At 63.4% G+C, this 111,851-nt stretch carries 100 protein-coding genes, 1 tRNA gene, 1 other RNA gene and 6 pseudogenes (2 of these 108 running past the window's edge); 50 read left to right on the top strand and 58 right to left on the bottom strand.

The genetic code is table 11. From position 1 onward, the window contains the following. The 12 genes and pseudogenes from ACFOJ9_RS37760 to rimP form a co-directional block, all read right to left on the bottom strand. On the bottom strand, nucleotides 1–974 hold the 5' portion of the coding sequence (locus tag ACFOJ9_RS37760) for a class I SAM-dependent methyltransferase (RefSeq protein ID WP_378987142.1). 46 nt of this gene lie to the left of the window's left edge; 974 of the gene's 1,020 nt are visible here — the first part of the coding sequence; it begins with the start codon at nucleotides 972–974; the stop codon falls past the left edge of the window. 132 nt (nucleotides 975–1,106) lie between these two features. Beyond that, the gene (gene pnp, locus ACFOJ9_RS37755; RefSeq protein WP_378987139.1) at nucleotides 1,107–3,254 is read right to left on the bottom strand and encodes a polyribonucleotide nucleotidyltransferase; all 2,148 of its coding nucleotides are present in this window, start codon (nucleotides 3,252–3,254) and stop codon (nucleotides 1,107–1,109) included. Between the two features lie 278 nt (nucleotides 3,255–3,532). Further along, a complete protein-coding gene (rpsO, locus tag ACFOJ9_RS37750) occupies nucleotides 3,533–3,907 on the bottom strand; it encodes a 30S ribosomal protein S15 (protein ID WP_378987136.1) in 375 nt (124 codons plus the stop codon). 77 nt (nucleotides 3,908–3,984) lie between these two features. After that, nucleotides 3,985–5,079 carry a magnesium/cobalt transporter CorA gene (gene corA, locus ACFOJ9_RS37745; protein ID WP_378987133.1) on the bottom strand — a complete coding sequence of 365 codons (1,095 nt, stop codon included), beginning with the start codon at nucleotides 5,077–5,079 and terminating at the stop codon, nucleotides 3,985–3,987. Nucleotides 5,080–5,223: 144 nt separating this feature from the next. Next, nucleotides 5,224–5,463, bottom strand: a pseudogene (gene truB, locus ACFOJ9_RS37740) (tRNA pseudouridine(55) synthase TruB); the annotation flags it as partial. A 123-nt stretch (nucleotides 5,464–5,586) separates the two neighbouring features. Then, nucleotides 5,587–6,255: pseudogene (gene truB, locus ACFOJ9_RS37735) on the bottom strand (tRNA pseudouridine(55) synthase TruB); the annotation flags it as partial. Next, the gene (rbfA, locus tag ACFOJ9_RS37730) at nucleotides 6,255–6,680 is read right to left on the bottom strand and encodes a 30S ribosome-binding factor RbfA (RefSeq protein WP_378987130.1); all 426 of its coding nucleotides are present in this window, start codon (nucleotides 6,678–6,680) and stop codon (nucleotides 6,255–6,257) included. The gene rbfA and the pseudogene truB (ACFOJ9_RS37735), both read right to left, overlap by 1 nt. A gap of 104 nt (nucleotides 6,681–6,784) precedes the next feature. Then, entirely contained in the window at nucleotides 6,785–7,198 is a 414-nt protein-coding gene (locus ACFOJ9_RS37725) for a hypothetical protein (protein WP_378987127.1), read from the bottom strand. A gap of 151 nt (nucleotides 7,199–7,349) precedes the next feature. Next, complete coding sequence (infB, locus tag ACFOJ9_RS37720; RefSeq protein ID WP_378987124.1) at nucleotides 7,350–9,920, bottom strand: translation initiation factor IF-2; 2,571 nt, start codon at nucleotides 9,918–9,920, stop codon at nucleotides 7,350–7,352. Next, nucleotides 9,917–10,567: an RNA-binding protein gene (locus ACFOJ9_RS37715; protein ID WP_136619586.1), complete on the bottom strand. Its 651-nt coding sequence runs from the start codon at nucleotides 10,565–10,567 to the stop codon at nucleotides 9,917–9,919. The genes infB and ACFOJ9_RS37715 overlap by 4 nt, the downstream gene beginning before the upstream one ends. A 38-nt stretch (nucleotides 10,568–10,605) precedes the next feature. Beyond that, nucleotides 10,606–12,201 (bottom strand): transcription termination factor NusA, encoded by a 1,596-nt coding sequence (nusA, locus tag ACFOJ9_RS37710; protein WP_109666377.1) that lies wholly within the window; start codon nucleotides 12,199–12,201, stop codon nucleotides 10,606–10,608. 49 nt (nucleotides 12,202–12,250) lie between these two features. Next, the gene (gene rimP / locus ACFOJ9_RS37705; RefSeq protein ID WP_378987119.1) at nucleotides 12,251–12,898 is read right to left on the bottom strand and encodes a ribosome maturation factor RimP; all 648 of its coding nucleotides are present in this window, start codon (nucleotides 12,896–12,898) and stop codon (nucleotides 12,251–12,253) included. A gap of 288 nt (nucleotides 12,899–13,186) precedes the next feature. Here rimP and ACFOJ9_RS37700 point away from each other — a divergent pair, with 288 nt between their 5' ends. Continuing rightward, entirely contained in the window at nucleotides 13,187–13,354 is a 168-nt protein-coding gene (locus tag ACFOJ9_RS37700; RefSeq protein WP_378987117.1) for a hypothetical protein, read from the top strand. 63 nt (nucleotides 13,355–13,417) lie between these two features. On the opposite strand, the gene trmB is transcribed toward ACFOJ9_RS37700, so the two are convergent. From trmB to ACFOJ9_RS37610, 18 genes are all read right to left on the bottom strand, one after another. Beyond that, the gene (gene trmB / locus ACFOJ9_RS37695; protein ID WP_378987114.1) at nucleotides 13,418–14,119 is read right to left on the bottom strand and encodes a tRNA (guanine(46)-N(7))-methyltransferase TrmB; all 702 of its coding nucleotides are present in this window, start codon (nucleotides 14,117–14,119) and stop codon (nucleotides 13,418–13,420) included. A gap of 23 nt (nucleotides 14,120–14,142) precedes the next feature. After that, complete coding sequence (gene metK, locus ACFOJ9_RS37690) at nucleotides 14,143–15,408, bottom strand: methionine adenosyltransferase (protein WP_378987111.1); 1,266 nt, start codon at nucleotides 15,406–15,408, stop codon at nucleotides 14,143–14,145. 169 nt (nucleotides 15,409–15,577) lie between these two features. Then, nucleotides 15,578–15,997 carry a helix-turn-helix domain-containing protein gene (locus ACFOJ9_RS37685; RefSeq protein ID WP_023811410.1) on the bottom strand — a complete coding sequence of 140 codons (420 nt, stop codon included), beginning with the start codon at nucleotides 15,995–15,997 and terminating at the stop codon, nucleotides 15,578–15,580. 140 nt (nucleotides 15,998–16,137) lie between these two features. After that, on the bottom strand, nucleotides 16,138–17,730 hold the full coding sequence (lnt, locus tag ACFOJ9_RS37680; protein ID WP_378987107.1) for an apolipoprotein N-acyltransferase: 1,593 nt from the start codon (nucleotides 17,728–17,730) through the stop codon (nucleotides 16,138–16,140). A gap of 103 nt (nucleotides 17,731–17,833) precedes the next feature. Further along, nucleotides 17,834–18,304 carry a VOC family protein gene (locus ACFOJ9_RS37675; RefSeq protein ID WP_378987105.1) on the bottom strand — a complete coding sequence of 157 codons (471 nt, stop codon included), beginning with the start codon at nucleotides 18,302–18,304 and terminating at the stop codon, nucleotides 17,834–17,836. Nucleotides 18,305–18,320: 16 nt separating this feature from the next. Beyond that, the gene (locus ACFOJ9_RS37670) at nucleotides 18,321–19,433 is read right to left on the bottom strand and encodes a hemolysin family protein (RefSeq protein ID WP_378987102.1); all 1,113 of its coding nucleotides are present in this window, start codon (nucleotides 19,431–19,433) and stop codon (nucleotides 18,321–18,323) included. A 27-nt stretch (nucleotides 19,434–19,460) separates the two neighbouring features. Beyond that, nucleotides 19,461–19,961, bottom strand: coding sequence for an rRNA maturation RNase YbeY (gene ybeY / locus ACFOJ9_RS37665; protein WP_378987099.1), 501 nt, complete (start codon nucleotides 19,959–19,961; stop codon nucleotides 19,461–19,463). An 18-nt stretch (nucleotides 19,962–19,979) separates the two neighbouring features. After that, entirely contained in the window at nucleotides 19,980–20,972 is a 993-nt protein-coding gene (locus ACFOJ9_RS37660; protein ID WP_224699087.1) for a PhoH family protein, read from the bottom strand. 84 nt (nucleotides 20,973–21,056) lie between these two features. Further along, on the bottom strand, nucleotides 21,057–22,466 hold the full coding sequence (miaB, locus tag ACFOJ9_RS37655) for a tRNA (N6-isopentenyl adenosine(37)-C2)-methylthiotransferase MiaB (protein ID WP_378987095.1): 1,410 nt from the start codon (nucleotides 22,464–22,466) through the stop codon (nucleotides 21,057–21,059). A gap of 75 nt (nucleotides 22,467–22,541) precedes the next feature. Continuing rightward, nucleotides 22,542–23,342 (bottom strand): lysophospholipid acyltransferase family protein, encoded by an 801-nt coding sequence (locus tag ACFOJ9_RS37650; protein ID WP_378987092.1) that lies wholly within the window; start codon nucleotides 23,340–23,342, stop codon nucleotides 22,542–22,544. A 21-nt stretch (nucleotides 23,343–23,363) separates the two neighbouring features. After that, nucleotides 23,364–23,858 carry a ribosomal protein S18-alanine N-acetyltransferase gene (gene rimI / locus ACFOJ9_RS37645; RefSeq protein ID WP_136619810.1) on the bottom strand — a complete coding sequence of 165 codons (495 nt, stop codon included), beginning with the start codon at nucleotides 23,856–23,858 and terminating at the stop codon, nucleotides 23,364–23,366. Continuing rightward, complete coding sequence (gene tsaB / locus ACFOJ9_RS37640) at nucleotides 23,859–24,536, bottom strand: tRNA (adenosine(37)-N6)-threonylcarbamoyltransferase complex dimerization subunit type 1 TsaB (protein WP_378987088.1); 678 nt, start codon at nucleotides 24,534–24,536, stop codon at nucleotides 23,859–23,861. 110 nt (nucleotides 24,537–24,646) lie between these two features. Then, entirely contained in the window at nucleotides 24,647–25,753 is a 1,107-nt protein-coding gene (locus ACFOJ9_RS37635; protein ID WP_378987085.1) for a DUF1513 domain-containing protein, read from the bottom strand. Between the two features lie 370 nt (nucleotides 25,754–26,123). Continuing rightward, complete coding sequence (locus ACFOJ9_RS37630; RefSeq protein WP_378987082.1) at nucleotides 26,124–27,203, bottom strand: imelysin family protein; 1,080 nt, start codon at nucleotides 27,201–27,203, stop codon at nucleotides 26,124–26,126. Next, the gene (locus ACFOJ9_RS37625; RefSeq protein ID WP_378987079.1) at nucleotides 27,203–28,804 is read right to left on the bottom strand and encodes a di-heme oxidoreductase family protein; all 1,602 of its coding nucleotides are present in this window, start codon (nucleotides 28,802–28,804) and stop codon (nucleotides 27,203–27,205) included. Before ACFOJ9_RS37625 ends, ACFOJ9_RS37630 begins: the two co-directional genes overlap by 1 nt. A 12-nt stretch (nucleotides 28,805–28,816) precedes the next feature. Next, complete coding sequence (gene bfr / locus ACFOJ9_RS37620) at nucleotides 28,817–29,302, bottom strand: bacterioferritin (protein ID WP_013527914.1); 486 nt, start codon at nucleotides 29,300–29,302, stop codon at nucleotides 28,817–28,819. Then, entirely contained in the window at nucleotides 29,268–29,579 is a 312-nt protein-coding gene (locus ACFOJ9_RS37615; protein ID WP_378987076.1) for a (2Fe-2S)-binding protein, read from the bottom strand. The genes bfr and ACFOJ9_RS37615 overlap by 35 nt, the downstream gene beginning before the upstream one ends. Before the next feature lie 112 nt (nucleotides 29,580–29,691). Beyond that, a complete protein-coding gene (locus ACFOJ9_RS37610) occupies nucleotides 29,692–30,981 on the bottom strand; it encodes an imelysin family protein (protein ID WP_378987073.1) in 1,290 nt (429 codons plus the stop codon). Between the two features lie 434 nt (nucleotides 30,982–31,415). Between ACFOJ9_RS37610 and ACFOJ9_RS37605 the strand changes: the two genes are divergently transcribed. After that, nucleotides 31,416–32,669, top strand: coding sequence for an NAD(P)/FAD-dependent oxidoreductase (locus ACFOJ9_RS37605; protein WP_378987070.1), 1,254 nt, complete (start codon nucleotides 31,416–31,418; stop codon nucleotides 32,667–32,669). A gap of 37 nt (nucleotides 32,670–32,706) precedes the next feature. Continuing rightward, nucleotides 32,707–32,937 (top strand): ribbon-helix-helix domain-containing protein, encoded by a 231-nt coding sequence (locus tag ACFOJ9_RS37600; protein ID WP_378987068.1) that lies wholly within the window; start codon nucleotides 32,707–32,709, stop codon nucleotides 32,935–32,937. A 134-nt stretch (nucleotides 32,938–33,071) separates the two neighbouring features. Here the strand turns inward: ACFOJ9_RS37600 and ACFOJ9_RS37595 are convergent, their stop codons facing one another. After that, complete coding sequence (locus ACFOJ9_RS37595; protein ID WP_378987065.1) at nucleotides 33,072–34,349, bottom strand: 4-aminobutyrate--2-oxoglutarate transaminase; 1,278 nt, start codon at nucleotides 34,347–34,349, stop codon at nucleotides 33,072–33,074. Between the two features lie 244 nt (nucleotides 34,350–34,593). Here ACFOJ9_RS37595 and ACFOJ9_RS37590 point away from each other — a divergent pair, with 244 nt between their 5' ends. Genes ACFOJ9_RS37590 through ACFOJ9_RS37580 form a run of 3 tightly spaced genes read left to right on the top strand, consistent with a single transcriptional unit; the run spans nucleotide 34,594 to nucleotide 39,904 of the window. Next, nucleotides 34,594–35,733: an efflux RND transporter periplasmic adaptor subunit gene (locus tag ACFOJ9_RS37590; RefSeq protein ID WP_378987062.1), complete on the top strand. Its 1,140-nt coding sequence runs from the start codon at nucleotides 34,594–34,596 to the stop codon at nucleotides 35,731–35,733. After that, nucleotides 35,730–36,806 carry an efflux RND transporter periplasmic adaptor subunit gene (locus ACFOJ9_RS37585; RefSeq protein WP_378987059.1) on the top strand — a complete coding sequence of 359 codons (1,077 nt, stop codon included), beginning with the start codon at nucleotides 35,730–35,732 and terminating at the stop codon, nucleotides 36,804–36,806. Before ACFOJ9_RS37590 ends, ACFOJ9_RS37585 begins: the two co-directional genes overlap by 4 nt. Next, nucleotides 36,806–39,904: an efflux RND transporter permease subunit gene (locus ACFOJ9_RS37580; protein ID WP_378987056.1), complete on the top strand. Its 3,099-nt coding sequence runs from the start codon at nucleotides 36,806–36,808 to the stop codon at nucleotides 39,902–39,904. Before ACFOJ9_RS37585 ends, ACFOJ9_RS37580 begins: the two co-directional genes overlap by 1 nt. Before the next feature lie 85 nt (nucleotides 39,905–39,989). On the opposite strand, the gene ACFOJ9_RS37575 is transcribed toward ACFOJ9_RS37580, so the two are convergent. The 12 genes from ACFOJ9_RS37575 to ffs all read right to left on the bottom strand — a co-directional run bounded on the left by ACFOJ9_RS37575 (nucleotide 39,990) and on the right by ffs (nucleotide 51,815). After that, entirely contained in the window at nucleotides 39,990–40,736 is a 747-nt protein-coding gene (locus ACFOJ9_RS37575) for an ABC transporter ATP-binding protein (protein WP_378987053.1), read from the bottom strand. Continuing rightward, the gene (locus ACFOJ9_RS37570) at nucleotides 40,733–41,566 is read right to left on the bottom strand and encodes an ABC transporter ATP-binding protein (protein ID WP_378987050.1); all 834 of its coding nucleotides are present in this window, start codon (nucleotides 41,564–41,566) and stop codon (nucleotides 40,733–40,735) included. The genes ACFOJ9_RS37575 and ACFOJ9_RS37570 overlap by 4 nt, the downstream gene beginning before the upstream one ends. Before the next feature lie 10 nt (nucleotides 41,567–41,576). Further along, nucleotides 41,577–42,503 (bottom strand): nickel transporter permease, encoded by a 927-nt coding sequence (nikC, locus tag ACFOJ9_RS37565; RefSeq protein ID WP_378987047.1) that lies wholly within the window; start codon nucleotides 42,501–42,503, stop codon nucleotides 41,577–41,579. A 193-nt stretch (nucleotides 42,504–42,696) separates the two neighbouring features. Continuing rightward, the gene (locus tag ACFOJ9_RS37560) at nucleotides 42,697–43,764 is read right to left on the bottom strand and encodes an ABC transporter permease (RefSeq protein ID WP_378987044.1); all 1,068 of its coding nucleotides are present in this window, start codon (nucleotides 43,762–43,764) and stop codon (nucleotides 42,697–42,699) included. Between the two features lie 18 nt (nucleotides 43,765–43,782). After that, nucleotides 43,783–45,426 carry an ABC transporter substrate-binding protein gene (locus ACFOJ9_RS37555; protein WP_378987041.1) on the bottom strand — a complete coding sequence of 548 codons (1,644 nt, stop codon included), beginning with the start codon at nucleotides 45,424–45,426 and terminating at the stop codon, nucleotides 43,783–43,785. Nucleotides 45,427–45,681: 255 nt separating this feature from the next. After that, entirely contained in the window at nucleotides 45,682–46,959 is a 1,278-nt protein-coding gene (locus tag ACFOJ9_RS37550; protein WP_378987038.1) for a lytic murein transglycosylase, read from the bottom strand. Nucleotides 46,960–47,135: 176 nt separating this feature from the next. After that, nucleotides 47,136–47,741 (bottom strand): recombination mediator RecR, encoded by a 606-nt coding sequence (gene recR / locus ACFOJ9_RS37545; protein ID WP_378987035.1) that lies wholly within the window; start codon nucleotides 47,739–47,741, stop codon nucleotides 47,136–47,138. 203 nt (nucleotides 47,742–47,944) lie between these two features. Beyond that, nucleotides 47,945–48,877: a cell wall hydrolase gene (locus tag ACFOJ9_RS37540; protein WP_378987032.1), complete on the bottom strand. Its 933-nt coding sequence runs from the start codon at nucleotides 48,875–48,877 to the stop codon at nucleotides 47,945–47,947. Nucleotides 48,878–49,009: 132 nt separating this feature from the next. Beyond that, nucleotides 49,010–49,417, bottom strand: coding sequence for a hypothetical protein (locus ACFOJ9_RS37535; RefSeq protein ID WP_378988311.1), 408 nt, complete (start codon nucleotides 49,415–49,417; stop codon nucleotides 49,010–49,012). A gap of 26 nt (nucleotides 49,418–49,443) precedes the next feature. After that, on the bottom strand, nucleotides 49,444–49,767 hold the full coding sequence (locus ACFOJ9_RS37530; RefSeq protein WP_013527931.1) for a YbaB/EbfC family nucleoid-associated protein: 324 nt from the start codon (nucleotides 49,765–49,767) through the stop codon (nucleotides 49,444–49,446). A 29-nt stretch (nucleotides 49,768–49,796) separates the two neighbouring features. Next, complete coding sequence (locus tag ACFOJ9_RS37525) at nucleotides 49,797–51,614, bottom strand: DNA polymerase III subunit gamma/tau (RefSeq protein WP_378987028.1); 1,818 nt, start codon at nucleotides 51,612–51,614, stop codon at nucleotides 49,797–49,799. Nucleotides 51,615–51,718: 104 nt separating this feature from the next. Continuing rightward, nucleotides 51,719–51,815: signal recognition particle sRNA small type (ffs, locus tag ACFOJ9_RS37520), an RNA gene on the bottom strand. A gap of 172 nt (nucleotides 51,816–51,987) precedes the next feature. Between ffs and ACFOJ9_RS37515 the strand changes: the two genes are divergently transcribed. From ACFOJ9_RS37515 to ACFOJ9_RS37505, 3 genes are read left to right on the top strand one after another with little or no spacing between them, the layout of a single operon-like run. Continuing rightward, nucleotides 51,988–52,407, top strand: a complete 420-nt coding sequence (locus ACFOJ9_RS37515; protein WP_378987025.1) for an HIT domain-containing protein — start codon at nucleotides 51,988–51,990, stop codon at nucleotides 52,405–52,407. Between the two features lie 41 nt (nucleotides 52,408–52,448). Next, entirely contained in the window at nucleotides 52,449–53,393 is a 945-nt protein-coding gene (gene nudC, locus ACFOJ9_RS37510) for an NAD(+) diphosphatase (RefSeq protein ID WP_378987022.1), read from the top strand. A 37-nt stretch (nucleotides 53,394–53,430) separates the two neighbouring features. Further along, complete coding sequence (locus ACFOJ9_RS37505) at nucleotides 53,431–53,736, top strand: Dabb family protein (RefSeq protein ID WP_378987019.1); 306 nt, start codon at nucleotides 53,431–53,433, stop codon at nucleotides 53,734–53,736. Here the strand turns inward: ACFOJ9_RS37505 and ACFOJ9_RS37500 are convergent. Both ACFOJ9_RS37500 and ACFOJ9_RS37495 read right to left on the bottom strand, forming a co-directional pair. Further along, entirely contained in the window at nucleotides 53,733–54,596 is an 864-nt protein-coding gene (locus ACFOJ9_RS37500; RefSeq protein ID WP_378987015.1) for a prephenate dehydratase, read from the bottom strand. The two genes, ACFOJ9_RS37505 and ACFOJ9_RS37500, sit on opposite strands and share 4 nt — an antisense overlap. A 41-nt stretch (nucleotides 54,597–54,637) precedes the next feature. Next, nucleotides 54,638–55,366 (bottom strand): 3-deoxy-manno-octulosonate cytidylyltransferase, encoded by a 729-nt coding sequence (locus ACFOJ9_RS37495; RefSeq protein WP_378987012.1) that lies wholly within the window; start codon nucleotides 55,364–55,366, stop codon nucleotides 54,638–54,640. A 191-nt stretch (nucleotides 55,367–55,557) separates the two neighbouring features. Between ACFOJ9_RS37495 and ACFOJ9_RS37490 the strand changes: the two genes are divergently transcribed. The 9 genes from ACFOJ9_RS37490 to ACFOJ9_RS37450 all read left to right on the top strand — a co-directional run bounded on the left by ACFOJ9_RS37490 (nucleotide 55,558) and on the right by ACFOJ9_RS37450 (nucleotide 65,838). Then, entirely contained in the window at nucleotides 55,558–56,259 is a 702-nt protein-coding gene (locus ACFOJ9_RS37490; RefSeq protein WP_378987009.1) for a c-type cytochrome, read from the top strand. Nucleotides 56,260–56,416: 157 nt separating this feature from the next. Then, nucleotides 56,417–58,297, top strand: coding sequence for an extracellular solute-binding protein (locus tag ACFOJ9_RS37485; protein ID WP_378987006.1), 1,881 nt, complete (start codon nucleotides 56,417–56,419; stop codon nucleotides 58,295–58,297). After that, on the top strand, nucleotides 58,297–60,165 hold the full coding sequence (locus tag ACFOJ9_RS37480; protein ID WP_378987003.1) for an extracellular solute-binding protein: 1,869 nt from the start codon (nucleotides 58,297–58,299) through the stop codon (nucleotides 60,163–60,165). Before ACFOJ9_RS37485 ends, ACFOJ9_RS37480 begins: the two co-directional genes overlap by 1 nt. A 30-nt stretch (nucleotides 60,166–60,195) precedes the next feature. Next, nucleotides 60,196–61,293, top strand: a complete 1,098-nt coding sequence (locus ACFOJ9_RS37475; RefSeq protein ID WP_127321004.1) for a microcin C ABC transporter permease YejB — start codon at nucleotides 60,196–60,198, stop codon at nucleotides 61,291–61,293. Continuing rightward, nucleotides 61,293–62,438: an ABC transporter permease gene (locus ACFOJ9_RS37470; RefSeq protein ID WP_378986999.1), complete on the top strand. Its 1,146-nt coding sequence runs from the start codon at nucleotides 61,293–61,295 to the stop codon at nucleotides 62,436–62,438. The genes ACFOJ9_RS37475 and ACFOJ9_RS37470 overlap by 1 nt, the downstream gene beginning before the upstream one ends. Before the next feature lie 70 nt (nucleotides 62,439–62,508). Continuing rightward, the gene (locus tag ACFOJ9_RS37465) at nucleotides 62,509–62,742 is read left to right on the top strand and encodes a hypothetical protein (protein ID WP_224698954.1); all 234 of its coding nucleotides are present in this window, start codon (nucleotides 62,509–62,511) and stop codon (nucleotides 62,740–62,742) included. Continuing rightward, a complete protein-coding gene (locus tag ACFOJ9_RS37460) occupies nucleotides 62,742–63,242 on the top strand; it encodes a type II toxin-antitoxin system VapC family toxin (RefSeq protein WP_378986995.1) in 501 nt (166 codons plus the stop codon). The genes ACFOJ9_RS37465 and ACFOJ9_RS37460 overlap by 1 nt, the downstream gene beginning before the upstream one ends. Beyond that, nucleotides 63,239–64,867, top strand: coding sequence for an ABC transporter ATP-binding protein (locus ACFOJ9_RS37455; protein WP_378986992.1), 1,629 nt, complete (start codon nucleotides 63,239–63,241; stop codon nucleotides 64,865–64,867). The genes ACFOJ9_RS37460 and ACFOJ9_RS37455 overlap by 4 nt, the downstream gene beginning before the upstream one ends. A gap of 29 nt (nucleotides 64,868–64,896) precedes the next feature. Further along, nucleotides 64,897–65,838 carry a 2-hydroxyacid dehydrogenase gene (locus tag ACFOJ9_RS37450; protein ID WP_378986989.1) on the top strand — a complete coding sequence of 314 codons (942 nt, stop codon included), beginning with the start codon at nucleotides 64,897–64,899 and terminating at the stop codon, nucleotides 65,836–65,838. A gap of 123 nt (nucleotides 65,839–65,961) precedes the next feature. Here the strand turns inward: ACFOJ9_RS37450 and ACFOJ9_RS37445 are convergent, their stop codons facing one another. Then, nucleotides 65,962–66,324, bottom strand: a complete 363-nt coding sequence (locus tag ACFOJ9_RS37445) for a hypothetical protein (RefSeq protein ID WP_378986986.1) — start codon at nucleotides 66,322–66,324, stop codon at nucleotides 65,962–65,964. 113 nt (nucleotides 66,325–66,437) lie between these two features. After that, the gene (locus ACFOJ9_RS37440; RefSeq protein WP_378986983.1) at nucleotides 66,438–67,355 is read right to left on the bottom strand and encodes a class I SAM-dependent DNA methyltransferase; all 918 of its coding nucleotides are present in this window, start codon (nucleotides 67,353–67,355) and stop codon (nucleotides 66,438–66,440) included. Nucleotides 67,356–67,461: 106 nt separating this feature from the next. Here ACFOJ9_RS37440 and ACFOJ9_RS37435 point away from each other — a divergent pair, with 106 nt between their 5' ends. Together ACFOJ9_RS37435 and ACFOJ9_RS37430 are read left to right on the top strand one after the other, a co-directional pair. Continuing rightward, on the top strand, nucleotides 67,462–68,469 hold the full coding sequence (locus ACFOJ9_RS37435) for a ligase-associated DNA damage response exonuclease (RefSeq protein WP_378986981.1): 1,008 nt from the start codon (nucleotides 67,462–67,464) through the stop codon (nucleotides 68,467–68,469). 238 nt (nucleotides 68,470–68,707) lie between these two features. Further along, complete coding sequence (locus ACFOJ9_RS37430) at nucleotides 68,708–70,309, top strand: cisplatin damage response ATP-dependent DNA ligase (RefSeq protein ID WP_378986979.1); 1,602 nt, start codon at nucleotides 68,708–68,710, stop codon at nucleotides 70,307–70,309. Between the two features lie 115 nt (nucleotides 70,310–70,424). Here ACFOJ9_RS37430 and ACFOJ9_RS37425 read toward each other — a convergent pair. Together ACFOJ9_RS37425 and ACFOJ9_RS37420 are read right to left on the bottom strand one after the other, a co-directional pair. Beyond that, nucleotides 70,425–71,176, bottom strand: a protein-coding gene (locus tag ACFOJ9_RS37425) for an IS5 family transposase (RefSeq protein ID WP_378986977.1) whose coding sequence is annotated in 2 segments (ribosomal slippage) — nucleotides 70,425–70,846 and nucleotides 70,846–71,176 — 753 coding nt in all. Because the reading frame shifts where the segments join, the coding sequence is not laid out codon by codon here. Nucleotides 71,177–71,248: 72 nt separating this feature from the next. Beyond that, on the bottom strand, nucleotides 71,249–72,409 hold the full coding sequence (locus tag ACFOJ9_RS37420; protein ID WP_378986975.1) for a hypothetical protein: 1,161 nt from the start codon (nucleotides 72,407–72,409) through the stop codon (nucleotides 71,249–71,251). Nucleotides 72,410–72,740: 331 nt separating this feature from the next. Between ACFOJ9_RS37420 and ACFOJ9_RS37415 the strand changes: the two genes are divergently transcribed. From ACFOJ9_RS37415 to ACFOJ9_RS37385, 7 genes are all read left to right on the top strand, one after another. After that, nucleotides 72,741–72,816, top strand: a tRNA-Thr gene (locus ACFOJ9_RS37415). Nucleotides 72,817–72,951: 135 nt separating this feature from the next. Continuing rightward, complete coding sequence (locus tag ACFOJ9_RS37410) at nucleotides 72,952–73,140, top strand: YodC family protein (RefSeq protein ID WP_378986973.1); 189 nt, start codon at nucleotides 72,952–72,954, stop codon at nucleotides 73,138–73,140. A gap of 145 nt (nucleotides 73,141–73,285) precedes the next feature. Beyond that, nucleotides 73,286–73,708 carry an EF-hand domain-containing protein gene (locus tag ACFOJ9_RS37405; protein ID WP_378986971.1) on the top strand — a complete coding sequence of 141 codons (423 nt, stop codon included), beginning with the start codon at nucleotides 73,286–73,288 and terminating at the stop codon, nucleotides 73,706–73,708. Nucleotides 73,709–73,753: 45 nt separating this feature from the next. Continuing rightward, the gene (locus tag ACFOJ9_RS37400) at nucleotides 73,754–74,296 is read left to right on the top strand and encodes an RNA polymerase sigma factor (protein ID WP_378986970.1); all 543 of its coding nucleotides are present in this window, start codon (nucleotides 73,754–73,756) and stop codon (nucleotides 74,294–74,296) included. Nucleotides 74,297–74,415: 119 nt separating this feature from the next. After that, entirely contained in the window at nucleotides 74,416–74,868 is a 453-nt protein-coding gene (locus ACFOJ9_RS37395; RefSeq protein WP_378986968.1) for a hypothetical protein, read from the top strand. Continuing rightward, entirely contained in the window at nucleotides 74,865–75,320 is a 456-nt protein-coding gene (locus ACFOJ9_RS37390) for a periplasmic heavy metal sensor (RefSeq protein ID WP_378986966.1), read from the top strand. The genes ACFOJ9_RS37395 and ACFOJ9_RS37390 overlap by 4 nt, the downstream gene beginning before the upstream one ends. Before the next feature lie 111 nt (nucleotides 75,321–75,431). Continuing rightward, nucleotides 75,432–75,707 carry a GCG_CRPN prefix-to-repeats domain-containing protein gene (locus tag ACFOJ9_RS37385; RefSeq protein WP_378986964.1) on the top strand — a complete coding sequence of 92 codons (276 nt, stop codon included), beginning with the start codon at nucleotides 75,432–75,434 and terminating at the stop codon, nucleotides 75,705–75,707. A 126-nt stretch (nucleotides 75,708–75,833) separates the two neighbouring features. Here the strand turns inward: ACFOJ9_RS37385 and ACFOJ9_RS37380 are convergent, their stop codons facing one another. From ACFOJ9_RS37380 to ACFOJ9_RS37360, 5 genes are all read right to left on the bottom strand, one after another. Beyond that, nucleotides 75,834–77,423, bottom strand: a complete 1,590-nt coding sequence (locus ACFOJ9_RS37380; protein WP_378986962.1) for an indolepyruvate oxidoreductase subunit beta family protein — start codon at nucleotides 77,421–77,423, stop codon at nucleotides 75,834–75,836. Continuing rightward, nucleotides 77,416–79,569 carry a thiamine pyrophosphate-dependent enzyme gene (locus ACFOJ9_RS37375; RefSeq protein ID WP_378986960.1) on the bottom strand — a complete coding sequence of 718 codons (2,154 nt, stop codon included), beginning with the start codon at nucleotides 79,567–79,569 and terminating at the stop codon, nucleotides 77,416–77,418. The genes ACFOJ9_RS37380 and ACFOJ9_RS37375 overlap by 8 nt, the downstream gene beginning before the upstream one ends. Before the next feature lie 59 nt (nucleotides 79,570–79,628). Further along, the gene (locus ACFOJ9_RS37370) at nucleotides 79,629–80,111 is read right to left on the bottom strand and encodes a MarR family winged helix-turn-helix transcriptional regulator (RefSeq protein ID WP_378986958.1); all 483 of its coding nucleotides are present in this window, start codon (nucleotides 80,109–80,111) and stop codon (nucleotides 79,629–79,631) included. Further along, nucleotides 80,111–81,682, bottom strand: coding sequence for a phytoene desaturase family protein (locus tag ACFOJ9_RS37365; protein ID WP_378986956.1), 1,572 nt, complete (start codon nucleotides 81,680–81,682; stop codon nucleotides 80,111–80,113). Before ACFOJ9_RS37365 ends, ACFOJ9_RS37370 begins: the two co-directional genes overlap by 1 nt. A 306-nt stretch (nucleotides 81,683–81,988) precedes the next feature. Then, nucleotides 81,989–82,780: a cyclase family protein gene (locus tag ACFOJ9_RS37360; RefSeq protein WP_378986954.1), complete on the bottom strand. Its 792-nt coding sequence runs from the start codon at nucleotides 82,778–82,780 to the stop codon at nucleotides 81,989–81,991. 119 nt (nucleotides 82,781–82,899) lie between these two features. On the opposite strand from ACFOJ9_RS37360, the gene ACFOJ9_RS37355 reads away from it, so the two are divergent. The 14 genes and pseudogenes from ACFOJ9_RS37355 (at nucleotide 82,900) to ACFOJ9_RS37295 (ending at nucleotide 96,900) form a co-directional block, all read left to right on the top strand. After that, on the top strand, nucleotides 82,900–84,474 hold the full coding sequence (locus tag ACFOJ9_RS37355) for a phytoene desaturase family protein (protein ID WP_378986952.1): 1,575 nt from the start codon (nucleotides 82,900–82,902) through the stop codon (nucleotides 84,472–84,474). Between the two features lie 131 nt (nucleotides 84,475–84,605). Beyond that, on the top strand, nucleotides 84,606–86,132 hold the full coding sequence (locus ACFOJ9_RS37350; RefSeq protein ID WP_378986950.1) for an ABC transporter substrate-binding protein: 1,527 nt from the start codon (nucleotides 84,606–84,608) through the stop codon (nucleotides 86,130–86,132). A 58-nt stretch (nucleotides 86,133–86,190) separates the two neighbouring features. Continuing rightward, nucleotides 86,191–86,297: pseudogene (locus tag ACFOJ9_RS38875) on the top strand (endonuclease domain-containing protein); the annotation flags it as partial. A gap of 58 nt (nucleotides 86,298–86,355) precedes the next feature. Then, on the top strand, nucleotides 86,356–87,363 hold the full coding sequence (locus tag ACFOJ9_RS37345) for an ABC transporter permease (RefSeq protein WP_378986948.1): 1,008 nt from the start codon (nucleotides 86,356–86,358) through the stop codon (nucleotides 87,361–87,363). Beyond that, nucleotides 87,356–88,201 carry an ABC transporter permease gene (locus ACFOJ9_RS37340; protein ID WP_378986946.1) on the top strand — a complete coding sequence of 282 codons (846 nt, stop codon included), beginning with the start codon at nucleotides 87,356–87,358 and terminating at the stop codon, nucleotides 88,199–88,201. The genes ACFOJ9_RS37345 and ACFOJ9_RS37340 overlap by 8 nt, the downstream gene beginning before the upstream one ends. Beyond that, entirely contained in the window at nucleotides 88,198–89,079 is an 882-nt protein-coding gene (locus ACFOJ9_RS37335) for an ABC transporter ATP-binding protein (protein ID WP_378986944.1), read from the top strand. The genes ACFOJ9_RS37340 and ACFOJ9_RS37335 overlap by 4 nt, the downstream gene beginning before the upstream one ends. After that, nucleotides 89,072–89,908 (top strand): ATP-binding cassette domain-containing protein, encoded by an 837-nt coding sequence (locus tag ACFOJ9_RS37330; RefSeq protein WP_378986942.1) that lies wholly within the window; start codon nucleotides 89,072–89,074, stop codon nucleotides 89,906–89,908. Before ACFOJ9_RS37335 ends, ACFOJ9_RS37330 begins: the two co-directional genes overlap by 8 nt. A gap of 79 nt (nucleotides 89,909–89,987) precedes the next feature. Continuing rightward, nucleotides 89,988–90,587 (top strand): VOC family protein, encoded by a 600-nt coding sequence (locus ACFOJ9_RS37325; protein ID WP_378986940.1) that lies wholly within the window; start codon nucleotides 89,988–89,990, stop codon nucleotides 90,585–90,587. 140 nt (nucleotides 90,588–90,727) lie between these two features. Beyond that, nucleotides 90,728–93,022: a bifunctional salicylyl-CoA 5-hydroxylase/oxidoreductase gene (locus ACFOJ9_RS37320; protein WP_378986938.1), complete on the top strand. Its 2,295-nt coding sequence runs from the start codon at nucleotides 90,728–90,730 to the stop codon at nucleotides 93,020–93,022. Beyond that, complete coding sequence (locus tag ACFOJ9_RS37315; RefSeq protein WP_378986936.1) at nucleotides 93,019–93,792, top strand: SDR family NAD(P)-dependent oxidoreductase; 774 nt, start codon at nucleotides 93,019–93,021, stop codon at nucleotides 93,790–93,792. Before ACFOJ9_RS37320 ends, ACFOJ9_RS37315 begins: the two co-directional genes overlap by 4 nt. Further along, nucleotides 93,786–94,256 carry a MarR family winged helix-turn-helix transcriptional regulator gene (locus ACFOJ9_RS37310; protein ID WP_023811475.1) on the top strand — a complete coding sequence of 157 codons (471 nt, stop codon included), beginning with the start codon at nucleotides 93,786–93,788 and terminating at the stop codon, nucleotides 94,254–94,256. Before ACFOJ9_RS37315 ends, ACFOJ9_RS37310 begins: the two co-directional genes overlap by 7 nt. Then, on the top strand, nucleotides 94,253–95,065 hold the full coding sequence (locus ACFOJ9_RS37305) for an enoyl-CoA hydratase family protein (RefSeq protein ID WP_378986934.1): 813 nt from the start codon (nucleotides 94,253–94,255) through the stop codon (nucleotides 95,063–95,065). The genes ACFOJ9_RS37310 and ACFOJ9_RS37305 overlap by 4 nt, the downstream gene beginning before the upstream one ends. Nucleotides 95,066–95,296: 231 nt before the next feature. After that, nucleotides 95,297–96,445, top strand: a complete 1,149-nt coding sequence (locus tag ACFOJ9_RS37300; RefSeq protein ID WP_378986932.1) for an acyl-CoA dehydrogenase family protein — start codon at nucleotides 95,297–95,299, stop codon at nucleotides 96,443–96,445. Nucleotides 96,446–96,504: 59 nt separating this feature from the next. Continuing rightward, on the top strand, nucleotides 96,505–96,900 hold the full coding sequence (locus tag ACFOJ9_RS37295) for a RidA family protein (RefSeq protein WP_378986930.1): 396 nt from the start codon (nucleotides 96,505–96,507) through the stop codon (nucleotides 96,898–96,900). Between the two features lie 317 nt (nucleotides 96,901–97,217). On the opposite strand, the gene ACFOJ9_RS37290 is transcribed toward ACFOJ9_RS37295, so the two are convergent. After that, nucleotides 97,218–98,309 (bottom strand): LLM class flavin-dependent oxidoreductase, encoded by a 1,092-nt coding sequence (locus ACFOJ9_RS37290; protein ID WP_378986928.1) that lies wholly within the window; start codon nucleotides 98,307–98,309, stop codon nucleotides 97,218–97,220. Nucleotides 98,310–98,431: 122 nt separating this feature from the next. Between ACFOJ9_RS37290 and ACFOJ9_RS37285 the strand changes: the two are divergent. From ACFOJ9_RS37285 to ACFOJ9_RS37265, 5 genes and pseudogenes are all read left to right on the top strand, one after another. Then, nucleotides 98,432–99,189 (top strand): annotated as a pseudogene (locus ACFOJ9_RS37285) (HpcH/HpaI aldolase family protein). Between the two features lie 191 nt (nucleotides 99,190–99,380). Then, complete coding sequence (locus ACFOJ9_RS37280) at nucleotides 99,381–100,580, top strand: pyridoxal phosphate-dependent aminotransferase (protein WP_378986926.1); 1,200 nt, start codon at nucleotides 99,381–99,383, stop codon at nucleotides 100,578–100,580. 73 nt (nucleotides 100,581–100,653) lie between these two features. Further along, entirely contained in the window at nucleotides 100,654–101,451 is a 798-nt protein-coding gene (locus ACFOJ9_RS37275) for an ABC transporter substrate-binding protein (protein ID WP_378986924.1), read from the top strand. Nucleotides 101,452–101,603: 152 nt separating this feature from the next. Further along, a complete protein-coding gene (locus ACFOJ9_RS37270) occupies nucleotides 101,604–102,278 on the top strand; it encodes an amino acid ABC transporter permease (protein ID WP_378986922.1) in 675 nt (224 codons plus the stop codon). 48 nt (nucleotides 102,279–102,326) lie between these two features. Beyond that, complete coding sequence (locus tag ACFOJ9_RS37265; protein ID WP_378986920.1) at nucleotides 102,327–103,601, top strand: cysteine desulfurase-like protein; 1,275 nt, start codon at nucleotides 102,327–102,329, stop codon at nucleotides 103,599–103,601. A 158-nt stretch (nucleotides 103,602–103,759) separates the two neighbouring features. Here ACFOJ9_RS37265 and ltrA read toward each other — a convergent pair whose 3' ends face one another. Then, nucleotides 103,760–104,998: a group II intron reverse transcriptase/maturase gene (ltrA, locus tag ACFOJ9_RS37260; RefSeq protein ID WP_378987596.1), complete on the bottom strand. Its 1,239-nt coding sequence runs from the start codon at nucleotides 104,996–104,998 to the stop codon at nucleotides 103,760–103,762. A gap of 746 nt (nucleotides 104,999–105,744) precedes the next feature. On the opposite strand from ltrA, the gene ACFOJ9_RS37255 reads away from it, so the two are divergent. The 4 genes and pseudogenes from ACFOJ9_RS37255 to ACFOJ9_RS37240 all read left to right on the top strand — a co-directional run. Continuing rightward, the gene (locus tag ACFOJ9_RS37255; RefSeq protein WP_378982693.1) at nucleotides 105,745–106,653 is read left to right on the top strand and encodes a tyrosine-type recombinase/integrase; all 909 of its coding nucleotides are present in this window, start codon (nucleotides 105,745–105,747) and stop codon (nucleotides 106,651–106,653) included. 3 nt (nucleotides 106,654–106,656) lie between these two features. Next, nucleotides 106,657–107,508: pseudogene (locus tag ACFOJ9_RS37250) on the top strand (IS91 family transposase); the annotation flags it as partial. A 72-nt stretch (nucleotides 107,509–107,580) separates the two neighbouring features. After that, complete coding sequence (locus tag ACFOJ9_RS37245; RefSeq protein WP_378977626.1) at nucleotides 107,581–108,750, top strand: IS110 family transposase; 1,170 nt, start codon at nucleotides 107,581–107,583, stop codon at nucleotides 108,748–108,750. A gap of 308 nt (nucleotides 108,751–109,058) precedes the next feature. Continuing rightward, a pseudogene (locus tag ACFOJ9_RS37240) lies at nucleotides 109,059–109,394 on the top strand (transposase); the annotation flags it as partial. Between the two features lie 476 nt (nucleotides 109,395–109,870). On the opposite strand, the gene ACFOJ9_RS37235 reads toward ACFOJ9_RS37240, so the two are convergent. After that, complete coding sequence (locus ACFOJ9_RS37235) at nucleotides 109,871–110,653, bottom strand: ATP-binding cassette domain-containing protein (protein WP_378918046.1); 783 nt, start codon at nucleotides 110,651–110,653, stop codon at nucleotides 109,871–109,873. Continuing rightward, nucleotides 110,646–111,851, bottom strand: partial view of an ABC transporter permease gene (locus tag ACFOJ9_RS37230; protein ID WP_378986918.1) — the 3' portion only. 1,050 nt of this gene lie beyond the right edge of the window; only the last 1,206 of its 2,256 coding nucleotides appear in the window; its start codon lies off the right edge, out of view — the gene reads right to left on this strand; it ends in the stop codon at nucleotides 110,646–110,648. The genes ACFOJ9_RS37235 and ACFOJ9_RS37230 overlap by 8 nt, the downstream gene beginning before the upstream one ends.

Here is a 111,851-nt window from a genome sequence, read left to right as displayed (position 1 = left end):
TCTGCATGGCTCGAAAAGGCAGCCGACAGGATCGGCTCATAGGGAAGCTGACGGTTGGCGACCATGAACAGCCGCCCTCCAGGCTTCAAGGCCTTGGCCGCCGCGCGGATCATGCCGGCGCCGATCTCCGGCTCGGCCGCCCGGCTGCGATGAAAGGGCGGATTCATGACGATCGCGTCGTAGCGCTTCTCGACCGGTTCCTTCAACAGATCGACCCAGAAGAAATTCTGGGCGATCGACTGGCCAACCCCTGCCAGATTGAGCTTTGCGGCTTCGAGCGAGGCGAAATCGGCCTCATAGAGGTCGAGCGCTGAAATGCCCGGTGAGCGGGCGGCGATCTCGGCAGCCAGATAACCCCAGCCGGCGCAGAAGTCGGCAACGCTGCCCCGCAGATCATTGGGCAGGTTCTCGACAAGCAATTTCGAGCCGGTATCAAGCCGGTCGAAGGAAAACATGCCGGGCGCGGTGCGGAACCGGCCTTCAACCAGCAGGCCGGGATTGGCGGTGCGCAGTTCTTCCGCGGCGGCCAGGTCGGCGGGACGGCGTAACCAGAAGGCGATGCCGTGATATTTCGGCAGATGGCCCTCAAGCGGCACAAGCTCGTCAACGCGCTTGCGCAGGCTGGCAATGCCATTGTCCTTGCCGCCGGCAATGACGACCAGGCCGCCCGGCGCCACGCGCTCAAGCGCTTCGGCGAGGCGCACTTCGTTCAGACCCCGATGCCGGCCGGCAAGCACAAGTGCCATATCGAAGCTGTCGCCTTCCGCTTGCGCGGTGACGACAAAGCCGGACGCCTGCAGCGCTTGAAAATGCGGCCGGAAGCCTTGCACGAGGTGAAGCGCGGCCTCGAAGCCTTCTGGCAGGCGAAAACCCGGCTCGGCGCCGAGAAACAGCGCGCGCTCACCCTTTCCCGGCAAAGCAACGGCCTCGGCCTCAAAGGGATGAAAAAGCGTCTTCAACGGCTCGGCGGACATTGTTCGATCTCGAAACGAGGCCTGTCTTGACAATCTGGAAATGAAAAGACGGGCTGAAAATGAAAAGCTGCCTGAAAATGAAAACGGGCGCGACATAAGCCGCGCCCGCTTCGATTCATGAACCGAGACCGATCAGGCGGCGTTTTCTTCGCCTTCGGTCTTCTTGTCGCGGGCGAGTTCCTTGCCGGTTGCCTGGTCGACGACCTTCATCGACAGGCGGACCTTGCCGCGCTCGTCGAAGCCCATCAGCTTGACCCAGACCTTGTCGCCTTCCTTGACCACGTCCGAGGTCTTGGCGACCCGGTCGTTGGCAAGCTGCGAGATGTGGACGAGGCCGTCACGCGGGCCGAAGAAGTTGACGAAAGCGCCGAAGTCGGCGGTCTTGACGACCGTGCCTTCGTAGATTTCGCCGACTTCCGGCTCGGCGACGATGGTGTGGATCCACTTCTTGGCCGCCTCGATCTCCTTGGCGTTCGACGAAGCGATCTTGACCGTGCCGTCGTCCTCGATGTTGATCTTGGCGCCGGTCTTTTCGACGATCTCGCGGATGACCTTGCCGCCCGAGCCGATCACGTCACGGATCTTGTCGGTCGGGATGTGCATCACTTCGATGCGCGGTGCGAACTCACCGAGTTCCGAACGCGCGCCGGTCAGAGCATGCGCCATCTCGCCGAGGATATGCTGGCGGCCATCCTTGGCCTGGTCCAGCGCGATCTTCATGATCTCCTCGGTGATGCCCTCGATCTTGATGTCCATCTGCAGCGAGGTGATGCCGTTGGCGGTGCCGGCGACCTTGAAGTCCATATCGCCGAGGTGATCCTCGTCACCCAGGATGTCGGACAGAACCGCGAAGCGCTCGCCTTCCTTGATCAGGCCCATGGCAATGCCGGCGACGGGCTTGGCCAGCGGCACGCCGGCATCCATCAGCGCCAGCGAGGTGCCGCAGACGGTCGCCATCGACGACGAGCCGTTGGACTCGGTGATCTCCGAGACCACGCGCAGCGTGTAGGGGAACTGGTCAGCGCTCGGCAGCATCGGGCGGATAGCGCGCCAGGCGAGCTTGCCATGGCCGATTTCGCGGCGACCCGGCGAACCCATGCGGCCGGTCTCGCCGACGGAGTAGGGAGGGAAGTTATAATGAAGGAGGAACTTCTCCTTGTACATGCCGGTCAGCGAATCGACATACTGCTCGTCCTCGCCGGTGCCGAGCGTGGCAACGACCAGCGCCTGGGTCTCGCCGCGGGTGAACAGCGCCGAACCATGGGTGCGCGGCAGGACGCCGACTTCGGAGACGATCTTGCGGACCGTCTTGAGGTCACGGCCATCGATGCGCGAACCGGTGTCGAGGATGTTCCAGCGCACGACCTTGGCCTGGAGTTCCTTGAACACGCTGCCGATCTGCTCGGAAGTGTACTTGGCGTCTTCGCCTTCAGCCGGGGCGAACGCAGCCTTGACCTTCGCCTTGACGGCGTCGACGGCGGCGTAGCGCTTCTGCTTGTCGACGTTCTTGTAGGCATTGCTGAGTTCGTCGCCGACGATCTTCAGCATCTCGGCTTCAAGCGCGGAATAGTCCGGCGCGGTGAAGTCGCGCGGCTCCTTGGCGGCAACTTCGGCCAGCTTGATGATGGCGTCGATGACCGGCTGGAAGCCCTTGTGGCCGAACATGACGGCGCCGAGCATCAGCTCTTCGCCCAATTCCTTGGCCTCGGACTCAACCATCAGCACGGCGTCGGTGGTGCCGGCGACGATCAGGTCGAGCTTCGATTCCTGCATCTCGTCGACATGCGGGTTGAGCACGTATTCGCCGTTGATGTAGCCGACGCGCGCGCCGCCGATCGGGCCCATGAAGGGCACGCCCGAGAGCGTCAGGGCAGCCGAGGTGGCGACGATCGACAGGATGTCGGGATCGTTCTCGAGGTCATGCTGGACGACAGTGACGACGATCTGCGTGTCGTTCTTGTAGCCCGCGGCGAAGAGCGGGCGGATCGGGCGGTCGATGAGGCGGGAAACCAGCGTTTCCTTCTCGCTCGGACGGCCTTCACGCTTGAAATAGCCACCTGGGATCTTGCCCGCGGCGTAGGTCTTTTCCTGGTAGTTGACGGTCAGCGGGAAGAAATCGAGGCCGGGCTTCGGCTCTTTCATCGAAACGACGGTGGCGAGGACCTTGGTCTCGCCGTAGGTGGCGAGCACCGCGCCATCAGCCTGGCGGGCGATCTTGCCGGTTTCGAGGATGAGCGGACGGCCGCCCCATTCGATTTCCACTTTGTGGTGATTGAACATATCTTGTCCTTAATATGAGGAAAGGGCCGCGCCGTTTCACGGTGCGCGGATGCCCTTTCCCTGGCTTCCTTTCTCGGGCAGCCACGGGCAAGACAACGGGAAGCTCGGGTAATTTCGGCGCGGCGAGCGCGCGCGAGCGTCCTGCAATCCTGCCCCATGACCGTCCATGGGCGGTTTCGAGTGCCCTCTGCACGATCGAAACCGGGTCTGGCCAGTCGATGCGACTGGCAGAATGCGCGACCGGCGGGCTCTCCGAAGAAAGCCCGCCGGTCAATTCGTCAACGGCGCAGACCGAGCTTCTCGATCAACGTCTGATAGCGCGCGTCATCCTTGCGCTTGAGATAATCAAGCAGGCTGCGGCGCTGGGAGACGAGAGCAAGCAGACCACGGCGGGAATGGTTATCCTTCTTGTGGTCCTTGAAGTGGTCGGTCAGGTTCTTGATGCGCTCGGAAAGGATGGCCACCTGGACTTCCGGAGACCCGGTATCGCCCTTGGCGGTTGCGAATTCACCCATCAATTCCTGTTTGCGCTCGGCAGTAATCGACATCGTGTTTTTCCTTATCTGTTTGAGGAAACGGGTCGCCCTCAGCCGGGATGTCGTCCAGCAGGGGCCGGTGTAGGCAAAGCGTCTTAGCGCTATGCTGCGGCGCATATAGTGCAATTCCCCGGAAAACACCAGCCCAATTCACAAGCCGGCTTTTCAGGCCAAAATGGCAGGTTTTATCCTTGTCAAAGCCATTTCTTCCATTTGAAGAAGGCGATCAGCCCGAACGCGACAAGCGCCATGAACAGCAGCGATAGGGGATAGCCGTAGTAGGCCTTCAGTTCCGGCATGTTCCAGGGCGACGACTCCGGATCGAAATTCATGCCCCAGATACCGACCAGGAAGGTCAGTGGCATGAAGATGACCGAGACGATGGTGAGATAGCTGATGACGTCGTTGGTGCGCGCCTGGCTCAGCGACAGATGCATCTCGATCAGGCCGGTCAGCATCTCGCGCTGGGTTTCGACCAGTTCGATCAGCCTGAGCGAATGGTCGAGCGTGTCGTTGAGGAAGATCTTGGTTTCGGCCTTCACATAGGGCACGTCGTTGCGGATCAGCGTCGCCAGCGCATCGCGCATCGGCCACAGCACGCCTTTCAGCACATTGGCATCGCGCCGCAATTCATGCAGCTGCCGCATCTGATGCTTGTGCGGCGAATGCAGCATCTCGTCCTCGATGCTGTCGACCATGTCGCCGGCGGCCTCGATCGGCGGGAAATAACTGTCGACGATGGCGTCGATCAGCGCATAGGCGAGGTAATCGGCACCGCGGGCGCGCAACCGGTTGGGCGCCGAGCTTTCGATGCGCTTGCGCACGGGATCGAACGGGTCGCCTTCGCGTTCCTGGAAGGTGACGACGAAATTGTTGCCGAAGAAGACGGCGATCTGCTCATAGCGGTGCGACGTGACATCGTCGATCATCCTGACGACGACGAAGGCATGGTCCTCGAAGAAGTCGACCTTCGGCCGCTGGCCGGTGTTGACGACGTCCTCCAGCGCCAGCGGATGCAGGCTGAAAATGCGGCCGATCTCCTCGATCAGCGGGATGTTGGCGAGGCCGGTGCAATCGAGCCAGATGACCGGCCATTTGTCGCAATGGGTGTTGAGGTCGTCGATGCTGGCATTTTCGATAGTCTTGAATTTTTCGGGCGAGATCAGCGTCAGCCTGAGTTCGCTGCGCCGCGCCGACGGGTCGGCGATCAGCGTGCCCGGCGACGCACCGACCGGCGGCCGCCGCGTCTTCACCGGCGCCCGCTTCTTGATCGCCCCAGCCTGTGCCATATGCCCCTCGCGCGAGTCCTGGCTCGACATTAGAGCAGTTCACCGTTTCACGGAAACGGCGAACCGCTCTAACTCTTTGTTTTGACGCAATTCCGAACGGAAAACCGTTCACACTTTTCCTGGAATTGCTCTAGACGACAGGAGTCACCCGGCAAAGACCCGCTTGGGCTTGAACATGCCTTGCTCGATGGCACCGATGGCGACCAGCTTGCCGCGCGCCGTGGCGCAGGCTTCCTCGGCTTCCACCGGTGCATCACGGCCGCGGATGATGACTGGATTGCCGAGGCGGATCTTGGTCGCCGCATCGTCGCTGATGGCGATCTGCGGCAGGCAGTCGAGAGCCGCCGATGTATCGACCAGAAGCGCATCGATGGCGTCGAAGTCGATTGGTACTTCCACCGCGTCTGCGACTTCTGTCGTATCAGCGGCTTCTGTCGTATCAGCGGCTTCTGTCGTGTCGGCGACGTCGGTCGCATCCGAGCTGTCTTCATCCTGCACGCCGAAACGGGCGGCTTCCAGTTCGGCGATGGTGACGAAATCCTCCGGGGTGAACGGCTCGACCTCGACCCGGCGCAATTCGGAAATGTGGCCGAAGCAGCTGAGGTCGCGGCCCATGTCGCGGGCCAGCGAGCGCACGTAAGTGCCCTTGCCGCATTCGACCTCGAGAACGGTATGGTCGGCGTTGTGCTCGACAATATCGAGCCGGCCGATCTCGACCTCGCGCGGCGGGATGTCAACTGTCGCGCCGTCACGTGCCAGATCATAGGCGCGCTCGCCTGCGATCTTGATGGCCGAGAATTGCGGCGGCGTCTGCATGATGACACCAGTGTATTTCGGCAGCAGTGCGAGCACTTCGGCTTCCGACGGACGCCGATCCGAGTCCTTCGTCACCGGACCTTCGAGGTCATCGGTCGAACGCTCCTGCCCCCAGGCAACGGTGAAGCGATAGATCTTGGCGCCGTCCTGCACATAAGGCACCGTCTTGGTGGCCTCGCCAAGCGCGATCGGCAGCATGCCGGAGGCGAGTGGGTCGAGCGTGCCGGCATGGCCGGCCTTTTCCGCCTGGAACAGCCATTTGATCTTGGAGACGGCTTCGGTCGAGCCCATGCCGACCGGCTTGTCCAGGATCAGCCAGCCCGAGATCGGCCGGCCCTTCTTCTTGCCGCGGCGCGCCACTATTCGGTATCCTTGTTATCGTCTTTGTCCAGGTCCTCAGGACCCAGATCGCGCGCCACTTCGGGCGACTTCAACAGGTCGTTGATCCTGGCAAAATTGTCGAAAGAGGTGTCGAGCTTGAAGCGGAACTCCGGCATGAACTTCATCTGCCGCAGCGCGCCGGAGACGCGGCCACGGACGAATTTCGCATGCTTGTTCAACGCCTCGACCACCGCATCGGCATCCTTGGCGCCGAGTGGCGAAACGAAAACGGTGGCGACCCTTAGGTCGGTAGACATGCGCACTTCCGAGACCGAAACCACGGTGCTCTCGATCAGTGGATCGATGATCTCGCCGCGCTGCAAAGTTTCGGACAAGGCATGGCGCACCTGCTCGCCGACGCGCAGCATGCGCTGGGTTGGGCCAGCGTTTGTCGATCTTGGCATGAAAACTCTTCCTTCGCGCGGGTTCGAACCGCCATAAATCGTCCACTTAATGCTGTTGACCTCGCTTGGCTACCCCACCGGGAGCCAGGATCGCGGCTTTGCCACTAATGCAACGTACGTGGCTCGGAATGCTCTGTCTCTTGGCCAACCTGTCTAGAAGCCATGACTGATACGATCTCGTCGTACCCAGCCTTCATACTGGACTCGGACTCAAACGCACTCATCGGAATGAACCAACCGCCTTCTTGCATCACGAAGCCGATGCCGAAATCGGTCAGGGTAATTTTGTCTACGGACCTCCACCCAATATGGGTTTCTGAATCGGTGACAAGCTTTGAGATGCCAGTGCCGTCCACTCGGATCAAGGTCGGCTCAGGCTCGAAATGAGCAACCTCGCCTCGTCTCGCCAGAATGGGCCCGAGATTGATCATGACGCCTGTGACAATAGTCATCATGCCCACAACTCCCATAACTCCGACCAAAGCGCCGGAACTGTCGAGGTAGTTTGTGGCAAGCATCAGCGGAATGCCAACGAGAAGGCAGTAACTCAACCTTCTCAGGCCGCGGAGACGATCTTCGTTCCGCGCCCTTGAGTAGACCCCTGAAAAATCGGCAGGAGTTAGAACAAAGCGGTACTCAAGGCTCCGTTCTTGCTCCATGTGCCAACGCTTACAGTGTCCGGGTCACCATCTCGACGCGGAAGCACTCGATGACGTCGCCGACGCGCATGTCCTCGTAGTTCTGGAAGGCCATGCCGCACTCCTGGCCGCCGGGGACTTCCGAAACTTCGTCCTTGAAGCGCTTCAGCGTCTTCAGCGTACCTTCGTGGATGACGACGTTGTCGCGGATCAGGCGCACGCCCGCACCACGCTCGACCTTGCCTTCGGTGACACGGCAGCCGGCGATCTTGCCGACCTTGGTGATGTCGAAGATCTCGAGGATCTGCGCGTTGCCGATGAAGGTCTCGCGGCGCTCCGGCGACAGCAGGCCCGACAGAGCCGCCTTCACGTCATCCACAAGGTTGTAGATGATCGAGTAATAGCGGATCTCGATGCCAGCTGCCGCTGCGGCGGCACGCGCCTGGACGTTGGCACGGACGTTGAAGCCGATGATCGCGGCACCCGAAGTCTCCGCCAGCGAGACGTCGCTTTCGGTGATGGCGCCGGCGCCGGCATGGACGATGCGCGCACGCACTTCGTCGGTGCCGAGCTTGTCCAGCGCCGCGTTGATCGCCTCGATCGAGCCTTGCACGTCGCCCTTGATGACCAGCGGGAATTCCTTCAGCCCGCTCGTCTGCAATTGCGACATCATCTGCTCGAGCGACCCACGCTGGCCGGCATGCTTGGCAACCGCCTTCTCGCGGGCCAGACGCTGGCGATATTCGGTGATCTCGCGGGCACGAGCCTCGTTGTTGACCACGGCGAAGCGATCGCCGGCCTGCGGCGTGCCCTGCAAGCCAAGCACTTCGACCGGCATCGCCGGCGGCGCTTCCTTGATCTGCGTGCCACGATCGTTGACCAGCGCGCGCACCCGGCCCCATTCGTTGCCGGCAACAAGGATATCGCCCGGCATCAGCGTGCCGGTCTGCACCAGCACGGTGGCAACGGGACCACGTCCCTTGTCGAGCTGGGCTTCGATGACGACGCCCTCGGCGGTACGATCCGGATTGGCCTTCAGGTCGAGGATTTCAGCCTGCAGCAGGATCGCCTCGAGCAGCTTGTCGAGATTGGTGCCCTTGGTCGCCGACACTTCGACATCCAGAACTTCACCGCCCATGGATTCGACGAAGACCTCGTGGCGCAGCAGTTCCGAGCGCACCTTCTGCGGATCGGCATCATGCTTGTCGATCTTGTTGATCGCCACGATGATCGGAACGCCGGCCGCCTTGGCATGGCTGATCGATTCGATCGTCTGCGGCATGACGCTATCGTCGGCCGCAACCACCAGGATGGCGATGTCGGTCGCCTGGGCGCCACGAGCACGCATCGCCGTGAAGGCGGCGTGGCCGGGCGTGTCGATGAAGGTGATCTTGTGACCGTTCTTCTCGACCTGGTAGGCGCCGATATGCTGGGTGATGCCACCGGCTTCGCCGGACACGACATTGGCGTTGCGGATGGCGTCGAGCAGCGAGGTCTTGCCGTGATCGACGTGGCCCATGATCGTCACGACAGGCGGACGCGACACCAGGTCCTCGGCATTGTCGGCGATGTTGAACAGGCCTTCCTCGATGTCGGACTCGGCGACGCGGCGAACCGTATGGCCGAATTCGGTGGCAACCAGTTCGGCCGTGTCGGCGTCGATGACGTCGCCCGGCTTCAGGATCTGGCCCTGCTTCATGAAGAACTTGACCAGGTCGACCGCACGCTCGGACATGCGTTGCGCCAGTTCCTGGATGGTAATGGTCTCTGGCAGGATCACTTCGCGCATGACTTTCTCGCGCGGCTCATTATGCATCGCGCGCTTGAATTTTTCCTGGCGACGACGCATCGACGACAGCGAACGGGCTCGCGCATCTTCGTCGGACAATGCCGAATTCAGCGTCAGCTTGCCACGGCGGCGGTCTTCCTCGCTCTTGGTCGGCTTGGCCGGACGCGCCACTTCGGGCGTGACCGGACGGCGCACCGGCACACCGGCACCAGCCCGCTTTGGCTTGGCCACTTCCTCGTCATCGACTGTTGCCAGTTCGGCAGCCAATGGCGCGCGGCGACGGGCCTCTTCCTCGGCGCGACGGCGGGACTCAGCCTCGGTCTGCAACCGCGCCTCTTCCTCGGCCTGGCGGCGTGCGGATTCATCGCGTTCGCGCTTGCGGCGCTCTTCGTCCTCGGCACGGCGCTTGGCGTCCTCGGCAGCGCGCTGGCGGTCCTCGACCTCGCGCACCTTGGAGCCTTCAAGCGCCCTGCGGCGCGCTTCCATTTCACTGCGCGACAGTTCGTTCAGCACCATGCCGCTGCGTTCGACCGGGGCCGGTGGGGGCGGCGGCGGCGGCGCCTTTGCTTCCTGCACGACGGGCGCGGCCACAACCGGCGGCTTCGGTGTGAAGACGGGGGCGGCAACCGGCTCCGGCTTGTCGCCGGGCATCGAGAACTTGCGCTTCTTGGTTTCGACGACGACCTGCTTGGTGCGGCCGTGCGAGAAGTTCTGGCGCACAGTGCCCTGTTCCATACCGGGGCGCTTCAGCGTCAAGGTCTTCTTCGGCGTCACACTCAGCGTATTGTCGTCACCCGATTTCGTATCGCTCATTCCATATCCTCTGCGGCATCATCTTCGTCAGCAACAGCCGCAAGCATTGCCAGATCGTCCGGGGAACCGCCCCGATACCGGTCGAGCGCAACCATGCGCTTCTGGACCGCCCTGCCCGCGTCTCCCGCGAGAACGGCAGCATGTATCACATTTGTACCCCCCAATGCCAAGCTCAACTCGGCCTCGGAGAAAAGTTTGTAGGCAAGGATAGCGGGCCCGCCAAGATGGACTGTCGCCCGTCGCGCCTGGCTGATCTTGCGCACGCCGTCGTCGGACGCCTCGGTCGCGTGAAGCACGAAAAGCGCCAATCCGCCGCGCACAGCGCTCTCGACCTTGGTGGCGCCCAGCGAAATTGCGCCTGCCTTGCGGGCAAGACCGAGCATGCCCAGAGCGTATCTGGAGAGCAGCCCGTCGACCATGCCGCCAAGATCGGGCGGCACGACCACTTGTGCCTTGAAGGCGCGGGCAAAGAGGTTCTTCGCCGCAGCCTTGTCGATATGTAGGCGGTCAGCGCTCACCCAGCAACCGCGGCCGGGCAAATTTCTCTTGATGTCGGGAACGACGGCCGAATCCGGGCCGACGACGAAACGGATCAGTTCATCCGGTTCGGCTTGTTTGCGCGTAACGATGCAGGTGCGATCGTTCATCTCGTCCAAGGGCGGGTTCGGTGCGATGCGGTTTCACCTCACGCACCAACGGCTTCGTCAGCCGAGACTTCTTCGGCCGCAAGCTCGTCTTCGGTGATCCAGCCGGCCTTGAGGCGGGCAGCCAGAACCATCTGCTCGGCATCGGCACGCGCGACGCCGTGATTGGCAAGCACGCCGGGGAATACCTTGGTTTCGCCGTCCTTGCGTTCCTTCCAGCCGGTTAGGTCGTCGGCGGCATAGCCGGCAAAGTCCTCGATCGTCTTCACGCCGTCTTCGCCGAGCGTCACCATCATGGCGGTGGTGACGCCGGGGATTTCGCGCAATTCGTCGGAGACGCCGAGCGCCTTGCGCTTGTCGTCGTGCTCGGCCTCGATCTTCTCCAGATATTCGCGGGCGCGGGTCTGGATTTCCGAAGCGGTGTCTTCGTCGAAACCGTCGATCGAGGCGATCTCGCCGGAATCGACATAAGCGACTTCCTCGACGCTGGTGAAGCCTTCGGAGGCGAGCACCTGGCCGACCATCTCGTCGACGTCGAGGGCTTCCATGAACAGCGACGAACGCTCGACGAACTCCTTCTGGCGACGCTCGGATTCTTCGGCCTCGGTCAGGATGTCGATATCCCAGCCGGTCAGCTGCGAAGCGAGCCGCACGTTCTGGCCGCGGCGGCCGATGGCCAGCGACAGCTGGTCGTCGGGAACCACGACCTCGATGCGTTCGGCATCCTCGTCGAGCACGACCTTGGCGACTTCCGCCGGCTGCAGCGCGTTGACGATGAAGGACGCGGCCGAAGGCGACCACGGAATGATGTCGATCTTCTCGCCCTGCAATTCGCCGACGACGGCCTGGACGCGGCTGCCGCGCATACCAACGCAGGCGCCGACAGGATCGATCGAGCTATCGCGCGAGATGACGGCGATCTTGGCGCGCGAACCCGGGTCGCGGGCGACCGCCTTGATCTCGATGATGCCATCATAGATTTCCGGCACTTCCATGGTGAACAGCTTGGCCATGAACTGCGGATGGGTTCGCGACAGGAATATCTGCGGGCCGCGCTGCTCGCGGCGCACGTCGTAAACGTAGGCGCGGACGCGGTCGCCATATTTGTAGTTTTCGCGCGGGATCAGTTCGTCGCGACGGATGATCGCTTCGCCGCGGCCGAGATCGACGATGACGTTGCCGTATTCGACGCGCTTGACTGTGCCGTTGACGATTTCGCCGATGCGGTCCTTGTATTCGTCATACTGGCGGTCGCGTTCGGCCTCGCGCACCTTCTGCACGATGACCTGCTTGGCCGACTGGGCGGCGATGCGGCCGAAATCCATCGGCGGCAGCTGTTCGGCGATGAAATCACCGAGCTGGGCGTCGGGATTGCGCTCGCGGGCCGAGGAAATGGCGATCTGCGTGGCGTAGTCATCGACCTTCTCGACCACTTCCATCAGCCGCTGCAGCTTCATCTCGCCGGTGTTCGGGTTGATGTCGGCGCGGATGTTGGTCTCCTGGCCGTAGCGCGAACGCGCCGCCTTCTGGATCGCATCGGCCATGGCGGCGATGACGATCGACTTGTCGATCGACTTTTCACGCGCGACCGCGTCGGCGATCTGCAGCAGTTCAAGTCTGTTGGCGCTTACAACCATCGTTTTTCTCCCGAGCCTGTTTGCCGGACCTTTGCGCCCGGCAGCTCAATCATAGTTCCTGTTCGTGTTCTTCCGTGGCGTCCGCTTCCGCACCCTCGGGCACATCGTCGTCCGGTTCGCCGCGGCGTCTTTTGGCTTCCTTGCGCGCCCTGTTGTCCTTCGACAGGGCGTCGCGGATGAGGTCGTCGGTCAGGATCAGGCGCGTTTCGGAAATCGCGTCATAGGGGACACGCACCGTCGGCTCCTCGCCATAGGCGGCCTTTTCGCGCTCGATCAGCACATCGTCTTCGCCGGCCTCGACGATCTTGCCCTTGAACCGCTTGCGGTCGGCAACGACGATGGATGTTTCCATCTTCACCAGATGACCCGCCCAGGTCGCGAAATCCGATTTGCGGACCAGCGGCCGGTCGATGCCGGGCGACGAGACTTCAAGATGATAGGCCTTTTCGATCGGATCATCGACGTCGAGCGCCGGCGACACCGCGCGGCTGACCTCTTCGCAATCCTCGACGGTCATCGTGCCGTCCTCGCGCTCGGCCATGATCTGCAGCGTCAGCCCGTTCTGGCCCGACAGATGCACCCGCACGAGGCGGAAGCCAATGCCACGCAGAACCGGCTGGATGATCAGCGCGATGCGCGCATCGATGCCGCTTTCGCGGATGATGCGATCGTCGCCCTCGCTTGCCGTTGCAGTCATTGAAGTCCTGTCGTTCTACCCGAAGTTATCGGCAGGTAATAAAAAAGAGCGGGACCGGGTGGACCCACTCTTCGTCATACCGACCAAGAATTTGAGGTTGGTATAAACGATCATGGCCGGTGTTTCAAGCCCGGCGTGCTGGTCCGTCGAAGGCAGCGGGCGGCAGCGTTGCATGGCGCGCATGGCGCCTATGCGGCAACACCCATGTGATTGGCGCTGAAACGCACCTATTTATGTTGCACTGCACAAACGTGGCTGTACGCCACACGTGCACGAAAGGACACGATCATGAGCAACCGCAAGATTTTTTCGGCAATCGGCGATTTCTTCACCGTATTCGGCAGCGCTGTCGCCGCCTCGCGGGCCGTGGAAGCCGGTCGCAAGCCGCGCGCCAACGACCTGCGCAACCTCGGCGTCGAACCTGCCGCCATCGATCGCATCGGCCGCCGCTTCTAAGACCGGCGAGCCTGACACGGAACCTGTGATTCCCGCCGAGGCAAGGCACGCCCTCTCACGAGCCTATTTCCGGACGAAGGTAAGATAGGCCGGCCGCCGGCCCTCGCGAATGGCCTTCGCCTCGTAACGCGTGCCCGGCCAGCCATCATAAGGCCGGTGCCAGTCCGCCGCCTCCGAAGCCTGCCACGCGAATGCGCCATGCGCACGGCAATGCAGCAAGGTCCAGTTGACATAAGTATCGATATCGGACGCGAAGCGGAATTTTGAACCCGGCTTCAGCACGCGCGCGAACCGCTCGAGATTGACCGGGCTGACGAAGCGCCGCTTCCAGTGCTTCTTCTTCGGCCAAGGATCGGGATAGAGCAGATCGATGCCGTCGAGCGAGGCTGGCGGCAGCCAGTCGAGCAGCCTTGTGGCGTCGTCGTCGTAAACCCGCAGATTGGCGAGCGGCTTCTCCCGCACCGCCATCATCATCTTGGCCATGCCGTTGACGAAGGGCTCGACGCCGATAAAGCCGACCGCGGGCGCCTCGGTCGCGCGATGCAGCAGATGCTCGCCGCCGCCGAAGCCGATCTCGAGGCGAATCGCCGAAATATCCGCTTCAAACAGAGTGCTGAGATCGGCCGGCGGTTCAGCCGTCAGATCGAGACGGTATGTGCCGAAGCCGCTTTCCAGCGCGGCCGCCTGCTGCGGACGCATGGTCTTGCCACGCCGGCGACCGAAGAAGGCTTCGGTCGCGCGGCTTGGTCTGTCCTTCGGGTCCATGGCGGGACTTTGCGGCGCCGCTGTCAGGCGCCGACCGCGTCCTTGAGCGCCTTGGCGAGATCGGTCTTTTCCCAGGAGAAAGACCCGTCGCGGCCGGCCTTGCGGCCGAAATGGCCGTAGGACGACGTCTTGGCGTAGATCGGCTTGTTGAGATCGAGATGACGGCGGATGCCGGACGGCGACAGATCCATCACACTGCGCAGCGCCTCCTCGAGCTTTGCCTCGTCGACCTTGCCGGTGCCGTGCAGGTCGACATAGACCGACAGCGGCTGGGCAACGCCGATGGCGTAGGAAAGCTGGATGGTGCAGCGGTCGGCGAGTTTCGCCGCCACGACGTTCTTGGCCAGATAGCGCGCCGCATAGGCCGCCGACCGATCGACCTTGGTGGTGTCCTTGCCGGAGAACGCGCCGCCGCCATGGGGTGCGGCACCGCCATAGGTGTCGACGATGATCTTGCGGCCGGTCAGCCCGGCATCTCCATCCGGCCCGCCAATCACGAACTTGCCGGTCGGATTGATGTACCACATGCAGTTGTCGGCGATCTTCAGCTCGCCCAGCGCCTCACGGATATAGGGTTCGACGACCTTGCGGACCTTCTTCGAATCCCAGCTCGCATCGAGATGCTGCGTGGACAGCACGATCTGCGTCGCCTCGGCGGCCTTGCCGTCGACATAGCGAACGGTGACCTGGCTCTTGGCATCCGGTCCGAGCCTGCCGGCTTCACCGCTGCCCTCGTGACGGGCCGCTGCCAGCAGTTCGAGGATCTTGTGGCTGTAGTAGATCGGCGCCGGCATCAGATCCGGCGTCTCGCGGCAGGCATAGCCGAACATGATGCCCTGATCGCCGGCACCCTCTTCGCCCTGACGGTCGGAGGCATTGTCGACGCCCTGGCCGATGTCAGGCGACTGGCCGTGCAGCAGGACCTCGATCTTCGCCGTTTTCCAGTGGAAGCCGGCCTGCTCATAGCCGATTTCACGGATCGCCTTGCGAGCGACCGACTTGAACTTGGCCGGATTGACGACCGGATGGCCGGCGGCATCCTTGAGGATATTGCCTGCCTTGTCCTTCTTCAGCAGCGTCTCGGGGACGCGAACCTCGCCGGCGATGACGACGCGGTTGGTGGTCGCAAGCGTCTCGCAGGCGACACGGACCTTCCACGGGTCCATCCCGGTCTTCTTGGCTTCGCGATAGACCAGATCGACGATCTCGTCGGAAATCCGGTCACAGACTTTGTCGGGATGGCCCTCGGCAACGGATTCCGAGGTAAAGAAGTAGTTCTGCCGCGTCACGGGTGTCCCCTCTTGAAAAACGATCGGCAGGCTGCCGATTTTGGCGCGCCACGTGTTAGCGGGGCGAAGCGTCGCTCGTCAAGCGGTGCTTCGGTTCTGGCATGAATGTCGATGCAATTATCTTGTGCCACCGGCGGCAAGACGCCGCCGGTCCTGGCGTGATTGCGGATCAGTCAGGATCGTCGGTGGAGAGGGACTTGACCAGGTCTATGATCCTGCGGCGCACCTTGGCATCGGCGATCTTGACGAAGGCCCGGTTGAGCTGAAGGCCTTCGGGGCTGCCGCAGAATTCGACGGCGAAAGCCATCGACGCGTCTTCGGCAAATCCACGGCCCGCCACGGGCTCCTGGCCGGGCGCATCCTCGAAAAAGAAGGCGACAGGCACGCCGAGTATGGACGCGATCGCCTGCAGACGGCTGGCGCCGACGCGGTTGGTGCCCTTTTCATATTTCTGAATCTGTTGAAACGTGATGCCGAGATTTTCTCCCAGCTTTTCCTGGCTCATTCCCAGCATATTGCGGCGAAGCCGGATGCGACTGCCAACATGGATATCGATCGGATTCGGTTTCTTCTTGTTGTCTTCTGTCATTTTTTCCTCGCCGAATTTTTTCGGCTTTCTCTATTTTTTTCCTGCCCAAACAAAGCCGGAGGCAACTGCCCCAACAGAACGATCCACCGACTTCGAGAAATTTCAGGCGCTTACAGTATGAGTTTCTAATGTGTTGGCTGTCAATTCACCCGTAGCCTTTGCCTTACGTTCAACAGGACTGCCCCAACGGCAAACAGCAACATGATCAGCATTCCGTTAATGCGCCGTTGGCCGGGAGATATGACCGCCTGTTCGGAAATCGGTACACGGGCATCGATGGCGCCGCGGGCGTCGATCGCCAGCGCATCAGCGATACGCCCGCGCGGGTCAACGACGGCCGAAATGCCGTTGTTGGCAGCACGCACCAATGGCAATCCATTTTCCACCGCACGGATCTGGGCCTGCCTGAAATGCTGATACGGACCCGGCGTGTCGCCGAACCACGCATCATTGGTAACGTTCACAATAAGCTGTGCTGACGTTGCGTCAACTGCCACAAGATCGGGAAAGATCACCTCATAGCAGATAAATGGCAGCGCACGGATACCGTCAGGCAGCGTGATGGCGTGCCGCTCATTGCCGGCCGCAAATGTCATCGGCCCGGCAACCAGTTGCTCAATGCCGAAACGCTCGAGCAGATCGGAGAAAGGCAGATATTCGCCGAACGGCACCAGGTGGACCTTGTCGACAGCATCAGCGATTTCGCCCTTGTCGTCGATCGCGACCACGGAGTTGTAGTAGCGGCTGTCGGCATTTGCGGCCGAGCCACCTTCCTCGCGGACGACGCCGGCGATCAGCATCTGGCCGGGTGCGAGCATGTCGCCCAGCGCCGTCAATGCGTCCGGACGCTCCGTGAAAAGGAACGGCACCGAGGTTTCGGGCCATAGGATCAGTTGCGGCTTTTCATGGCCGGGCTCCGGCGCCTTGGCCGACAACCCCATCAAGGTGGCGAAGATGCGGTCGCGCACCGAGGCGTCCCATTTTTCCGACAGGTCCACGGCCGGCTGGACGATGCGGACATCCAGGTTGTGCGTGGCCGGCGGTTCGGGAGCGGCAAGCCTGACATAGCCAAAGCCTATATGGGCGGCGGCAAGCACCACAAACAGCGCCGCGCCGAGGCGCAGATGCCGGCGTGCCGCCAGCAGCGCCGGCAGGGCGAAGACGAACACCGCGAGCGCGTTCATGCCGATCATGCCGGTGACCGAGACGCTCTGCATCAGCAAAGGCACGGGCATGGCCGCGTAGCCGATGGCATTCCAGGGAAACCCGGTGAACAGGAAGTCGCGCAACCACTCCGCCAGCCCGAAACCGAAGGCAAGGGCGGCGATGCGGCCGATATCGTTGCTCCACAGCAGGCGGGCAACCATGGCCGCAAAGCCGTAGAAAAAGGCGAGCATGAAAGGAATGCCGACCACAGCGAAGGGAAGCGCCCAGGCAAAGCTGTCGGCCTCGACCAGTAGCGCCGAGCCGATCCACCACAGGCCGGCAAGGAAATAGCCGAAGCCGAACCACCAGCCGACGGCGAAGGCCGGCCGCAAGCGCCGGAACAGGCTGCCGGAGGCTTCGCTGGTGGCGCCGTCGAGCAGCCAGACCAGCAGCGGAAACGAGATGAAACAGGCGGCGAAGAAATCGTAAGGCGCCTGACCAAGCACCGCCAGGGCGCCTGCGAGAAACGCCACGAGCGCGCGGCGCCAACCCCAAAGCAGAATTATCCGGCCGGCAAGGCGCACCATGCATACTTCCGAGTCGCGCGAATCAGGACGCAAGATTTAACAGGCCACGGTCCGCGCTCCAAACGCCGGATGGCTGACTGTGATGCACAGCTCCGGCCCAGCTCTACCGGTGCCAACCGTCGATTTGAACGCCGCCCAGCCGTTCGGCCTCCTCGCGCGGAACCGAGCGAATGGTCTGCGTGAAAGTCCAGACATGGCCCTCGATATCGCGCGCCCGATACTGGCGCTCGCCGTAGAACTGATCCGCCGGCTCCTGGATTATATCAGCACCGGCTGCCCGAGCCTGCTCGCAATGGGCGTCGATGCCGTCCTTCAGCCTGATATAGACCGACTGCGTGTTCTTGCCCGAGACGGAAGCCGGGCTGGCAACATGATCGGCCCATTCGGAATCGACGATGATATAGCCGTCGCTGAACCGCATCTCGGCGTGGACGAGCGTTCCCTCGGCATCGCTGACCACCATGCTGCGCGCGAAGCCGAAGGCTGCTTCCAGCCAGTCCAGCGCGGCACGAGGGTCCTTATAGAAAACACCGGAACCCAGACTTGGATGCTTGAACGGGTCGTCGACAGTCATCGGGCGAGCGTAACGCTCACGCCTGTTCGGTGCGCGCCGTGGCACGCCGGCGGCGTTCGCCCTTCTGGCTCTGCACGATGCGCACGCGCTTGACGCGGCGCGGATCGGCGTCGAGCACGTGGAACTCGAAGCCGGGTATCGCCTGCACCACCTCGCCGCGGGCCGGAACGCGGCCAAGCGTGTTGAAGATCATGCCGCCGATGGTGTCGACATATTCGCCATGTTCGCCGGCGGCGAAATCGCCGCCGATCATCTTGGCGACATCGTCGATCTCGGCCTTGCCGTCGACGATGAACACGCCGTCACCGCTCTGGGTGATCATCGGCTCGTCGTCGTCATGCTCGTCCTCGATGTCGCCGACGACCATCTCGACGATGTCTTCCAGCGAGGCAAGGCCGTCGGTGCCGCCATATTCATCGATGACCAGCGCCATCTGCGTGCGCGTCGTCTGCATGCGGCCCATCAGGTCGGAGGCAAGCATTGACGGCGGCACGAACAGCACCGGGCGGATCAGATTGAGGTCGCCAATGGTGCGTGCGAGGTCGACCTGGGCCAGATCGAGAACCGTGGCGGCGGGGGTTTTCCTGGTCGTGCGGCCCTTCTTGACGCGCGCGATCTTGGTGATGTGGGCCAGCACGTCACGGATATGGACCATGCCGCGCGGATCATCGAGCGTCTCCGAATAGACCGGCATTCGCGAATGGCCGGATTGCTCGAAAGTGCCGAGGAGATCGCCGAGCGTCGTCGTGATCTCGACCCCCTGGATGTCGGCGCGCGGCACCATGACGTCCTCGACGCGCACCTCGCGCAGCCGCAGGATGTTGTTGAGCATGGCGCGTTCGCCGGGCGAGAAGGCGCCGGCATCGCTCGTCGTCTCGGCAAGCGCGCCGGCAATTTCCTCACGCAGGCTGGTTCCGTTGCGTTGCCGAAACAGGCCCAGAACGCGGTCGAACAGGGAGGGACCGGCAGGCGATGATTCGCTGGCAACGCTGCCGGCGCTGGCAGCACCAGAGGTACTGTTAGCACCAGAGGTAACGGTACTCGGACTTGATCCCTCTTCCGACGTATCGGAAGCCTTGGTCGCACTGCCGGCGTCGGGGCGGGCGGCAGTCTCTGGTTTGTCGTTCATCGTCGTCCGGTCAATTGGTCTTTTGTGTTACGCGTAGGGATCGGGAATGGCAAGCCTTGCGAGCGCTGCGCGTTCGATGGCTTCCATCGCCTCGGCCTCGGCCTCGGTCTCGTGATCGTAGCCCAGCAAGTGCAGCAGGCCGTGGATGACGAGATGGGTGATATGGTTCTCGACAGGCTTGTCTTCCAGTGCCGCTTCGCGCGCGACCGTCTCGGCGGCGAGCACGATGTCGCCCAGCATCGGCGGCAACGGACCGCCTTGCGCAAACGGAAAAGCCGGGAAAGACAAGACGTTGGTCGGTTTGTCCTTGCCGCGCCAGCCGGCGTTGAGGGTCCGGATATGGGCGTCGTCGGAAAAAACAAGGCTAAGCTCGGAATGGCCCGCTACGCCGGTCTCGGCAAAAGCAGCCACGACAGCGCGATCGACCAGCCGCGTCAGGCTTGCCTCATCGGGCCAATCGCCCGCTTCGACAGATATATCGATGTCGACGGGAACATCCCCGTCGCCGGATATTATGTCCTCAGGCATGAAGCCGCATCGTCGAAATCAATTCTCGGCGCCGAGGCCGCGCGCCAGTTTGGCGTCCCGGTCGTACGCCCTGACGATTTCCGCCACCAGCGGATGGCGGACCACGTCGCCATCGTTGAAGCGCACGGTTACCGCGCCTGCCACGCCGTCCAGCACGCGCAAGGCTTCGACCAGGCCCGATTTGGTGTTCGAAGGAAGATCGATCTGGGTCGGATCGCCGGTGACGATCATGCGCGAGTTCTCGCCGAGACGGGTCAGGAACATCTTCATCTGCATCGGCGTGGTGTTCTGCGCCTCGTCGAGGATGACGGCGGCATGCGCCAGCGTGCGGCCGCGCATGAAGGCGAGCGGCGCGATCTCGATCACTTCGGCGGCAATCGCGCGCTCGACCTTGTCGGCCGGCATCATGTCGTAAAGCGCGTCATAGAGCGGCCGCAGATAGGGATCGACCTTCTCCTTCATGTCGCCCGGCAGGAAGCCCAGCCGTTCGCCGGCCTCAACCGCCGGCCGCGAGAGAATGATGCGTTCGACCATGCCGCGCTCGAGCAGCATCGCCGCATGCGCCACCGCCAGATAGGTCTTGCCGGTGCCGGCGGGGCCGATGCCGAACACCAGTTCCGACCTCTCCAGCGCCCGCATATAGGCGTCCTGGTTGAGCGAGCGGGCATAGATCGTCTTCTTGCGGGTGGTGATCTGGGCAGCGGAGACCTTGCCCTTGCGTTCCAGCGTCGGCAGCGTCAGCTGGTCGTCGGCGGCAATCGCCATGCGCACGGCGCCGTCGACGTCGGACTGGCCGATATCGACGCCCTTCTGGAGAATGCCGTAGAGATTGTCCAGGGCGCGGCGCGCCTGCTCGGCGGCCGACGCCGACCCCTTGATGGTCAGCTGGTTGCCGCGCGAGCGGATGTCGACACCGAGCTTTTGCTCCAGCCTGGCGAGGTTTTCGTCAAACTGACCGTAAAGGGCGCTGGCAAGCTTGTTGTTGTCGAAAGTCAGAACGATGTGCGCCATGTCAGAAGCCCCAGATGCCGGTACCGGGGGCAGGTTCTTCAGCTCTGCTGCGCTCAACCGTCTCTCCTCATCTGCCGAGACCCCTCAGGCCAATTCGGCGAACAGGCTATTGTAGCCCGTCTTCGTGATTCGCACCTGGATAATGTCACCGATTTCGCCGGCCTTTTCATCAACAATAACCGGCTGCAGCCAAGGAGACCGGCCAACCTTCTGGCCGGCCTGGCGACCGGGCTTCTCGATCAGCGTGTCGATGGTGCTTCCGACGAGGCTCAAGCCGAAATCCTGCTGCTGCTTCAGAAGCAGCGCCTGCAGCCGCTGCAGGCGCTCGTCCTTGACCGTTTCCGGCACATGATCGGGCATTTCAGCGCCCGGCGTACCGGGACGCGGCGAATATTTGAACGAGAAGGCAGAGGCGTAATTCACCTGGCGCACCAGTTCCATTGTCGCCTCGAAATCCGCCTCGGTCTCGCCAGGGAAGCCGACGATGAAATCGCCGGAAAGCGCGATGTCAGGCCGGGCAGTGCGGATGCGGTCGAGCAGCGCCAGATAATCCTTCGCCGTGTGCCGGCGGTTCATCGCCTTGAGGATGCGGTCGGAGCCTGATTGCACCGGCAGATGCAGATAAGGCATCAACGCCGGCAGATCGCGATGGGCGGCGATGAGCTCGTCGTCCATGTCGCGCGGATGGCTGGTAGTGTAGCGCAACCGCGCCAGGCCGGGAATTTCGGTGAGCCTGAACAGCAGGCGGCCAAGGCCCCATTCCTCGCCGTTCTCGCCCCGGCCATGCCAGGCATTGACGTTCTGGCCAAGCAGCGTCACTTCGCGCACGCCGGCTTCCGCCAGGCGTTCAGCCTCCGCGACAATCTGCGCCACCGGCCGCGAGACTTCGGAGCCTCTGGTGTAAGGCACGACGCAGAAGGTGCAGAATTTGTCGCAACCTTCCTGCACGGTGAGGAAGGCGGTGACGCCGCGCTTGACGACCTCGGCGCGCTTCGGCTGCGGCAGATGCTCGAACTTGTCCTCGATGGCGTAGTCGGTCTCGACGATCTTTTCGCCGCCGCGCACCCGCGCCAGCACATCGGGCAGCCGGTGATAGGTCTGCGGCCCGATGACCAGATCGACGGCCGGCGAACGGCGGATGATCTCGGCGCCTTCGGCCTGCGCCACGCAGCCGGCGACGCCGACCAGCATCTCGCGGCCGGCCAAGGCGCGTTCGACTTTCATGTCGCGGATACGGCCGAGCTCGGAATAGACCTTTTCGGCCGCCTTCTCCCTGATGTGGCAGGTATTGAGCAGCACCAGGTCGGCCTCGCCAATGGCATCGGTCGCGGAATAGCCGTCGGCGGCCAGCGCATCGGCCATGCGCTGTGAATCATAGACGTTCATCTGGCAGCCATAGGTCTTGATGAAGACCTTCCTGGTCGCTGCCGCCGGCGCGGCCATCCCTTCGGCCGCGGCGTCGATGTCGTCGCGCTCTATCGTGTTCAAGTCCATCCGGCGGCTTCTAACGCCTTTCCGTGACAAAAAACAGACGATTCTCGCCATGCGCCTGCAGGTGCATGCCGGGGGCTAGCGGCTCGGGCGCGGCTCGGCAAGCGCTGCCTGCATCATCGCGCGCACCTGGCTTTCCATCAGTTTCGACGTTTCCTTGCGGTTCGAGCCCTTGGAAAAGGCGATCGGTTCGCCGAAATGCACCTCGACATCGAGGGCGCCCTCCGCCAGCAGTACCCTAAGATGCGGCATCAAATCCTCATCGCCGATCCAGGCGGCAAGCGGGCGGTGCCGGCGGCCGAGCGGCACGCCGTGCAGGCGGGTATAGGCGATCGCCACCGGCTGGATGAAGACCTGCTCGGCCGCGCCTTCCGAAATCGCCATCGAGGCGGCGCCAAACAGCGTGCTCTTGAACGGCAGGATCATGTTGCCGTCGCCGGTCGAGCCCTCGGCAAACAGCACCATGGCATCGCCCTTGGCCATGCGGCTGGCGATCTCGCTTGCCTGGTCGCCCGAGGAACGCTTGCGTTCGCGCTCGATGAACACGGTGCGCTGCAGCTTCGACAGCATGCCGATCAGCGGCCAGCCTTCCATATCGGCTCTTGCGATGAATTTCACATCGACCATGGAGCCGAGCACCATGATGTCGGTCCAGGAGATGTGGTTGGAGGCAACCAGCAGCGGGCGCTTGTCGGACAGCGTGCCCTTGACATGGATGCGCATGCCAAGCGCCCTGATGATGAGCCTGTGCCAGATCTTGAGGATGAATGTTTCCGGCCACCAGCCGGTCTTCATCGACAGGATCTGCAACGGCACGAGAACCAGCGAGCCGGCGACGACGAGGCCCAGCGCCAGGAAAATCCTGATTTTCTTGATCATCGCCCTACCCCGGCCGTCTCGCTAGCGAAGATCACGGCGCATGACAAGCGCGCCGGTCGGTCCGTGTTCCGGCGACCTGTAGTAATTCGGCCGCTTGCCGACCTCGCGGAAGCCCAACCGTCGATAGAGCGCGATCGCGGCGACGTTGGTCTCGTCGACCTCGAGAAACAGCGCTTCGGCGCGCTGCGCGTGCAGTTCGCGCAACACCGCATCCATCAATTGCCAGCCCAATCCCTGGCGGCGGTGCGATCGCGCCACCGCGACGGTCAGGATCTCGCCTTCGCCAGCCGCGAGCCTCGCCAGCACGAAGCCGACGGGTGGCTTGGCGCCCTGTCCGGTTTCACGCGCCGCATAGCCGAACACGGTGTCCTGTTCGAGCAAGGCGGCGAATTCGCCATCGGTCCAGGGGCGGACAAAGTCCTCGCGATGCAGCAGCGAGACCGCGCGGCTGTCGGCGATCCTCAGCGGCTCGAGCGCATAGTCCCGGCGGCGTGGTTGGAGAAAAGGTATGCGCATTTATCTTTCTTGCCTTGATAGAATGAACCCTGCCTGCGGCTTGGCGTCGGCGCCGCGCAGATAAAGGGGTTTCGGCCTTTCGCTCTCGCCCTTGGCGGCCGCCAGACGGGCGTAGGTGACAATGTCGGCAGTTGCCGTCTGAGGCCCGATATCGAAACCGCGCCCCGCCGCTGCGGCAATCTGCGCGGCAGCGGTGCCGGCGAGCACCGAAGAGCTTTCCGTCGCCATGGTCACGGCTTCCGCCAGTGCGGCCACAGCCGGACCGTAAGTCAAAACCGACATTTCATCGTAAAAAGCCGCATGGATTTCCTCCCGTCCGGCATCGAGCGCCGCCAGCACGGCGCGACCGGGAAACGCCGCTGCTGCATCAGCGGCCAGCGCCTCGAGCGTCGTCACCCCAATCGCCGGAACCTTCAGCGCCAGCGCCAGGCCGCGCGCGGTCGAGACACCAACGCGCAGACCGGTGAAGGAGCCGGGGCCGACGGAGACGGCGATGGCGCCAAGACCGGCGTAGTCGGTTGCGGCCGTCTTGAGCGCTTCGGCGATGACCGCCATCAAGTGCTCGGCATGGCCCTTGCCGAGATCGAGCACCGAACGGCCAAGCTCCCGCTTCGCCACCACGTCATAGACGCAAGCGGCGCAGAGGTTGGCGGCACAGTCGATGGCAAGCAGTTTCATGGAGCGACCGGTTCGAAAAACAATTCCCTGTGCCCGCCACGGCCCGCCACCGCAAGGGGATAGTGCATAATTCGTTAAGCGGCTTCGCTTCGGCTCGACAGGAAAAGCACCTATGCGGCCGGATCGATGCGCAGCATGTGGTTGTCCCAGACATAGTCCGGTTCGGAGCGTGTCGCGCCGCTGCCCTCGATGATCTCGCCAGCGCCAGTCGTCGCCATGAAGCCGGCTCCGTCTGGCGCCACGCCGCAAACCTCGACCAGCGCGCTGTTCGAAACGATGCGGCCGCTGGCCGTATCGATCACGACAAGCGAATTGCCTTCCGGCGAGGAGACGGCGACGGTGCCGGCAGCCGGATTGGCGGCAACCGAGCCGATATAATTGCGGAAGCCGGACAAAACGTCCTGCGGCATGTCAAGCAACTGCAACGCCTTGCCGCGCGCGGCGCGGCCGACCAGCAGCGGAAGATCGGTGCCCGCCCCCCTGTACTGGCAGCCGAACCAGACGGTGCCGGACGGGTCGGTGTCCATATGACGGATCGACAGCTGGTGCAGTGCGGCCGGCAATTGGTGTTTTTCGATGAGGTCGCCGGTGACGCGGTCTATGAGCGCATAGGATGGCTTCATGGTGGCGATGTTGAGCTCGGCGCGGCCATAGTCCGGGTGGGTCTCGATGCCACCATTGGCAACAGCGATCGTCCTGCCGTCGCTCAGCAACAGAAGCTCGTGCGGACCCATGCCGTAGGTCGGGAATTCACCGATGCGGTTGAACTTCGCCCGCGCATCGTAGACGCCGACAACGCCGGCAGCGTTATCGAAGTCGTTCTCGGTGGCATAGAGCAGCGCCCCATCGGCGGAGAACACGCCATGGCCGAAGAAATGCCGACCCGTGACGCTGGCGATGGTCAGTGGTTCCTCGCGGCCCGAATGATCGAAAACCACCGCGAAAGTGCCGGGCTGGCGAGCAAACACCACCGAACGCTTCGACACCGGATCGAAGGTGACATCATGGCCGCGATCGGGCAGGTCGATCGCATGCAGGAGCTTGCCGGCCTCGGACAGGACGGCGGCGCCATAGCTGCCGTCGCGCTTGACGAAGGCGGTGGCGAAGACGGCGTCGGCCGCAAGTGTCTTTGCCCAGGCCGAAGGGGCAATCGCCGCCATGAAGCCTATCCCGGCAGCTTTCAGGAAATCGCGGCGATCAATGAGGGAGGTTTTCAAGAGACGATCCTCCCCTGCACTGATTCGCTCCAAGACACGGTGATTTTTACGGATCGGAGCTGACGCTTGGCACCTACCGATTCTTGGGCACCTACCGATTCTTGGAATGATCCATCGCAGACGTTAGAAGTTGGCCGAAGCCTCCGGAACTTCGTCATCCACGGGCGGAGCAGGAGCGAAGCTCCGTCGCGGAGACCCGAGTATCCATGCCGTGACCTTGACCGTCGGGTGCAACGGAGCAAAATTCTGGACTGCGGCAGCGCTTTGAAATCGCGGCATGGATCCCGGGGTCTGCGCTGCGTCGCTTCGCTCCTTGCTTCGCCCCAGGATGACGAAGCTATGGGCGTTTCGGCCAATCTCAAGGTCATGCTCAGTCCCCATCCAGCGACGAGAAGCCGGCGGTCAGGCCGAATTCAGCCGTCAGCCTGGTGCCGATCAAGGTCGACAGGCTGGAGGTGATCAGCGCGAAATGGTCGAGTTTGTCACGCAGTGTCGGATCGGCGAGCGCCTTGTCGATCGGGCCCTGAATGGACTTTGCGGTGGCGACACCGTTGACCAGTTGGATATGGATCGATTGGGCCATCCAGCGCGCATCGGGCGGCAGGGCGTCGCCAAGCTTCGAGGCCTGGAACAGCGTGTCTATCCCGGACAAATTGCCGGCCAGCGAATTGGTGGTGTTCTGCGAGCGCCAGTAGATCGCCTGTTTTGGCTTGTCCGCATCCGGCTTGCCGCCGAAAAACCCTTTCAGGCGCACGTCGCGGACCATTTCCAGTTCATTGATGAAGACACCAACCAGTTCGGTCACCGCTTCGTTGCCGTCGCGATAGAGCGCGTTCTGCGGCCCCGGAGTGGCCCAAAGCGCTGCAAAGCCGTCCGGCTTGTTCCAGGCGGCGCTGACCTCACCGGCCATGGTTTCGATGTTGCCGGCTATTGCCGCGCCATAGGAGCAGCGATAGGGATCATCCTTGCCCGCCAGCGCATCGGCGCCGTCACCGAAAAGCACGAATTCCAGTGCGCCCAGCCCCTGCATGGCAACGCTCTTGCCGGCCAACTGTGCCGGATCGGTGGCAGTCGGGTCCTTGGCCGACAACGCTGCCTGCACCTGCTTCAGGCCGATGCTCTTGCGATCCGGCCAGAACAACATGCGCTCCAGCCGGTTGTTCTCCTTGATCGGTCCGAAGCCGATGATTTCGGCCGACGACCAGGCATAGACTGTGGCGGAAAATTCAGAGCGCGCGGCATCGAGCTCCTTTTGCGAAGGCGCTTCGCAGAGGTTGTGCATTGCTTTCGTCAAGGTTTCGGCGTGCTGATGCAGGCCCTCATAGGCCGGGCGGACAAAACCGTCGATCGCCCTTTGGATGACATCCGAGGCTTTCACAGCCGCCGACGCCGGGACGACGCCTGGCAGAGCCAGCGAAAGAACGAGAACCAGCGCGGAACGCTTCAGCATCACAGTGACCCCAGGAATTTGAGCAGTGCTTCGCGGTCGGCCGCGTTGGCGGCGGCAAAGCGGACGCGCGCCTTCCGCGCTTCGCCGCCATGCCACAGGATCGCCTCGGTCAGGCTGCGCGCGCGCCCGTCATGCAGGAAGAAGGAATTGCCGTTGACCGTCTCGGTCAGGCCGATGCCCCACAGCGGCGGCGTGCGCCATTCATTGCCCGTCGCATCTCCCACGGCCTGGCCGTCGGCCAGATCAGGCCCCATGTCGTGCAGCAGGAAGTCGGAATAGGGCCAGATCAACTGGAAGGCCTGCGCCTTGTTGGGCGTGCCGCGACGGGTGACGAATTTCGGCGTGTGGCAGGCAATGCAGCCCATCTCATAGAAGATCTTCTTGCCGGTGAGCACGTCTGGCAGGTCGAGGTCACGGCGCGCCGGCACGGCCAGGTTCTGCGAATAGAAGGTGACGAGGTCCATCACCGGCGGCGGCGCCTCGACCGGGCCGAGACGCAGCTGCACGCCATTCGGCATGGCGAGGCATTTTTCCTGTGCCGCGGTGCAATCGCCCCAGTGTTTCGGCTCTTCCGGCGTCGAGATGCCGATGTCGCCGGCAAAGGCGTCGGCTGTCTGCTGACGGATCGACGCGGTCTGCGCCTTCCAGCCGAAACGGCCAATCGTCAGTTCGTTGCTCTGGCCATCGCGCACGATGTTCGGTCTGCCGGAAATACCATCGCCGTCCCGGTCGTCCGGGTCGGCACGAGCAAGAATATCCGCCGGTGCGATCTGTTCGATCAGGCCCAGGCCGATCATCGGCGGCGTCAGTCGCGGCGACAGCGTGGTGCGCGGATCGAGTGGTCCATAGGCAGGATCGACGACCGAATAGCTTGGTTTGCGCAAGGAAATCACGGTGCCGTCCGTCAGCTCCACCTTACGTTCCTGGTAGTCGACATGCATCCCACCTTCGCCGCGCAGGCCGGGTACGGCGAGCTCCTGCAATTGCGTGCCGTAGACCGGGTCGGGGAAGTTGAGCACCTTGTGTTCGGCAAGCTCGGCTTTCTCCTTCGCGCTGCTCGCGTCGCGGGCCAGCCGCAGGAACATCGAGGTCGTGCCGGCATCGCCTTGCGGCGGGCGGCCGCGGCCATCCTTCAGATGGCAGTTCTGGCAGGCGCGTTCGCTGAACAGCGGACCAAGCCCGTCCGACGCCTGCGTCGAGGATGGCGACGACACCCAGTTCTTGCGGAAAAGGGCATTGCCGAGCTTGAAGTCACCCTCTTCCTCAAAGGTGATGTTGGCCGAGGATTGCGAGAAGGAATCGCGGCTGACGTCCTTTCTGGACGTGCCCGCGCCCCCTTGCATCAGTTCGAACTGCTCCGGCTTGGAAAAATCCGACGTCGGCCTGGTGACGGCGGTGACGCGCGCCTGATCCTTCGCATTGAGGTCGGTGCGCGTGGTGGCGAGGCCGGCAGGTTGAAGATCGCCGGCAATCGCGGAAGAGGTAAGCGCCAACACGAGAACGACGCAGCGCCGACGCGCCAATCCGGCCGGCGTCTTCTCAGGGAGCGGCGAGCCATCGGCCCGCTGCGGGCGGCGCACGAATTCTAGCAGGCGCCGCATTCCCGCATGCCCTTACTCCGCCTCGTCCGCCGATGCGGCGTTGAGCTGGCCGTATTTTTCCTCGCCGATCGAGGCAAGCAGGTCGAGCTGCGTCTCGAGAAAGTCGATGTGACCCTCCTCGTCGGCCAGCAATTCCTCGAACAGCTTCATCGTCACATAGTCGCCGGCGTCGTTGCAGATCTCGCGTGAACGCTTGTAGGCGGTACGCGCGTCATATTCGCCGGCAAGGTCGGATTCGAGCACTTCCTTGACGTTCTGGCCGATGCGCAGCGGCGCCACGGACTGCAGGTTCGGATGGCCTTCAAGGAAGATGATGCGGGCCACGAGCTTGTCGGCATGGTGCATCTCCTCGATCGATTCCGCCCGCTCCTTCTTGGCCAGCTTGGCATATCCCCAGTCCTCCAGCAGACGGAAATGCACCCAGTACTGATTGACAGCCCCTAGCTCGAGAAAAAGGGCCTCGTTAAGCCGCTCGATGATCTGCGGATCGCCTTTCATGATTTCTGCTCCCGTATTGGACGCGCAGGCCTCTGACGCGATCCAGGTGTGAAACGACATCCACGCCGCTCGCCTCCGAGCGGGCGTGGTAATTTTCGGTGACCCGAATGATCGTTTCCACCACATTTGGGAAGCAGCCGCAACAGCGACCACGTTTTTGCATGGCATGATAGATCTTCGCCGGCACGATCAGCTGCCAGGGATCCTGGTCCAGCAGCCCCACTATCGTCTGCTCGATCTCCTTCTCGGTGATGATATTGCAATGGCAGATCAGCATCAATTTGCTCGGATGGCTGACGGCGGCTCCCGCACCGTGTGGCTTGATTTCTTAACCGGAGCCCATCCCGAAGCCGAGATTGGCTCCGGATCGGGCTCCAGTCTTTCGATCGTTACTTGAACACCTTGTCCGGTGCGTCGAGACTGTCGGACCCTTCGAAAGCGATGGTGCTGAGCTTCAGCGAGCCGACAGCCCGTTCGATCGACTTGGTCTGGTCGATCAGCGCGTCGATCGCCGCCTGCACGGTGGCATTGCCTTGCGTGTTGCCCTCGGCGATCTGCTGGTCATACGCCTCGCCGGCCAATGCCCGTGCCTTGATCGCTTCCATCTTGGCGACGGTGACATCGAGCTTGTCCGACAGTTCCTTGTCGATCGCCGGGTCGGCCGCCTTCACCATATCGGCCACCGACGGACCCGAAACGACGGTGCCGTCGGAGCGGGTGTAGCTGGCGTGATAGGCGGCGCGAATGCCGATGGCGTCATAGAGATGCGAGTTGTAGGTATTGTCGGAGAAGCAGTCATGCTCCTCTTCCGGATCATGCAGCAGCAGGCCGAGCTTCATGCGCTCGCCGGCCAGTTCGCCGTAGGACAGCGAGCCCATGCCGGTGAAGATCGTCGAGATGGCCGTGTTCGGCTCGCCGTCGACGAGGGTCTTGCGGGCGGCGCCGTCTTCCTTCCAGCTGCCGACCATCTCCTGCAGATCGGAAACCAGAAGGTCGCTTGCCGATTTCAGATACTGGGCGCGGCGGTCACAATTGCCGCCGGTGCAATTCTTGAGGTCGTAGTCGGTATAGGGGCGCTCCCCGGCACCCGGGCCGGTGCCATGCAGGTCCTGGCCCCAGAGCAGGAATTCGATGGCGTGATAGCCGGTAGCGACATTGGCCTCGATGCCGCCGGCTCCCTGCAGCGTACCGGAGAGGAACTCCGGCGTCAGGCTCGAAGCATCGACCTTCTTGCCGTTGATCTCGATCTCCTTGTTGGCGATCACATTGGCCGTATAGAGCGCGTTCGCGTCCGATTCGGTGCCGTAGCTCTTGGCGACATAGTCGATCAGGCCTTCGTCCAGCGGCCAGGAATTCACCTTGCCTTCCCAGTCGTCGACGATCTTGTTGCCGAAACGGTAGACCTCGGTCTGCTGGTAGGGCACACGCGATGCCTTCCATGCGTCGCGGGCAGCGTTGAGGGTTTCCACCGATGGCTTGGCGAGCAGCGCGTCGACTGCCTTGTCGAGCGTCTGCGCGGTTGTCAGCGAATCCTCATATTTGGCCAGCGCGATGTCGGAATAGGTCTTGATGACCGCCTTCGCATCGGTTTCGGCCTTGGCCGGCAACACGAACACCGCCGCCGTCAGCAGGGCCGTGACGCCGATCGCGGCAAGCCTGCCGCCATATCGTGCTGTCATCATAGCTCTCCAGTTTCTCGGAAATTTTGTAAAAGGCGCGCGCAGCAACGGGCGCCAGGCCATAGGCATGCCATTGAGCGCAAAAGATGCCGCGCCATCGCGCGGTTCGCGGAAGAAAGACACCAAAATGCCTCCAATCGAAAGGGTTCAAGGCCCAGACATTAAAGGGATGCGCTGACGCGCGAGCTTCCATAAAGCTGCGACATCGTCGGATGTCAATGACTATCCGTAGGAAAAGTCAATTGAAACAACAGTTTAGAATTATTCTAAACTACGACTGTCAACTTTATGCATCTTTCTGCACCGGTCTTGCAACTGAACTGTACGATTGACAGCCGCCATTCCGGGTGCGACCCGCAAAAGCTCTCTTGCGGCGGCGCCAGACAATTGCCACTTGGCGAGACGTCCTAGGATAGAAGCGGGATTGGAATGCGATGAAGAACGGTGTGGTCATTGTCGGCGCGGGTCATGCGGGCGTGCAAGCAGCCGCCAGTCTGCGCGAGGACGGCTATGACGGCCCGGTGATCCTCGTCGGTGACGAGAACGAGTTGCCCTACCACAAGCCACCGCTGTCGAAGACCTTCATCAAGGATGCCGAGGCCAAGCCGCAACCCTTGCGCGGCGAGGCCTTCTACACCGGCAGCGTCATCGACTACCGGCCGGGCGTCAGGATCGATCGCATCGATGCCGAGCGCCGCAGCCTGGAGATATCAGGCGGTGGCGCGCTCGCCTTCGACCACCTGATCCTGGCGACCGGCTCGCGCCCGCGCACCCTGCCGCTGCCCGGCTCGGACCTGTCCGGCGTGCTGTCGCTGCGCTCGCTGGCCGATGCGCGGCTGATCCGCGAGCTCAGCGCGCAGAGCGACGAGGTCGTCATCCTCGGCGGCGGCTTCATCGGGCTGGAGATCGCCGCGACGCTGCGGGCCGCCGGCCGCACGGTGACAGTTGTGGAAGCAGTCGACCGGCTGCTCGGCCGCGCCGTGGCACCGGTCGTGGCGAGCCATGTCCGGCAACGGCTGGAAGCGACAGGCGTGCGCATCCTCACCGGCACCTCGATTGCCAGGCTGGAGGGCGAAGGCGGCAATGTAGTGGCCGCGATCACCTCGTCAGGCGAAAGGCTGCCGGCACGCATGGTCGTCGTCGGCATCGGCGCCGTGCCGAATGTCGAACTGGCGCAGTCCGCAGGGCTCAGCATCGCCAACGGCATCCGTGTCGATCACCAGATGCGCACGTCGGTGCCGGAGATTCTCGCCATTGGCGATGCCGCCTCTTACCGACACTGGTTCACCGGCGGCGACGTGCGGCTGGAATCGGTGCAGAACGCCACCGACCAGGCGCGGCTTGCCGCGCGCACAATCACCGGCCATGCCGACGCCTATTCGGCGGTGCCATGGTTCTGGTCCGACATCGGCGACATGAAATTGCAAATGGTCGGCCTGACCGCCGGCGGCGACAGCCATGTCGTGCTGGGCGATCTGCCCGACAACAAATTCTCGATCTACCACTATGCCGGCGACCGGCTGCTCGGTATCGAATCGGTCAACCGTCCCGGCGACCACATGCTTGGCCGCAAGATGCTCGGCGCCGGCTTCTCGCCGACGCCGCAGACGATCGCGGCTGGCCCCGAGGGGCTGAAAGCGGCACTGGCTGCGTTTCAGAACATGGAGCCTGCCAAGGCCAGTGCGTAGGATTGCCAATTTTTGCCATACGCAACAAAATGCCTGAATGAGCGTCATCAAGATCTCACTTCCCGACAGTTTAAAGCATTTTGTCGATCAGCAAGTGACGGATCGCGGCTATGGCACGAGCAGCGAGTATGTACGTGAATTGATCCGCCACGATCGGGATCGTCAACTTCTGCGCGGTTTGCTCCTCGAAGGTGCATCATCCGCGCCGGGAGTTCCCGTTGATGATGACTATTTTGCCGCGCTGCGAAAACGAGCGCAGGGCCAATAATCAAGCGCTATCCATATCTGATCTTCGGATTCTGGACGCCAAGATGGACATTCCAGCCTGGTTACAGAATCCAAGCTCCTGACGGCACGTTCACCCGCTCGCGCAGGCCGTCAGGAGAAATGGGCGCTGCCCTTTCAGGCGGCGCAGACTTCGCGGATCGAGCTTTCCAGAATGTCGAGCGCCTCGTTCATGACGCTGTCCTGGATGGTGATCGGCGCCAGGAAGCGGATGACGTTGCCGTAAACACCGCAGGTCAGCAGGATCAGGCCCTTGTCGAGTGCCTTCAGGCGGATCGCGTTGGCGATCTCGGCCGACGGCAGGCCCTTCTTGACGTCGTTGAACTCGACCGCGTTCATGAAGCCGAGGCCTCTGATGTCGACGATCTCCGGCACGTCGTCGCGGATCGATTGCAGCCGCTGCTTCAGCCTTGCACCCAGCGTGTTGGCGCGGTCGCACAGCTTTTCGTCCTCGATCACGTCGAGCACGGCGTGCGCCGCGGCGACGCCGATCGGGCTGCCGCCATAGGTGCCGCCGAGCCCGCCGGGGCCGGGCGCATCCATGATTTCGGCGCGGCCGGTGACCGCGGCCAGCGGGAAACCGCCGGCCAGGCTCTTGGCCATGGTGGTGATGTCGGCCGCCACCTCATGGTGATCCATCGCAAACATCTTGCCGGTGCGAGCAAAGCCGGTCTGCACTTCGTCGGCGATCAGAAGCATGCCGTGCTGGTCGCAGAGCTTGCGCAGCGCAACCAGGAACTCGCGCGGCGCGTCGTAGAAGCCGCCCTCGCCCTGAACCGGCTCGATGATGATGGCAGCGACACGGGCCGGGTCGACATCGGCCTTGAACAGCCGGTCGAGTGCTGCCAGCGAATCGGCTGTAGACACACCGTGCAGCGGCACCGGGAACGGCGCATGGTAGACGTCGCCCGGCATGGCGCCGAAGCCGACCTTGTAGGGCACGACCTTGCCGGTCAGTGCCATGCCCATGAAGGTGCGGCCATGGAAGCCGCCGGCGAAGGCGATGACCGCCGGGCGGCCGGTGGCGTTGCGGGCGATCTTGATTGCGTTCTCGACCGCCTCGGCGCCGGTGGTGACGAAGATCGTCTTCTTCTCGAATTTGCCGGGCAGCATGCCGTTCAGCCGTTCGGCCAGCCGCACATAGCTCTCATAGGGCACCACCTGATGGCAGGTGTGGGTGAAGCGGTCGAGCTGCGCCTTGACCGCCTCGATCACCTTCGGGTGGCGGTGACCGGTATTGACGACGGCGATGCCCGACGAGAAATCGATGTAGCGGCGGCCTTCGACATCCCAAATCTCCGAATTCTCAGCCCGGTCGGCATAGATCTGCGTGGTCATGCCGACGCCGCGGGAGATCGACTGGTTCTTGCGTTCGGAAATGGCTGAATTCTTCATGGTATCCTCATCGGGCCGGCGCCCGTTCTTGTTTGATGCCGCTGACACGTCTTCTGGCCTTATTTCACGTTTTCCTCAAGTCGGCACCACCGGCAGGCGATTGGGCCTGTGGCAGGCAGATCCACGCCCTTGACCAGTCGAGCGATCCGCGTACGAGAGCGGTTTCCTTTTTCCGGGGATCGATTATCCTCCTGATGTCCGCAAGGTGTCGCGCTCAGCGAGCGGCCCGCGGCTGGGGGAGCCCATGAGCAGGAACGCGACATCGTCCGTCTCGCCGCCATCGGTCCAAGCTCCCGGCCTTTTGTCTTTTCCAGCCGCTTCGACGATCTTCGCCTGCACGGCGGTGCTGCTGCTGTCCGGCTGCCAGAAGCAGGAGGCAGCGGCCAAAAAACTGCCCATCATGGTGCGCACCGAGACGGTGGCGATGGCCGACTATGCGCCGAGAACCTCGCTGACCGGCGTGATCGCCGCGCGCACGCTGAACAATCTGTCGTTCCGCGTCGGCGGCCGCGTCGCCGAGCGGCTCGTCGATGTCGGCCAGCATGTCGACCAAGGCGCGGTGCTTGCCCGCATCGACCCGCAGGAGCAGGAATCCGATCTGCGTTCGGCGCAAGCCGATCTCGATGCCGCGCAGGCGCAGCTGACCCAGTCCGCCGCCGCCTTCGAGCGGCAGAAGACACTGCTATCCCAAGGCTTTACCACGCGGCGCGACTATGACGCGGCCGACCAGGCGCAGAAGGTGGCGCAAGGCAGCGTCGATGCCGCACAGAGCGCATTCGCCAATGCCCAGCAAAACCTGTCCTTCACCGAACTCAAGGCAGGAGCCGCCGGCGTGATCACCGCCCGGCAGGTCGAAGCCGGCCAGGTTGTGCAAGCGGCGCAAACCGTCTTCACCGTCGCCGAGGACGGCGACCGGGACGCGGTGTTCAACGTGCAGGAGACGCTGGTTGCCAGGACACCGGCTACTCCGGCGGTGACGATCACATTGTTGTCCGATCCACAGGTCAGGGCGACGGGCAAGGTGCGCGAAATCTCGCCGGCGGTTGATCCTGCTTCCGGTTCGATCCGGGTCAAGGTCGGAATTCCCGACACGCCCGCCGGCATGCCGCTGGGAGCAGCCGTCATCGGCTCGGTCAGCGCCAAGCCGGCAAAGGCGATCCTGCTGCCCTGGCAGGCGCTGACGTCCAGCGCCGGCAAGCCGGCAGTCTGGATCGTCGACCCCTCGACCAAGGCGGTGACGATGGCGCCGGTCGAGGTGCTGGCGTTCGATTCCGGCACGGTGGCGATTGCCAAGGGACTGAACGAGGGCCAAAGCGTCGTCACCGCGGGCGGACAGTTCCTCAGCCCCGGACAGACCATCGAGATATCCGGAGCGGGCCAATGAGCCGGCTGCCATCCCTCCTGCTCGGTATGTTCATGCTTGGCGCGCTCGCGTCCTGCTCCAAGTCCGATGAAAAGCCGCCCGAAATCATCCGGCCGGTGCTGTCGGTGGTGGTCGAGCCGCGCACCACCCAGATCTTCGGCTTTGCCGGCTCGGTCGAGCCACAGGTCAGCGCCGACCTCGCCTTCCGCCTGCTTGGCCGGGTCGTGTCGCGCGACGTCAAGGTCGGAGACATCGTCGCCAAGGGTACGACCATCGCCGCGCTCGACCCGACCGCACTGGAACTGGCCGTCCAGGCGGCCAAGGCGGAGCTCTCCAATGCCGAGGCGCAGTTTGCCAACGCCGCCGCCAGCGAGGAACGCCAGCGCCAGCTGCTTGCCGCCGCCAACACCTCCCAGGCGGTCTTCGATACCGCGCAGCAGGCGCGAAAAGCGGCCAAGGCAAGCGTCGAGCGGGCCAAGGCCTCACTCGCCAAGTCGCAGGAGCAGCTTGGCTATGCCCGGTTGTTCTCGGACTTCGACGGCGTCGTCACCGCCGTCGGCGCCGAGGTCGGCCAGACGGTCTCGCCCGGCCAGACGGTCGTCACGGTGGCGCGCTCGGACCTGCGCGAGGCGGTGGTCGACATTCCCGACCAATTGACCGGCGACCTTACGGCCGGCACGCCGTTCCAGATCATCCTGCAATCGCTGCCGACGATCCGGACCGAGGCCAAGCTGCGCGAGATCGCGCCGCAGTCCGAGGGCTCGACCCGCACCCGGCGCGTCAAGCTGACGCTCACCGATCCGCCGCAGGCCTTCCGGCTCGGCTCGACGGTGACAGCGACGCGCATGACCAAGGTGACGCCGACGATCGAACTGCCCCGGTCGGCGCTGCTCGAGAAGGACGGTTCCGACAAGGTTTGGGTCGTCGACCCGCAGACATCGAGCGTGAGCGCGAAGGAGATCAAGGTGGCCGCCAAGGGTGCCTCCACCTTCACCGTCGCCGAAGGGCTTGAGGCCGGCATGCGCGTGGTCACCGCAGGCGTCCACAGCCTGAACGAAGGCCAGAAGGTCAAAGTGCCGGAGGGCGGCGTCTGATGAAGGGCTTCAATCTCTCCGACTGGGCGCTCAGCCACCGCTCCATGGTCTGGTATTTCATGCTGGTCTTCGTGGCGGCCGGCATCTTCTCCTACCTCAATCTCGGCCGCGAGGAAGACCCCAACTTCACCATCAAGACGATGATCATCCAGGCCAACTGGCCCGGCGCGTCGGTCAAGGAGACCGTGCAGCAGGTGACCGACCGTATCGAGAAGAAGCTCGAGGAGCTCGACAGCCTCGACTTCACCAGATCCGTCACCACCGCCGGCCAGACCGTCATCTTCGTCAACCTGAAGGACACCACCAAGGCGCGCGATGTCGTGTCGAACTGGATTCAGGTGCGCAACATGGTCAACGACATCGCGGCACAGTTCCCGCAAGGCGTGCAGGGACCGTTCTTCAACGACCGCTTCGGCGATGTCTACGGCAACATCTACGCCTTCACATCGGACGGGCTGACGCCACGCCAGCTGCGCGACTATGTCGAGGATGCCCGCACCAAAATCCTCACAGTGCCCAATGCCGGCAAGGTCGATCTGGTCGGCGCCCAGGACGAGGCGATCTATCTCGAATTCTCGACCCGCCAGATCGCGGCACTCGGCCTCAACCAGCAGGCGATCGTAGCGAGTCTGCAGGCACAGAACGCGATCACGCCGTCCGGTGTCATCCAGTCCGGGCCGGAGCGCATCAGCGTGCGCGTCGGCGGCCAGTTCACCTCCGAGGACAGCCTTCGCGCCATCAATCTGCGCGTCAACGACCGCTTCTTCAGGCTGAGCGACGTGGCGACGATCACGCGCGGCTATGCCGATCCCCCGACGGCGCTGTTCCGTTTCAACGGCCAGGACGCGATCGGGCTCGCCATCGGCATGAAACCCAACGCCAATCTGCTCGAATTCGGCGAGGCGCTGCACAAGGAGATGAACAAGGTGCTGGCCGGCCTGCCGGTCGGCGTCGGCGTGCATCTGGTCGCCGACCAGCCCGTCATCGTCGAGGAGGCCGTCTCGGGTTTTACCCGCGCCCTGCTCGAGGCGGTGGCCATCGTGCTCGCGGTGTCGTTCATCAGCCTCGGCATGCGCGCCGGCTTCGTCGTTGCGCTCTCGATCCCGCTGGTGCTGGCCATCACCTTCACGGTCATGGCCTATCTCGGCATTTCACTGCAGCGCATCTCGCTTGGGGCGCTGATCATCGCGCTCGGGCTGCTGGTCGACGACGCGATGATCGCTGTCGAGATGATGGTGGCGCGGCTGGAGGTCGGTGACAATCTGCGCAAGGCGGCGACCTATGTCTACACCTCGACCGCCTTCCCGATGCTGACCGGCACGCTGGTGACGGTCGCCGGCTTCATCCCGATCGGCCTCAACAACAGCGCCGCCGGCGAATACACCTTCACGCTGTTCGTCGTCATCGCCGTTTCGCTTTTGGTGTCATGGATCGTGGCGGTGCTTTTTGCGCCATTGCTTGGCGTCACCATCCTGCCGGCGACGATGAAGACGAAACACCACGACCAGCCGGGGCGCTTCACCTCGCTGTTCCGGCGCGTGCTTGTCGGCTCGGTGCGCCATCATTGGCTGACCATCATCGCCACGGTGCTGTTGTTTGCCGCCTCGATCGCCGGCTTCGGTCTGGTGCAGCAGCAGTTCTTCCCGCCCTCCGACCGGCCCGAGCTGATCGTCGACTGGAACCTGCCGCAGAATTCGTCGATCGCCGAGACGCGCGACCAGATGGAGCGCTTCGAGCAGCGGGCGCTGGTTAGCAATCCCGACATCGACCATTTCTCGTCCTATATCGGCCAGGGGGCGGTGCGCTTCGTGCTGGCCTACGACGTGCAGCCGGCCAACCCCTATTTCGGCCAGACCGTGATCGTCACCAAGAGCATCGAAGCCCGCAACCGGATCAAGCCGGCTTTGGAGAAGCTGCTGCGCGAGGAGTTCGTTGGCACCGACGCCTTCGTCAAGCTGCTCGAACTCGGGCCGCCGGTCGGCCGTCCGGTGCAGTACCGCGTCGGCGGACCCGACATCCAGACGGTGCGCGAGGTGGCGCAGCAATTCGCCGGCGTCATCTCGGCCAATCCTAAGCTCGCCGCGCCGACCTTCGACTGGAACGAACCGCAACGCGTGCTGAGAGTCGACGTGCTGCAGGACAAGGCACGCCAGCTCGGCATCACTTCCTCCGACATCGCCAGCGCGCTCAACAGCACGGTCGGTGGCGCCACGGTCACGCAGGTGCGCGACGCCACCTATCTCATCAACGTCGTGGCGCGTTCACGCGATGCCGAACGTGGCTCGATCGGGACGCTGCAGAACATGCAGCTGCCGACCAGCACCGGCGAGGCCATCCCGCTCGCGGCCGTCGCCAATTTCCGCTACGACCTCGAACAGCCGACCGTGTGGCGACGCGACCGCATTCCGACGATCACCGTGCGCGCCGGACTGGTCGGAGACACACTGCCGGCCACCGTGGTCAACGAGCTGAAGCCATCGGTCGATGCGTTCATCGCCAAGCTGCCGCCGGGCTATTCGGTCGAAACCGCCGGCTCGGTCGAGGAAAGCGTCAAAAGCCAAGGTCCGATCGCGGCCGTGGTGCCGCTGATGCTGTTCGTCATGGCGACCATCCTGATGATCCAGTTGCAGAGCTTCCAACGGCTGTTCCTGGTTGTGGCGGTGGCGCCGCTCGGCCTGATCGGCGTGGTGGCGGCGCTGGTGCCCAGCGGCGCACCACTTGGCTTCGTTGCCATCCTCGGCGTGCTGGCGCTGATCGGCATCCTGATCCGCAACTCAGTGATCCTGATCGTACAGATCGAGGATCTCGTGCGGGAGGGCAAGGACCGCTGGGCCGCTGTCATCGAAGCGACGGAACACCGCATGCGGCCGATCGCGCTGACGGCGGCGGCAGCCAGCCTGGCGCTGATCCCGATCGCACGTGAAGTGTTCTGGGGACCGATGGCCTATGCCATGATGGGCGGCATCATCGCCGGCACGGCGATCACGCTGCTGTTCCTACCGGCGCTTTATGTCGCGTGGTTCCGGATCAAGGAGCCGAAAGCGGCCGAGGGCGCCAGCGTCCAGGAGAAAACGGTGCCGCAAGGTGGAGCGGCCTGAGCCGCAAAACACGATCGCCGAGTTCCCGCCCACCCCCCTCTGTCCTGCCGGACAGAGGGGGTGTGACGGAACGCGACCTCCGGAACTACGCCCTCACAAACCCATCGCTGGCCCGCAAGAGATTGCGCGTATAATCCTTCGTCACGCGGCGCTCGACGAGATCTGCCGCCGCCAGATTCTCCACCGCCTCGCCGCTTTGCATCACCATCAGCCGCGCGCACATATGGGTGATGATGGCGAGGTCGTGGCTGACCATCAGGAAGGTCAGCTTGCGCCGCCGGCGGACTTCTTCCAGCAGGTTGAGCACTTCCGCCTGCACCGAGGCATCGAGTGCCGAGGTCGGTTCGTCGAGCAGCAGGATCGACGGTTCGAGGATGAGCGCACGTGCGATCGCCACGCGCTGGCGCTGGCCGCCCGACAATTGGTGCGAGTAGCGAAAGCGAAAGCCGTTGCCGAGGCCGACCTCGTCGAGCGCCCGCTGGATGCGCTTTTCACCGTCGGCAAAGCCATGGATCGCGAGCGGCTCCTGCAACAGCCGATCGACGGTCTGGCGCGGGTGCAGCGAACCGTAGGGATCCTGGAACACCATCTGCACTTCGCGGTAAAACGCCTTGTCGCGACGCGGCCCGAGAGTCTTGCCATTGACGGCGATGCTGCCCGAAGCGACCGACGCAAGGCCGGCGATTGCCCTGAGCAGCGTCGATTTGCCGGAGCCGGATTCGCCGACCAGGCCGAAGGATTCGCCCGGCTGCACGTCGAGGCTGACACCCTTCAGCGCGCGAAAACGGTCGAAGATCACTTCCAGCCTGTCGACGGCAATCGCAGAAGTCATGCCGCCCACTCCGGCTTGCGGTCGAGCACCGGCAGCGGGTGACGGTCGGCGCCAATCTTGGGCATGCAGTTGAGCAGGCCGCGCGTGTAGGGATGCTGAGCACGGCCGAGTTCTGACGCCTTGAGCTGCTCGACGACCTTGCCGGCATACATGACGATGACGCGGTCGCAGAAGGACGAGACCAGGCGCAGATCGTGCGAGATGAAGATCAGCCCCATGCCGCGCTCGCTGACCAGCCTGTCGAGGATGCCTAGCACATCGAGCTGCACCGTGACGTCGAGCGCCGAGGTCGGCTCGTCGGCGATCATCATTTCCGGCCCAGCGATCAGCATCATGGCGATCATGGCGCGCTGGCCCATGCCGCCGGACACTTCATGCGGATGAAGGTCGAAGACGCGAGAGGGATCACGGATCTGCACCGCCTCCAGCATCGCCAAAGCACGGTCGCGCGCCTCGGCCTTGCCGACTTTCTCATGCGTACGTAGCGTCTCGACGATCTGGCGGCCGATGCTCATCACCGGGTCGAGCGAATATTTCGGATCCTGCAGGATCATGGCGATGCGTTTGCCGCGCAGCTTCCGGCGTTCGCGTGGCGAGACGCTGAGCAGGTCGATGCCGTCGAAGGCGAGCTTGTTGGCCGATATCCGGGCCTGCGGCGGCGTCAGACCCATGATGGCGCGGCCGGTTTGCGACTTGCCCGAGCCGGACTCGCCGACGATGCCGAGCCGCTCGCGGCCAAGCGAGAAGGAGACGCCGCGCACCGCCTCGATCAGCCCGGTGCGGGTCGGGAAGGTGACGCGCAGATCATCGACGTCGAGAAGCGCGCTCATTGGTCACCACTCATTGGTCCCCGCTCCGCGGATCGAGCGCGTCGCGCAGTCCGTCGCCAAGCAGATTGAAGCCAAGGCTGACGATGAGGATGGCGAAGCCCGGCGCACCAGCCACCCACCACTGGTCGAGCACGAAGCGGCGGCCTGAAGCGATCATTGTGCCCCATTCCGGCAGCGGCGGCTGCGCGCCGAGGCCGAGGAAACCGAGGCCGGCGGCGGTCAGGATGATGCCGGCCATGTCGAGCGTCACCCGGATGATCAGCGACGAGATGCAGAGCGGCATGATGTGGCGCAGCACGATGCGGAAGGGCGAGGCGCCCATCAGTTGCACCGCCTTGATGTAATCGGAATTGCGCACGGTCAGCGTCTCTGCCCGCGCGATGCGGGCGTAGGGCGGCCATGAGGTGATGGCGATGGCCAGCACGGCATTCTCGATGCCGGGGCCAAGGGCGGCGACAAAGGCCAGCGCCAGGATGAGCTTGGGAAAGGCGAGGAAGATATCGGTGATGCGCATCAGGATGGCGTCGGTCCAGCCGCCGGCATAGCCGGCAACGGTGCCGACCAGAAGGCCGATGGGTGCTGCGATGATGGCAACCAGGATCACCACATAAAGCGTCCAGCGCGAGCCGTAGAGGATACGCGACAGGATATCGCGACCGAGATCGTCGGTGCCGAACCAATGCTCGGCACTCGGCGCCAGCAGACGTGCATTCTTCAAGTCGCCGAATGTCGGCGAATAGGGCGCCAGCACGCCGGCAAAGGCAGCAACGACCAACAGGGCAATGATGATGAGCAGGCCGAGAAACGCCAGCCGGTTGGCGGAAAAGCGCCGCCACGCCACATAGGCGCGGCCGAGCCTCGCCTGGGTGCGCGACGCCGGCCGCTCGCTGAGCAGCCAGTCGCGGCGAGAGAGAGGGCGGGCGTCGGAGGCGGTCATGACGATGCCTCTTGGGGCTGTCGACCCCCACTCCGGTCTGCTTCGCAGACCACCTCTCCCCCGTTCGACGGGGGAGAGGAAAGGCGCCAAGCGTGCGACCGACTTTTCCTCTCCCCCGGGCAGGGGGAGAGGTGGCCCGAAGGGCCGGAGTGGGGGTGATTGGCCGCAGCTGGGCCCGAAAGGATATCTCTGCTCATCTTACCTTCGTCCTCGGATCGAGTACGCGGTAGAGCAGGTCGGACAGAAGGTTGATGGCGATGAACACCGAGCCGATGACTATGGTGCCGCCGAGCACGGCATTCATGTCGGCGTTCTGCAAGGAATTGGTGATGTAGAGGCCGATGCCCGGCCACGAGAACACGGTTTCGGTCAGCACCGAGCCTTCGAGCAGCCCGGCATAGGAGAGTGCGATCACCGTCACCATCGGCACCGCCGCGTTGCGCAGCGCGTGGCCCCAGATGATGCGGGTTTCCGACAGGCCCTTGGCGCGCGCCGCGACGATGTATTCCTGCGACAGTTCGTTGAGCATGAACGAGCGCGTCATGCGGCTGATATAGGCAAGCGAGAAATAGCCGAGCAGCGAGGCCGGCAAGATGATGTGGCGGAAGGCATCGTAGAAAACATCCCACTGCCCCTGCCACAGGGAATCCAGGAGATAGAAGCCGGTGATCGGCGTGAAAGTGTATTCGTAGACAACGTCGAGCCGCGCCGGGAAGGCGACCCATTGCAGCTTGGCGTAGAACAGCACCAGCGCCAGCAGGCCGAGCCAGAAGATCGGCACGGAATAGCCGATCAGGCCGATGATGCGCACGATCTGGTCGATGAGGCTGCCGCGCTTGACCGCCGCCAGCACGCCAAGCGGCACGCCAAACAGCGCCCCGATCAGCGTTCCCAGCGTCGCCAGTTCCGTGGTTGCCGGCAGCGCCCGGCGAATGTCGGTCATGACCGGATTGGTGGTCAGCACCGAGGTACCGAAATTGCCATTCAGGGCATTCTTAACATAGATGTAGAACTGCTCGATCAGCGGCAGATCGAGGCCCATCTCGCGGCGCGTGCGCTCGACGACATTGGCCGGCGCGCGATCACCCAGCACCGCCAGCACCGGGTCGATCGGAATCACACGGCCGATGAAGAAGGTGACCGCGAGCAGACCAAGATAGGTCGTGATCGCGATGACCAGGAAGCGGCCAAGCGATGATGCAATAGCGACGGCGCGGGCGCTGCCGCGCCCGGCCTTCACTTCGTTTTCAACCGTGCTCATGCGGCGTGTCCGCGAGCACTATTCCTTGGACACCGGCCCGACGAAATTGCTGTCGAAGCTCGGGCCGAGCGCGAAACCCTTGAGGTTCTTGCGCAGGCCGGCGACTTCCAATTGCTGGTGGATGACGACGAAGGGGCTGGTGTCGAGGATCTTCTTCTGGAGATCCTTGTACATGTCGGCGCGTTTGCCGGCGTCCTTCTCGAGCAGCGCCGCTTCCGTCTCCTTGGTCAGGTCCGGAATGTCCCAGGCGTTGCGCCAGGCGAGCGTCTTGGACTTGCCTGCATCCGAATTGTCCGGGTTCGAGGCAAAGGTCTGGGCATTGGAGTTCGGATCGAAATAATCCTGGCCCCACTGGCCGATATAGATGTCGTGATTGCGGGCGCGGTATTTGGTCAGCGTCTGCTTGCCGTCGCCCGGAATGATCTCGAGCTTGATGCCGGCTTGGCCAAGCGTCTGCTGGATCGATTCCGCCATGCCGGTCGTCGGCTGGCCGGTGCGTACATCCATGGTTACGCTGAAGCCGTCGCCCAGGCCCGCCTTGGCCAGCAATTCCTTGGCCTTGGCGACGTCGAGCTTGAACGGATTCTCGTCCAGCTCGCCGAGCACGCCCTTGGGCAGGAAGGTCTGGTGGATTTCGCCGATGCCCTTGAGGATGGTCGAGCTCAACGCATCATAATCGACCAGATATTTGATCGCCTGGCGGACCTCCGGCTTGGCGAGGTTGGCGTTCTTCTGGTTGAGGCTGATGTAGTAGACCGTGCCCTTCGGCGCGCTGGTGGTGGTGAGGTCGGCGTTCTTGGCAATGGCGTCGAGGTCGTTCGGCTCGAGGTTGCGGGCAACATCGATGTCGCCGGCTTCGAGGGCCAGGCGCTGGGCCGAGCTTTCCTTCATGTTGCGATAAATGACGCGGGCAAGCTTGGCCTTCTCGCCGTGGTAATTGTCGTTGCGCTCCATGACGACGGCTTCGTTGGCACGCCATTCACGCAGCTTGAACGCACCGGAGCCGGCATAGCCGGTCTTCAGCCAGGCGTTGCCGAAATCATTGTCCCATTTGTAGTCGGCGCTCGGCGTGACCGCCGCGACATGTTCCTTAACCAGCTTGGCATCGACCACCGATGCAACGGTCGCCGACAGGCAGTTCAGCACGAAGCTCGGCGCATAGGCCTTGTCGACGGTGAACTGGAAGGTGCTGTCGTCGACCGCCTTGGCCTTTTCGGTGACGTTGTCGCCGCTGATGCCGAACTGGCCGATGATGAAGGCCGGGCTCTTGTCGAGCTTGACGGCGCGTTCGAACGACCAGGCGACGTCGGCCGCGGTGATCGGATTGCCGGAGGCGAATTTGAGGCCGGGCTTGAGCTTGAAGGTGTAGGTCAGGCCATCGTCGGAGACGGTCCAGCTTTCGGCGAGGTCGCCCTTGACCTTGGAGGTGTCGCCGAGGTCGAGACGGACCAGCAGATCATAGGTATTGCCAGTAACCTCGGCGGTCGACAGCTCGAACGCCTCGCCTGGATCCATCGAGATGATGTCGTCGATCGCGAAACCTTCAACCAGCGTGTCGGCGGGCGTGACCGCACCGGCTGGCGCGCCGGCCAGAAGCAGCGCGGACATGGCGGCACCCGCGAGCAAGAAGCGGGAGCGTAGAGCAAACTTTTCCATCATCATCGTGATTGTTCCCTGTTTTGTTGATCCCTGAGTTCCCGGCTCAGGATTGCAGTATTCTTTTCGAGGCCGACAACGACCCTCTGCCCACTTACCGTCGTGGTTTTTGTCCAGTTGGTCAACACCATATCCGGCGACCTGCAAGCCGGCAACGAGCATTTGCAAGACGGCGTATTGGACCAGAATGGCCAATAGCGAGTCGACGCATGCGCCGGCTAATCGATGCCGCCAATCGGGAAAAATCTGCTAATTTCGCGGCTACTTCAGCGCTGCGACCAGGCCGGCATCAGGAAAGCAGGTGGCGGCGCGGCCGTTCTTGCTTTGCCATGTGCCGATCGAACGGCGGGTCTTGAAGCCGGGCAGGCCATCGGCGCTGCCAACATCATAACCCTTGCCTTCCAGCGCCCGCTGCAGGGCGGCGATGTCCGAACGGTGAAGCCCGCCGACCGCGCCCCAGCTGCCGGCAAAATTCTGATCGCCATGGGCGATGCGATCGGCGCCATGGCCGATGAACAGCGCGTAGAGGTCGCTGGTGTTGTATTCCTTCAGCACGTAGAAATTGGGCGTGGCGATAAAGGCCGGACCGCTGCGCCCGGCCGGCATCAGCAGAAACCCCTCGGCCTTCAGCTCGCTGGCCGGAAACGGCTTTCCGCCAACGCGCTTGATGCCCATTGCCGCCCACTCGGAAATTTTCTTGCCCTGGTCGGGGCCTTCGAGCGAACACGAGACCGTCTCCGGCACGGTCACCTCGAAACCCCAGCCACGGCCCTTCACCCAGCCATAATGGACGAGATAGTTGGCGATCGAGGCCAGCACGTCCGGCGTCGAGTTCCAGATGTCGACGCGGCCGTCGCCGTCGAAATCGACGGCATGTTTCAGGAACGAGGTCGGCATGAATTGCGGCTGGCCGAGCGCGCCGGCCCAGGACGATTTCATCGCGCCGACCGGAGCCAGCCCGCGTTCGACGATCTCGAGCGCCGCAAGCAGCTCGGTGCGGAAGAAATCCTTCTTGGTCGACATGAACGCCTTGGTGCCCAGCACCTCGAAAGCGTCGTAAGGCATCTTGGCCGCGCCGAAGCCGGTCTCGCGGCCCCAGATCGCCAGCAGCACTTCGCCCGGCACGCCATAGCGCTTTTCGATGGCCGCAAGTGTCCTGGCATTGGTGGCTTCGCGCGCCCGCCCGCCCGCCGTCACCGCACGAACCGTCTTCTCGGCGAAATAGGCGCCGGGCGAGCCGAATTCCGCCTGGTGCTGTTTCCGCGGCGTGGTCGCCTTCTCGCCCGGCTTGACCAGGTCGGGCAGCTTCAGATTGGGCTTGATGCCATCGAAGGCGGCATCAAAGGTTTTTTTGGAAATGCCTTTCGCCTTGGCTTGCGGCCAGAGGTCGCTCTGTAGCCAGGCGCGGAACTGGTCGTCGATCTTTGCGGCGGAGGCGGGGGTGATGAGGAGGAGACTGGTTAGCGCGGCCAGAAGAAATGCAAAAATGAGATTGCGAAGGTTGCGTTCTGCGGCGCCCCCCTCTGTCCTGCCGGACATCTCCCCCTCAAGGGGGGAGATCGGCTGCTTCGACCTCGGCGCCGAACTAGCAACTTTGAAAATTCGCGAAAACAGAAGTGACGGCCAATCTCCCCCCTTGAGGGGGAGATGTCCGGCAGGACAGAGGGGGGCGCCAAGGAATGCAATCATCTCGGCAAGCATCCCCACCAATTGCGTCAAAACGCCGTCCGCGAGCGCAGCGCCGCGGCCAGCGTGCCCTCGTCGAGATAGTCGAGTTCGCCGCCGACGGGCACGCCATGCGCAAGGCGCGTCACCTTGATGTCGAAGCCGGACAGTTGGTCGGTGAGGTAATGCGCGGTCGTCTGGCCCTCCACCGTTGCATTGACAGCAAGGATGATCTCCTTGACCTCGCCACCGGCGACGCGGTCGACCAGCGAGCGGACGTTGAGTTGATCGGGGCCGATGCCATCGAGCGGCGACAGCGTGCCGCCAAGCACATGGTAGCGCACATTCATCGCCGCCGCGCGTTCCAGCGCCCACAGGTCGGAGACGTCCTCGACGACGATGATGGTGCCGGCGTCACGGCGCGGATCGGTGCAGATCATGCAAGGGTCCGATGTATCGACATTGCCGCAGGTCGAGCAGATGCGCACCTTGTCGGCTGCCTCGGCCATGGCGGCGGCCAGCGGCGACAGCAGCTGTTCCTTCTTCTTGATCAGATGAAGGGCGGCACGCCTGGCCGAACGGGGACCCAACCCCGGCACCTTGGCCAGGAGCTGGATCAGGCGTTCGATCTCGGGACCGGCGATTCGCTTGGACATCGCTCTGATCTAGAGCAATTCCAGGAAAAGTGCGAAGCGGTTTTCCGTCCGGAATTGCGTCAAAACGAAAAGCTGGAGCGGTTCACCGTTTCCGCGAAACGGCGAACCGCTCCAGGATTTTTCAGAGCGCTTTGGAACATCCCCCATCGGCATGACCCGCCATATTGGCTTGGTGGACAATTGGGCGGACCATGGAGCGCAGATCAGTTGGCTTCGAGCGGCCGGCCCTGGCTGACAATCATCGCGCCGACGGCATCGGTGTTCTCAGGCGTCGACTGGAATCCCATCGAGGCCTCTTGCGGGGCGTCCTCGACCGAGGAGATAACCCTTGTCCTTGTGTTCAAGGTTCCGCCAAAACGGGCGGCATCCGGTTCCTCCATCGGCTCTTGCATCGCCACCACCGTCGGCTCCGCCGAGACGCGCGCGGATTTCGCGGTCGGTGCAGCGGCTGCGGTCACATAGGCCTGTTGGGCAGGAGCGGATCGAACGGTTGCAGTCCTGGCCGGACGCGCCGACTCGGCGGATGCGACCAGCGTCACCGGTGCGGCCGGCTTCTGCGGCGCCGCCGAGGCGATGGCGACCTGTGGCTCATCCGGCAGCGGCTGCCAGTTGCGGCCACGCTTCTCATAGAAGGCATTGCCGCCGGCAACCATGGTGTAGTGCATGTTCTTGTAGGGGAAGCGCAGCCCGGCGGTGTGGAAAAACATCGTGTTCTTCAGCTTGGCCTTGCGCTCGCCCTTGAGCACGGCATCGGCGGCTTCCTCGACATCGGGCATCGCCCGCGAATTCATCGGCCTTGTCATGACGCCGGGCGCGAACTGCCCGCGCTCGCCCACCACCTGGCAGATGGTGCTACCGTGCTTGCCCGAGCGCAGCCGGTTCATCACCACCGTGCCGACAGCGATCATGCCATCCCGGCTCGAGCGGTTGGACTCAAAGAACATCGCCCGTTCCAGGCATTCCTTGTCCTTCGGCGTATGGCTGTAGGCCCGGGAGCTCAGGAAATTCGGCGTGATGGCGTCGGTCAGGCTGGCGACGGACATGCCGTGTGAAGTGGTCTGGCTGCAGGCAGCCAAAAACAGGGGTGAAATGACGGCGCAGAGCAACAGCGGCGTCTTCCATCGCGTGGAAATCAACAGGTAACCCTCTCACTTCGTGCCCGCCCCCAGGCTGCGGCAAGAATGAGACACTTTCAGGCAAAAAGATGGCCAAAACGTTATTAATGAGGCCCTGTTGCCAAACTGGCACAGTTGCATGGCTTTATTCGGCTAGCGCCCGACCGTAATCGCCGCCGGCTGGCCAGGTTCAAACTCTTCGACTTTCTCCGAAAACAGGCCGCGCCTCAGGAACAAGGCCCTGGCGTCCCTGGCCCTCGGCGCGATCCTTGCCGGCCAGTCGCTTTCGATGAACTCGGCCTTGGTGAAGTCCGGGTTTGTCTCGCAGGCCGCTTCCAGGAATTCGGCGATCTCCAGCACGATGGCGCGCTCGTCCTTCGAAAGCGCCGACGTGCCGGCTTCGATCGACGGGCGATGGACGAAATCCTCGAACAGATTGAAGTACCCCTTGATGCCGACGAGATCGACGCCGCCGTCGCAATCGGCCAGGATTTCCAGGATCTCGTAGATCCTGTTGCGGACACGCTGCTCGATCAATCTTTCGGAGGGCTCTTCGGTCATGTCGATCATGGGGGGCGCGCCGAACGCTAGAAGGGCAGTTTCATTCCCGGCGGGATCGGCAGACCGGCGGTCAGCGCCTTGGTCTTTTCCTGCATGATCTGCTCGACCTTGGTCTTGGCGTCATTGTGGGCGGCGAGCACCAGATCCTCGAGGATCTCGACATCGTCCTCCTTGAACAGGGATGGATCGATCTTCAGCGACTTCATCTCGAATTTTCCGGTCAGCGTGACGTTGACCAGGCCGCCGCCGGCTTGGCCGGACGCCTCCAGCGTGGCGATCTCGTCCTGCATGGCCTGGAACTTGGCCTGCATTTCCTTCGCCTTGCCCATCAGGCCGAGAAGATCTTTCATGGTCGGTCCTTTGCGGATTCGTGGCTGGATCAGGTGTCGTCGTCGTCCGCCGGCGGCTCGACCGGCACTTCGGCCTCAGTCGTTTCGGCTTCCGGCGCGTCTGGAATGCGCACGTCGATGATCTTGGCACCGGGAAAGCGCGCCAGAATGGCGGCCACCGTCGGGTCGCTCTTGGCATCGAGGAAGGCGTTCTCGCGCTTGGTCGATTCCATTTCGGCGAGCGTCTGGCCACCCTCTTCCTTCGACAGCGAGACAAGCCAGCTGCGGCCGGTCCAGGCGCGCAGTTTCGTCGTCAGGTCGTTGAGCAGCATCTTGGGCGCGTCGCTGGTCAGGCCGACGTCGATACGGCCGGGCTCGATACGCACAAGGCGGATATAGCTCTTGACCTGCACCTTGAAGGCGATGTCGCGCTGCGCGTCGGCCAGGGCTATGATGTCGGCCAGCGATTTCAGCGGCGCCGATTGCGTCTCCACGACCGGTTCCGGCGGAGCGACGAAGGCGGCGGGGGCAGGCGTGGCCTCGACCAGCCGCATGGTCTGTGCACCACCCGGCCCGGCAGGCATGCGCGTCTGCGCCACCGCGCTGGCACCACCGCCATTGCCGGAACCCGCCGGCGCACCATTCGGGCGCGGCGCGCCGCTTTGCACCGGCGCAGCGCCCTCGAGCGATCTCAACGCCTCATCCAGCGTCGGCAGGTCGGCGGCGTGCGCCAGCCGGATCAGCACCATTTCGGCGGCACTCACCGGCCGGTTGGAAGACTGCACCTCGGGAATGCCCTTGAGCAGCATCTGCCATGTCCGCGACAGCACCCTGACCGATAGCGTCCTGGCGAAATCCGCGCCGCGCTGCCGCTCGTCCTCGGACAGCGAGGCATCCTCGATGGCCGTCGGCACGAAACGCAGCCGGGTGACGAGATGGTTGAATTCGGCAAGATCGGTCAGCACGGCGGCCGGATCGGCGCCGGTATCGTACTGTGCGCGAAATTCGCCAAGGGCTGCCGCTACATCGCCCTTCATGACATGTTCGAACAGGTCGACGATGCGGGCGCGGTCGGCGAGACCCAGCATCGCCCGAACCGCAGCGGCGCTGACGGAGCCGGCGCCATGGGCAATCGCCTGGTCGAGAATGGAGAGCGAATCACGAGCCGAACCTTCGGCGGCGCGTGCGATCATCGCCAGCGCATCGTCGTCGACCGAAATGCCTTCCTTGGCCGAGATCGAAGCGAGATGCGCGACCAGCGCACCGGCGTCGATGCGCCTCAGGTCAAAGCGCTGGCAGCGCGACAGGACGGTGATCGGAACCTTGCGGATTTCGGTGGTGGCGAAAATGAATTTGACGTGCGGCGGCGGCTCTTCCAGCGTCTTCAGCAGGCCGTTGAAGGCCTGCGTCGACAGCATGTGCACTTCGTCGATGATGTAGACCTTGTAGCGGGCCGAGACCGGCGCGTAGCGCACGCGCTCGATGATGTCCCTGATGTCGTCGATGCCGGTGTGCGAGGCGGCATCCATCTCGATGACGTCGACATGGCGGCCTTCCATGATCGCCTGGCAATGCTCGCCGAGCACGGCAAGGTCGACCGACGGCTGGTCGATATCAGCGGTTTTATAGTTCAGGGCGCGCGCGAGTATGCGCGCCGTCGTGGTCTTGCCGACGCCGCGCACGCCGGTCAGCATCCAGGCCTGGGCGATGCGGCCGGTGGCAAAGGCATTGGTGAGGGTGCGCACCGTCGGCTCCTGGCCGACCAGTTCGGAGAAGTTCGAAGGACGGTACTTGCGCGCCAGCACGCGATAGGCGGCGGCCTTGCCTATCTCCAGGCTTTTTGGTCCCGAATTTCCGGCTTCGCTCATTCGCCCGTAAAGCTCCAAATGGCCGCGCCGAAGGCGGCCGATTCCTGCGCATAGTCTCGCCCGCGCTGCAATGCGTCGTCAATGTCGCGAGAGGGGCCGATGAGGTGGGAGGCTGGAACAATGACCCGTTCCGGGCTCGTTAGGGCTGCTTCCTTCCGGACCTGACCCGGTTGGCGAGTGGATCGTCCACCACCAACCTCCCGCTTTCCATATCGGCAATTGTGCGATGAAATGCAAGTGCGCCGGAGAAATCGCAAAAATATTGAATTGGCGCACCAAACCGTGAGGGGCGCAATGATTCGCTTGCAGCCCCCCTGCCGCCGCTCTAGCGTTCCCGCGTTTGAGGAAACCAAGAAAAGCAAGGGAAACGCCGATGCTGCCGGGCCTGAAGGCCGGATTCACGCTGGACACCCGGCTGGAGGCGGACAGCGAGCAGTTGATGTGGCTTGGGCTGTGTGAACTGCGGGTGATGAACGACCGCCGCTGGCCATGGCTGCTCCTGGTGCCGCAGCGGCCGGGCGCGGAGGAAATCCACGACATGACGCCGCTCGACCAGGCGATGCTGACCTTCGAGACCAATATGGTGGCACAGGCGCTGAAGAAAGCCACTGGCTGCACCAAGATCAACACCGGCGCGCTCGGCAACATCGTGCGCCAGCTGCACATCCATGTCATCGCGCGTTCCGAAGGCGATCCCGGCTGGCCAGGCCCGGTGTGGGGACACGGCCTGCGTGAGCCCTATCAACGTTCCGACCTGCGGCGGTTTGCCGAAACGATCAAGGCGGCGCTATAAGCGTTCCCCGTGTCCATCCCGCAACGTACCCCAGAGTCTCCATGAGCTTCCGCCTGTTTGACGCGCCCTTGCGCGAGCCGAGCCAGTTCGTCGGCTTTGCCGGCAACACGATCGACCGGCAATCCGAGAACCGCGCCGACGATTCCGTCGACAAAGCGCTCGCCGACCCGGCGACGCGGTTGCTTCTGATGAATGGCGGGCGGCTCTATCTGAAGCTCGGAGATGACAGTGGTCTCGACCCCTGGTTCGGCGCCGCCGAGAGCGAGCCCTTCAAGGTTTCCCTGGAGCAAGGCATCCTGCTCGGTTTTTCCGAACAGGGACCCGTGCTGGCCGTGCCGGCCGGCATCGAAGCCGAGCACTTGCCGGAAACCGTCAAGGCCATCGACTATCGCTCGGTCTATATGCAAGGGCTGATCGATGAGGCGGCTGCCGGCGCGATGGCGCAAGGGGCGGCCCTGCTTGCCTGGCATGCCAGCCATCGCTTCTGCAGCAAGTGCGGCACCGAATCGCAGATGCGGGCCGGCGGCTACAAGCGGCATTGCCCGAATTGCGGCACCGAGCATTTTCCGCGTACCGATCCGGTGGCGATCATGCTGACGGCGACGCGGGAGAAGTGCCTGCTCGGGCGCGGCCGGCATTTCGCGCCGGGCATGTACTCGGCCCTTGCCGGCTTCATCGAGCCGGGCGAGACGATCGAAGCGGCGGTGCGCCGCGAGACGCTGGAGGAGGCCGGCATCAGGCTCGGCCGTGTCGTCTACCACGCCAGCCAGCCCTGGCCGTTTCCCTACTCGCTGATGATCGGCTGCTTCGGCGAGCCGCTCAACGACGATATCCAGGCCGATTTGAACGAACTCGAAGACTGCCGCTGGTTTGCCCGCGACGAGGTGCGTTTGATGCTGACCCGGGAGCATCCCGGCAATCTGATCACGCCACCGAAAGGCGCCATCGCGCATCACCTCATCCGCGCCTGGGTCGACTCAGAATGATAGCAGCGAACACTGAAAGACATTGCAGGAGCAGGACATGATCCGTCACACCGTCGTTTTCACGCTGAAGCATCCGCCACATTCGCTGGAGGAAAAGAGGTTCCTCGTCGACGCCAAGAAAATCCTCACCGCGATCAGGGGCGTCACGCATTTCGAGCAATTGCGGCAGATCAGCCCCAAGAATGATTATCACTTCGGCTTCTCGATGGAGTTCGCCGACCAGGCTGCCTATAACAGGTACAACGACCATCCAGACCATGTCGCCTTCGTGCGCGACCGCTGGGTGCCGGAGGTCGAGGCGTTTATGGAGATCGACTACGTGCCGCTGGGCTCGGTGGTTTAGTCGGCCACTTTCCACTGCTCACGCGACGCGCTGGCCGGATAGACGCCGAGAATCCGCACCTCACGCGAGAAGAAACGAAGCTCGTCCAGCGCCAGCTTGACCAGCGGGTCGTCGGGATGGCCCTCGATGTCGGCGTAGAACAGCGTCGCCGTGAAAGCGCCCAACTGGTAGCTCTCCAGCTTGGTCATGTTGATGCCGTTGGTGGCAAACCCGCCCATCGCCTTATAGAGCGCGGCCGGCACGTTGCGGACGCGGAAGATGAAGGTCGTCATCATCTTGACGTCGGGTGACGGGCGCTCGGCCCATTGCTTGTTCTTGGTCAGGACGACAAAGCGGGTGACGTTGCTGTCGGTGTCCTCGACATTTTGCTCGATGATGTCGAGCCCATAGAGCGTCGCGGCCAGCGCCGGCGACAGCGCAGCCATGGTGCGGTCCTTGACCTCGGAGACCATCTTGGCGGCACCCGCCGTATCACCGGCGACGATCGCCTTCCAGCCGTTCTTGCGGATGTATTTACGGCACTGGCCAAGCGCGTGGATGTGGCTGTGCACCGTCTTGATCTCGTCGCGCTTGACGCCCGGCAGCACCATCAACTGGAAATGGATCGGCAGGAAATATTCGCCGACGATGTGCAGCTTCGATTCCGGCAGGAGATGATGGATATCGGCGACGCGCCCGGCAATGGTGTTCTCGATCGGGATCATGGCGAGGTCGGCTTTCCCGGTCTCGACCGCGTTGAACGCGTCCTCGAAAGTCGGGCACGGCAACGGCTCCATCGATGGATAGACGTTGCGGGAGGCGGTGTCGGAATTGGCGCCCGGCTCGCCCTGGAAGGATATTCTGTTGGTCTTTTCAGGCATGGGCCAATTCTCGATTCAAGGGGGTCTCAGCTTGGAAGGATTCAGTTTGCAAGGATGGTTCTGGCGCGTTCGAGGTCTTCCGGCGTGTCGACGCCCAGCGGCAGCGAGCGCACGATCTCCGCATCGATGCGCATCCCGGCCTCCAGCGCCCGCAGCTGTTCCAGCCGTTCGCGCCGTTCCAGTGGCGACGGCTTCAGCGCGACGAAGCGCTCCAACGCAGCGCGACGGTAAGCATAGAGGCCGACATGATGATAGAGCGGCCCCTCGCCCCAAGGTGCTGTGGCACGGGTGAAATAGAGCGCCCTCAGCCTGGTGCCGGAGAGCGGCGAACCGACGATCTTGACGACGTTGGGGTTGGTCTTTTCCTCGTCGCGGACGATCTCGACACCGAGGGTGGCGATGTCCACAGCCCTGTCCCCGAGCGGCCTGAGCGACGCGACGATGATCTGGGGATCGATGGTCGGCAGGTCGCCCTGCACATTGACGATGGTTTCGACCTTGCGTTGCGGATCGAGCGCGACCAGCGCCTCGAAGATGCGATCGGAGCCCGATTCGTGATCCATGCGCGTCATCACGGCCTCGAAACCATGTGCGCGCACCGCTTCCGCCACGCTTTGCGTGTCGGTCGCCACCACCACCCGGCCCAGACCGGCCTCGGCGGCGCGGCGGGCGACATGGACGACCATCGGGGCGCCGGCGATGTCGGCGAGCGGCTTGCCCGGCAGGCGGGTCGAAGCCATGCGGGCCGGGATCAGGATCAGCGTGGACATGCGCGGTGCAAGCGTCTCAAAGAGGACAAGGAAAGTGGCAAAAGGTCTCACTGGAAGCGCCCTTATAGGTGTTGCAACGCCGCAGCAAAAGACCTAGTTTCCGCCCGATTTGACCGCCCTGGCAGGGTGGGTCACGATACCGACGGACGGAGTGGACGGTTCGGTCCGCCGGAAAAGGGAGCAAGGGGCGTATGGATTCCAACGAAGTCAACAAGCTGCTCGCCGGATTGCTCGGAACCGTTTTCGTGGTCTTCTCGGTCGGCATTGTGTCCGATGCGCTGTTTGCTTCGCCGGCGCCTGAAAAGCCCGGCTTTGCCATCGAAGCCGCCGAGCCTGCCGAGGGCGGCCCGGCCGCTCCTGCCGCCGAAGCTAAGCCGATCGCCGACCTGCTGGCGACCGCCAATGTCGAGCAAGGTGCTGCCGTCTTCAAGAAATGCCAAGCCTGCCATTCCGGCGAAAAGGGCGGCCCCAACAAGGTCGGCCCGGATCTGTGGGATCTGATCGACCGCCCCGTTGCCGAGCATGAAGGCTTTGCCTATTCGGCCGGCATGAAGGAATTCTCCAAGGGCGGCGCCGAGAAGTGGACCTACGACAACATCAACCATTTCATCACCTCGCCGAAGAAATTGGTGAAGGGCACCGCCATGGGCTTCGCCGGCCTGCCCAAGGACGAGGACCGCGCCAACGTCATCGCCTATCTGCGCACGCTGTCCGACAATCCCAAGCCGCTGCCGGCGCCGGGTGCCGCCGCTGACGCGACGGCGCCCGCCAAGCCTGCCGATGCAGCCGCCCCGGCAAAGCCGGCTGAAGCCGCAGCTCCCGCCAAGCCAGCAGCGCCGGCCGCTCCCGCCGCCCCGGCTCCGGCCGCACCGGCCCCGGCGCCTGCCCAATAACCTTGATATCATCTCGACGACCTTGAAAAAGCCGGGTTCAGCCCGGCTTTTTTGTTAGGAAAAATGCATATGCGGCGACAAAGCCGCGCATGGCGGTTTTCACGGGCGCCAAATCATCTAGATTGTCCATGAACGGGCATTGCGAAGAGGATAGTGCATGACGGTTAGCCGAACGCTTCTCAAGTCGATGCTGGCGGCGATCTTTCTGACAGCCGGGTTTCAGGCTGCCCGCGCCGACGAATGGCGCACCACTTCATCGCTGATCGGCGAGTCCAAATACGGCGACAATTTCGAGCACTACGACTACGTCAATCCGAACGCCCCCAAGGGCGGCACGGTGAACCGGGTGGTGATCGGCACCTACGACAACTTCAATCCTTATATCGTGCAAGGATCGCCGGCAGCCGGCCTCGTCGGATTCGGCGGCGGCCTGCTCTACGACACGCTGATGGAGCAGGCGACCGACGAAGGCAGCACCAGCCATCCGCTGATCGCCGATGCCTACAAATATCCGGCCGACTATTCCTCCGCGACCTACCGGCTCGACCCGCGCGCCAAATGGCACGACGGCCAGCCGATCACTGTCGACGACGTGATCTGGTCGTTCCAGGTGCTGAAGGCCAACAGCCCGTTGTACAACCGCTATTTTGAGAACGTCACCGACGCGGTCGCGGTCTCCGATCGCGAGGTCGAGTTCCACTTTAATCAGAAAGGCAACAGGGAACTGCCGAAGATTCTCGGCGATCTCGTCGTTCTGCCGAAGCACTGGTGGGAGGGCAACGACGCCAGCGGCAAGAAGCGCGACATCACCAAGACGACTCTGGAGCCGCCGCTGGGGTCAGCTGCCTACAAGATCGCCAGTTTCAAGCCGGGTTCCGAAATCATCTGGCAGCGTGTGCCGGACTATTGGGGCGCCAAACTGTCGGTGAAGATCGGCCGCGAGAATTTCGACAAGCAGCGTTTCAGCTATTTCCTTGACGACAACGCCGGTTGGCAGGCCTTCACCAAAGGGGGGTTCGAGGACTTCCGCGCCGAGACACGCGCCCAGCGTTGGGCGGTCGAGTACACCTTTCCGGCGATCAAATCCGGAGATGTCATCAAAAAGGAATTCCCCACGACCTCACCGGAACCCATGCAGGCCTATTTGATAAATACGCGCCGCCCGCTGTTCCAGGATGCACGCGTACGCCAGGCACTCACCTACGCGTATGATTTCGAGAGCATGAACCGAACCATTTTCTTCGGCGCCTATACGCGCACGGACAGCTATTTCGAAGGCGGCGATCTGGCCTCGACCGGCCTGCCACAGGGCAAGGAGTTGGAGATACTCCAGCCGTTTCGAGACAAGTTGCCGCCTGAACTGTTCACGCAGGAATTCAAGCTGCCGGTCTACGACACGCCACAATCGGGTCGCGAGAATTTGCGCAAGGCCTACGAGCTTTTCAAGCAAGCCGGCTGGGTCAATCAGGCCGGAAAGCTGGTGAATGCGAAGACCGGCGAAGTGTTCAAGATCGAGTTCCTCGGCAATGATCCCGTTGACGAGCGGGTCGCCTCGCCTTTCATCGACAATTTGCGGCGCCTGGGCATCGATGCAACGCTGCGCATTGTCGATGACAGCCAGTATACGAACCGCACCCGTGCTTTCGACTTCGACATGCTGGCGCTCGCAGGTTTTCAGCAATCCAACTCACCCGGCAACGAACAGCGCGACTTTTTCAGTTCCACTGCTGCGGACAGACCCGGGTCACGCAATTTGGCCGGCATCAAGAACCCTGTCGTCGACGCACTGATCGACCGTGTCATCTTTGCAACCGACCGCGACGACCTGGTGACTGCGACCCATGCCCTCGACCGGGTGTTACTTTGGAACTTCTACATGGTGCCGCAATGGCATCTGGGGAAAGTTCGGGCCGCATACTGGAACAAGTTCCGAATGCCTGAAAAACAACCAACCTATTTGGGGGTCGATTTGGACTCGTGGTGGATCGACCCGGACAAGGAAAAGGCACTCGCGGCCAAATACCAGGGCGGCAATTGATGGCGGCCCTTGCCCGCCGCGACTTCCTGACCTTGGGCAGTGCCGCTGCTGCCGCCGCCTTGCTGCCTGGCCGGGCCTTCGCCGACACTGCGACCGGCACCAAGCTGCACGGCCTGTCGGCGTTCGGCGACCTCAAATACAAACCGGACTTCACGCATTTCGACTACGTCAATCCGGACGCCCCCAAAGGCGGTCAGATGAATTTCGCGCCGCCGAACTCGACCCTCAATCAGAGCTTCCTGACCTTCAACACATTGAATTCACTGGTGTTGAAGGGGGAGGCACCGCCGCGCACCGAACTCTGTTTCGATTCCCTGATGACAAGCGCGCTCGATGAGCCGGATGCGGTCTATGGCCTGCTTGCCGAAACCGTTACCCTGTCGCCAGACCGCAACGGTTTCCGCTTCGCACTGCGACCGCAAGCGCGTTTCCACGACGGCTCGCCGCTAACCGCGGAAGACGTTGTCTTCTCGCTGAAGCTTTATAAAGATAAGGGCCATCCGAACCTTTCCCAGGCGTTGCGGTACATGACCGACGCGGTTGCGGTCGATTCCGCCACCGTCGATCTCACCCTCAACGGCAAACAGTCGGCGCAAAACATCCTTGCGATCGTGGGGATGCCGATCGTCTCCAAGGCCTTTTATACGGCCATTGATTTCGATGCCTCGACCATGACGCCGCCGCTTGGCTCGGGACCCTACAAGATTGGGCGCGTGGCAGCAGGACAGACTGTCGAATATGACCGCGTGGCCGACTATTGGGGCCGCGATCTCCCGGTGAATCGCGGCTTCTACAATTTCGACCGCATCCGCATCGACTTCTATCTTGACCGGCAGGCGGCCTTCGAGGCCTTCAAGAAAGGCGACACGCATTTTCGCGAGGAATTCACCTCACGGGTATGGGCGACCGGCTACGACTTTCCGGCGCTGAAGGACGGCAAGGTCGTCAAACGGGAATTTCCCGGCGAAAAAACGCCCTCCATGCAGGCTGCCGCAGTGAACCAGCGGCGACCGCAGTTCCGCGATGAGCGGGTGCGGCGGGCAATCGCCAGATGCTTCGATTTCGAATGGATGAAGCGGGCGCTGTTTTACGGCTCTTACGAGCGTTCTCAATCGAATTTCGAACGGTCGGACTATAAGGCTGAGGGCCTGCCCTCGCCTGGGGAATTGGCCCTGCTGGAGCCGTTCCGGGCGGAATTGCCGCCGGAGGTTTTTGGCGAGGCCGTGACGCAGCCCGTCTCCGATGGTTCCGGCCATGACCGCAAGCTGCTGGGCGAGGCTTCGAGATTACTTGCGCAAGCCGGCTGGAAGCGCACAGGCAGTTTCGTCGTCAACGACAAAGGCGAGCGGCTGCGGGTGGAAATGCTGGCCGAAGACGACGGCATGGTTCGCATCTTCACCCCATGGTCGGAAAATATGAAGGCGATCGGGATCGACGCCTCGATCCGGCAAGTCGATTCGGCGCAATATGAACAGCGGCAGAGCGATTTCGACTTCGACCTCATCGTGCTCGCATGGTCGATCGGGGCGACGCCCACCGACGATGGGCTGGAAATCCTCTACGATTCCCGAATGGCGAAAACCCCGGGGCAGCGCAACTATCCGGGCACGGAAAGCAAAGCCATCGACGCGCTGATCGTGGCAGCCGGCAAGGCAAAAAGCCGTATAGAACTCGTCACGGCGCTCAGAGCGCTCGACCGGGTCTTGCGCGCGCGGCTGGACTGGATTCCAACATACTATCTGGCGAATCACCGCGTCGCCTATTGGGACATGTTCGGCTTTGTCGAGCAGAAGCCCGACTTCGGCTTTCCGGTCGAGACGCTGTGGTGGTTCGATAAGGGCAAGGCGGCAAAAATTGGCAAAGGCTGAGATGTTCGCTCAAGCGGGGCAAAAGGCCTGATGGGCGCCTATATCCTGCGCCGCATCCTTTTGATGATCCCGACCCTGTTCGGCATCATGGCGATATCCTTCGCCGTCATCCAGTTCGCCCCCGGCGGCCCGGTCGAACAGGTGATCGCCCGACTGACCAATCAGGGCGGCAGCGACCGCCTCGGCGGCGGTGGCGGCGACGCGGGTGCTGGCGGCAACCTGGATGTCGCCGGTGACGTCAGTTCGAAATATCGCGGGGCGCAGGGGCTCGATCCGGAATTCATCAAGAAGCTGGAAAAACAGTTCGGCTTCGACAAGCCGCCGCTCGAGCGCTTCGGCATGATGCTGTGGAACTATGCCCGCTTCGATTTCGGCGACAGCTATTTCCGCGACATTTCGGTGCTCGACCTGATCCTGGAAAAAATGCCGGTATCGATCTCGATCGGGCTGTGGATCACGCTGCTGTCCTACCTGATCTCGATCCCGCTCGGCATCCGCAAGGCGGTCAAGGACGGCACTCCGTTCGATGTCTGGACCAGCGGCGTCGTCATCGTCGGCTATGCCATCCCGGGCTTCCTGTTCGGCATCATGCTGATGGTGCTGTTTGCCGGCGGGTCCTTCTGGGACTGGTTTCCGCTGCGTGGCCTCACCTCCGACAATTGGGATCAATTGTCCTGGTGGGGCAAGATCGTCGACTATTTCTGGCACATGACCTTGCCGCTGACCGCTCTGGTGCTGTCGGCCTTCGCCACCACGACGCTGTTGACCAAAAACTCGTTCCTCGAAGAGATCCGCAAGCAGTATGTGGTGACGGCGCGGGCCAAGGGCCTGTCGGAACGGCAGGTGCTCTATGGCCACGTCTTCCGCAACGCCATGCTGATCGTGATCGCCGGCTTTCCGGGCGCCTTCATCTCGGCCTTTTTCACCGGCTCGCTGCTGATCGAGAACATCTTTTCCCTCGATGGCCTCGGCCTGCTCGGCTTCCGGTCGGTGGTCGAGCGCGACTATCCCGTGGTGTTCGCCAATCTCTACATCTTCTCGCTGCTCGGGTTGTTCGTCGGGCTGTTGTCCGATCTGCTCTACACCTGGGTCGATCCGCGCATCGATTTCGAGCGGAGAGACGTCTGATGTCGGAGGCCACAGTCCCTGCGGAAGCGATACCGGAGCGGATCGCGCGGCCTTGGTTGTCGCCGCTCAACAAGCGCCGCCTGCAGAACTTCAAAGCCAACCGGCGCGGCTACTGGTCGTTGTGGATTTTCCTCGTCCTGTTCGTGCTGTCGCTGTTTGCCGAATTCATCGCCAACGACAAGCCGATCATCGCTTCCTACAAGGGCGAGATCCTGTTTCCGGTGATGGTCGCCTACCCCGAGGAAAAATTCGGCGGCTTCTATGCCGTCACCGATTATCGCGACCCGGTCATCCAGGACGAGATCAACGCCAATGGCTGGATGATCTGGCCGCCGGTGCGCTACTCCTATCAGACCGTCAACAACGCCATTCCGGAAGCAGCCCCTGCCAAGCCATCCTGGCAGTATGACGCCAAGATGCGCTGCAACCAGTATCCGCAAGGTGCGGCCGACCCCGCCTGCATGGTCGGCAACTGGAATTGGCTGGGCACCGACGACCAGGCGCGCGACGTGCTGGCACGTGTCATCTACGGCTTCCGCATTTCGGTGTTGTTCGGCCTGATCCTGACCGCCGGTTCGGCCTTGATCGGCGTCGCGGCCGGCGCCGTGCAAGGCTATTTCGGCGGCTGGACGGATCTGCTGTTCCAGCGCTTCATCGAAATCTGGTCGGCCATCCCGGTGCTCTATCTCCTGCTCATCGTCGCCGCCATCCTGCCGCCGGGCTTCTTCATCCTGCTCGGCCTGATGCTCCTGTTCTCCTGGGTGGCGCTGGTCGGCGTGGTACGGGCCGAGTTCCTGCGCGCCCGCAATTTCGAGTATGTCAACGCGGCGCGCGCGCTCGGCGTGCCCAACCGCACCATCATGTTCCGGCACCTGTTGCCCAACGCCATGGTGGCAACATTGACCTTCATGCCCTTCCTGCTCTCAGGCTCGATCTCGACGCTGACCTCGCTCGACTATCTTGGCTTCGGCCTGCCGCCCGGCTCCGCCTCGCTCGGCGAACTGCTCAAGCAGGCGCAGCGCAACCTCAACGCGCCGTGGCTCGGCATTTCCGGCTTCGTCGTCATCTCGCTGATGCTGTCGCTGTTGGTCTTCGTCGGCGAGGCGACGCGCGATGCCTTCGATCCGCGCAAGACGTTCAGATGACAACGATGCGGAGCGGCATTCAGCATGATATATTCTCAGTGTGGCAGTTCGAGCGAAAATGAGCGTACGCATGAATAAGGTCATCCTTGAGCATTACCCTGCATCCAAACTCCCGGATGAACTGCGGGAGGGTATAGCTTTGAGTGCCTCGGTTAAGGTGACGGTGGAAGAGGAAGCCAAACGGCCTCTCGGCCACAAACAATTGCTTGAACTTATGCGGAATGCGCAGGCCAACGCGGCAGGAACAAATCTCGAAGAGGCCGTTGCGCGTGTTCGTGCCCTCCGCGATGAGTGGGAGGATTGATGGCCGCCTTCCGGCTTTACGTCGATACGAACATTTTCATCTACGCTTTCGAAAATAACGATGCTCTGGCAAAAAAGCTGCTTCAGCTCATTTCACTGAACGGGGGCCGAAAGCAGCCTTTCCTCGCGACAAGCGAACTCGTGCTGGCGGAGTTGGTGGTTGACCCTCTGAAAAAGAGCAACGAGCCGCTTGTTGAGCTCTATGACAATATCTCGATTGGCAACGCCTTTGTCTCGATTGGGACGGTAACTCGCGAGGTTCTCTGGCACGCAGCACAGCTTCGCTCGCAATTCATTTCTCTCAGGCTGCCGGATGCCATTCATCTTTCGACGGCGATGCATTTCGGGTGCACACAATTTCTGACTGCCGATACTAGATTGAAGGATGCCTATTCTGTCACTCCAAATCGGCTTGTCCCTCCCCAATTGACAGCGCGAATTTCGATCATACGACCGGAGATTTCTGCCCTTGATAAAGTCATAGCGGAAATTGATGCATGACCGCTTCTTTGCTCTCCGTTCGCGACCTAAGCGTCGCCTTTGCGCAAGGCGGACAGCAGTCGACGGCGGTCGACCACATCTCGTTCGACATCGCCAAGGGCGAGACGGTGGCGCTGGTCGGCGAGTCCGGCTCCGGCAAATCGGTCTCGGCGCTGTCGGTGCTGAAGCTGTTGCCTTATCCAAGCGCCAGCCACCCGTCGGGAAAGATCCTGTTCCAGGGCGCAGACCTGCTTGCGATGAGCGAGAAGCAGTTGCGGCAGGTGCGCGGCAACAAGATCACCATGATCTTCCAGGAGCCGATGACCTCGCTCAATCCGCTGCACACGATCGAGCAGCAGATCGTCGAGATCCTGAAGCTGCATCAGGGCATGGCCGACCGCCCGGCCAAGGAGCGTACGCTGGCCTTGCTCAACGAGGTCGGCATCCGCGATCCGCACAAGCGCCTCGATGCCTATCCGCACCAGCTGTCCGGTGGCCAGCGTCAGCGCGTGATGATCGCCATGGCGCTGGCCAATGAACCCGAACTGCTGATTGCCGACGAGCCGACGACGGCGCTCGACGTCACCGTGCAGGCGCAGATCCTCGAACTGCTGGCCGGTTTGAAGAGCCGCAAGGGCATGTCGATGCTGTTCATCACCCACGACCTCGGCATCGTGCGCAAGATTGCCGACCGCGTCTGCGTGATGACCAAGGGCGAGATCGTCGAGACCGGACCGACCAGGGAGATCTTCGCCAATCCGCAACATGCCTATACAAGGCATCTGCTGGCGGCCGAACCCAAGGGCAAACCGCCGGCGGCCAATGCCGCGGCCAAGGCAGTGATGACCGGCAAGGACATTAAGGTCTGGTTCCCGATCAAGCAGGGTTTTTTCCGCCGCACCGTCGACAATGTGAAGGCGGTCGACGGCATCGATGTCACCGTGCGGGCCGGCCAGACGCTGGGCGTGGTCGGCGAATCCGGCTCCGGCAAGACGACGCTCGGGCTGGCGCTGGCGCGCATGATCTCCTCGACCGGGAACATCCAGTTCAACGGCCACGATATCAATCAGCTGTCCTTCAACGCCATGCGGCCGCTCAGGCGCGAATTGCAGATCGTCTTCCAGGATCCGTTCGGATCGCTCAGCCCGCGCATGTCGATCGCCGAGATCATCGAGGAAGGCCTGAAGATCCACGAGCCGAAGCTGTCGCCCGATGAGCGCGACGACAAGGTGGCCGCGGTGCTGAAGGAAGTCGGCCTCGATCCCGCGACGCGCAACCGCTACCCGCACGAGTTCTCCGGCGGCCAGCGCCAGCGCGTTGCCATCGCACGCGCCATGGTGCTCAACCCGCGCTTCGTCATGCTGGACGAGCCGACATCGGCGCTCGACATGAGCGTGCAGGCGCAAGTCGTCGACCTGTTGCGCAGCCTGCAGGCCAAGCACGACCTCGCCTATCTCTTCATCAGCCATGACCTGAAAGTCATTCGCGCGCTGGCCAACGACGTCATCGTCATGCGCAATGGCAGGATCGTCGAAGCCGGCCCTTCCCAGCAGATTTTTGAAAATCCGCAAACCGACTATACTCGGGCGCTGATCTCGGCCGCCTTCAAGATAGAGACGGCGCCGGTCGGCATCGTCAGCGAGTGATTTGCGTAAAGAGGGACCAGAAGACCGCAATGGAAAAAGGCCGCATCCTGCTTGCCGTCACCGGCTTTCATCCGCAGCGCTGGCGCGAACTCCTGTCGGCCGAACGCGAGGTGGTACTGGAGCCGGACGGCGCCAGCGACCCGTCGATCACCTATGCCGTGGTGTGGAAGCAGAAGCCGAACCTGTTGTCGTCGCTGCCCAATCTGCGCGCCATCTTCTCGATCGGCGCGGGTGTCGACCATATCTTCGCTGATCCCGGCCTGCCGGATGTGCCGATCGTCAAGGTCGTCGCCGACAACCTGACCCAGCACATGACCGAATATGTCGTCTGGCGGGTGCTCGACCATCACCGCCAGGGCCTGCTCTACCGGTCGCAGCAGCCGAAGAAGATCTGGCACGAACCGCAGCAAAGGCCGGCCCGTGACATTTCGGTCGGCATCATGGGCCTTGGCAGTCTCGGCCGCGCCGCGGCCTCGGTGCTGCTATCGCTCGGCTTTGCCGTCAATGGCTGGTCGCGCAGCGACAAGGCCATGGAAAGCGTCGCGACCTATTCCGGCGAGGCTGGACTTATCCCCTTCCTCAAGGCGACCGACATACTGGTGGTGCTATTGCCACTGACGCCGGACACCAAGGGCATCATCAACTATGGCGTGCTGAAAGAATTGAGGAAGCGTAACGGTCTCGGCGGCTCGGTGCTGATCAATGCCGGGCGCGGCCGCCTGCAGAAGGACGCCGACATTTTGCGGGCGCTGGACGACGGCACGCTGAAGGAGGCGAGCCTAGACGTGTTCGAGGTCGAACCGCTGCCGAAGACCAGTCCGCTGTGGCGACATCCAAAAGTGTTCGTGACGCCGCACGCGGCGGCGACCTCCGACCCTGTCCATTTGGCGCCAATCATGCTTCGCCAGATGGACGCCTTCGAGCGCGGCGAAAAGCTCGACAATCTGGTGGACCGCAAGGCCGGATATTAGAGCAGCCCACCGTTTCACGGAAACGGCGAACCCCTCTAACTCTTTGTTTTGACGCAATTCCCAAGGGAAAGCGCTATGAGCTTTTCCTTGGGAAAACCGTTTCACACTTTTCCTGGAATTGCTCTAACCAGGCAGAGCGAGCTTCTTCTGCTTGTCCGGCTGGCCGCATTCGCGGCGATCGATCGACCGGTTCATGGCATCGATCTCGCCGCTCGCCTTGTCGGTGTCGCGCTTGGCCTTGGAGCGCATGTCAGGCGTGAACGGGCCGAAGCCCATCGCCGGATTGGAGAAGGTCGGCTTGGCCTTCGTCGGCAGGTTGTATTGCTGCGCCATCCCGTTGCGCTGCGCCAGCAACTGGTCGCACGGCACGCTGTCATACTGCAGGGAGGACTGGATGTTGGCGTCCTGCCGTTCCGACATCGAGCTACCGCCGACGCAGCCGGCGGTCAGCAGGCAAGATGCCAAGACAATCATGTTCCAGCGCATCGACTATGCTCCTCCTGATATCCCGCCCTGATGCGACCAGATCGCAAATATCAGTCGCGCATGCAAATCGGACTTTTTCGCAGCATGTCTGTGAGGCCGGCGAGCGCGCAGCTTCAACTCGCCGGCAGCTTGCTTGCCACAACGACCAGCCCGTTGACGGGTTCCCGCCGGTCCTGCCGGATCACGGTTGTTTCCAGCGACAGGACCGAGAATCCGTTGGCAGCCAGGACGTCACCCACATAGTGTTGCGCGTGCGCATAGCGGCGCGATGGCTGCAAGACAAAATCGCCGTTGCCGGCCAGCCTCTCGACAGAAAAGGCGAACAGGCCATCCTTGGCCAGCAAGCCCGCAATCGTCTTCACAACGCCACCCAGCGCGCCGACATAAATGAAGACGTCGGCCACCGTCACCAGATCGGCTTTCGGACCAGCATAGGAAAAATCCCGCAGATCGGCCTTATCAAGGAAATCATACACGCCCTTGGCGCGCGCCTGCTTCAGCATCCTGGCCGAGATGTCATACCCCTCCAGCCGGTCGGCGATCGGCCGCAGCCTCTGCCCCATCAGGCCGGTGCCGCAGCCGAGATCCAGCGCCAGCGGGAAGCGGCCCGGCCTTGCCGTTCGAATGGCCTGGTCAAGCAACTCAGGCAGCCGGTAGCCCAGTCTGTCGACCAGCGATTCATCGAAGCTCTCGGCATAGTGGTCGAACAGTGTCTCGACGAAGGCACTGGGGAGCGCATCGACCGCCGGCGCCTTGCCGATCAATTGCAGGTTCAGTGCAGCGCCTTGATGATCCGATGGATCGAGTTGCAGCGACATCGTCCAGGCCTGCGCGGCCAGATCCGCCGCGCCCGCCGCCTGCTGCATCTCTCCGAGGCGAAACCAGCCCATCGCCCATTGCGGCGTCATTTCCAGCGCACCGAGCAGCAATTCCGCAGCTGCCGCATGATCGCCATCCGCATGCAGCATCTCGGCATAATCGGCACGGCGATCGGCGTTCAAGTCGCCGGACGAGGCCTGAAGCGGTTTCATGGCGATGGGTCCTGCCGGCGGATCGAGCCGGCGGTGCTGTATGCGGGAGTCAGCAGTCACTTACAACAGGCTTCCCGCAGCGGAATTATATCCTATCTTGGGGATCATGCGCGCCAGCGACCTGCTTCACCCCCGGCCCGAGGGCCTCTATTGCCCGCCGAGCGATTTCTTCATCGACCCGGTGCGGCCGGTCAACCGGGCGCTGATCACGCATGGCCATTCCGATCACGCGCGTTCCGGCCACCGCTCGGTGCTGGCGACGCAGCAGACGCTCGACATCATGGGCCTGCGCTATGGCGAGCATTTTGCCGACACGACGCAGGCGGCACGGCTGGGCGAGACGATTGCCCTCAACGGCGTCAACGTCAGCTTCCATCCGGCCGGCCATGTGCTGGGCTCGGCGCAGATATCAGTCGAGCATCAGGGCACGCGCATCGTCGCTTCCGGCGACTACAAGCGGCAGAGGGACGCGACCTGCGCGCCATTCGAGCCGATCCAGTGCGATGTGTTCATCACCGAAGCGACCTTCGGCTTGCCGGTGTTTCGCCATCCACCCGACGCGCAAGAGATCGCCCGCCTGCTGAAATCGGCGGCGCAGTTCCCCGAGCGCTCGCATCTGGTCGGCGCTTATGCGTTGGGGAAGGCGCAGCGGGTGATGCGGCTGTTGCGAGACGCCGGCTACGACCGGCCGCTCTACATCCATGGCGCACTGGCCAAACTCAGCGAGTACTACCAGAGTCAGGGCATCGACTTGGGCACCCTCGAACCGGCAACGGTGGAAGGCGGCGGCCAAGATTTCGCGGGCGCCATCGTCGTCGGCCCGCCGTCGGTCTTCGCCGACCGCTGGGCGCGGCGCTTTCCCGATCCGATCTCGTGCTTCGCGTCGGGCTGGATGCGCATTCGCCAGCGCGCCAAGCAAGGCGGTGTCGAACTGCCGCTGATCATCTCGGACCATGCCGACTGGGACGAATTGACCGCCACCATCAAGGAGACCGGAGCCGAGGAGATCTGGGTGACGCATGGCCGCGAGGAGGCGCTGGTGCGCTGGTGCGAACTCGAAGGCATTGCAGCACGACCGCTGCATCTGGTTGGCTACGAGGACGAGGGCGATTGAGCGTGTCCAGAACAATAGTTGATGCAGCGCCCTACGGCGCCCCCCTCTGGCCTACCGGCCATCTCCCCCTCCAGGGGGGAGATTGGCTGCTTCGACGCTGCGCTCATTCTCGCGACGTTGGAGATTGGCGAAAGCAGTGGAGACATCCAATCTCCCCCCTTGAGGGGGAGATGTCCGGCAGGACAGAGGGGGGCGCGACAGAACGCGGCGCTCGCCCGTTGGCGAGACTTACCTCACCATGAACCGCTTCGCCGAACTTCTCGACCGCCTGGTGCTGACGCCGTCGCGCAACGGCAAGCTGACCTTGCTGACCGACTATTTCCGCACTGTGGAGGACCCCGATCGCGGGCTGGCGCTGGCTGCCATCACCGGTGACCTCAACATAGCTGCGGTCAAGCCGGCAATGCTGCGCACGCTGGTCACCGAGCGCATGGATCCGGTGCTGTTCGGCTATTCCTACGACTATGTCGGCGATTTGGCCGAGACGGTGTCGCTGGTCTGGCCGCAAACGCCGGGAAACATCCCGAACCGCGAGCCGACACTTGGCGAGGTTGTGGCCAAACTGCAGGCGGCAAGCCGCTCCGACGGGCCGAAGGTGCTGGCAGGGCTGCTCGACAGCGCCGGCATCTCGGCGCGCTTTGCCATCATCAAGCTGGTCACCGGCGGGCTGCGCATCGGCGTGTCGGCGCGGCTGGCCAAACAGGCGTTGGCGGATTTCGGCAAGGTCGAAATCGCCGAGATCGAGGAACTCTGGCACGGGCTGTCGCCGCCCTACACGACACTGTTCGCGTGGTTGGAAGGCATGGCTGAAAAGCCCAGGAATACAGCGTTGGCGTTGTTTCGCCCGGTGATGCTGTCGAACCCGGTCGGTGAGGGCGATCTCGAAAAGCTCGATCCGGCCGATTATGCCGCCGAATGGAAATGGGACGGCATCCGCGTCCAGGCAGTGGCCGAAGGCGGCATCCGCCGGCTCTATTCGCGCACCGGTGACGATGTTTCCGGCGCCTTTCCCGACCTCGCCGATGCCATGCATTTTTCCGCGACGCTGGACGGCGAGTTGCTGGTCGGCGATCCCCAGGAGGCAACGGGAACGTTCTCGGATCTGCAGCAGCGGCTGAACCGCAAGACGGTGACACTGAGGATGCAGCAGCAGTATCCGGCCTTCATGCGCTGCTACGATCTGCTGCAGATCGGCGACGAGGATTTGCGCGCGCTGTCGTTTCGCGAGCGGCGCGGCCGCCTCGAAAGCTTCGCCGGGACGCTCGACCCGAGCCGTTTCGATCTGTCACCATTCGTCGAATTCACGGACTGGCAGGCGCTGGAGGGACTGCGGCGGGCACCGCTGCATCCAATCATCGAAGGTGTGATGCTGAAGCGCTGGGACTCACCCTATGTCGCCGGCCGGCCGAAAGGCCCCTGGTTCAAGTGGAAGCGCGATCCGCATACGGTGGACGCGGTGCTGATGTATGCGCAGCGCGGCCATGGCAAGCGCTCCAGCTTCTATTCGGACTATACGTTCGGCGTCTGGTCCGGCGCGCAAGGCGCGGAGGAACTGGTGCCGGTCGGCAAGGCCTATTTCGGCTTCACCGACGAGGAGCTGAAGCAGATCGACAAATATGTCCGCGACAACACGGTCGAGCGTTTCGGCCCGGTGCGCTCGGTGCGGGCCGACCGCGACAACGGCCTGGTGCTGGAAGTCGCCTTCGAAGGGCTCAATCGCTCGACCCGGCACAAATCCGGCGTCGCCATGCGCTTTCCCCGCATTTCACGGCTGCGCTGGGACAAGCCGGCCAACGAGGCCGACCGCATCGAGACGCTGCAGGCGCTGCTCGACCGCTAGAGCAATTCACCGTTTCACGGAAACGGCGAAGCGCTCTAGCTCTTTGTTTTGACGCAACTCCGGACGGAAAACCGTTTCACACTTTTCCTGGAATTGCTCTAAGGCTTGTTGAGATTCAGCGTGAGTTTATGACGGCGGCTGCGAGATTGATGAAGGCAGCGAAGCTCTGATCGGTTTTATCGGCTCGCATGGCGATACGCTTGAATTCCTTGAGTTTGCAGAAGAAGTTCTCGATCAGGTGGCGCCATTTGTAGAGTTCCTTGTCGAGTGGCAGGGGAAAAGTACGACGTGAGTGCTGTGAGATAACGATCCTGGCGCCGCGCTCATTCAGGTCGGCAATGATGCTGTTGCTGTCGAACGCTTTGTCGGCAATCAAGCCACCAAAACAGACGCCATCGATGAGCGGTGCGACGCCCACCGTATCGAACCGCTGGCCGGGCAAAAGAACAAAGCGCACAGGATTGCCAAGCGCATCAGTGAGCGCCAGAATTTTGGTGGTCATGCCGCCCTTGGAGCGGCCTATGGCCTGGCTTTGAGTCCCCCTTTTGCGCCCTGTCCATGGCGGTGGACCTTGACGATGGTAGCATCAACCATGGCGTACTCCATGTCCGGCTGGTCCGAACAAGCCTCGAAAAGCCGAATGAAAACATCGGCTTTGACCCAATCGCGGTAGCGTTTGAAAACGGTGTTCCAGCTCCCGAAGAAGGCTGGAAGGTCGCGCCACGGACTTCCTGTCCGCACGATCCAAAGCAAGGCTTCGATGAAGCGGCGATTGTCACCCCCACTTCGTCCGGGATCGGTTGGTTTGCCCAGGCAATGCGGTTCCATCTTCGCCCATTGGGCGTCCGTCAGCACAAATCGTTCCATCCAAAGCTTGAATCACAATCCAAGCTCAGGGGGAATCCTGAATCTCAACAAGCCTTAGACCGCCCCGCGCGCTTACGGCTCGACCGAAACGCGGATCTCGTAGATGTCGGCGGCCTTGCCCTGCTTGTCGAAGTCGGAATTGACGGCGATCGTGCCGGCCGAGCCCGGACGCTTGTCGGGAAACTGCACGTCGAACAGATATTCGTTCTGCTGCTGGCCGACCGCGTAGCGCTTGCGGCCGCAGTCGCCGAGTTCGCCGAAATTGCAGTCGACGGAAATCTGCGTCTCCTTGCCTTCTTCGGAGCGGGCGATGATGTCGAACACGGCATGTTTGCCGGCGAGCTTCTCAAGAACGCCTTGTCCAACGTCGAAGCTGATCGCCGAACCGGACGCGCCGGAACGGATGCGCAGGAACGACCCGGTATCGTCCTTCATCACCTCGGCCTTGGCGTCCGACGGCGCGCTGACATGCGACGCATCGGTCGGCGAAAACACGTTGATCCAGTCGCGCGCCTGGTCCGCGGCACCGGGCTTTGCCGGGCCGCCATCGGCCGGTGCGAAATCGTCGTCGTCGACGGTCGGCGGCGCTTGCGGCGGGGCGGTGTCGAGTTGCGCCGGCGTCTTGAACACGCCCGTCTGCACGGCGAAAAACAGGCCGATGCCGACGGCGGCAAGCAGCGTCACGGTCAGGAAGATGGCGGTCAGCGGCAGACGACGCCCCCTTATGCGCCGTTCATCGCGATCGGGCGCCACTTCCGTCGCCGCGCCGGCCGAGGCCGGAACCGACATGTCGATGGACGGAGCGTCGGGAAGGGTAGCGTCCGGCATGATGTCGGGAACGACGGGCAGCACGCGCGAGCGCGGCGCATCTGAGCCAGAGCGCGGCGCATCGGCGGCGGATTGCACAGGCCCATCAACGACGACAGCGGGGGACGCTGCTTGTTGGCCGGTCTCGACCGCAGGGGCGAAGTCCGCGCCAAGCTCAACCGCCGGTGCATCGCCTTGCGGGCCGACATCCGGCACCGCCGGCAGGAACTCGGATTCGATTTCGGTGATTTTCGCCTGGATCGCCTTGCGGCGCTTGATGGCGACTTCCACGGTCACGCTTGGATTGGCCTGGAGCGCGCGATCAAGCGCGGCAAAAGCCGCGCGATAGACCCTTTCGCGGAACGCGCGGTCCTCGGCGTTGCCTTTCTCCAAGGCGTTCCGGATCGCTTTTTCGATCGCGTCCAAGCGGGTCCCTCTGCACGTTTGCCAACCTTGCGGTGATCGTTAGCCGCAGGCGGCCAATCAATCAACGGGCGAGCGGCGCATTCTGCCTTGGAGAGGTGTCCAAAGTCCATGCCGGCGCTGTTCCGGCAACGAAATCAGCATGCTTCATCGATTTTCACGCGCAGGAAGGTGCTAGCCGCGCGGAGCATGACTTGGCAACCGGTTGGCAAACAACGCCGCGGCCAGCTTTCGACAGCGGCATGACGCCGTCGCATGAATTGCCAAGTCCCATCTTGAATTCGCGGCCGGTTGCGTCTATCACCCCCGCATCCTGGAGGTCTTGGCCTCCCGGGCCGCTTTAGCTCAGTTGGTAGAGCACCGCATTCGTAATGCGGGGGTCAGGTGTTCGAGTCACCTAAGCGGCACCACTTCTCTTCCATTTGTGCCGTTCACCTGCCGCGCCGCCGCTGGTGCAAAGGATTGCGACGCCGGCGAAGCACATCTGCCATTGTCGAGACCCCGGTTTGATGTGAAACTCGTGGCCTCAGCATGGGAGGTCAAAAATGCCCAACAATTTCAAGACCGGAGACGTCGTCAAGCTGAAATCCGGAGGCCCCAGGATGACGATCAGCGATGGCGCGGCCTCGGGCATGTATATGTGCCACTGGTTCAATCGCGAGGGCGAGGTGTGGACCCCGCAGCATGCCGGGTTTAAGCCTGAACAACTGGTTGCGGCCGACCAATCAGAGTAGCGATCCGGCCAACGCGGCTTCGGTTGCCGCGATGCGAGCGGATCAGCACGCGCGACCGACGGATTTTCGGGGTCACCGCGTTTAACGGTTGAAGCGTGATGGCGGCACAGGCCGTCTGCAACGCGCCAACCCCGAGACGCACAGCATGATCAGCCGTTCGATTTCAGTCGTTGCCTTGAGTTTGCAGGCCGTTGCGGCTCTCGCCCAGACAACGACACCGCCCCCTGCACCGTCGACCGCCGCACCAAGCGCCTCGGGGGTCAAATCCGACATCACGCTCGCCAAATTCCAGAAGCGGCGCGAGAAGGCGATCATGGCGGCCGACACGGACGGCGACGGCAAGATCGGCCTGCTGGAGTGGGAGGCCTTTCAGGCGAAGCGCAACGTCAAGGGCGACCTTGCCAAATCCTTTGCGCGCCTCGATTCCAACCATGACGGCTTCATCGACCGCGCCGAACTCGATGCCTTCTTCGCCAAGCGCTTTGCCCGGCTGGACAAGAATGCCGACGGCATTCTGACGGACGACGAACTGCCGGGTCACAAAACCGCTCCCAAGCCGGAGCAATGACCAAGAGGCAATGACGCGCGATGAACATCGGGAGTGCGCCGACTGATGGCTGCGGATCCGGACGAGGAGCTGGTTCGCCGTGTCGGCGCCGGCGATCCGGCAGCCGTGCAGGCCCTGGTCGCGCGCAAGCTGCCGCGCATCTTGGCGCTTGCCGTGCGCATGCTTGGCGATACGGCGGAGGCCGAGGATGTCGCGCAGGAAACCTTTGTCCGGATCTGGCGTCATGCCGCGGGCTGGCGGCGCGGCAATGCGCGCTTCGACAGCTGGGTCCACCGGGTGACGCTGAACCTGTGCTACGATCGGCTGCGCCGGCGCCGCGAATGGGTGACCGACGAGGTGCCGGACGTGGTCGACCCCGCCGCCCATCCCGACGCTTATCCGCAGGAGGACGCACTTCGGATCGAACAGGCGCTGCAACGCATCGCGCCGCGCCAGCGCGAAGCAATCGTTTTGGTCTACTATCAGGAGATGTCCAACATCGAGGCGGCGGCGACCTTGCAGATCAGCGTCGATGCCCTGGAGAGCCTGCTTGCGCGCGGACGGCGGTCGCTGCAGACGATCCTGGCCAGGGAGGGCGTCGATGAGTGAGCACCGGGCCGGCACCAATGCGCAACGGCCCTCGCGCCCTCCAGGCGCCACCTGGCGTTCGGTTCCTGTCAACCCTGTGCCGTGCGGGCATGCGGCACCTATGCGCAAGGGGACGACACATGGCTGAAGGCTCCAGGAACGAACCGGCAATGGATGCCAAGCGCTTTGCCGCCCTGGCGGCGGCCTATGGCGGTGACTTGCGGCGATGGCCCGAGGCTGAACGGAGGGCCGGCACGACCTTTGCAGCAAGCGAAGCGGGCGAGGCCATTTTGAGGCAGGCCGGGACGCTGGACACCCTGCTCGACAGCTACCGCGTCGACGTCCCCGGCAAAGCCCTGCACGCCAGCATTCTGCAGGCCGCCGGCCGGCACCTCGTCCAGCGCCAGCGTCAGCGATTCTGGTGGCTGGGGCTGGGACTTGCCGGCATTGGTTTGGCCGGCGCCGTGGCGGGGTTGGCCCTGGTCACCATCGTCACGCCCGAGGTCCAGCCGGACCACACTGTGCTGGATGCCAATGTGACGGCGTTTGGCGATGCCGGCCCCGCTGCCGAGAACGGTGAGGAAAGCCTATGAGCGCGCGCTGGGTTCGTGGTCTGGTCATCGCTTCCGTGGTGCTGAACGTCTTTCTTGCCGGCGCATTTGTCGGTGGTGCGGTCTGGTTGAGAAATGCCAAAACAGGTGTCTCGCTGGAATCGGCCGGCCGACAGCTTCCCGATCAGGATCGCAAGGCGTTCCGCGAGGCGCTGCGCCAGGTTCGCGTGCAGTCCCGTCAGATCATTCTCGATGGCCAGCAGGCCAGGCAGCAGGCAGCGGACCTGCTGCAACAGCCTGTCATGGACAAGGCCGCTGTGTCGGCGGCCCTGGAGCGGGCACGCAACGCCGACGTGACGGTGCGCACCCGGCTTGAACAGGCCATTGTCGACTTCGCGGCGAGCACATCACCCGAAAACCGGAGCGTGCTGGCACAGGCATTGCTGCGCCATATGGAACGCCGCGCCGCCGTTGCACCAAATAAATCACCATGACGACCGACGGAAAATGCCGGAGACGCCGTTTAACGAAGAGAAGGGACAAGCCTGCCCTGTGCACCATGCGGGACGGCCATCTTCATCATCGAAAGCACTCGGAGTCCAATTATGAGCCGCCTGAAAAACTATGCAGCAGCCGCTATCCTGGCCATCGGTGGAACTGTCGTGACAGCCTCCGCGTCCAGCGCAATGCCCATCGTGTCCGTTGCCCAGCCGGCCGCCCCGGCACTGGTCGAGCATGTCCGCTGGGGTTGCGGCATCGGCTGGCACCCGAACCGCTGGGGACGCTGCGTGCCGAACGGCGTCGTCATCGTGCGCCCGCGCTACCACTACTGGCACGCTCCGGTCTATGGCTGGCACCCGCACCATCACTGGCGCCGCTAGCACCATTACTGATCAAAGCGTCGCGAGGCCAGATGCGTGGCCCCGCGTCAGCGCTGGCGCGCACCGGGCAATCCTGCCGGCCAGCCCGGAGTTAAGGTTAGCGCCACTCCAATCCGTGGACGCCCCCTAGATACCTCTGTCGATTGGGTCCGGCCCCAGCGTCGCGACGGTCTTCAGCGCGCCATCGAGCATGTCGCCCTTTTCGTCCTTCAGCGCCATCTCGCGCAGGCGGCGGATCCAGTCGGCGGCGTCGGCTCGGCCGTTGACCAGATCGAGCGCCGACAGCACGCGGTCGAATTTGGACTGGGCGCGGACGTGGGTGTCGCTGTAGCCCTTGATCAGGCGGCGGCAATTGAGGATCTCGACAGCCAGTGCGTAATCCTGGGGCACATGGTCGAGTGCCAGCGCGTACCAGCGATCGAGATGCGCGACCTCGACCTTGTGGCGCAGCAGGCTGCGGCGCCAGCGGCGCAGGCCGCCGATGAACCAAAGGGCTGCAAAGCCGGCAAAGCTGTCGGTGCGGATGCGGCGGCCATGGTTGATGCGGCGATCGAGAAAGGCGGCGAGCTTCGGCCGGCTTTCGATGTAGCTGCCCAGTCCCGCCGGCAGCGTGCCGCAGAATTCCTCGATGCGCGGATGGAAATATTCGGTGACCTGAAGGATCGAGCCGTCCTTGACGCCGACTTCGCGGCGCACGCGTTTGTCGCGCGTGGAGCGTGTCTTGAGATCGGCAACGCGGATCATGTCGTCGTAGCATAGCGCGTTGGCCAGATGCTTTGCCGCGGCGATGGACAAGCCATAGCCGCGGTCCGGCCCGTCCAGCGCGAGCGCCTTGTCCAGCCGGTCGAGATACTCGCGCCCATAGGCGATATCCTGATAGTCGACGACCTTTCGCAGGCCCCTGAGCCCCATGTCGCGGACTGCCACGGGCAACAGATCGATGCGGGCAGCCAAGGCCTGCCAGCCTTGCAGCAGGTTTTGCGGGCCACTCACCTGTCCGGCGCCCAGGGCAGATTCGACAATCGCGGGCTCGGCGGGCTTCGGCGCCGGCGCTGCCGTGCCGCGCGCGCGATCAAACGCAGCGCCGAAGGCAGCGAGGCTGGCCTTGACGCCGCGGCCGCCGGCACTGATCGCCTGTTCGTAGCTCTCGCGAGAGAACGGCAGCGCGTCGGATTCGGCCAGCGCGCCGAGCAGGCTGGCCGAGATCATCGAGCCATTGTCGGCAGCGATCTTTTCCATGTCGAAGGCGATGAAGCGCTTCGATGCAGCTTCCGCCGTCGCATGCACTTTGGACGATGAGGCCCGGCCGTCGCCCGGCTCGATTTTTTCCGACACAGCAGCGATTCGGTGCGAGGAGGCGATCAACGTGGTGCGCTCGGGCGTGACGAAGCCACGGATGATGGCGCGGCCGGCTTCCATCAGTTCCGCCGCGATCAGGATATCGACGTCGCCTTGCGACGGCGACAGCGCAAAGACCGGTAGCCGGCCGGTGTCGCGGGCCATCTCGACATAGTAGATGGTGGCGCCGGTACGCTGCGCGACGCCTGCGACCGAGGTCGATTGCGCGACAAAGCCGTTGCGCTCGGCGACGTCGGTGATCCAGTCGGCCAGCACGCCGCCGCCCTGGCCGCCGACCGCCAGCACGGCAAGCTTGATGACGCGCTCGTCACCTTCGGCCCCGGCTCTCGGGCGAAATGGCGGAACAGCGTCAAGCATCGGCGAAGGTCAGCCGCCGGCTTTCGCGGCGGCGCTGCAACAGGCCGATGGTGGCGCGGCGCGCGGCTTCCAGGAAGCGGTCCCAGCGGCTTGGATTGTGCACGACGTCGGCGCGATAGAAGGACGGGCACAGCACCGCCGCATCGGCGACCTCGCCGCAATTGCCGCAGCCGACGCAGCTCTGGTCGATGTGCGCCACCGGATCGTCGCGCAGCGGATCGTCGAGCGACTTCACCGACAGCGATGGACAGCCCGACAGCCGCATGCAGGCGTGGTCGCCGGTGCAGATGTCCTCGTCGACGCCGAACTTCGGTTTTACCACACGCTCGCCGCCCTTGATCGCCTTGTCGACCAGCGGCTTTTCGCGACGCTGCCGGTTGAGCATACATTCGGATGAGGCGACGATGACCTTCGGCCCCTTTTCTTCCGTCGTCAGCGCTTCGCGCAGCGTGTCCTGCATCTTGGTCACGTCATAGGTGCGGTCGACATGGCGCAGCCATTTGACGCCCATGCCTTTCACCGCCTCGGTGATTGGATGCTTGGTCGACTTCGTCTTGTTGCCGGCGCGCGACGACAGGATGTCCTGTCCGCCGGTCGCGGCCGAATAGAAATTGTCGACGATGACGATGACGCCATCGTTCTTGTTGAACACCGCATTGCCGATCGAGGAGGTCAGGCCGTTGTGCCAGAAGCCGCCATCGCCGACGAAGGAGATGGAGCGGCGCTTGGCGTCGGGCGAATTGAAGGCCGACGCGGAAGCCGGCCCCAGGCCGTAACCCATGGTGGTGGCGCCTAGTTCGAAAGGCGGCATGATCGAGAACAGATGGCAGCCGATGTCGGAGGCGATGTGGTGCTTGCCAAGTTCCTGCTCGACCAGTTTTGTCGCGGCAAAGATCGGCCGTTCCGGGCAGCCGATGCAGAAGCCCGGCGGACGGCCCGGCACGACGTTGATCAGGTCGGCGGCATCCACGCCGTCGCCGACCTTGTTGGGGGCACGCACCTCGCCCGGCAGCAGATGCGGCGCCTCGGCGCGCAGGAAGGCACCGATGCCGTCGAGCATGACCTGGCCGGTGTATTCGCCGGCCATCGGCAGATGCTCCTTGCCGACCAGCCTGGTGCCGCGCCCGGCCTTGTGCAGCATCGAGGCGAAGGCCTGTTCGATGAAGTTGGGCTGGCCCTCTTCGACCACGAGCACCGCCTGCTTGCCTTCGCAGAAGGACAGGAATTCGTCGTCGATCAGTGGATAGACGGCGTTGAGCACATAGAGCGGCACGTCGGTGTCGCCATAAATGTCGGCGAGGCCGAGCCGCTGCAGCGCGCGGATGACCGAATTGTACATGCCGCCCTGCATGACGATGCCAACCGAACCATGATCCGACCCGAAGAACTCGTTGATCTTGTTCTTGCGGATGAAATCGACCGCCGCCGGCCAACGTTTCTGCACCTTTTCCTTCTCATGCAGGAAGGAGGCAGGCGGCAGCACGATGCGGCCAGTGTCTCGGCGCGGTGCGTCAAGCGCATCGGCGACCGTCATAGGCGGCCGCTTGTTGTCCTTGGCGATGAAATGGCCGTGGACGTGGCAGCAGCGGATGCGGACCTGCAGCATGACCGGCGTGTTGGAAATCTCCGACAGTTCGAAACCGTCCTCCACCGCCTTGACGATCGACGGCAGGTTGGGGCGCGGGTCGAGCAGCCAGACCTGGCTTTTCATGGCGAACGCATGGCTGCGCTCCTGCATGATCGAGGAGCCCTCGCCATAGTCCTCACCGACGATGATCAGCGCGCCGCCAGTGACGCCGCCGGAGGCGAGATTGGCCAACGCATCGGAGGCGACATTGGTGCCGACGGTCGACTTGAAGGTCGCGGCGCCGCGGATGGGGTAATGCACCGAGGCGGCAAGCATGGCGGTGGCGGTGGCTTCGGAAGCGCTGGCCTCGAAATGCACGCCGAGCTCGCCCAGAATGTCCTGCGCGTCGGCCAGCACGTCCATCAGATGGCTGATCGGCGCGCCCTGATAGCCGCCGACATAGCCGACGCCGCATTGCAGCAGCGCCTTGGTGATGGCGAGGATGCCTTCGCCGGCAAATTCCTCGCCGGCGCCGAGCCGGAGTTTTTCGACTTCCTTGGCAAAAGACCGTTCGGCCATTTTCTCAATCCTTCCGTTACCGCCGGCCCATTATCGCCTGGCATTGGCGGCGCGTAGGTCTAGATGTCGTGCTTGCGAATGTTCTTCAGCATCTTCTGCAGCGTCGCGATCAGTGCTGCGTATTCGGCGTCGTCGACATCGTCGAACATCGCCTCGAACGCGTCATGCATGGCCGGCCAGGCGCGCGCGAACTCGGCGCGGCCGTCGTCGGTCAGGAACACATGGCGGATGCGGCTGTCGGTGACGCCCTGCTCGCGCCGCACCAGGCCCTGGCCCTCCAGTGAGTCGAGCGTGCGGCTCAAGGTCGATTGCTCGATGACGGTATAGACCGAGAGGTCGTTGACGGTGATGCCGTCGGTGACCGACAGCACGGCCAGCGTGCGCACCTGCGGAATGGTCAGGCCCTGCTTGCGGAAATCGTCGCGCAAGGTGGCGTTGTAGCGGCCCATGATGCGGTTCATCAGATAGGGCGCGAATTGCTGCAGGCCGATCTGCCCCAAGGTCGAAATGCGCTGGCGCTTCTCCGCAACCTTCTGCTCCATCACAGCCTCCCCGCCAGGAGAAAGCCGGAGCCACCGCCAAGGCCGGCACCCGGATGGGTCGAGGCACCGATATGGTAGAGGTTCTTGATGCCGGTCTGGTGGTTTCGGCTGATCTTGAACGGCCGCCACAGGAAGGACTGGTCGATGGTCGAGGAACCGCCATAGGGATCGCCACCGACCAGATTGATGTTCATCGCTTCGAGATCGGCCGGCGAATAGGCGTGCCGCGCGATGACGCTGTCCTTGAAGCCATCGATGTGGCTGGCGAGGATGGCTTCTGCACGGTCGGCATAGGCTTCCCGCAAAGCGTCGGTCCATTGCCCATCTGCCGGTACATGCAGCTTGCCGGCGGTGTCACCCTTGATGTGGCGAGGGGCCTCGGGCAGCTGCAGCCACAGGATCGCCTTGCCCGCCGGACAGCGCGACGGATCGAGCTCATGCGGCTGGCCGACGCAGATGGTCGGCACTTCCGGCAGCATGCCGCGCGCCGCCTCGTTGCAGGCTTTTGAGACGCCGTCGAGCCCGGGCGTCAGGTGCAGCAGTGCGACCTTGTCCAGGCCTTCGCCGCGCCAGGCCGGCGGCTTGCTAAGCGCATAATGGATCTGGAAATTGCCTTTGCCGTAGCGGTATTTCCGCGTTGCCTCGACATCGGCTCTGGAAGCGTCAGACCCAAGCAGCCGATCATAGAGCTGCGTCGGGGTGACCGAGCAGATGACGCTCTTGTTGGCCGCGATCGTTTCGCCCGAGGCCAGCCGCACGCCAGTCGCGCGGCCACCGCTCTGGACGATTGAATCGACATCGGCGCCGGTGCGGATCTCGCCGCCGCGTTCCCTGATCAGGGCCTCGAATGCGGCCAGCAGGTTCTTTGCGCCGCCCTTGACGATCGGTGCCCCGGCGGCCTCCAGCGCGAAGGCGATGACTTTGGCGATCTGGCCGGAGAATGCGTCTTCCGGACCAAGCCCGGCATGCAGCACCCAGGGCGCCCACAGCGCACGGATGGTTTCGGACTGGTAGGTGCTTTCCAGCCAGCCGCGCGCCGGCACCAGTGCCTCGCCGAGGAAGGCGGCAAGGCCGCGCGGGCCACGCCGCCAGCCATCGCCGGCCAGCAGCTTCGCCGTCGGATAGGACCACAGGCTGCCGCCGAGCAGACCGAACAGCAGGCCGGCATTGCGCTCGATGCCGCCGACATCATCCGCGTGCTTGTCACCATCGCCGGCTGCGATCGCGTTGAGGGCGGTGACGTTGGCGGCACGGTCGGTGCTGAGCACGGCGTGGCTGCCGTCCGGCCGCAGCACGCCGGTCGGCGTGCCGGTGTGGCAGAATTCCAGCCCGTGCCGCGCGAGGTCGGCGCCCAGCGCGGCAAAAGCCGGCGAGGTGATAAACAGCACGAAGGTCGTCGCCATCACGTCATGGATAAAGCCGGGCGCGGTGATCTCCTCGGTGCGCATGCAACCGCCAATGCGGTCGTTGCGCTCGAGGACGAGCACACCCGCCCCTTTGCCGCCGAGCATCGCCGCGCAGACCAGCGCGTTGATGCCGCTGCCGACGATGATGTGATCGGGGGCGGTCATTGGGGGTTGCTCCCGGACTGCGGGCAGTGGAGTTCAATCGCGTGGAATTGCGCTCTACGGCGCCCCCCTCTGTCCTGCCGGACATCTCCCCCTCTTGGGGGGAGATTGGCAGCTTCGGCGCTCTGCTCATTCCTGCGACTTTGGAGATTGGCTAGGATGGCAATGAAAGCCGATCTCCCCCCTTGAGGGGGAGATGTCCGGCAGGACAGAGGGGGGCGCCGTAGAGCGCCACCGCTGCACGGTTGCCACTTCATCAATCCAGTTTCGCCTTCGCGCATGATCTTCTCCCGAAGACCCAACCTCGCCCTATTGCTTCGAAACCAGCGCCAGCGCGCGGATCGGGCTGCCGGTGCCGTGTTCGATCTTGAGCGGCGCCGCAATCAGGATGGCGCCCTTCGGCGGCAGCTGGTCGAGATTGCAAAGGCTGGCAAGACCGTAGCGGTTGGCCTTGTGCATCAGCGTGTGCGCCGGGAATGGCGGCTCCATGCCGCCGGCTTTGCCGGCATCCGTGCCGATCGTCTCGCTGCCCCAGCCCTTGATGTCCTTGCTGATCAGGAACTGGATCGCTTCGGCCGTCGGGCCGGGCGTGTGCGGGCCGGTTTCGTTGGCATTTAGGAACTCGGCTTCCGAGCCGTTGCGCTTGTACCAGTCGGTGCGCATCACCACCCACTCGCCGGCATTGATGGCGCCATGCTTGGCTTCCCATGCCTTGATGTGGTCGACGGTGAGCAGGAAGTCGTGGTCGGCGGCGGCTTCCTTCGAACAGTCGATGACATTGACCGGGCCGACGAAGTTCTGGGTCGGAATGGTGTCGGTGGCGCCGTCGGCATAGTCCTTGCCGGAAATCCAGTGCTGCGGCGCGTCGAAATGCGTGCCCGAATGCTCGCCGAGCTTCAGCCAGTTCCAGGCCCACCAGGGACCGTTCTTGTCATAGCGGGAGATCGAGTGGATCTCGACCTTCGGCGTGTCGACTGCAAGCTCCGGCGGCAGCTTGATCAGCGGCGTGTCGGGTCCGAGCGGCGCCGACAGGTCGACCACCTTGATGGCGCCTGAAAGAAGCTGGCCGGCGACTTCGCCGAGGAGTTTTTGGGTGTCCATGGTCTCTGTTCCCTCTTTCGTGATGATGATCAAGGCTCGTCTCGGCCCTTAATATCCTACTAGACGAAAACATATGCATCTGCAATTATCTTTAAGCATAAAGGAAATGGGAACGGGGCGTGAGCGAGTTCGACGCCATCTTTGTCGGGGCGGGCCACAACAGTCTGGCATGCGCCGCGCATCTGGCGCTCAAAGGCTGGAAAACCGGGATTTTCGAGCGCAGCGCAACAATCGGCGGCGCCGTCCAGACGCGCGAATTCACCCTTCCCGGCTTCCGCCACGATTTCGGCGCGATGAATCTGAGCCTGTTCGCCGGCTCGGCCTTCCACCGGAAATATGCAAATGAATTGAAAGCACAGGGGCTGGAATTCGCGCCCGTCGCCGATTGTTTCGCCAGCGCCTTTCCGGACGGCCGCTGGTTCGGCGTCAGCAATGATCTGGAAAAGACCGCCACGCTCATGGCCGCCTTCTCCGCCACTGACGCCGCCACATGGCGCAAACTGGTCGCCGCCTTCCCGGCGGAGGCCGAGCATCTGTTCCGGCTGCTGGGATCGCCGATGAGCGGCCGCGCGCTTGCCGGCACGGCATGGAACCTGTGGCGCAAGAAGGGTATTGCCGGCGCGCTCGAGACCGGTCGGCTGCTGCTGTCCTCACCCCGCGCCTGGCTGGAGGAGAATTTCGAGTCGCCTCATATCAGGGCAACGCTCGCCACCTGGGGCATGCATCTCGACTTCGCCCCCGATATCGCCGGCGGTGCTGTGTTCCCCTATCTGGAATCGATGGCCAACCAGAGTTTCGGCATGGTGCTGGGCAAGGGCGGCGCCGACACCATCATCCGGGCGTTGTCGGGCATGGTGACGTCTGCCGGCGGCAAGATCGTCACCGGCGCCGACGTGGCCGAGATCACGATCTCCGCCGGCAAGGCGACCGGCGTGCGGCTGGCTTCCGGCGAGACGCATACCGCCACCAAGGCGGTTATTGCCGGCGTCGCGCCCAAGGCGCTGACCGGCAAATTGCTGCCCAATGGTTCGGGCGACGCCGGCTTCGACGCGGCGATGCAACAATTCCGCCACGCGCCGGGCACGATGATGATCCATCTGGCGCTCGACGATTTGCCGGACTGGCGCGCCGGGCCTGAGCTTCGGCAGTTCGCCTATGTGCATCTGTCGCCGTCGCTCGACGCCATGTCGCGCACCTATCAGCAGGCGATGGCGGGTATGCTGCCGGACGAGCCGGTGCTGGTCGTCGGCCAGCCGACAGCGATCGACCCGTCGCGTGCGCCTGCAGGCAAGCATGTGCTGTGGGTGCAGGTGCGCATGCTGCCCGCCGAAATCACAGGCGATGCGGCCGGCAAGATCGCGCCGGCGCATTGGGATCGGGTCAAGGACAACTATGCCGATCGTGTCCTCGACATCATCGAAACCTATGCGCCCGGCCTGCGAAAGAAGATCCTCGGCCGGGCTGTGTTCTCGCCCATCGATCTTGAGCGCGAGAACCCGAACCTCGTCGGCGGCGACCAGGTCTGCGGCAGCCATCATCTGGCGCAGAACTTTTTGTTCCGGCCGGCGCGCGGATACGCCGGCTGGAACACGCCGGTGGCGCATCTGCATCTCACGGGTGCCGCAACGTGGCCGGGCGCCGGCACCGGTGCAGCTTCCGGATACATGCTCGCACAACAGCTTGGCGTGAGGTAGAGCCGAAAACGCATTTGGGGTGAAGGAAGGGCAAGGCGCGGTTGCCCAACTGGCATGAACAGGAGCCTGAACCCACTGATCAGACAATGACGCCGCGCGCGGAAAACAGAAAACCAACAAGGGGAACGACCATGACAATCAACAGACGCGAATTGCTTGGATACAGTGCCGCGGCACTTGGAGTGGCGGCCGTCGGCCTGCCGCAGATCGCCAAGGCGGCGGGCGAACTGACCATCGCCTACAACGTCAACCTGCCTTCCTGGGATCCGACGACCGGGCCTTCGGCCGTCAACCCGACGATCCAGGGGCTCTACCAGTCGGTGTTCGACCAGTTCATCCCGCAAAAGCCCGACCTGTCGTTTGCGCCCGGCCTGCTCACTGAATGGGGCTGGAATGACGACCGCACGAAAATCAATATGACGGTGCGCGAAGGCGTGACCTGGCATGACGGCTCGCCTTTCACCGCTGAGGACGTCGTCTGGTCGCTGCAGCGGGCGGGTGACGAAAAGACCGGCAACCCGATCCAGTTCGTCTGGAAAAACGTCAACAACTTCAAGATCGACGGCAACAAGATCACGGGCGACGTCGTGCAGTTCGACCCGGTCTATTTCAAATGGATGTCGTTCCTGACCGGCTACATCATGCCGAAGGCCTACTACGAAAAAGTCGGCGCCGAAGGCTTTGAGAAGGCGCCGATCGGCACCGGCCCATACATGGTCGAAAAATTCGAGCGCAACGCCTTCCTGCGGCTGAAGGCCAATCCTAATTACTGGGGTGGCAAGCCGGCCTTCGAGAATGTGACGATCAAGTTCGTCGCCGACGCGGCGAGCCGCGTCGCCGAGATCGAGTCCGGTTCCTCGCAGGTGACGCTCGAAATCCCCTATGAGGAATATGACCGCCTGATCGCCAAGGATGGGCTTGCCGGCTCGTGCAAGAACGTTTCCGACATCGGCATGATCTTCTTCAACGACATCGAGGCGATGCTGGACAAGAACGTCCGCCAGGCAGCGGTCATGTCGATCGACAAGAAACTGCTGGTCGACCGCCTGCTGCGCGGCTACGGCCAGCCGATCGACACGCTGGAGACGCCGGAATACGAGGCCTATGATGCGTCGATCAAGGTCGAGCACAATCCGGAAAAGGCCAAGGAACTGCTCGCCGCCTCCGGCTATTCGCCGGAAAAGCCGGTCAAGTTCACCATCCAGACGACCAAGGGCTTCAAGCCCAAGGACTATGAGATGATCCAGGCGATCGTCGGCATGTGGCGCAAGGTCGGCATCGAGGCGACGATCGAGGTCTACGAGATCGCCAAGCACTACGAGCTGCGCGCCGCTGACAAGCTTGCGCCGGCCGCCTTCTACAACTGGGGCAACGCCATCGGCGACCCGACCACCTCGACCGGCTTTGCCATGTATGGCCCGAGCCCGCATTCGGTGTGGGACAGCCAGGACCTGATCGACATGATCAACCCGCTGTGGGGCGAAAAGGACGAGGCCAAGCGCATCGCCGGCTGGAAGGCGGTCGACAAATACATCGCCGAGCAGGCCTATGTGCTGCCGCTGATGCAGTATGCGCAGCCGATCGTGCATGCCAAGAGCGTCAACGTGGTGCAGCATGTGTCCGGCGCGCTGCTGCCGGCGCTGATGACCCCGGCCTGAGACAGGCGAGAAAGGCGCGCCGTCGCAAAGACGGCGTGCCTTCTCCCAACTTGCGCAGGCCCCCTCATCCGGCCCTTCGGGCCACCTTCTCCCCGCTGGGGAGAAGAGACAGGCACCGGCGCTGGCGACTTCTTCTCCCCTCGGGGAGAAGGTGGCCGCGAAGCGGCCGGATGAGGGGGTTTTCGTTCCATCAGTCACTGAAACGCATTAGGCCCAAACCAGAATGCTCCTGCAACGATTCCTGATCCGTCTTGCGACGATGCTGATCACGCTGTTCGGCGTGGCCGTTGTCGTCTTTGTCGTGATCCGCGTCGCGCCCGGCGATCCGATCGCCATGATGCTGCCGCCCGGCGCGACGGATGCCGACATCGACCGGCTGCGCGCGCTCTATGGGCTCGACAAGACTATCGTGCAGCAATTCTTCATCTGGCTGTCCGGCGTGGCCAGGGGCGATTTCGGCACTTCGATCTCGCTCAGGCAGGATGTTCTTGGTCTCGTCTTCAACCGGCTGCCGGCGACGCTGGAGCTTGCCATCGTCGCGCTTTTGATGGCGGTGACGATCGGCGGCACGACGGCGGTCATCGGCGCGCGCGAGCGCGGCACGGCGGTCGAGGCCGGCATCGACATCGCCAGCGGTGCGGCGCTTTCCATTCCCGACTTCCTGTGGGGCCTGGTGCTGATCTTGTTGTTCGGCGTGCTGGTGCCGATCTTCGACATTTCCGGCCGGGTGTCGCCGCAGCTCGACCTGCCCTTCGTCACCCAGTTCTATCTGTTCGAGAGCTTGCTTCGGCTGCGCCTCGACCTCACCTGGGATCTCCTGAAGCACATGCTGATGCCGGCCGTGGCGCTGGCGCTGCCGCTCGCCGCAATCATCTCGCAGCTGTTGAAACAGTCGCTGAAGGAAGTGCTCGACCTCGACTATGTCGTGCTGGCGCGGGTCAAGGGTTTCTCCGAAACGCAGGTCATCCTGCGCGAGGCGCTGAAGAACGCAGCCCTGCCGACGCTGACGCTGGTCGGCGTGCAGTTCACTTTCCTCATCGGCGGCACAGTCATCGTCGAGCGGCTGTTCTCCTATGAGGGCCTCGGCAATATGGCGATCGATGCCGTCATCAACCGCGACCTGCCGCTGATACAGGGCATCGTGCTGGTCTTCGCGCTGCTGTTCGTGCTGATCAACCTCACCGTCGACATGATGTACGCCCTGCTCAATCCGAGGCTGCGCCATGGATGAGGGACGTGCTCGAAAGCGAGGTGTGTCGCCACGCTTGTGGCTTGCCGGCGGCTGGCTGCTGCTGGCGCTTCTGGCCGCGATCTTCGCGCCGCTGGTGGCGCCGCAGGATCCGCTGGCGCAGGATCTGATGCTGGAGCGGCTGCCGCCGTTCTGGATGAATGGTGAGCCCGGCTACTGGCTCGGCACCGACAGCCTCGGCCGCGATCTGTTGTCGCGGCTGATCTTCGGCGGCCGCATCGCCTTCATCGTCGCCTTCGCCGCAGCGTCAGCGGCGTGCCTGGTCGGCTCGACGCTGGGGCTGATCGCAGGTTACTTCGGCGGCTGGGCCGACCGCATCATATCGCGCATCGTCGATGTCTGGATGGCGTTTCCGCCGGTGCTGTTCGCCATCCTTCTGGTTGCCGTGCTCGGCACCGGCTTGAGCTCCGTCATCCTCGCCATCGCTATCATCGACTGGACGCGCTTCTGCCGGGTGATCCGCGCCGAGACGATGGGCCAGTCGCGCATGGACTATGTCGAGAATGCCCGCATCGCCGGCTATGGCCGCATCGGCATCATGCTGCGCGAGGTGCTGCCTAATGTGGTGCCGTCGATCGTCGCTCTGCTGTCCCTGGAAATGGGCATCGCCGTCATCGTCGAAGCGATCCTCTCCTTCGTCAATCTGTCGATCTCGACCGATGACCCGACCTGGGGCGGCATCATCGCCGAGGGCCGGCTGTCGATCCATCAGGCCTGGTGGGTGCTGGTGTTTCCGCTGGTCACGCTGATCCTCACAGTGCTGTCGTTCAGCCAATTCGGCGAGGCGCTGAAGACGCGCTTCGACCCGGTGCTGCGATGAGCGCGGTCTGCCTCGACATCAGGGATCTGAGCGCCGTGCTGCCGAACGGCCAGCGCGTGCTGCGCTCGGTGTCGCTTGCGGTTCAGCCCGGCGAGGTCCGCGCCTTGGTCGGCGAGAGCGGCGCCGGCAAGACGATGATCGGCAAGGCGGTGCTCGGCGTGCTGCCGTCGAGCGTGCGCATAGTCGAAGGCGACATGCTGCTTGAAGGTGAAGACCTCGGCAAGCTTCAGCCAAAGGCACGCCGCACGCTGATCGGCGCGCGCACGGCGCTGATCCCGCAGGATCCGTTGACCGCGCTCAACCCATCGCGCCGCATCGGTTCGCAGATGACCGACCGGCTGGTGCGCATCCTCGGCTGGAGTGGCGAAAAGGCCGATACCCGCATTCGCCAGTTGCTCGACGAGGTACAGATCCGCGACCCCGACCGCGTGCTGAAAAGCTATCCGCACGAGCTCTCCGGCGGCATGCGACAGCGCGTGCTGATCGCCGCCGCCTTCGCCGCCGAGCCACGGCTGATCGTGGCCGACGAGCCGACCACGGCGCTCGACGTCACCGTTCAGAAGCAGATCCTGCGGCTGATCGTGCAATTGCAGCGCGAGCACAGCACGGCGATCCTGTTCGTCACCCATGATCTCGGCGTCGTCGCCAAGATCAGCCAGAAGGTGTCGGTGCTCTATGCCGGCAAGGTGGTGGAGGAGGCTGACACGGCTGCTCTCTTCGCCGCCCCGCAGCACCCCTACACGCGCGCGCTGATGGCGGCGACGCCACGCTACACCGATCCTTTCGCCTCGCTAAAGCCAGTGGACGACGCGGTACTCGCCGGGCTTGCCGCCGAGATCGCGTCTGCCGACCAGGCCTGGAGGCGCCCGCATGGCTGAGCCGCTGTTTTCCGTCCGTGGGCTGAAGGTCGCGCTGCCCGACATGACGCGCAAGCCGCTGATCGGCCGCGCGCCGCTGGCCGAGATCCTGAAAGGCCTGGATTTCGATCTTCCCAGTGGCTCGGTGACCGGCATCGTCGGCGAATCCGGATCGGGCAAGTCGACGCTCGGCCGCGCTTTGGTGCGCCTCTTGGAGCCCAGTGCCGGCAGCATCAGCTTCGACGGCCGCGACATCACCCATCTGCCGGAGGCAGAGCTGCGGCCGCTTCGCCGCAATCTGCAGATGATCTTCCAGGATCCGATGTCGTCGCTCAACCCGCGCCGCACCATTGCCAGCATCATCGCCGCGCCGCTCAAGCAGAATGGCCTCGGCGATAGGCTCAAGGATCGCGTCGCCGAAGCGCTGCAGCGCGTCGGCCTGCCACAGAGCTTTGCCAGCCGCTACCGCCACGAACTGTCTGGCGGCCAGCGCCAGCGTGTCGGCATTGCGCGTGCGCTGGCGCTGTCGCCGAAATTCGTGCTGGCCGATGAGATCGTCTCCGGCCTCGACGTGTCGACGCAAGCGCAGATCCTCACCCTGCTGGAGAAGCTTGCGGCGGAGATGGGCCTGACCGTCGCTTTCATCAGCCACGATTTGTCTGTCATACGGCGGCTGTGCCGGCAAGTGATCGTCATGCGCGAAGGCGTGATCGTCGAGGCGAGCGCCACCGACGCCTTGTTCGACAATCCACGGCAGGCCTACACGCGCGACCTGATCGCAGCCATTCCGCTGCCCGAGATCGACCCGGGCTGGCTGGACATCCCTGCCGTCGCCAAGGCGCCAACATGACTGCATCCGCACGCCGAAAAGCGGGCCTCGGACGTGCGACCGGCAAAGACCCAAGTCCCGCCAATGGAGGAGGACTGACATGAAGAGGATACCTCGAAACGTAACGCTCGCCGCTGCTGTTCTCAGCAGCGCCGGCATTGCAACCGCCAGCTCGATCCCGGGCATGCGCGGCCACGATCACACCGGCATCACGGTTCCCGACATGAAGCAGGCCGTCGACTTCTTCACCGAAGTGGTCGGCTGCAAGAAGGCGATGTCGTTCGGCCCATTCGCCGACGACAAGGGCACCTTCATGCAGGATCTTCTGGGCGTCGATCCCAAGGCAGTCATCGAGCAGGTCACCATGGTGCGTTGCGGCTATGGATCGAACATCGAGCTGTTCAAATACACCGCGCCCGACCAGAAGGACCTGACGCCGAAGAACAGCGACATTGGCGGCTTCCATATCGCCTTCTATGTCGACGATGTCGCCGCCGCCAAAGCCTATCTGGACGGCAAGGGCGTCAAGACAAGGATGGGACCATTGCCGGTCAACGAAGGGCCCGCCGCCGGCCAGACCATCCTCTACTTCCAGGCGCCCTGGGGGCTGCAATTGGAAGCGATCAGCTATCCCTCGGGGATGGCCTACGAGAAGGGCGCCGAGACCGTTTTATGGAGCCCGAAGAACCCGGAAAAGTGATGCGAATGCGTGCTTGCGGATGTTCCGCAAGCACGCCACACAGGTGCGACGTTGAATCATTTCGATATGAAACTTTAAGCTTGAAATAATTCACCTCCGGCGCGATACTGAACCCAGCAAGCGAAGAGGAGATCGCAGACATGAAGGTTGCGGTTCTCGGCGGTGGACCAGCCGGCCTCTACTTTGCCATTTCGATGAAACTCAGGGACGCCGCGCACGATGTGACGGTGTTCGAGCGCAACCGCGCCGACGACACGTTCGGCTGGGGCGTCGTGCTGTCGGCCGAGACGCTTGAAAACCTGTCGAAAAACGATCCGGTCAGCGCCGTCTGGATCAAGAAGCATTTTGCCTACTGGGACGACATCGCGGTCATCCATGACGGCGTGCGCACGGTTTCGACCGGACACGGTTTCTGCGGCATCGGCCGCAAGCGGCTGCTGGTCCTGCTGCAGCGTCGCGCCCGAGAACTCGGCGTCAAGCTGATGTTCGAGACCGACATCGCCGACCCCGGACCTTACATGGAGACGCATGATCTGGTCGTCGCTGCCGACGGCCTGAACTCCAGGGCGCGCAACACTTTCGTCGACGTCTTCAAGCCCGACATCGACACCCGCAAATGTAAATTCGTCTGGCTCGGAACCAAGCAGAAGTTCGACGATGCCTTCACCTTCATCTTCGAGAAGACCGAGCATGGCTGGGTGTGGGCGCACGCCTACCAGTTCGACAGCGACACCGCGACCTTCATCGTCGAGTGCAGCGAACAGACCTGGGCTGCCTTCGGCTTCGGCGCGATGTCGCAGCAGGAATCGATCGCCGTCTGCGAGCGCATCTTCGAAAAACATCTCGGCGGCCATGCCTTGATGACCAATGCCAACCATATCCGTGGTTCGGCATGGATTAATTTCCCGCGCGTGCTGTGCGAGCGCTGGTCGTACAAGAATCTCGCATTGATGGGCGATGCGGCGGCATCGGCGCATTTCTCGATTGGCTCCGGCACCAAGCTGGCGCTGGAAAGCGCGGTGGCGCTGGCCGAGTATGTCGAAACCGAGCCGGACCTCGACGCCGCTTTCCGTAGATATGAGGATGCCCGCCGCACCGAGGTGCTGAAGCTGCAATCGGCGGCGCGCAATTCGCTGGAATGGTTCGAGGAGGTCGAGCGCTATCTCGGCCTCGATCCGGTGCAGTTCAACTACTCGCTTTTGACCCGCTCGCAGCGCATCAGCCACGAGAATTTGCGGCTGCGCGATGCCGAATGGCTGGGCGGCGCCGAAGAATGGTTCCAGCGTCAGGCGGGCGCCGGCGGCAACAGCCTGCGCCGTGCGCCGATGTTCGCGCCGTTCAAGCTGCGCGACATGAGGTTGCAGAACCGCATCGTCGTCTCGCCAATGGCGCAGTACAAGGCCGTCGATGGCTGTCCGACCGACTGGCACTTCACCCACTACGCCGAGCGGGCCAAGGGCGGCGCCGGCCTCCTCTATATCGAGATGACCTGCGTCAGTCCCGAAGGCCGCATCACGCCCGGCTGTCCCGGCTTCTACGCGCCCGAACATGAAGTGGCGTGGAAGCGGCTGGTCGATTTCGTCCACACCGAGACCGGGGCCAAGATCTGCGCCCAGATTGGCCATTCCGGCGCCAAGGGCTCGACCCGGCTTGGCTGGGAGGGCACCGACGTGCCGCTGGCCTCGGGCAACTGGCCAGTGATGGCGGCCTCGGCCGTCGCGTGGTCGCCGCAAAACCAGGTGCCGAAGGCGATGGACCGTGCCGACATGGACCGCGCGCGCGACGAATTCGTGGCCTCAGCCGAGATGGCCGATCGTTGCGGCTTCGACATGCTCGAGATCCACGCCGCGCACGGCTATCTCCTGTCGTCCTTCATCACGCCGGTCACCAACCGGCGCACCGATGCCTATGGCGGTTCGCTGGAGAACCGCATGCGCTATCCCCTCGAAATCTTCCGCGCGGTGCGCACGGCCTGGCCGGCGGAGAAACCGATCTCGATGCGCATTTCGGCCAATGACTGGGTCGGCATCGAGGGCGTCACACCAGCCGACGCGGTCGAGATCGCACGGCTGCTGCACGAAGCCGGCGTCGACATCTGCGACGTCTCGGCCGGCCAGACCTCGGCACTGGCAAAACCGGTCTACGGCCGTATGTTCCAGACGCCGTTTTCCGACCGCATCCGCAACGAGGTCGGCATGGCGACGATGGCGGTCGGCAACATCTACGAGCCGGACCATGTCAATTCGATCCTGATGGCCGGTCGCGCCGACCTGGTTGCGCTGGCACGGCCGCACCTCGCCGACCCCTACTGGACGCTGCATGCCGCCGTCACGCTCGGCGACCGTGGTGTCAAATGGCCGGATCCCTATCTGCCTGGACGCGACCAGCTCTACCGGCTGGCCGAGCGCGACGCGGCAGCGGGGCTGAAAGTATGACGGCCGCCGCGACGATACCCGGCAAGCACGCGCTGGTGACCGGCGGCGGCTCCGGCGTCGGCCGGGCCATCGCGCTGGCGCTGGCAGGTGCCGGCATCGACGTGACCATCTGCGGCCGCCGGGAAGCAGAGCTCGCCAAGGTGGCCGGCGAGAACGACCGCATCTTCGGCATCGCCGCCGACGTCACCGACGAGGCGGCAATGGCGGCGCTTTACGAGAGGGCGCAAGCCGCGCGCGGGCCGTTCGACATCGTCGTCGCCAATGCCGGCATGGCCGGCAGCGCCCCTGCGCACCAGACCACCCTTACCGACTGGCAGCGGACGCTCGACGTCAATTTGACCGGCGCCTTCCTGACGGTGAAGCCGGCGCTGGCCGGCATGGCCGTTCGCAAGACGGGCCGGATTGTCTTCATCGCCTCCACGGCAGGGCTGAAAGGCTACGCCTATGTCGCGCCTTACGTCGCTGCCAAGCATGGCGTCGTCGGCCTGATGCGGGCACTGGCGGCCGAGACGGCGAAATCGGGTGTCACCGTCAACGCCGTGTGCCCGGGCTTTGTCGAAACCGAAATGCTGGAAGAGACCATCCAGCGCATCATCGAGAAGACCGGCCGCTCGACCGAGCAGGCGCGGTCGAGCCTTGCCTCGACCAACCCGCAAGGCCGTTTCATCCAGCCGCAAGAGGTTGCCGCCGCCGTGCTGTGGCTGTGTGGCGATGCTGCCCAATCGATCACCGGACAGGCGATTTCCATCTCAGGAGGCGAAACATGGTAGCCGGCCCCCTGCCCGCGCCGTCGGGACCCGGCAAGGACCGCTTGCGTCTGTGGATCAGGCTGCTGCGTGCCTCGCGCACGATCGAGGCCGAGCTGCGCGAGCGCCTGAAGAAGGAGTTCAACACGACGCTGCCGCGCTTCGATGTGATGGCAGCACTTTATCGCGCGCCGGAAGGCATGCTGATGAGCGACCTGTCGCGGTTCCTCTTGGTCTCGAACGGCAATGTCACGGGCATTGTCGACCGGCTGGTTTCGGAAGGACTTGTCGCCCGCGCGAGGCGCAATGGCGACCGCCGCACGTCGATGGTGCGGCTGACCGAGGAAGGCACGCAGGCGTTCGCCACCATCGCCGCGGCGCATGAAGGCTGGATCGGCGAACTGCTGGGCAAGGTCAGCGAGGACGATGCGCGCCGGCTGACCGGCATGCTGACCTCGTTCCGCAGCAACTGGGAGGGACGCGAATGACCGAAATGGCCGGGCGCAAGCCGAAGCATTTCCTCTGGGAGGTCGAGGGCAGGATCGTAAAGGTCCGGCTCGACCGGCCGGAACGCAAGAACCCGCTGACCTTCGACAGCTATGCCGAGCTGCGCGACACGTTCCGCGACCTCGTCTATGCCGACGATGTCGACGCCGTGGTGTTCCTCTCCAATGGCGGAAATTTCTGCTCCGGGGGCGATGTCCACGACATCATCGGCCCGCTGGTCAAGATGGACATGAAGCAGCTCTTGGCCTTCACCCGCATGACCGGCGATTTCGTCAAGGCGATGCTGAATTGCGGCAAGCCGATCATTGCGGCGGTCGACGGCGTCGCGGTCGGCGCCGGCGCCATCATTGCGATGAGCTCCGATATCCGCATCGCCACGCCGGAAGCGAAGACGGCATTCCTGTTCACCCGCGTCGGCCTCGCCGGCTGCGACATGGGCGCCTGCGCGATCCTGCCGCGCATCATCGGCCAGGGCCGCGCCGCCGAACTGCTCTACACCGGCCGCACCATGACGGCGGCGGAAGGCGAGCGCTGGGGGTTTTATAACAGGCTGGTCGATGCCGCAGCGCTGGAGGCCGATGCGCTCGACATGGCGGCGCGCATCGTCTCCGGCCCGACCTTCGCCCACGGCATCACCAAGACGCAGCTCAACCAGGAATGGTCGATGGGTCTCGACCAGGCGATCGAAGCAGAAGCGCAGGCGCAGGCGATCTGCATGCAGACCCGCGACTTCGAACGTGCCTACAATGCGTTCGTGGCCAAGGAAAAGCCGGTGTTCGAGGGGGATTGAGGATGATCGTTTCAATGGAAACGTTGGCGGGACAGCGCCCCCCTCTGTCCTGCCGGACATCTCCCCCTCTAGGGGGGAGATTGGATGTTGCGTCCGTTTTCGCCAATCACCAGCGTGGCAGGATGAGCCTTGGCGGCGAAGCTGCCAATCTCCCCCCTAGAGGGGGAGATGTCCGGCAGGACAGAGGGGGGCGCCGTAGAGCGCAAGGCCCGAATAACGGAGGCAGACACAATGCCTGACCGTTCCTTCCTCTCCTGGCCGTTCTTCGAGGACCGCCATCGCGCGCTGGCCGAAAAGCTGGAGGCGTGGTGCGCGACCAACCTGCCGGTCGATCACCATGATGTCGACGCCGCCTGCCGCGAGCTGGTGGGCAAGCTCGGCAGGGACGGCTGGCTGAAGCCGACGGCAATCGACACGGACAATCCGGGACCACTCGACGTCCGCACCCTGTGCATCACGCGCGAGACGCTTGCCCGCCATGACGGGTTGGCTGACTTCGCTTTCGCGATGCAGGGGCTCGGCACCGGCGCGCTCAGCCTGTTCGGCACGCCGCAACAGCAGCAATGGCTTTCGAAGACCCGTGCCGGCAAAGCGATATCAGCCTTCGCCCTGTCGGAACCACGCTCGGGATCGGATGTCGCCAACACCGAAATGACGGTGACCCGCGACGGCGACAGCTATGTTTTGTCCGGTGAAAAGACCTGGATTTCCAATGGCGGCATTGCCGACCTCTATGTCGTCTTTGCCCGCACCGGTGAGGCGCCGGGCGCCAAGGGACTCTCGGCCTTCCTTGTGCCTGGCGACGCCAAGGGCCTTGGCATCGCCGAACGGCTGGAAGTGATCGCGCCGCATCCGCTGGCGCGGCTGTCGTTCGACCAGGTCCGCCTGCCGGCCTCGGCACTGATCGGCAAACCGGGCGACGGCTTCCGCATCGCCATGTCGGTGCTCGACGTGTTCCGCTCGACGGTCGGTGCGGCGGCGCTCGGCTTTGCCCGCCGCGCGCTGGATGAAAGCATCAAACGCGTGGCCGAGCGCAAACTGTTCGGCGCGCCGATGGCCGAACTGCAGATGGTGCAAGGCCATATCGCCGATATGGCGCTCGACGTCGATGCGGCCGCCCTGCTGGTCTACCGCGCGGCCTGGACCAAGGACATGGGAGCCGCTCGCGTCACCCGCGAGGCAGCGATGGCCAAACTGTTCGCCACCGACAAGGCGCAAGAGGTGATCGACAAGGCGGTACAGTTGCATGGCGGCGACGGCGTCCGCAAAGGCCAAATCATCGAAAGCCTGTATCGCGAGATCCGCGCACTGCGCATCTATGAGGGTGCCTCCGACGTGCAGAAAGTGGTGATCGCGCGGCAGGTGATGGGCGCGGCCTGACGGCAGGAAATTGACGAGCGATTTTGAGACTTGGTTTTTGGAATACCGGGAGGTTTTGAATGCATACGATTCTGCAGCCGGAAGGCTGGGCAAAACCTGTCGGCTACGCCAATGGCGTCGCGGCACGCGGGCGGCTCGTCTTCGTCGGCGGACAGGTCGGCTGGAACGGGCAAGGCCAGTTCGAGACCGACGACTTCGTCGGCCAGGTGAAGCAGACGCTCGAGAACATCGTCGCGGTGCTGGCCGAGGCCGGTGCGGGGCCGCAGCACATCACCTCGATGACCTGGTATTTTACCGACAAGGCCGAGTACCTCGCCAACCTCAGGGGCATCGGCGAGGCCTATCGCGAGGTGATCGGCCGGCATTTTCCGGCGATGGCCGCCATGCAGGTGGTGGCGCTGGTCGAGGATCGCGCCAAGGTGGAGATCCAGGCTACCGCCGTCATCCCGGAGTAACCTCTGGTTATCCCCGGAATAAACGCCCATCGCTTCGTCATCCTGGGGCGGAGCAAGGAGCGCAGCGACGCGGCGCAGCCCCCAGGATCCATGCCGCGACTTCAAAGCGTTGCAGCGGTGCAGGGTTCTGCTCCGTCGCACTTGCCGGTTGATATCGCGGCAGGATCCTCGGGTCTCCGCGACGTCGCTTCGCTCCTGCTCCGCCCGTGGATGACGAAGTTGGGAAGGATCCGGCTAATTCCGAATGTTCTACCCAAACTGATGATGAAATCCCTGACTGCCAACAGGCAGCCCGATCGCTTCCCGGAGCAATGCTACTATTCGCGCAGTCCCGCCTGTTTCAAAATCGGCAGCACGTGGTCGCAGAAATAAGGCAGCTCCTGCGTGTAATTGACGAAGGACAGCGCGATGCCCTGGTAGCCATGCCCGGCGATGGCGGCCATGTCGGCGGCGATCGTTTCAGGGGTTCCGATCAGCGGATAGGTGCCGGCGCCGCCGGCGAAGCGTTGCCGGTAGCGGTCATAGGCATGCGGGTCATGCGATTGCGAGAATTCCTTCTTGCCCGCCATATGGGCATCGACAGCTTCGTGATCGGCCATATCGACCGCATAGCGCGCGTAATAGGCCTGCGCCTCTTCCATCGTCGGGCGGCAGACGACATGCGCCACGGTGTAGACGCCGACGTTGCGACCTGCCTTGTCGGCCCGCTCGCTGATATCGGCGACGTGCTTGCCGGCATCGCTCATCTCGGAAAAGGTCGTGAACAGATAATCGCATCTGGCGGCAGCAAAATCTCGCCCCGGCCCGCCGAAAGCGGCGTTCATGGTCACCGGGCGCGGAACCTGCAGGCTGGCCGGCCGGCTGACGGCTTCCTTGAGGCGATAGTAGGTGCCTTGATAATCGAGCGGTTCGGCCGAGGCGTAAAGCTTTTCGAGGATCTCGATCCATTCGGCCGCCTGGTCGTAGCCCTTCTCGACCAGAGGCATGCCGAACATGCCGAATTCCTTCGGGTTCCAGCCGCAGACGATGTTCAAGCCCGCGCGGCCTTGGCTGATATGGTCGACCGTCGCCAGCGCCTTGGCGGCATAGAGCGGATGGACCAGCGGCACATGCACGGTCATGAACAGGCCGATCTGCTCGGTGGCCACAGCAAGTGCCGCCGCCCAGGTGAAGGTCTCGAACGACCATTCCCGCACCTTGTTGCGACCGCCAAAGCCGCGCCAGCGCGCGATCGGCAGCATGAACTCCAGGCCGGCGCGGTCGGCGATCTGCGCCGCGGTCAGATTGTCCTGCCAGCTTGCCGCCCAGCGTTCCGGCACGTCGGTGATGGCCAGCCCGCCGTCGGCATTGGTCGAAAAGACGCCGAGCTTCAATCTGTTCGGGCCGTGCAAGGGATGTGGTTTGTTCATGTCGCGACCTCCCGGCGAAGACCGCACGCTACGGCTCCGCAAAAATATTTCAAGCATGAAATAGCTTCGCCTCGCCACTGTTTGCGGATATGGATTTGGGCAGCACGAAAAAGGGGATCGGCATGAGCGAGTTCCGCCAGAAATGCATCGGCAAGACGAGCCTTGTCGGCTCCTTTATCGCCATTCCCCATCCCGTCGCGGTCGAAGTGATGGCGCAGTCCGGCCTCGATTTCCTCTGCATCGACTGGGAGCATGCGCAGATCTCGCGCGACATGATCGAGACCATGGTGCGCGCGGCCGATGTACACCGCGTCCCGCCATGGTGCGCGTTCCCGGCCATGCGCCGGAAGCCATCCAGGCGGCGCTGGACAGTGGCGCGCAAGGCGTTCTGGTGCCGCGCGTCTCGACATCAGCCCAGGCCGCAGCAGCGGTGAAAGCCTCGCGCTATCCGCCCAAGGGCGAGCGTGGCGTCGGACCCGGCCGGGCCGCCGGCTATGGCTATCGCATTCCCGAATATCTGGCCGGCGCCAATGACAGGATCGTCGCCGCGGTCCAGGTCGAGACATCGGAAGGGCTGGCCAACATAGCAATCGCTTCCGTCGACGGCGTCGACGTGATCTTCGTCGGCCCCGGCGATCTTTCGGTGTCGATCGATGCGATCGGACCGCAAGGCATCGACAGGCTCAATGCTGCGATCCGGACGATTGTCGGCGCGACGATCGCGCACGACAAGGCCGCCGGCATATTTTGCGCCAGCCCGCAGTCTGTCGGGCAATGGGCAGCCATCGGCGCCAGCTTCTTCATCCTGGCCAGCGACACGATGTTTCTCGGCGCCGGCGCTGCGGCGAACTGTGCCGCCGCACGCGACGAACTGGCCTGAGACGGGCGCAGCAAGGCGCAAAAAGGCGTATCGGCCGGGCAACAGGACGGTCAAACTTTTTAAGCTTAAAACTTTCGCCTTGAAAAGTGCCGCGCTTTGGATAAGCATTCCAGGATCGATGGCGACGGCCGTACCGGACGGGCTTCCCGGCCAGTCCATCGTTGTGCTCCGGGTGGGAGGGGTTTCAGTCCTTGTCGTTCGTACTGCCCCAGTCATCGTCCAGCGCGCGCTATGCCTTCGATGGCGTGCGGGCGCAGATCCGCGATCTGCACACCGAAAACATCGCCAACCTTGCCGTGCGGGCGCGTGAACTGGGCGATGTGATCGCGCTGTGGTACGGCGAAGGCGACATGGTGACGCCGGCCTTCATCCGCGACGCCGCCAAGGCAGCCTTCGATGAAGGCCTGACCTTCTACGTTCCCAACATGCGCGGCCATGGGCCCTTGAACGAAGCGCTGTCGGAATACCAGACGCGCATCCATGGCCGGCCGATCCCGATCGCACGCACCACCGTCACGCCGGGCGGCATGCAGGCGCTGTACCTGGCGCTGGAACTGCTGGTCGATACCGGCAGCAACGTCGTCTATGTCGCGCCGCAATGGCCCAACATCCACAACGCTATCCATTTGATCGGCGGTGAGCCGCGGCCGTTTTCGCTCGACTTCAAGGGCGACTGGCATCTCGACCTCGACCGGCTGTTCGCCACCTGCGACGCACGCACGCGGGCGATCTTCCTGTCGACGCCCTCCAACCCGACCGGCTGGACCGCATCGCGCGAGGAGATGCAGGCGCTGCTCGATTTCAGCCGCCGCACCGGCATCTGGATCATCTCCGACGAGGTCTATGGCCGGCTTTATTTCGACGGCGACGTGGCACCGTCCATCCTGCAGATTGCCGAGGACGGCGACAGGGTGCTGTCGGTCAACAGCTTCTCCAAGGCCTGGGCGATGACCGGCTGGCGGATCGGCTGGCTGACGCATCCGTCCGGGGTGGCCGACCAGCTCGGCGCCATGACCCAATATGTCAACAGCGGCACCGCGGCTCCGATCCAGGCCGGTGCTGTCGCGGCCATCCGCCAGGGCGAGCCGCTGGTCGAGGAAATCCGGCAGCGGATCAGGACCGGCCTCGACCTTGCCTATGACAGGCTGGCGCAAATTCCAGGCATCATCCTGCCGGCGAAGCCGCGCGGCGGCATGTATGCCTTCTTTGCCATGGAGGGCGAAAGCGATGCACGCAACGCCTGCGCCAGGATATTGGAGACGGCGCGCGTCGGCCTGGCGCCCGGCCATCTCTTCGGAAATTCGGCAACACCCTTCCTGCGGATGTGCGTCTGCCATGAACGCAAGGAGATAGCGACCGCGCTTGAGCGCATGGTCGCTGCCATGAATTGACGCCCCAGCGAAAGCGGGACGGCAAAAAACCGTGCGGGAGCAACCCGTCCGATCAACAACAGAGGGAACACAAATGAGCTTCACTCGTCGCAAACTGCTTCTTCTCGCCGCCGCCATCGGCATCGCCGCCGGCCCCGCCACCGCCTATGCCGCCGATGTGCTGAATGTCGGCGCCTACCCGACCAATCCGCCCTTCGAATTCAAGAACGAGAGCGGCACCTTCGAGGGTTTCGAAGTCGACATCGTCAACGAAGCGGCAAAGCGCGTCGGCATGACCACCGACATCGCCGATCTCGGCTTCCAGGCGCTGTTCGCCGCCACCACGTCGAAGCGCATCGACGTCGCCATCTCGTCGATCACCATCACGGCGGAGCGGCTGAAGTCGCAGTCGTTCACGCAGCCCTATTATGATTCCGACATGGGCATCGCCACCAAGGCCGACAGCCCGATCAAGGCCGAAGCCGACCTCAAGGGCAAGATCATCGGCGTGCTGTCCGGCTCGACGGGCGAGACCTGGGTCAAGGCGCATCAGGAAGCCGACGGCTTCAGCGACGTCAAGGGTTACGACACGCAGCAGAACCTGCTGCTCGACCTCAGCGCCGGCCGCGTCGATGCCGCCGTCAGCGACATTCCAGGCATGGAATATTCCTTCACCAAGATGAAGGACCTGGTCGTCAAGGAGCGCATCAAGACCGGCGAACAATACGGCCTGATGATGACCAAGGACCATCCGCTGCTCGGCAAGCTGAACGACGCGCTGACCGCGATGAAGAAGGACGGCACGCTGGCCGCCATCCACAAGAAGTGGTTCGGCAGCGACGCGCCCGCCGACTCTTCGACCATGAAGGAAATGCCGCTGCCGAAGGCCTGAGCTGAAAGCTGCGCTGACATCGTGCCGGCTTTCCAGGCCGGCACGATTCATTTCACGCGCCAGCGCCGGCTTCCGCGCAGACCGTCTCGCCGTTGGCGAGGTCGATTGGTTTTAACCTGAGCATCCTTGCTCTCGGGTTCGGGAACGCTCCCATGTCGCTGCTGGATACCTTCTTCAATCCCGATGTCATCATGTCCAGCCTGCCGGCGCTGCTGCGCGGCTTTCTGAACACACTGCTGCTCGGCATTTTGAGCATCGGCATCGGCATCCCCATCGGCCTGGGGATCAGCCTGGTGCGGCTCTATGCGCCGAAGCCGCTGCGGTGGCTGGCGGTCGGCTACACCGACATTTTCCGCGCCCTGCCGGTGCTGGTCGTGCTGATCCTGATCTACTATGCGCTGCCCTTCCTCGGCATACGCCTGTCGTCCTGGGCGTCGGCCGTGACTGCCTTCGCCTTCATCATGTCGGCCTACTCGGCCGAGGTGTTCCGCTCCGGCATCGAAAGCATTCCGCGCGGCCAGTTCGAGGCGTCGCAGGCACTCGGCCTGCCGTTCTTACTGACTTTGCGCAAGGTGGTGCTGCCGCAGGCGATCCGCGTCGTCGTTCCGCCGATGACCAGCAACTGCGTCTCGATGTTCAAGGACACCTCGCTCGCCTCGACCGTGGCGCTGCCGGAACTCTTGAAAGAAGCGACCAACGCGCAGTCGCTCTACGCCAACCCCTCGCCGCTGATCGGCGCCGCACTTGTCTATCTCATCTTCCTCTGGCCGATGGTCCGCCTCGTCAGCCTGCTTGAGGAGCGCTTCAAGACCGAAAAGAAGCGCTGACCTCGCCAACCGATCCCACCCGCCAAAGCCCTTCGCAGGAGCCTGCCCGTGAACAAGCATCAAACCGACAATGCGAATGCCACCGCGTTCCCCGTCGACACCATCCGCGCCATGTTTCCAGCCTTGCAGCGGGCCGGTGACTTCATCTTTTTGGACAATGCCGCCGGCGCGCAGATCCCGCAGAGCGTGCTCGACGCGGTGACCAACCATCTGGTTTCGCACAATGTGCAGCGCGGCGGCCGCTATGGCCGCAGCGTCACCGTCGACCAGTCGGTTGCCGATGCGCGGACAAGCGTAGCCCTGCTGATCAACGCCTACAGCCCGGCGGAAATCTGCTTCGGCATGAACGCCACCTCGTTCATCCGCCTGGTCAGCCTCGGCATCGGCCAGATGCTGGGAGAGCGCGACGAGATCGTCATCACCGACATGGACCACGACGCCAACATCGCGACATGGCTGGCGCTGGAATCGGCCGGCGCCAAATTCAAATGGTGGCGGATGCGCGAGGACGGCAATCTGCATGTCGACGATCTGCGCCCGCTGGTGTCCGATCGCACCCGCCTCGTCGCTTGCACGGTGACGGCGCATTCGATCGGCTCGATCGTCGATGTCGCTTCCGTGGCCAGGATCGCGCACGCGGCCGGCGCCGAAGTGTTCCTCGATTGCGTGCATTACGGACCGCACGGGCTGATCGACGTGCAGGCCTGGGACTGCGACTATCTCGTCTGCTCCGGCTACAAGAATTTCTCGCCGCATATGGGTTTTCTGTGGGGCCGCTTCGAAACGCTGAAGCGCTTGCCGACCTTCCGCGAGGATTTCATTCCCGACGAGCCGCCGTACAAGGTCGAGGCCGGCACCTTCATCTACGAGAACGTCTCCGGCATGGATGCCGCCGTGCAGTATCTGGAGCTGATCGGCCGCAATCTGGCGCCGTCCAACAACCGCTCGCGGCGCGACAACATCGTCGCCGGCATGGGCGCCATCCGCGACTACGAACTGATGCTGGCGCGCGAGATGCTCGCCGTGCTGAAAGGCTGTGGAGCGACGATCTACGGCGTCGCCGACGAGGCCCGCATCCATGAGCGCGTGCCGACCTTCTGCTTCAACATCGGCAAATTGTCGCCGCAGCGGATCGTCGAGGAGATGGCCGACATGCAGATCGGCATCCGCGACGGCCACATGTACGCACCGCGGCTGATGAAGCGCCTCAACCTCTCGATGGACAGCGGCGCCATCCGCGCCTCGCTGGTGCATTACAATACGGTGGGCGAAATCCACAAGTTCGGCGAGGCGCTGCGCACCATCATCGCGAAGTTGTCGTGATCGGCGTTCAGTCTAGGAAGGCGCCAGAAGCGGCCATTCGGGTATGGGTTTCGGAATGGCGGGAACGGGGCCGAAGATCGGGATAGGGGGACGCCTCGCGACGCCGCCCCTCCCACACCACCGGGCATACGGGTCCGTACCACGGCGGTTCGATCGTATTAAGCTTGGGCAGAGACATGAAGTCGAGGGAGACCGAGAGACTCGAAGTAATGGTTGCGCAGGGCCTGTTGGACCGCCGGGTGTCCTGACATGCGCCAGAATCCCGTCGGTGAACCGGCGGCAACCGCAGCTCCGAACTTTGGTACGCCATGACGACGTAGTTCCTTGAAGCGGTTGTGCCCGTTCCCCCATTGCCACCAGAGATACATGCGTAGTCTCCGGCGGGTCCACGCTTCCAAGTTCGTAAGCACCCGTGGGGTCTGGCAGAAGCCAAAGTAGCCGCGCCATCCGATGAGGTATGACTTCAGCTCCTTGATCATCTGCGGCAGACTGATTCCCCGTGTCCGGCGTGTCATGTCCCGGATCAGCGCCTTGAATTTGTCGAGGGCCTTTGGCGCGATGCGCCGTTCGCTCCCGTCATTTGAGATGCTGAACCCAAGGAATTTCCGCTCCTCCGGTCGCGCCACCGCGCTCTTCGCCTCGTTGACCTTCAGCAGCAGCTTCTTGGTCAGGAACCGGCCGACAGAGGTCATGACCCGTTCGCCGGCGCGGCGGCTGCGAACATAGATGTTGCAGTCATCCGCATAGCGGCAGAAGCGGAGACCCCTTCGGGCCAGTTCCTTGTCGAGGTCGTCGAGCAGGAGATTGCTTAGGAGGGGCGAGAGCGGGCCACCTTGCGGGGTCCCCTCGTCCACCGGACGGACCAAGCCATCCTCCATCACCCCCGCATTGAGGAATGCGCGGATGAGTTTGAGCACGCGCTTATCGGATACCCGCGCGGCGACGCGCGCCATCAGGCTGTCGTGATTGACTCGGTCGAAAAACTTTTCGAGATCGATGTCAATCACGTGGCTGTAGCCCTCGGCAACGTAGCGTTGCGATTGGGCTACCGCCTGATGGGCGGAGCGTCCTGGGCGGAAGCCGTAGCTGTGCTCGGAGAACGTCGGGTCCCACTGCTCCTGGAGAACCTGCAGCAGGGCTTGCTGGATCAGTCTGTCGACGACGCAAGGCACGCCGAGTTTTCTGACCCCGCCCTCCGGCTTGGGGATTTCGACCCGCTTGACCGGCTGCGGCTGATAGGTTCCTTCGAGCAATCGAGACCGGATGCTTGGCCAGTGCTCACGCAGGTAGCCCTTGGCGTCATCGATGGTCATCCCATCCACGCCTGGACCGCCCTTGTTGCTTCGAACGCGTTTCCACGCTGTTTCCAGATTCTCTCGGCTACATACCGTCTCCATTAGTTGTTCTGTCCAGGCCGGGCTTTCGGGTGCCGACTTCGCCACGAGTGGTTCGGCCCCTTGGTAACCGCTGACAGGGGCTTCACCCCGGTCCCTCGGTTCCAGGGCCAGTGAGTACTGGGTCTTCTGCCGCTTTCCACTCATGAGTTGCCAGTCCTATTTGTCACTTCCAATCGTTCGGGCCTTCGGTCATCGTTTCCGGCTCGGCCTATCCGTTTGCTCCGCCTTTCGGCTTGGAGTGCCTCACTAGCCTTGCCGACAGCATCACCTACTACGCCCTCTGCTGACTCCTGCATCACGGTCAGGTCACCTTGCGGTTCCCTCAGTTCCGAAGTCGGAACATGACGCAGGCCTCCCCAGGTAAGTTCAATCGCCTTCCCCGCGCACCTGCCGGATCTACAGCCCTGCCCCTTGATGGATATGGACTTCGCGACACGTTGCCCGCTCGTCCGGCCAGGGATGCCTCATATCCGGTTTCTGTTCGTCAGGTCGCGGTTTTGCTCCACGCTTCCTTCAGACACCACCTCGCGGTAATGCCCTTGCGCTTTGCTAAGCCTTCACCTCCATCAGGTTGGCAAGGGGACTTTCACCCCCAAGCGGTTGAACATGCTGGGCACACAACGAACCCGCTGCGCGGGAGGGCGCCTGCGGTTGAGGTAGAGATCAAGAACCGGTCGTCGCGCCCGCGTTGAGCAGGGTTCGGCAAGGGCAGAGCATCACAGGCTTCTTCAACAAGGAGCCTGACTATGCCTCATTCAATTCTCGAAGCTTCGATCAGCCCGTTGCGCCAGCGACTGATCGACGACATGAACATGCGACGTTTCTCACGGGAGACACAGCGCAACTATCTCCGCGACATCGGACGCCTGGCGACATTCCTTGGGCGATCACCAGACACAGCGACCACCGATGACCTGCGCCGGTTTCAGATCGAGCAGCAGGAGGACGGCGTTCCGGTTCCGACGATGAACAGCATCGTGTCAGCGCTGCGCTTCTTCTTCACCCACACGCTCGACCGCCCGGACCTGGCGCGCCGGCTCGTCCGGCTGTCGCATCCGCGTAACCTGCCCGTGGTGCTGAGCCGCGACGAGGTTGCCCGGTTGCTCAACGCCACCACCTGCCTCAAGCACCAGGCGGCACTCTCGGTCGCCTATGGGGCCGGCCTGCGTGTCGCGGAGGTGTCGATGCTGAAGGTCGCCGACGTCGACAGCGAGCGCATGCTGCTGCGCGTCGAACGCGGCAAGGGCGGGCGGTATCGCAACGCCATGCTCTCGGAGGATCTGCTCACGCTTCTGCGTGAGTGGTGGAAGGTCGGGCGGCAGCAGGGCGTAATGCATCGCGACGGCTGGTTGTTTCCCGGGCAGCACGCGATGAAGCCGATCAGTACGCGGCAGCTCTATCGCATAGTCGTCGAGGCGGCCCAATCCGCCGACATCGCCAAGCGGGTCGGGCCGCACACGCTGCGTCACAGCTTCGCCACCCACCTGCTGGAGGACGGCACCGACATCCGGATCATCCAGGTCCTGCTCGGGCACGCCAAGCTCAACAACACCGCCCTTTACGCGAAGGTTGCGACCCGGACGGTGCGTGCCGTGACGAGCCCGCTCGACAAGCTCGGCCTGTTCAAGCCGGGAGAGACCTCGCCCGGTGGCTAATCCGTGCGCGCCTCGATCGAGGTCGCCGACATCTTCCGTGCTGCCGGACCCGCCTACCGGGCCGCCCATGCAGGTCACCTGAGCCTCGTCCAGCTCAAGGTGATGTCGGCGATCGAGCATTGCCGCACCGCAGCCCTCGGCGGTCACGTCGAGGCCTGCGAGGACTGCGGCCAGTGGCGCATCGCCTACAACTCCTGCCGCAACCGGCACTGCCCGAAGTGCCAGGGCGCAGCCGCGCGGACATGGCTTGCCGAGCGCGAGGCCGACCTGCTGCCGGTCGGCTACTTCCATGTCGTGTTCACGCTGCCCGCCGAGGTCGCCGACATCGCCTTCCACAACAAGGCGCTGGTCTACGACCTGCTGTTCAAGGCGGCATCGGAGACGATGCTGACGATCGCGGCTGATCGGAAGCACCTCGGTGCGCGCATCGGCATCACTGCGGTCCTCCACACCTGGGGCTCGGCGCTGACCCACCACCCGCACGTGCACATGATCGTGCCGGGCGGCGGCATCGCGCCGGACGGGAGCCGCTGGGTCTCGTCGCGTCCAGCCTTCCTTCTCCCGGTGCGCGTGCTCGGCAAGTTGTTCCGACGCCTGTTCCTCACCCGGCTGCTCGCGCTGCACGACGCCAGCCGGCTCGGCTTCTTCGGCACACTTGCTCATCTCACCGAGCGGCAGACATTCCTGCGCCACCTTGCTCCCGTCCGGAAGACGCGCTGGGTGGTCTACGCCAAGGCGCCGTTCGCCGGACCGGAGGCAGTGCTCGCCTACCTGTCGCGCTACACCCACCGGGTCGCGATTTCGAACAGCCGCCTGATCGCCTTCAACGCGAGCGGCGTCACCTTCCGCTACAAGATCCCATGAGGGTATGGATAGCGACCGGAGCTGTAATAGAGCGAGGTTGTTTGAACTCTCTGGAGACCCACCATGTCTATTACAACTGATCAATCTGCAGCGCCTGCCGCTATCCGTGTCGAGCTTGACGCAATTTTTATCTCTTTGGAACTGAGCAAATCAGCCTGGCTGATCACCTCGCTGTCGCCGGGTGCCACCGATAAGATGTCCCGGCACACGGTTGTCGGTGGCGACATTGCCGGACTGTTTGTACGTATCGACGAACTCCGTTCCAAAGCGCTGGCCAGGACTGGCAGGCTCTATCGAGTGGTATCTATTCACGAAGCCGGACTTGATGGATTCTGGCTTCACCGCTTACTCGATCGCGAAGATTGGATAGAAAGCCATATCGTGGACGCCGCCTCGATTGCCGTCTCGCGCAAGCGCCGGCGGGCGAAGACAGACCGGATCGACGGCGAGACGCTTATCCGGACGTTGTTGGCCTACAAGCGAGGGGAGCCCCGCGTCTGCTCTATGGTGCGAGTTCCAACCTCGCAGGACGAAGACCGTCGCAGGATCGGTCGCGAGCGCAAAGTACTCGTCGACGAACGAACGCTCCATATCAACCGCATCAAGGGTTTGCTGTTTAGCCAGGGCATTCGGGGCTATGAGCCTGGGCGCCGCGATCGCCGCGAGCGCCTTGAGGAGCTCCGCACGGGTGATGGTCGCGATCTGCCTCGGCACACCAAGGCCCAGCTTCTTCGCGAGCTCGGTCGCCTCGAATTACTGATCGAACAAATCAAGGCGGTGGAGGCCGAGCGTGACGCGGTTCTAGCGCAGGAGAAGGCGGCCCTGACCGAACCCGCAACGATGCTGCTCGGCATAAGGGGGATCGGCCCAGAATTCGCCAATGTCATCTACAGCGAATGCCTGTCCCGGCACTTCGACAACCGAAGACAGGTCGCATCCTACGCAGGACTTGCCGCAAGTCCCTGGCAAAGCGGTTCAATCAATCGTGAGCAGGGTATCTCGAAGGCAGGCAACCCACGTCTTCGAACAGCAATGGTCCAACTCGCATGGCTGTGGTTGCGTCACCAGCCGAATTCGATGCTGAGCCGCTGGTTCCAGGAACGGGTGAAGCACAATGCCGGAAAGCGCAAGGCGACGACAATTGTTGCCCTGGCCCGCAAGCTGCTGGTGGCGTTCTGGAAATATGTGACGTTCGGTGTTCTCATCGAGGGAGCCGCCATCAAAGCCACCTGATGCGACGACAGACGTAAAGTTATTCCCATCCCCAGGGCCTGATTAGCCCTGACGGATCCAGGGGGACGAACCGTGGTAGTCCATGGCTCAAAGCAAGCCGCCTACAAGAATGGTCTCGTCCTTCTGAGCCCTTGCCCGCCGAAAGCGGGATAGTGGTGCAGCCGCTGGGCGGCGACCGGATGTGAGGTTGATCAGGCCCGGATATCGGGCAGTGTCGTGCAACCGGGCTCAGACCGTGGATACCGTCTTCGAATAAGGAACGAATAATGTCGCCATGATGCCCCGACTTGACGTGATGACCCTCATGTGAGGACTACCGTCGCGACGGCGCCGACCGGCAGCAGGTCATGACGCTTGGCCCCGCCGAGTTCATCCGCCGCTTCCTGCTCCACGTGTTGCCGCGCGGCTTCCACCGCATCCGGCACTATGGACTGCTCGCCGGCTCCGCCCGCAAGGCCAGTCTCACGCTCGCCCGTGAACTCCTGGACGTCGCCGCGCCGCCCGACCCCAGCGAACCGGACGACTTCCGCCCGTCATGCCCCTGCTGCGGCGGATGCATGATCGTCATCGAGACCTTCGAAAGGTGGAGGCAGCCACGCGGACCGCCGGACGCAACGGCGACGAACCGGGAGTACTGTTCATGACCCGGCCTGGCCTACTCCAATCAGCCGCAGGCACTCAGCCTCCGGCAACGGACCCACGCGTGTCCATGGTGATCATCAACGCCGACAGGACCGCGCCCAGCTGCCCAATGTCCCGACAACACCGCGCGCAGGCGCAACGAAGCGGCCTGTCCGCATCCATCCCCGCGCTTCCAGGCGGCGGACACGCCATCGCCGACACCTGCCGCAAATCGAAATCCCCATAGCCATCGAATGTGGCCCGCGGGTTCCTTCCTCGGGGACTTTCGTACGCCTGCCGGCGCCCGAAACTCTTCACGGGAGGGGACCGGCCGCTTCAGGTCTCGAATATCCAAGAGCGGACCTTCAGGTCGGCGCAAGCATCGTCGTGATCTGACCCTTTGACGACCTTCTTGATGTCACGCTTCAAGGTCTGCACGGGGAGTGGAAGCTGCCATTCTGTTTGACAGCCACGGCTGGAGAAAAGTGATCCTGATCGGTCAAAGCCTTGCCTCATCGGCCGTAAGTGCGTGCTCTCGCGTGCCGGAGACGATGATCTCCAAGACCTCATGCTCGTCGGTGTTCCTGATGTAGCGATCTCCGACGTTCTCGCCGCGCTTCAGCACCATCACGCGGTCGCCCACAGCGAAGATGTCAACGAGGCGGTGGGAGATGATGATCTGGGCAACGCCCTGCTTTTTCAGTTCCAGCATGGTCTCGAGCAGCCGCTCGGTCGCCATCACCGAGAGATTGGCGGTCGGCTCGTCGAGGATCACCACACGCGGCTGGAAGGAGATCGCGCGGGCAATCGCCACAGATTGCTGGCGGCCGCCCGACAGGCTCTCGACCTTTTGATAGACGGAGTTCACGTCGACCTTGAGCCGCTTCAGCACGCTGTCGGCTTCCGCGTACATTTTCCGCCGATTGACGAAAAGGCCCTTGCGCGGCCAGCGGCCAAGAAAGATGTTCTGACCGACATCCATATTCCCGCAGAGCGCGAAGTCCTGGTAGATCATCTCGATGCCGGCGTCGCGGCTTTCGTGCGGGCTCTTGAAGCGCACCGGCTGCCCGGCGACGAAGACCTCGCCGCCGGCGTCGCGCTGGTAGGCGCCGGTCAGGATCTTCATCAGCGTCGACTTGCCGGCCGAGTTGTCGCCGACGAGGCCCAGGATCTCGCCGGGATAGAGCACGAGGTCGACGTTGCGGAGCGCCTGCACCGCCCCGAAGGCCTTCTCGATGCCGCGCATCTCCACGATCGGGGTTGGCCGGGGCGCGTCAGGCATGGGTGGTTTCCGCCGTTCTTGTGCGCCGCGCGAGGCGCGCCCGCAGGCGGCCGAAGATGTTGGCCTGGCGCACCCAGATGTCGATCAGCACCGCCACGATCAGGATGCCGCCGATGAAGACGTTGATCCAGTGCTGCGGCATGGTGAAGCCCTGGACGTTGAGCTGCAGAAGCGCCCGGATCAGGGTGATCACCGCCGCCCCGGCGAGCGCCCCGATCACTGTGCCGTGGCCGCCGAAGATCGAACCGCCGCCGATGATCACCGAGGCGATGGCGTCGAGTTCGCGGAACTGGCCGGCCACCGGGTTGAAGCTGCGGAAGTAGGCGACGTTGATGATCCCGGCCATTGTCGCGCAGAGCGCCGCCAGCATGAGCGCGAGGAACCGCACCCGGTTGGTGTTGATGCCGGCATAGGCGGCGGCGCGAATGTTGCCGCCGGTCGCATAGACCTTCTGCCCGAACGGCATGTAGGCGAGCACGACGCCGGCAATGAGGGCGACGAACAGCATCCAGATGGTCTGGACGCTCACCACCTCGGCGACCGAGCGCAGGAGCCCGTCCGGCAGCGAGATGCGGTAGTGCAGCAGGATATCGTTCACCTTGCGGCCAAGCAGGTTGTAGCCCTCGGGCCAGCCGGTGAGCTGCTGCCCGGCGACGAACCAGGCGGCGAGGCCGCGGGCGATGTAGAACATGCCCAGCGTGGCGATGAAGGCCGGCAGCTTGAAGCCGACGGTGACGATCGCGTTGACGACGCCGGCGCACATGCCCGCGAGCAGGCCCATCGCCACGGCGGTGAGTGGGTCAGCGTCGAGGACCTTCAGGAAATAGGCGGCGGTGCTGCCGGCGAGGGCGAGCACCGCCCCGACCGAGAGGTCGATGTCGCCGGCGGCGATGACGTAGGTGAGCCCTATGGTGATCAGCGCAAGCTCGGTGTAGTTGAGCAGGATCGCGAAGCTGTTGGACAGGTTCCACCAGTAGTCCGGCCGGAGCGCGAGGCCGGTCAGCCACAGGAGCGCGGTCAGGATGATGGCGAGCGCGTCGCGACGGGCGAGGAACTTGCCGAATCCGGTGGCCGACAGCGCCATGTCGGTCGTCATCGCGCCCTTGGTCTGCACCCCCTCGATCGCGATGCCGCCGATCTCGTAGGCCGGTGGCGGCGGCCGGCCGCGGAGCCAGGCCCAGAGGCGCCCTGCCACCTG

Origin of the sequence: Mesorhizobium cantuariense (assembly GCF_042647205.1) — a bacterium.
In the GTDB taxonomy this organism is placed as follows: domain Bacteria; phylum Pseudomonadota; class Alphaproteobacteria; order Rhizobiales; family Rhizobiaceae; genus Mesorhizobium; species Mesorhizobium cantuariense.
Note: the sequence above shows the minus strand (reverse complement) of the source record. Positions and strands in the feature narration are given on the sequence as shown.

What these genes read in the sequence shown, in the direction of transcription:
- ACFOJ9_RS37630 (WP_378987082.1), bottom strand. Translation starts at nt 27,203, where the DNA reads ATGCTGAAGCGTTCCGCGCTGGTTCTCGTTCTTTCGCTGGCTCTGCCA.
- ACFOJ9_RS37505 (WP_378987019.1), top strand. Translation starts at nt 53,431, where the DNA reads ATGATCCGTCACACCGTCGTTTTCACGCTGAAGCATCCGCCACATTCG.
- ACFOJ9_RS37380 (WP_378986962.1), bottom strand. Translation starts at nt 77,423, where the DNA reads ATGCTTGACGCTGTTCCGCCATTTCGCCCGAGAGCCGGGGCCGAAGGT.
- ACFOJ9_RS37480 (WP_378987003.1), top strand. Translation starts at nt 58,297, where the DNA reads ATGGCGGCCCTTGCCCGCCGCGACTTCCTGACCTTGGGCAGTGCCGCT.
- rimP (WP_378987119.1), bottom strand. Translation starts at nt 12,898, where the DNA reads ATGACTGCAACGGCAAGCGAGGGCGACGATCGCATCATCCGCGAAAGC.
- ACFOJ9_RS37360 (WP_378986954.1), bottom strand. Translation starts at nt 82,780, where the DNA reads ATGGACACCCAAAAACTCCTCGGCGAAGTCGCCGGCCAGCTTCTTTCA.
- ACFOJ9_RS37440 (WP_378986983.1), bottom strand. Translation starts at nt 67,355, where the DNA reads ATGAAACCGCTTCAGGCCTCGTCCGGCGACTTGAACGCCGATCGCCGT.
- ACFOJ9_RS37350 (WP_378986950.1), top strand. Translation starts at nt 84,606, where the DNA reads ATGACAATCAACAGACGCGAATTGCTTGGATACAGTGCCGCGGCACTT.
- ACFOJ9_RS37470 (WP_378986999.1), top strand. Translation starts at nt 61,293, where the DNA reads ATGTCGGAGGCCACAGTCCCTGCGGAAGCGATACCGGAGCGGATCGCG.
- ACFOJ9_RS37515 (WP_378987025.1), top strand. Translation starts at nt 51,988, where the DNA reads ATGCTGCCGGGCCTGAAGGCCGGATTCACGCTGGACACCCGGCTGGAG.
- ACFOJ9_RS37650 (WP_378987092.1), bottom strand. Translation starts at nt 23,342, where the DNA reads ATGATCAAGAAAATCAGGATTTTCCTGGCGCTGGGCCTCGTCGTCGCC.
- ACFOJ9_RS37465 (WP_224698954.1), top strand. Translation starts at nt 62,509, where the DNA reads ATGAATAAGGTCATCCTTGAGCATTACCCTGCATCCAAACTCCCGGAT.
- ACFOJ9_RS37455 (WP_378986992.1), top strand. Translation starts at nt 63,239, where the DNA reads ATGACCGCTTCTTTGCTCTCCGTTCGCGACCTAAGCGTCGCCTTTGCG.
- ACFOJ9_RS37310 (WP_023811475.1), top strand. Translation starts at nt 93,786, where the DNA reads ATGGTAGCCGGCCCCCTGCCCGCGCCGTCGGGACCCGGCAAGGACCGC.
- miaB (WP_378987095.1), bottom strand. Translation starts at nt 22,466, where the DNA reads ATGGACTTGAACACGATAGAGCGCGACGACATCGACGCCGCGGCCGAA.
- ACFOJ9_RS37320 (WP_378986938.1), top strand. Translation starts at nt 90,728, where the DNA reads ATGAAGGTTGCGGTTCTCGGCGGTGGACCAGCCGGCCTCTACTTTGCC.
- ACFOJ9_RS37450 (WP_378986989.1), top strand. Translation starts at nt 64,897, where the DNA reads ATGGAAAAAGGCCGCATCCTGCTTGCCGTCACCGGCTTTCATCCGCAG.
- infB (WP_378987124.1), bottom strand. Translation starts at nt 9,920, where the DNA reads ATGAGCGATACGAAATCGGGTGACGACAATACGCTGAGTGTGACGCCG.
- ACFOJ9_RS37270 (WP_378986922.1), top strand. Translation starts at nt 101,604, where the DNA reads ATGTCGCTGCTGGATACCTTCTTCAATCCCGATGTCATCATGTCCAGC.
- nusA (WP_109666377.1), bottom strand. Translation starts at nt 12,201, where the DNA reads ATGGTTGTAAGCGCCAACAGACTTGAACTGCTGCAGATCGCCGACGCG.
- rimI (WP_136619810.1), bottom strand. Translation starts at nt 23,858, where the DNA reads ATGCGCATACCTTTTCTCCAACCACGCCGCCGGGACTATGCGCTCGAG.
- ACFOJ9_RS37575 (WP_378987053.1), bottom strand. Translation starts at nt 40,736, where the DNA reads ATGACTTCTGCGATTGCCGTCGACAGGCTGGAAGTGATCTTCGACCGT.
- ACFOJ9_RS37345 (WP_378986948.1), top strand. Translation starts at nt 86,356, where the DNA reads ATGCTCCTGCAACGATTCCTGATCCGTCTTGCGACGATGCTGATCACG.
- ACFOJ9_RS37685 (WP_023811410.1), bottom strand. Translation starts at nt 15,997, where the DNA reads ATGACAGAAGACAACAAGAAGAAACCGAATCCGATCGATATCCATGTT.
- ACFOJ9_RS37715 (WP_136619586.1), bottom strand. Translation starts at nt 10,567, where the DNA reads ATGAACGATCGCACCTGCATCGTTACGCGCAAACAAGCCGAACCGGAT.
- ACFOJ9_RS37605 (WP_378987070.1), top strand. Translation starts at nt 31,416, where the DNA reads ATGAAGAACGGTGTGGTCATTGTCGGCGCGGGTCATGCGGGCGTGCAA.
- recR (WP_378987035.1), bottom strand. Translation starts at nt 47,741, where the DNA reads ATGTCCAAGCGAATCGCCGGTCCCGAGATCGAACGCCTGATCCAGCTC.
- ACFOJ9_RS37625 (WP_378987079.1), bottom strand. Translation starts at nt 28,804, where the DNA reads ATGCGGCGCCTGCTAGAATTCGTGCGCCGCCCGCAGCGGGCCGATGGC.
- lnt (WP_378987107.1), bottom strand. Translation starts at nt 17,730, where the DNA reads ATGGTGCGCCTTGCCGGCCGGATAATTCTGCTTTGGGGTTGGCGCCGC.
- ltrA (WP_378987596.1), bottom strand. Translation starts at nt 104,998, where the DNA reads ATGGAGACGGTATGTAGCCGAGAGAATCTGGAAACAGCGTGGAAACGC.
- ACFOJ9_RS37500 (WP_378987015.1), bottom strand. Translation starts at nt 54,596, where the DNA reads ATGCCTGAAAAGACCAACAGAATATCCTTCCAGGGCGAGCCGGGCGCC.
- ACFOJ9_RS37495 (WP_378987012.1), bottom strand. Translation starts at nt 55,366, where the DNA reads ATGTCCACGCTGATCCTGATCCCGGCCCGCATGGCTTCGACCCGCCTG.
- corA (WP_378987133.1), bottom strand. Translation starts at nt 5,079, where the DNA reads ATGGCACAGGCTGGGGCGATCAAGAAGCGGGCGCCGGTGAAGACGCGG.
- ACFOJ9_RS37375 (WP_378986960.1), bottom strand. Translation starts at nt 79,569, where the DNA reads ATGGCCGAACGGTCTTTTGCCAAGGAAGTCGAAAAACTCCGGCTCGGC.
- ACFOJ9_RS37475 (WP_127321004.1), top strand. Translation starts at nt 60,196, where the DNA reads ATGGGCGCCTATATCCTGCGCCGCATCCTTTTGATGATCCCGACCCTG.
- ACFOJ9_RS37430 (WP_378986979.1), top strand. Translation starts at nt 68,708, where the DNA reads ATGAACCGCTTCGCCGAACTTCTCGACCGCCTGGTGCTGACGCCGTCG.
- ACFOJ9_RS37570 (WP_378987050.1), bottom strand. Translation starts at nt 41,566, where the DNA reads ATGAGCGCGCTTCTCGACGTCGATGATCTGCGCGTCACCTTCCCGACC.
- ACFOJ9_RS37335 (WP_378986944.1), top strand. Translation starts at nt 88,198, where the DNA reads ATGAGCGCGGTCTGCCTCGACATCAGGGATCTGAGCGCCGTGCTGCCG.
- pnp (WP_378987139.1), bottom strand. Translation starts at nt 3,254, where the DNA reads ATGTTCAATCACCACAAAGTGGAAATCGAATGGGGCGGCCGTCCGCTC.
- ACFOJ9_RS37590 (WP_378987062.1), top strand. Translation starts at nt 34,594, where the DNA reads ATGAGCAGGAACGCGACATCGTCCGTCTCGCCGCCATCGGTCCAAGCT.
- ACFOJ9_RS37395 (WP_378986968.1), top strand. Translation starts at nt 74,416, where the DNA reads ATGGCTGAAGGCTCCAGGAACGAACCGGCAATGGATGCCAAGCGCTTT.
- ACFOJ9_RS37580 (WP_378987056.1), top strand. Translation starts at nt 36,806, where the DNA reads ATGAAGGGCTTCAATCTCTCCGACTGGGCGCTCAGCCACCGCTCCATG.
- ACFOJ9_RS37485 (WP_378987006.1), top strand. Translation starts at nt 56,417, where the DNA reads ATGACGGTTAGCCGAACGCTTCTCAAGTCGATGCTGGCGGCGATCTTT.
- ACFOJ9_RS37275 (WP_378986924.1), top strand. Translation starts at nt 100,654, where the DNA reads ATGAGCTTCACTCGTCGCAAACTGCTTCTTCTCGCCGCCGCCATCGGC.
- ACFOJ9_RS37700 (WP_378987117.1), top strand. Translation starts at nt 13,187, where the DNA reads ATGAGCAACCGCAAGATTTTTTCGGCAATCGGCGATTTCTTCACCGTA.
- nudC (WP_378987022.1), top strand. Translation starts at nt 52,449, where the DNA reads ATGAGCTTCCGCCTGTTTGACGCGCCCTTGCGCGAGCCGAGCCAGTTC.
- ACFOJ9_RS37615 (WP_378987076.1), bottom strand. Translation starts at nt 29,579, where the DNA reads ATGCTGATCTGCCATTGCAATATCATCACCGAGAAGGAGATCGAGCAG.
- ACFOJ9_RS37550 (WP_378987038.1), bottom strand. Translation starts at nt 46,959, where the DNA reads ATGTCCGGCAGGACAGAGGGGGGCGCCGCAGAACGCAACCTTCGCAAT.
- ACFOJ9_RS37525 (WP_378987028.1), bottom strand. Translation starts at nt 51,614, where the DNA reads ATGAGCGAAGCCGGAAATTCGGGACCAAAAAGCCTGGAGATAGGCAAG.
- ACFOJ9_RS37560 (WP_378987044.1), bottom strand. Translation starts at nt 43,764, where the DNA reads ATGAGCACGGTTGAAAACGAAGTGAAGGCCGGGCGCGGCAGCGCCCGC.
- ACFOJ9_RS37325 (WP_378986940.1), top strand. Translation starts at nt 89,988, where the DNA reads ATGAAGAGGATACCTCGAAACGTAACGCTCGCCGCTGCTGTTCTCAGC.
- rpsO (WP_378987136.1), bottom strand. Translation starts at nt 3,907, where the DNA reads ATGCGCCGCAGCATAGCGCTAAGACGCTTTGCCTACACCGGCCCCTGC.
- ACFOJ9_RS37245 (WP_378977626.1), top strand. Translation starts at nt 107,581, where the DNA reads ATGTCTATTACAACTGATCAATCTGCAGCGCCTGCCGCTATCCGTGTC.
- tsaB (WP_378987088.1), bottom strand. Translation starts at nt 24,536, where the DNA reads ATGAAACTGCTTGCCATCGACTGTGCCGCCAACCTCTGCGCCGCTTGC.
- ACFOJ9_RS37555 (WP_378987041.1), bottom strand. Translation starts at nt 45,426, where the DNA reads ATGATGATGGAAAAGTTTGCTCTACGCTCCCGCTTCTTGCTCGCGGGT.
- ACFOJ9_RS37490 (WP_378987009.1), top strand. Translation starts at nt 55,558, where the DNA reads ATGGATTCCAACGAAGTCAACAAGCTGCTCGCCGGATTGCTCGGAACC.
- ACFOJ9_RS37390 (WP_378986966.1), top strand. Translation starts at nt 74,865, where the DNA reads ATGAGCGCGCGCTGGGTTCGTGGTCTGGTCATCGCTTCCGTGGTGCTG.
- rbfA (WP_378987130.1), bottom strand. Translation starts at nt 6,680, where the DNA reads ATGCCAAGATCGACAAACGCTGGCCCAACCCAGCGCATGCTGCGCGTC.
- ACFOJ9_RS37235 (WP_378918046.1), bottom strand. Translation starts at nt 110,653, where the DNA reads ATGCCTGACGCGCCCCGGCCAACCCCGATCGTGGAGATGCGCGGCATC.
- ACFOJ9_RS37600 (WP_378987068.1), top strand. Translation starts at nt 32,707, where the DNA reads ATGAGCGTCATCAAGATCTCACTTCCCGACAGTTTAAAGCATTTTGTC.
- ACFOJ9_RS37530 (WP_013527931.1), bottom strand. Translation starts at nt 49,767, where the DNA reads ATGAAAGATCTTCTCGGCCTGATGGGCAAGGCGAAGGAAATGCAGGCC.
- ACFOJ9_RS37435 (WP_378986981.1), top strand. Translation starts at nt 67,462, where the DNA reads ATGCGCGCCAGCGACCTGCTTCACCCCCGGCCCGAGGGCCTCTATTGC.
- ACFOJ9_RS37385 (WP_378986964.1), top strand. Translation starts at nt 75,432, where the DNA reads ATGAGCCGCCTGAAAAACTATGCAGCAGCCGCTATCCTGGCCATCGGT.
- ybeY (WP_378987099.1), bottom strand. Translation starts at nt 19,961, where the DNA reads ATGCCTGAGGACATAATATCCGGCGACGGGGATGTTCCCGTCGACATC.
- ACFOJ9_RS37675 (WP_378987105.1), bottom strand. Translation starts at nt 18,304, where the DNA reads ATGACTGTCGACGACCCGTTCAAGCATCCAAGTCTGGGTTCCGGTGTT.
- ACFOJ9_RS37670 (WP_378987102.1), bottom strand. Translation starts at nt 19,433, where the DNA reads ATGAACGACAAACCAGAGACTGCCGCCCGCCCCGACGCCGGCAGTGCG.
- ACFOJ9_RS37595 (WP_378987065.1), bottom strand. Translation starts at nt 34,349, where the DNA reads ATGAAGAATTCAGCCATTTCCGAACGCAAGAACCAGTCGATCTCCCGC.
- ACFOJ9_RS37610 (WP_378987073.1), bottom strand. Translation starts at nt 30,981, where the DNA reads ATGACAGCACGATATGGCGGCAGGCTTGCCGCGATCGGCGTCACGGCC.
- bfr (WP_013527914.1), bottom strand. Translation starts at nt 29,302, where the DNA reads ATGAAAGGCGATCCGCAGATCATCGAGCGGCTTAACGAGGCCCTTTTT.
- ACFOJ9_RS37410 (WP_378986973.1), top strand. Translation starts at nt 72,952, where the DNA reads ATGCCCAACAATTTCAAGACCGGAGACGTCGTCAAGCTGAAATCCGGA.
- ACFOJ9_RS37585 (WP_378987059.1), top strand. Translation starts at nt 35,730, where the DNA reads ATGAGCCGGCTGCCATCCCTCCTGCTCGGTATGTTCATGCTTGGCGCG.
- ACFOJ9_RS37315 (WP_378986936.1), top strand. Translation starts at nt 93,019, where the DNA reads ATGACGGCCGCCGCGACGATACCCGGCAAGCACGCGCTGGTGACCGGC.
- ACFOJ9_RS37295 (WP_378986930.1), top strand. Translation starts at nt 96,505, where the DNA reads ATGCATACGATTCTGCAGCCGGAAGGCTGGGCAAAACCTGTCGGCTAC.
- ACFOJ9_RS37365 (WP_378986956.1), bottom strand. Translation starts at nt 81,682, where the DNA reads ATGACCGCCCCCGATCACATCATCGTCGGCAGCGGCATCAACGCGCTG.
- ACFOJ9_RS37460 (WP_378986995.1), top strand. Translation starts at nt 62,742, where the DNA reads ATGGCCGCCTTCCGGCTTTACGTCGATACGAACATTTTCATCTACGCT.
- ACFOJ9_RS37340 (WP_378986946.1), top strand. Translation starts at nt 87,356, where the DNA reads ATGGATGAGGGACGTGCTCGAAAGCGAGGTGTGTCGCCACGCTTGTGG.
- ACFOJ9_RS37405 (WP_378986971.1), top strand. Translation starts at nt 73,286, where the DNA reads ATGATCAGCCGTTCGATTTCAGTCGTTGCCTTGAGTTTGCAGGCCGTT.
- ACFOJ9_RS37255 (WP_378982693.1), top strand. Translation starts at nt 105,745, where the DNA reads ATGCCTCATTCAATTCTCGAAGCTTCGATCAGCCCGTTGCGCCAGCGA.
- ACFOJ9_RS37300 (WP_378986932.1), top strand. Translation starts at nt 95,297, where the DNA reads ATGCCTGACCGTTCCTTCCTCTCCTGGCCGTTCTTCGAGGACCGCCAT.
- ACFOJ9_RS37660 (WP_224699087.1), bottom strand. Translation starts at nt 20,972, where the DNA reads ATGGCGCACATCGTTCTGACTTTCGACAACAACAAGCTTGCCAGCGCC.
- trmB (WP_378987114.1), bottom strand. Translation starts at nt 14,119, where the DNA reads ATGGACCCGAAGGACAGACCAAGCCGCGCGACCGAAGCCTTCTTCGGT.
- ACFOJ9_RS37725 (WP_378987127.1), bottom strand. Translation starts at nt 7,198, where the DNA reads ATGCTTGCCACAAACTACCTCGACAGTTCCGGCGCTTTGGTCGGAGTT.
- nikC (WP_378987047.1), bottom strand. Translation starts at nt 42,503, where the DNA reads ATGACCGCCTCCGACGCCCGCCCTCTCTCTCGCCGCGACTGGCTGCTC.
- ACFOJ9_RS37535 (WP_378988311.1), bottom strand. Translation starts at nt 49,417, where the DNA reads ATGACCGAAGAGCCCTCCGAAAGATTGATCGAGCAGCGTGTCCGCAAC.
- ACFOJ9_RS37290 (WP_378986928.1), bottom strand. Translation starts at nt 98,309, where the DNA reads ATGAACAAACCACATCCCTTGCACGGCCCGAACAGATTGAAGCTCGGC.
- ACFOJ9_RS37400 (WP_378986970.1), top strand. Translation starts at nt 73,754, where the DNA reads ATGGCTGCGGATCCGGACGAGGAGCTGGTTCGCCGTGTCGGCGCCGGC.
- ACFOJ9_RS37305 (WP_378986934.1), top strand. Translation starts at nt 94,253, where the DNA reads ATGACCGAAATGGCCGGGCGCAAGCCGAAGCATTTCCTCTGGGAGGTC.
- ACFOJ9_RS37445 (WP_378986986.1), bottom strand. Translation starts at nt 66,324, where the DNA reads ATGCGCTGGAACATGATTGTCTTGGCATCTTGCCTGCTGACCGCCGGC.
- ACFOJ9_RS37330 (WP_378986942.1), top strand. Translation starts at nt 89,072, where the DNA reads ATGGCTGAGCCGCTGTTTTCCGTCCGTGGGCTGAAGGTCGCGCTGCCC.
- ACFOJ9_RS37370 (WP_378986958.1), bottom strand. Translation starts at nt 80,111, where the DNA reads ATGGAGCAGAAGGTTGCGGAGAAGCGCCAGCGCATTTCGACCTTGGGG.